The organism is Pseudomonas sp. DVZ6, assembly GCF_024259445.1.
GTDB classification, from domain to species: Bacteria; Pseudomonadota; Gammaproteobacteria; order Pseudomonadales; family Pseudomonadaceae; genus Aquipseudomonas; species Aquipseudomonas peradeniyensis.
This window is the reverse complement of sequence record NZ_JANCLM010000010.1, coordinates 1-114334: the sequence shown is the minus strand read 5'-3', so window position 1 is coordinate 114334 and position 114334 is coordinate 1. Positions and strand designations below refer to the sequence as shown.

98 protein-coding genes (1 of these 98 cut by a window edge) are annotated in these 114334 nt (G+C 65.9%); 49 read left to right on the top strand and 49 right to left on the bottom strand.

The genetic code is table 11. The annotated features are described in order from the left end of the window. Both NMG10_RS08160 and NMG10_RS08155 read right to left on the bottom strand, forming a co-directional pair. A protein-coding gene (locus NMG10_RS08160; RefSeq protein WP_203652342.1) for a hypothetical protein crosses the window boundary here: on the bottom strand, positions 1 to 31 show its beginning. Its footprint begins 176 nt before the window's first position; 31 of the gene's 207 nt are visible here — the first part of the coding sequence; it begins with the start codon at positions 29 to 31; its stop codon lies beyond the left edge, outside the window. A gap of 170 nt (positions 32 to 201) precedes the next feature. Continuing rightward, entirely contained in the window at positions 202 to 690 is a 489-nt protein-coding gene (locus NMG10_RS08155; protein ID WP_234562902.1) for a signal peptidase II, read from the bottom strand. A gap of 195 nt (positions 691 to 885) precedes the next feature. Here NMG10_RS08155 and NMG10_RS08150 point away from each other — a divergent pair, with 195 nt between their 5' ends. Together NMG10_RS08150 and NMG10_RS08145 are read left to right on the top strand one after the other, a co-directional pair. Next, on the top strand, positions 886 to 1932 hold the full coding sequence (locus NMG10_RS08150) for a class I SAM-dependent methyltransferase (RefSeq protein ID WP_232855562.1): 1047 nt from the start codon (positions 886 to 888) through the stop codon (positions 1930 to 1932). A 131-nt stretch (positions 1933 to 2063) separates the two neighbouring features. Then, positions 2064 to 2924 carry a GyrI-like domain-containing protein gene (locus NMG10_RS08145; RefSeq protein ID WP_203652345.1) on the top strand — a complete coding sequence of 287 codons (861 nt, stop codon included), beginning with the start codon at positions 2064 to 2066 and terminating at the stop codon, positions 2922 to 2924. A 64-nt stretch (positions 2925 to 2988) separates the two neighbouring features. On the opposite strand, the gene NMG10_RS08140 is transcribed toward NMG10_RS08145, so the two are convergent. The 3 genes from NMG10_RS08140 to NMG10_RS08130 all read right to left on the bottom strand — a co-directional run bounded on the left by NMG10_RS08140 (position 2989) and on the right by NMG10_RS08130 (position 6853). After that, entirely contained in the window at positions 2989 to 4554 is a 1566-nt protein-coding gene (locus tag NMG10_RS08140; RefSeq protein WP_254464142.1) for a hypothetical protein, read from the bottom strand. Positions 4555 to 4722: 168 nt separating this feature from the next. Beyond that, a complete protein-coding gene (locus tag NMG10_RS08135; protein WP_028691443.1) occupies positions 4723 to 5217 on the bottom strand; it encodes a DUF934 domain-containing protein in 495 nt (164 codons plus the stop codon). Beyond that, positions 5201 to 6853, bottom strand: a complete 1653-nt coding sequence (locus NMG10_RS08130; protein WP_186733115.1) for a nitrite/sulfite reductase — start codon at positions 6851 to 6853, stop codon at positions 5201 to 5203. Before NMG10_RS08130 ends, NMG10_RS08135 begins: the two co-directional genes overlap by 17 nt. 217 nt (positions 6854 to 7070) lie before the next feature. Between NMG10_RS08130 and NMG10_RS08125 the strand changes: the two genes are divergently transcribed. Continuing rightward, positions 7071 to 8147 (top strand): ABC transporter substrate-binding protein, encoded by a 1077-nt coding sequence (locus NMG10_RS08125; protein WP_254464141.1) that lies wholly within the window; start codon positions 7071 to 7073, stop codon positions 8145 to 8147. A 363-nt stretch (positions 8148 to 8510) separates the two neighbouring features. Here NMG10_RS08125 and NMG10_RS08120 read toward each other — a convergent pair whose 3' ends face one another. Both NMG10_RS08120 and NMG10_RS08115 read right to left on the bottom strand, forming a co-directional pair. After that, on the bottom strand, positions 8511 to 8729 hold the full coding sequence (locus tag NMG10_RS08120; protein ID WP_050706106.1) for a DUF2970 domain-containing protein: 219 nt from the start codon (positions 8727 to 8729) through the stop codon (positions 8511 to 8513). Between the two features lie 45 nt (positions 8730 to 8774). Continuing rightward, positions 8775 to 9716, bottom strand: a complete 942-nt coding sequence (locus NMG10_RS08115; protein WP_050706105.1) for a LysR family transcriptional regulator — start codon at positions 9714 to 9716, stop codon at positions 8775 to 8777. 139 nt (positions 9717 to 9855) lie between these two features. Here NMG10_RS08115 and NMG10_RS08110 point away from each other — a divergent pair, with 139 nt between their 5' ends. Beyond that, positions 9856 to 11085, top strand: a complete 1230-nt coding sequence (locus NMG10_RS08110) for an acyl-CoA dehydrogenase (protein ID WP_110738959.1) — start codon at positions 9856 to 9858, stop codon at positions 11083 to 11085. 208 nt (positions 11086 to 11293) lie between these two features. Here NMG10_RS08110 and NMG10_RS08105 read toward each other — a convergent pair whose 3' ends face one another. The 3 genes from NMG10_RS08105 to NMG10_RS08095 all read right to left on the bottom strand — a co-directional run bounded on the left by NMG10_RS08105 (position 11294) and on the right by NMG10_RS08095 (position 15093). Then, complete coding sequence (locus tag NMG10_RS08105; RefSeq protein ID WP_254464140.1) at positions 11294 to 12646, bottom strand: SPFH domain-containing protein; 1353 nt, start codon at positions 12644 to 12646, stop codon at positions 11294 to 11296. 170 nt (positions 12647 to 12816) lie between these two features. Then, positions 12817 to 14229 (bottom strand): cytosine permease, encoded by a 1413-nt coding sequence (locus NMG10_RS08100; protein WP_203652352.1) that lies wholly within the window; start codon positions 14227 to 14229, stop codon positions 12817 to 12819. A gap of 411 nt (positions 14230 to 14640) precedes the next feature. Then, positions 14641 to 15093, bottom strand: a complete 453-nt coding sequence (locus NMG10_RS08095) for an Lrp/AsnC family transcriptional regulator (protein WP_203652353.1) — start codon at positions 15091 to 15093, stop codon at positions 14641 to 14643. A 112-nt stretch (positions 15094 to 15205) separates the two neighbouring features. Here NMG10_RS08095 and NMG10_RS08090 point away from each other — a divergent pair, with 112 nt between their 5' ends. Both NMG10_RS08090 and NMG10_RS08085 read left to right on the top strand, forming a co-directional pair. After that, positions 15206 to 15820, top strand: coding sequence for a LysE family translocator (locus NMG10_RS08090; RefSeq protein WP_186714076.1), 615 nt, complete (start codon positions 15206 to 15208; stop codon positions 15818 to 15820). A gap of 61 nt (positions 15821 to 15881) precedes the next feature. Next, positions 15882 to 16349: an FAD/FMN-containing dehydrogenase gene (locus NMG10_RS08085; protein ID WP_254464139.1), complete on the top strand. Its 468-nt coding sequence runs from the start codon at positions 15882 to 15884 to the stop codon at positions 16347 to 16349. A 78-nt stretch (positions 16350 to 16427) separates the two neighbouring features. Here the strand turns inward: NMG10_RS08085 and NMG10_RS08080 are convergent, their stop codons facing one another. After that, a complete protein-coding gene (locus tag NMG10_RS08080; RefSeq protein WP_254464138.1) occupies positions 16428 to 17177 on the bottom strand; it encodes an NAD-dependent deacylase in 750 nt (249 codons plus the stop codon). 141 nt (positions 17178 to 17318) lie between these two features. On the opposite strand from NMG10_RS08080, the gene NMG10_RS08075 reads away from it, so the two are divergent. The 4 genes from NMG10_RS08075 (at position 17319) to NMG10_RS08060 (ending at position 21887) form a co-directional block, all read left to right on the top strand. Further along, the gene (locus tag NMG10_RS08075; RefSeq protein WP_050706097.1) at positions 17319 to 17738 is read left to right on the top strand and encodes a RidA family protein; all 420 of its coding nucleotides are present in this window, start codon (positions 17319 to 17321) and stop codon (positions 17736 to 17738) included. Between the two features lie 206 nt (positions 17739 to 17944). Then, positions 17945 to 18445, top strand: coding sequence for a GNAT family N-acetyltransferase (locus tag NMG10_RS08070; RefSeq protein ID WP_232855555.1), 501 nt, complete (start codon positions 17945 to 17947; stop codon positions 18443 to 18445). Between the two features lie 141 nt (positions 18446 to 18586). Further along, positions 18587 to 20686, top strand: a complete 2100-nt coding sequence (locus tag NMG10_RS08065; RefSeq protein ID WP_254464137.1) for a bifunctional diguanylate cyclase/phosphodiesterase — start codon at positions 18587 to 18589, stop codon at positions 20684 to 20686. Positions 20687 to 21008: 322 nt separating this feature from the next. Next, positions 21009 to 21887 (top strand): DMT family transporter, encoded by an 879-nt coding sequence (locus NMG10_RS08060; RefSeq protein ID WP_232855553.1) that lies wholly within the window; start codon positions 21009 to 21011, stop codon positions 21885 to 21887. A 12-nt stretch (positions 21888 to 21899) separates the two neighbouring features. Here NMG10_RS08060 and NMG10_RS08055 read toward each other — a convergent pair whose 3' ends face one another. Next, positions 21900 to 22808, bottom strand: coding sequence for an AraC family transcriptional regulator (locus tag NMG10_RS08055; RefSeq protein ID WP_232855552.1), 909 nt, complete (start codon positions 22806 to 22808; stop codon positions 21900 to 21902). A 102-nt stretch (positions 22809 to 22910) separates the two neighbouring features. On the opposite strand from NMG10_RS08055, the gene NMG10_RS08050 reads away from it, so the two are divergent. The 5 genes from NMG10_RS08050 to NMG10_RS08030 are packed head-to-tail and all read left to right on the top strand — an operon-like array spanning position 22911 to position 27348. Beyond that, positions 22911 to 23471, top strand: coding sequence for a carboxymuconolactone decarboxylase family protein (locus NMG10_RS08050; RefSeq protein ID WP_254464136.1), 561 nt, complete (start codon positions 22911 to 22913; stop codon positions 23469 to 23471). A gap of 47 nt (positions 23472 to 23518) precedes the next feature. Then, entirely contained in the window at positions 23519 to 24583 is a 1065-nt protein-coding gene (locus NMG10_RS08045) for an acyl-CoA dehydrogenase family protein (protein ID WP_254464135.1), read from the top strand. After that, positions 24580 to 25401: an ABC transporter ATP-binding protein gene (locus tag NMG10_RS08040; protein WP_232855549.1), complete on the top strand. Its 822-nt coding sequence runs from the start codon at positions 24580 to 24582 to the stop codon at positions 25399 to 25401. Before NMG10_RS08045 ends, NMG10_RS08040 begins: the two co-directional genes overlap by 4 nt. Beyond that, on the top strand, positions 25388 to 26593 hold the full coding sequence (locus tag NMG10_RS08035) for an ABC transporter substrate-binding protein (RefSeq protein ID WP_232855548.1): 1206 nt from the start codon (positions 25388 to 25390) through the stop codon (positions 26591 to 26593). The genes NMG10_RS08040 and NMG10_RS08035 overlap by 14 nt, the downstream gene beginning before the upstream one ends. Next, positions 26593 to 27348, top strand: a complete 756-nt coding sequence (locus NMG10_RS08030) for an ABC transporter permease (protein ID WP_232855547.1) — start codon at positions 26593 to 26595, stop codon at positions 27346 to 27348. Before NMG10_RS08035 ends, NMG10_RS08030 begins: the two co-directional genes overlap by 1 nt. A 180-nt stretch (positions 27349 to 27528) precedes the next feature. On the opposite strand, the gene NMG10_RS08025 is transcribed toward NMG10_RS08030, so the two are convergent. The 3 genes from NMG10_RS08025 to NMG10_RS08015 form a co-directional block, all read right to left on the bottom strand. Beyond that, the gene (locus NMG10_RS08025) at positions 27529 to 29694 is read right to left on the bottom strand and encodes a TonB-dependent siderophore receptor (protein WP_254464134.1); all 2166 of its coding nucleotides are present in this window, start codon (positions 29692 to 29694) and stop codon (positions 27529 to 27531) included. A 316-nt stretch (positions 29695 to 30010) separates the two neighbouring features. Then, positions 30011 to 30853, bottom strand: a complete 843-nt coding sequence (locus tag NMG10_RS08020) for a TIGR03915 family putative DNA repair protein (protein ID WP_203652363.1) — start codon at positions 30851 to 30853, stop codon at positions 30011 to 30013. Further along, complete coding sequence (locus tag NMG10_RS08015) at positions 30850 to 32070, bottom strand: putative DNA modification/repair radical SAM protein (RefSeq protein WP_254464133.1); 1221 nt, start codon at positions 32068 to 32070, stop codon at positions 30850 to 30852. The genes NMG10_RS08020 and NMG10_RS08015 overlap by 4 nt, the downstream gene beginning before the upstream one ends. A 554-nt stretch (positions 32071 to 32624) precedes the next feature. Between NMG10_RS08015 and NMG10_RS08010 the strand changes: the two genes are divergently transcribed. The 3 genes from NMG10_RS08010 to NMG10_RS08000 all read left to right on the top strand — a co-directional run bounded on the left by NMG10_RS08010 (position 32625) and on the right by NMG10_RS08000 (position 38300). After that, positions 32625 to 33827, top strand: coding sequence for a TolC family protein (locus NMG10_RS08010; protein WP_232855544.1), 1203 nt, complete (start codon positions 32625 to 32627; stop codon positions 33825 to 33827). Positions 33828 to 33932: 105 nt separating this feature from the next. After that, entirely contained in the window at positions 33933 to 35129 is a 1197-nt protein-coding gene (locus NMG10_RS08005) for an efflux RND transporter periplasmic adaptor subunit (protein ID WP_254464132.1), read from the top strand. Positions 35130 to 35144: 15 nt separating this feature from the next. After that, entirely contained in the window at positions 35145 to 38300 is a 3156-nt protein-coding gene (locus tag NMG10_RS08000) for an efflux RND transporter permease subunit (protein ID WP_254464131.1), read from the top strand. A gap of 121 nt (positions 38301 to 38421) precedes the next feature. Here the strand turns inward: NMG10_RS08000 and NMG10_RS07995 are convergent, their stop codons facing one another. From NMG10_RS07995 to NMG10_RS07975, 5 genes are all read right to left on the bottom strand, one after another. Continuing rightward, positions 38422 to 38919: a DoxX family protein gene (locus NMG10_RS07995; RefSeq protein WP_203652368.1), complete on the bottom strand. Its 498-nt coding sequence runs from the start codon at positions 38917 to 38919 to the stop codon at positions 38422 to 38424. Between the two features lie 128 nt (positions 38920 to 39047). Then, entirely contained in the window at positions 39048 to 39773 is a 726-nt protein-coding gene (locus NMG10_RS07990) for a sel1 repeat family protein (protein ID WP_203652369.1), read from the bottom strand. Between the two features lie 92 nt (positions 39774 to 39865). Beyond that, a complete protein-coding gene (locus NMG10_RS07985; protein ID WP_232855541.1) occupies positions 39866 to 40966 on the bottom strand; it encodes a hypothetical protein in 1101 nt (366 codons plus the stop codon). A 26-nt stretch (positions 40967 to 40992) separates the two neighbouring features. After that, positions 40993 to 41625, bottom strand: coding sequence for a LysE family translocator (locus NMG10_RS07980; protein WP_232855540.1), 633 nt, complete (start codon positions 41623 to 41625; stop codon positions 40993 to 40995). A gap of 2 nt (positions 41626 to 41627) precedes the next feature. After that, on the bottom strand, positions 41628 to 42404 hold the full coding sequence (locus tag NMG10_RS07975) for a YqcI/YcgG family protein (protein ID WP_203652370.1): 777 nt from the start codon (positions 42402 to 42404) through the stop codon (positions 41628 to 41630). A gap of 189 nt (positions 42405 to 42593) precedes the next feature. On the opposite strand from NMG10_RS07975, the gene NMG10_RS07970 reads away from it, so the two are divergent. After that, the gene (locus tag NMG10_RS07970; RefSeq protein WP_203652371.1) at positions 42594 to 43514 is read left to right on the top strand and encodes a LysR substrate-binding domain-containing protein; all 921 of its coding nucleotides are present in this window, start codon (positions 42594 to 42596) and stop codon (positions 43512 to 43514) included. Here NMG10_RS07970 and NMG10_RS07965 read toward each other — a convergent pair. After that, complete coding sequence (locus NMG10_RS07965) at positions 43495 to 44406, bottom strand: LysR family transcriptional regulator (RefSeq protein ID WP_203652372.1); 912 nt, start codon at positions 44404 to 44406, stop codon at positions 43495 to 43497. The two genes, NMG10_RS07970 and NMG10_RS07965, sit on opposite strands and share 20 nt — an antisense overlap. 114 nt (positions 44407 to 44520) lie before the next feature. On the opposite strand from NMG10_RS07965, the gene NMG10_RS07960 reads away from it, so the two are divergent. The 8 genes from NMG10_RS07960 (at position 44521) to NMG10_RS07925 (ending at position 60499) form a co-directional block, all read left to right on the top strand. After that, a complete protein-coding gene (locus NMG10_RS07960) occupies positions 44521 to 45726 on the top strand; it encodes an MFS transporter (RefSeq protein ID WP_254464130.1) in 1206 nt (401 codons plus the stop codon). 266 nt (positions 45727 to 45992) lie between these two features. Beyond that, a complete protein-coding gene (locus NMG10_RS07955) occupies positions 45993 to 48353 on the top strand; it encodes a DNA polymerase II (protein ID WP_254464129.1) in 2361 nt (786 codons plus the stop codon). 77 nt (positions 48354 to 48430) lie between these two features. Further along, entirely contained in the window at positions 48431 to 52873 is a 4443-nt protein-coding gene (locus tag NMG10_RS07950) for an NEL-type E3 ubiquitin ligase domain-containing protein (protein WP_254464128.1), read from the top strand. A gap of 94 nt (positions 52874 to 52967) precedes the next feature. Beyond that, the gene (locus NMG10_RS07945; RefSeq protein ID WP_254464127.1) at positions 52968 to 57437 is read left to right on the top strand and encodes an NEL-type E3 ubiquitin ligase domain-containing protein; all 4470 of its coding nucleotides are present in this window, start codon (positions 52968 to 52970) and stop codon (positions 57435 to 57437) included. Between the two features lie 205 nt (positions 57438 to 57642). Then, on the top strand, positions 57643 to 58203 hold the full coding sequence (locus tag NMG10_RS07940) for a DUF4174 domain-containing protein (RefSeq protein WP_203652377.1): 561 nt from the start codon (positions 57643 to 57645) through the stop codon (positions 58201 to 58203). A 167-nt stretch (positions 58204 to 58370) separates the two neighbouring features. Further along, positions 58371 to 58862, top strand: coding sequence for an EF-hand domain-containing protein (locus tag NMG10_RS07935; RefSeq protein ID WP_110733818.1), 492 nt, complete (start codon positions 58371 to 58373; stop codon positions 58860 to 58862). 94 nt (positions 58863 to 58956) lie between these two features. Further along, positions 58957 to 59790 (top strand): DUF692 domain-containing protein, encoded by an 834-nt coding sequence (locus NMG10_RS07930; protein WP_254464126.1) that lies wholly within the window; start codon positions 58957 to 58959, stop codon positions 59788 to 59790. Then, on the top strand, positions 59783 to 60499 hold the full coding sequence (locus NMG10_RS07925) for a DUF2063 domain-containing protein (RefSeq protein ID WP_254464125.1): 717 nt from the start codon (positions 59783 to 59785) through the stop codon (positions 60497 to 60499). Before NMG10_RS07930 ends, NMG10_RS07925 begins: the two co-directional genes overlap by 8 nt. A gap of 41 nt (positions 60500 to 60540) precedes the next feature. Here NMG10_RS07925 and NMG10_RS07920 read toward each other — a convergent pair whose 3' ends face one another. The 10 genes from NMG10_RS07920 to NMG10_RS07875 all read right to left on the bottom strand — a co-directional run bounded on the left by NMG10_RS07920 (position 60541) and on the right by NMG10_RS07875 (position 71251). Beyond that, entirely contained in the window at positions 60541 to 61785 is a 1245-nt protein-coding gene (locus tag NMG10_RS07920) for a saccharopine dehydrogenase family protein (protein ID WP_028691662.1), read from the bottom strand. A 30-nt stretch (positions 61786 to 61815) separates the two neighbouring features. Beyond that, positions 61816 to 62913, bottom strand: coding sequence for a carboxynorspermidine decarboxylase (gene nspC, locus NMG10_RS07915; protein WP_232855531.1), 1098 nt, complete (start codon positions 62911 to 62913; stop codon positions 61816 to 61818). A gap of 344 nt (positions 62914 to 63257) precedes the next feature. Further along, a complete protein-coding gene (locus tag NMG10_RS07910; RefSeq protein ID WP_254464124.1) occupies positions 63258 to 63872 on the bottom strand; it encodes a TetR family transcriptional regulator C-terminal domain-containing protein in 615 nt (204 codons plus the stop codon). Between the two features lie 310 nt (positions 63873 to 64182). Further along, positions 64183 to 65097: a pyridoxal-phosphate dependent enzyme gene (locus tag NMG10_RS07905; protein ID WP_254464123.1), complete on the bottom strand. Its 915-nt coding sequence runs from the start codon at positions 65095 to 65097 to the stop codon at positions 64183 to 64185. Between the two features lie 15 nt (positions 65098 to 65112). After that, a complete protein-coding gene (locus NMG10_RS07900; protein WP_254464122.1) occupies positions 65113 to 65799 on the bottom strand; it encodes a transcriptional regulator in 687 nt (228 codons plus the stop codon). Between the two features lie 231 nt (positions 65800 to 66030). Further along, on the bottom strand, positions 66031 to 67746 hold the full coding sequence (locus NMG10_RS07895) for an amidase (RefSeq protein WP_232855527.1): 1716 nt from the start codon (positions 67744 to 67746) through the stop codon (positions 66031 to 66033). A gap of 185 nt (positions 67747 to 67931) precedes the next feature. Then, positions 67932 to 68516, bottom strand: a complete 585-nt coding sequence (locus NMG10_RS07890; protein WP_254464121.1) for a hypothetical protein — start codon at positions 68514 to 68516, stop codon at positions 67932 to 67934. A 16-nt stretch (positions 68517 to 68532) separates the two neighbouring features. After that, a complete protein-coding gene (locus NMG10_RS07885) occupies positions 68533 to 69096 on the bottom strand; it encodes a hypothetical protein (RefSeq protein ID WP_203652631.1) in 564 nt (187 codons plus the stop codon). A 174-nt stretch (positions 69097 to 69270) separates the two neighbouring features. Further along, a complete protein-coding gene (gene yghU / locus NMG10_RS07880) occupies positions 69271 to 70107 on the bottom strand; it encodes a glutathione-dependent disulfide-bond oxidoreductase (protein ID WP_254464120.1) in 837 nt (278 codons plus the stop codon). Positions 70108 to 70303: 196 nt separating this feature from the next. After that, on the bottom strand, positions 70304 to 71251 hold the full coding sequence (locus NMG10_RS07875) for a DMT family transporter (protein WP_254464119.1): 948 nt from the start codon (positions 71249 to 71251) through the stop codon (positions 70304 to 70306). Positions 71252 to 71355: 104 nt separating this feature from the next. Between NMG10_RS07875 and NMG10_RS07870 the strand changes: the two genes are divergently transcribed. Both NMG10_RS07870 and NMG10_RS07865 read left to right on the top strand, forming a co-directional pair. After that, positions 71356 to 72240, top strand: coding sequence for a LysR substrate-binding domain-containing protein (locus NMG10_RS07870; RefSeq protein WP_203652388.1), 885 nt, complete (start codon positions 71356 to 71358; stop codon positions 72238 to 72240). A 120-nt stretch (positions 72241 to 72360) separates the two neighbouring features. Next, positions 72361 to 73515: a diguanylate cyclase gene (locus NMG10_RS07865; RefSeq protein WP_232855524.1), complete on the top strand. Its 1155-nt coding sequence runs from the start codon at positions 72361 to 72363 to the stop codon at positions 73513 to 73515. 1 nt (position 73516) lies between these two features. Here the strand turns inward: NMG10_RS07865 and NMG10_RS07860 are convergent, their stop codons facing one another. Further along, on the bottom strand, positions 73517 to 73840 hold the full coding sequence (locus NMG10_RS07860; RefSeq protein ID WP_186733182.1) for a DUF2790 domain-containing protein: 324 nt from the start codon (positions 73838 to 73840) through the stop codon (positions 73517 to 73519). Positions 73841 to 74119: 279 nt separating this feature from the next. On the opposite strand from NMG10_RS07860, the gene NMG10_RS07855 reads away from it, so the two are divergent. The 8 genes from NMG10_RS07855 (at position 74120) to NMG10_RS07820 (ending at position 83759) form a co-directional block, all read left to right on the top strand. Further along, positions 74120 to 75463, top strand: coding sequence for an OprD family porin (locus tag NMG10_RS07855; protein WP_232855523.1), 1344 nt, complete (start codon positions 74120 to 74122; stop codon positions 75461 to 75463). A gap of 364 nt (positions 75464 to 75827) precedes the next feature. Continuing rightward, on the top strand, positions 75828 to 78659 hold the full coding sequence (locus NMG10_RS07850; RefSeq protein WP_254464118.1) for a xanthine dehydrogenase family protein molybdopterin-binding subunit: 2832 nt from the start codon (positions 75828 to 75830) through the stop codon (positions 78657 to 78659). Beyond that, entirely contained in the window at positions 78652 to 79191 is a 540-nt protein-coding gene (locus tag NMG10_RS07845; RefSeq protein WP_110738705.1) for a (2Fe-2S)-binding protein, read from the top strand. The genes NMG10_RS07850 and NMG10_RS07845 overlap by 8 nt, the downstream gene beginning before the upstream one ends. A 2-nt stretch (positions 79192 to 79193) precedes the next feature. Beyond that, positions 79194 to 80405: a cytochrome c gene (locus NMG10_RS07840; RefSeq protein WP_203652392.1), complete on the top strand. Its 1212-nt coding sequence runs from the start codon at positions 79194 to 79196 to the stop codon at positions 80403 to 80405. 3 nt (positions 80406 to 80408) lie between these two features. Further along, positions 80409 to 81380, top strand: coding sequence for an XdhC family protein (locus tag NMG10_RS07835; RefSeq protein WP_232855521.1), 972 nt, complete (start codon positions 80409 to 80411; stop codon positions 81378 to 81380). Further along, the gene (locus NMG10_RS07830) at positions 81377 to 81940 is read left to right on the top strand and encodes an NTP transferase domain-containing protein (protein WP_203652394.1); all 564 of its coding nucleotides are present in this window, start codon (positions 81377 to 81379) and stop codon (positions 81938 to 81940) included. The genes NMG10_RS07835 and NMG10_RS07830 overlap by 4 nt, the downstream gene beginning before the upstream one ends. Before the next feature lie 257 nt (positions 81941 to 82197). Beyond that, positions 82198 to 83052: a glyoxalase III HchA gene (hchA, locus tag NMG10_RS07825; protein ID WP_254464117.1), complete on the top strand. Its 855-nt coding sequence runs from the start codon at positions 82198 to 82200 to the stop codon at positions 83050 to 83052. A gap of 5 nt (positions 83053 to 83057) precedes the next feature. Continuing rightward, complete coding sequence (locus tag NMG10_RS07820; protein WP_254464116.1) at positions 83058 to 83759, top strand: PA1136 family autoinducer-binding transcriptional regulator; 702 nt, start codon at positions 83058 to 83060, stop codon at positions 83757 to 83759. Between the two features lies 1 nt (position 83760). Here the strand turns inward: NMG10_RS07820 and NMG10_RS07815 are convergent, their stop codons facing one another. Further along, positions 83761 to 84753, bottom strand: a complete 993-nt coding sequence (locus tag NMG10_RS07815) for an NAD(P)H-quinone oxidoreductase (RefSeq protein ID WP_324256567.1) — start codon at positions 84751 to 84753, stop codon at positions 83761 to 83763. 272 nt (positions 84754 to 85025) lie between these two features. On the opposite strand from NMG10_RS07815, the gene NMG10_RS07810 reads away from it, so the two are divergent. Beyond that, on the top strand, positions 85026 to 85889 hold the full coding sequence (locus NMG10_RS07810; protein WP_254464114.1) for a LysR family transcriptional regulator: 864 nt from the start codon (positions 85026 to 85028) through the stop codon (positions 85887 to 85889). Positions 85890 to 85913: 24 nt separating this feature from the next. Here NMG10_RS07810 and NMG10_RS07805 read toward each other — a convergent pair whose 3' ends face one another. Continuing rightward, positions 85914 to 86861 carry a LysR substrate-binding domain-containing protein gene (locus tag NMG10_RS07805; protein ID WP_254464113.1) on the bottom strand — a complete coding sequence of 316 codons (948 nt, stop codon included), beginning with the start codon at positions 86859 to 86861 and terminating at the stop codon, positions 85914 to 85916. A gap of 146 nt (positions 86862 to 87007) precedes the next feature. Between NMG10_RS07805 and NMG10_RS07800 the strand changes: the two genes are divergently transcribed. Together NMG10_RS07800 and NMG10_RS07795 are read left to right on the top strand one after the other, a co-directional pair. Further along, positions 87008 to 88384 (top strand): L-serine ammonia-lyase, encoded by a 1377-nt coding sequence (locus NMG10_RS07800; protein WP_254464112.1) that lies wholly within the window; start codon positions 87008 to 87010, stop codon positions 88382 to 88384. A gap of 202 nt (positions 88385 to 88586) precedes the next feature. Continuing rightward, positions 88587 to 89894 carry a serine/threonine transporter gene (locus NMG10_RS07795; RefSeq protein WP_254464111.1) on the top strand — a complete coding sequence of 436 codons (1308 nt, stop codon included), beginning with the start codon at positions 88587 to 88589 and terminating at the stop codon, positions 89892 to 89894. 70 nt (positions 89895 to 89964) lie between these two features. Here the strand turns inward: NMG10_RS07795 and NMG10_RS07790 are convergent, their stop codons facing one another. From NMG10_RS07790 to NMG10_RS07765, 6 genes are all read right to left on the bottom strand, one after another. Next, complete coding sequence (locus tag NMG10_RS07790) at positions 89965 to 90420, bottom strand: DUF1842 domain-containing protein (RefSeq protein ID WP_203652401.1); 456 nt, start codon at positions 90418 to 90420, stop codon at positions 89965 to 89967. A gap of 19 nt (positions 90421 to 90439) precedes the next feature. Then, a complete protein-coding gene (locus NMG10_RS07785) occupies positions 90440 to 91033 on the bottom strand; it encodes a DUF1842 domain-containing protein (protein ID WP_232855515.1) in 594 nt (197 codons plus the stop codon). A gap of 320 nt (positions 91034 to 91353) precedes the next feature. Further along, a complete protein-coding gene (locus tag NMG10_RS07780) occupies positions 91354 to 92031 on the bottom strand; it encodes a DUF3313 domain-containing protein (protein WP_050705590.1) in 678 nt (225 codons plus the stop codon). Positions 92032 to 92266: 235 nt separating this feature from the next. Then, entirely contained in the window at positions 92267 to 93562 is a 1296-nt protein-coding gene (locus tag NMG10_RS07775) for an FAD-binding oxidoreductase (protein ID WP_234562824.1), read from the bottom strand. Positions 93563 to 93575: 13 nt separating this feature from the next. Further along, the gene (locus tag NMG10_RS07770; protein ID WP_203652404.1) at positions 93576 to 94664 is read right to left on the bottom strand and encodes a polyamine ABC transporter substrate-binding protein; all 1089 of its coding nucleotides are present in this window, start codon (positions 94662 to 94664) and stop codon (positions 93576 to 93578) included. A gap of 154 nt (positions 94665 to 94818) precedes the next feature. Then, a complete protein-coding gene (locus tag NMG10_RS07765; protein ID WP_028689491.1) occupies positions 94819 to 96177 on the bottom strand; it encodes a glutamine synthetase family protein in 1359 nt (452 codons plus the stop codon). Positions 96178 to 96340: 163 nt separating this feature from the next. Here NMG10_RS07765 and NMG10_RS07760 point away from each other — a divergent pair, with 163 nt between their 5' ends. Next, the gene (locus tag NMG10_RS07760; protein ID WP_050705595.1) at positions 96341 to 97240 is read left to right on the top strand and encodes a helix-turn-helix domain-containing protein; all 900 of its coding nucleotides are present in this window, start codon (positions 96341 to 96343) and stop codon (positions 97238 to 97240) included. Positions 97241 to 97433: 193 nt separating this feature from the next. Here the strand turns inward: NMG10_RS07760 and NMG10_RS07755 are convergent, their stop codons facing one another. Beyond that, the gene (locus NMG10_RS07755) at positions 97434 to 98819 is read right to left on the bottom strand and encodes an aldehyde dehydrogenase family protein (protein WP_254464110.1); all 1386 of its coding nucleotides are present in this window, start codon (positions 98817 to 98819) and stop codon (positions 97434 to 97436) included. Between the two features lie 105 nt (positions 98820 to 98924). Here NMG10_RS07755 and NMG10_RS07750 point away from each other — a divergent pair, with 105 nt between their 5' ends. The 3 genes from NMG10_RS07750 (at position 98925) to NMG10_RS07740 (ending at position 101610) form a co-directional block, all read left to right on the top strand. Beyond that, the gene (locus NMG10_RS07750) at positions 98925 to 99800 is read left to right on the top strand and encodes a LysR family transcriptional regulator (RefSeq protein ID WP_186733201.1); all 876 of its coding nucleotides are present in this window, start codon (positions 98925 to 98927) and stop codon (positions 99798 to 99800) included. Between the two features lie 88 nt (positions 99801 to 99888). After that, positions 99889 to 100332 (top strand): carboxypeptidase regulatory-like domain-containing protein, encoded by a 444-nt coding sequence (locus NMG10_RS07745; protein WP_254464109.1) that lies wholly within the window; start codon positions 99889 to 99891, stop codon positions 100330 to 100332. A gap of 756 nt (positions 100333 to 101088) precedes the next feature. Next, a complete protein-coding gene (locus NMG10_RS07740; RefSeq protein ID WP_203652407.1) occupies positions 101089 to 101610 on the top strand; it encodes an acyloxyacyl hydrolase in 522 nt (173 codons plus the stop codon). 54 nt (positions 101611 to 101664) lie between these two features. Here NMG10_RS07740 and NMG10_RS07735 read toward each other — a convergent pair whose 3' ends face one another. Together NMG10_RS07735 and NMG10_RS07730 are read right to left on the bottom strand one after the other, a co-directional pair. Beyond that, entirely contained in the window at positions 101665 to 102555 is an 891-nt protein-coding gene (locus NMG10_RS07735; RefSeq protein WP_203652408.1) for a universal stress protein, read from the bottom strand. Between the two features lie 83 nt (positions 102556 to 102638). Next, the gene (locus NMG10_RS07730; protein WP_232855511.1) at positions 102639 to 104639 is read right to left on the bottom strand and encodes a U32 family peptidase; all 2001 of its coding nucleotides are present in this window, start codon (positions 104637 to 104639) and stop codon (positions 102639 to 102641) included. 182 nt (positions 104640 to 104821) lie between these two features. Between NMG10_RS07730 and NMG10_RS07725 the strand changes: the two genes are divergently transcribed. After that, positions 104822 to 105664, top strand: a complete 843-nt coding sequence (locus tag NMG10_RS07725; protein ID WP_254464108.1) for an RHS repeat-associated core domain-containing protein — start codon at positions 104822 to 104824, stop codon at positions 105662 to 105664. Positions 105665 to 105715: 51 nt separating this feature from the next. Here NMG10_RS07725 and NMG10_RS07720 read toward each other — a convergent pair whose 3' ends face one another. Beyond that, positions 105716 to 106096 carry a RidA family protein gene (locus NMG10_RS07720; protein ID WP_050705604.1) on the bottom strand — a complete coding sequence of 127 codons (381 nt, stop codon included), beginning with the start codon at positions 106094 to 106096 and terminating at the stop codon, positions 105716 to 105718. 169 nt (positions 106097 to 106265) lie between these two features. Here NMG10_RS07720 and NMG10_RS07715 point away from each other — a divergent pair, with 169 nt between their 5' ends. Beyond that, entirely contained in the window at positions 106266 to 106961 is a 696-nt protein-coding gene (locus tag NMG10_RS07715; protein WP_302328666.1) for a tRNA (adenine(22)-N(1))-methyltransferase TrmK, read from the top strand. Between the two features lie 192 nt (positions 106962 to 107153). Here the strand turns inward: NMG10_RS07715 and NMG10_RS07710 are convergent, their stop codons facing one another. Next, a complete protein-coding gene (locus NMG10_RS07710) occupies positions 107154 to 108458 on the bottom strand; it encodes an MFS transporter (protein WP_254464107.1) in 1305 nt (434 codons plus the stop codon). A gap of 99 nt (positions 108459 to 108557) precedes the next feature. Then, positions 108558 to 108803, bottom strand: coding sequence for a DUF2790 domain-containing protein (locus NMG10_RS07705; RefSeq protein WP_110738166.1), 246 nt, complete (start codon positions 108801 to 108803; stop codon positions 108558 to 108560). A gap of 115 nt (positions 108804 to 108918) precedes the next feature. Between NMG10_RS07705 and NMG10_RS07700 the strand changes: the two genes are divergently transcribed. Then, positions 108919 to 109851: a LysR family transcriptional regulator gene (locus NMG10_RS07700; protein ID WP_254464106.1), complete on the top strand. Its 933-nt coding sequence runs from the start codon at positions 108919 to 108921 to the stop codon at positions 109849 to 109851. A gap of 213 nt (positions 109852 to 110064) precedes the next feature. Here NMG10_RS07700 and NMG10_RS07695 read toward each other — a convergent pair whose 3' ends face one another. The 3 genes from NMG10_RS07695 to NMG10_RS07685 form a co-directional block, all read right to left on the bottom strand. Beyond that, a complete protein-coding gene (locus NMG10_RS07695) occupies positions 110065 to 110376 on the bottom strand; it encodes a hypothetical protein (RefSeq protein ID WP_254464105.1) in 312 nt (103 codons plus the stop codon). A 93-nt stretch (positions 110377 to 110469) separates the two neighbouring features. Beyond that, positions 110470 to 111774 (bottom strand): MFS transporter, encoded by a 1305-nt coding sequence (locus NMG10_RS07690; protein ID WP_232855505.1) that lies wholly within the window; start codon positions 111772 to 111774, stop codon positions 110470 to 110472. Positions 111775 to 112077: 303 nt separating this feature from the next. After that, entirely contained in the window at positions 112078 to 112746 is a 669-nt protein-coding gene (locus NMG10_RS07685; protein ID WP_254464104.1) for a bifunctional 2-polyprenyl-6-hydroxyphenol methylase/3-demethylubiquinol 3-O-methyltransferase UbiG, read from the bottom strand. A gap of 258 nt (positions 112747 to 113004) precedes the next feature. Between NMG10_RS07685 and NMG10_RS07680 the strand changes: the two genes are divergently transcribed. Next, positions 113005 to 113757, top strand: coding sequence for a methyltransferase domain-containing protein (locus NMG10_RS07680; RefSeq protein ID WP_254464103.1), 753 nt, complete (start codon positions 113005 to 113007; stop codon positions 113755 to 113757). A 32-nt stretch (positions 113758 to 113789) separates the two neighbouring features. After that, entirely contained in the window at positions 113790 to 114260 is a 471-nt protein-coding gene (locus NMG10_RS07675; RefSeq protein WP_186733215.1) for an OsmC family protein, read from the top strand. The last annotated feature ends 74 nt before the right edge of the window (positions 114261 to 114334 follow it).

Here is a 114334-nt window from a genome sequence, read left to right as displayed (position 1 = left end):
CCTCATGCTGATCTTTTATCTCTTCGTCCATGCGCTGCCCTCGAATGCAGGAAAACTGAGGTAGCGTGAAGTTAACTCGAGTTGCTCTCGGACTGGGCCTTGAGAGTTGAAGGAAGTTTCCTTGGCTTGTGTGGCCAGTATCTGGCCAAGCGATTTTGGAGGTCGGACGCCCCTGGGTGCGCGACCTCCTGGCAAGAGGGATCAGACCCTGGCCGGTTTCTTCCAGGCACCCAACGCCAGCACCAGCGCACCCGCCATGATGCCGATGTCGGCAAGGTTGAACACGCCGGTATGCAGCGGCCCAAGGTTGAGCACGAGGTAGTCGACCACATGCCCGTCGCGCAGCACCCGGTCGATCAGGTTGGCCAGTCCGCCCATGGCGATGAAGTAGGCTGCGCCGGCCTTCACCGGGGTCGCCTGCCAGTGCCTGAGCGCCCAGGTCACGGCCCAGCAGCAGGCCACGCCTACCGCGGCGACGAAGATCAGTTGCTTGAGGCCCGGCGACAGACTGGCGCCGAGGCTGAGGAACGCGCCCGGGTTCAGGCTCAGGGCCAGGTCGAGCCAGGCGATCTGGTTGCCGAATACATAGCTGTGGTTGTTCAGGGCGACCAGGGCGATCAGTTTCACCCACTGGTCGAGCAGGATGAAGGCGACGCCGAGGATCAGGACGAGGGTACGGCTGGAGGGCATGCAGGCAATTCCTTCGCTGCGCGGGCGCGGCCGTCCGGTATTGGCGGGGCTGCCGACAGCGCGGCGAAGATAGCGCAGGCGGGTCTAGACTTAAAGTCCGGGTCGGTTGCAGACGCGGCCCGATCATCCATCCGACCACCGCCTCCCGGACCGGACGTCGCCGACGGTGGCCTTCTGGCAAGAGGAGGGCAGGTCATGGACGAGGCACGGCTTCAGGAATTCATGGGCAAGCTGGTGGGCGACATGGGCGCGGCGGCGACGCTGGCCAATGTCATTCTAGGGGATGAACTCGGGCTGTACCGGGCCATGGCCGACAGCCTGCCGGTCACCCCCGAGGCGCTGGCCGAACGCACCGGTTGCCAGCCAAGGCTGGTGCGCGAATGGCTCAATGGCCAGGCCGCGGCGGGTTACCTGGTGCATCACGACGGGCAGTTCACCCTGCCGCAGGAGCAGGCCATGACACTGGCCCTGGAGGACTCCCCGGTCTACATGGCCGGTGGTGCCTCGGTGCTGGCGGCGCTGTTCCATGACAAGGACAAGCTGGTCGCGGCCATGCGCGGCGACGGCGCGCTCGCCTGGGGCGATCATCATCCATGCATGTTCAGCGGTACCGAGCGCTTCTTCAGGCCGGGCTATCGGACCTTCCTGGTGGCCGACTGGCTACCGGCACTGGAAGGGGTGGTGGCCAAGCTGCAGGCTGGCGCCCAGGTGGCCGATGTCGGTTGTGGCCACGGTGCCTCGACCATCGTCATGGCCGAGGCATTCCCGGTCTCGCGCTTTATCGGCTACGACTACCATGCACCGTCGGTGCAAACTGCCAGCGAGCGGGCCCGCGATGCGGGGGTGGGCGACCGGGTCAGCTTCCAGCAGGCCTCGGCCAAGGACTACCCCGGCCGCGACCTGGACCTGGTGTGCTTCTTCGATTGCCTGCATGACATGGGCGATCCGGTGGGGGCGGCGCGGCATGCCTATCGGGCGCTCAAGGACGACGGCACGGTGATGTTGGTCGAGCCGTTCGCCGAGGATACGCTGGATGCCAATATCAACCCGGTCGGCAGGCTGTTCTATGCGGCGTCCACCTTCATCTGCACGCCCAACTCGCTGTCCCAGGAAGTGGGACTGGGGCTGGGGGCCCAGGCGGGCGAGGCGCGCCTGCGGGCGGTGTTCGAAGAGGCTGGGTTCCGCCAGTTCCGCAGGGCGACGCAGACACCGTTCAACTTGATTCTGGAGGCCAGGAAGTAGAGATTCGTCGGTACTGTTCTCGGTGCGGGGCAAGCCCGACTACCAAGGGATGTTTGAGCAAATACGGCTAGGCGGGCCCAGGGGCGGATCGGCGAACCTGTGGCCTGCCGTGATTCCAGGAGCAACCGAGCTTGTCCGTCAATGCCCATTACAAGACCCGCTTCGACACTGTGCTCGCCTACATCCAGGACAACCTGGAGGGCGATCTGTCGGTGGAGGCCCTGAGTGTGGTGGCGCACTTTTCGGTGTTCCATTTCCATCGTCAGTTCAGCGCTTACGTGGGCGTGCCGGTGGCCCGCTATGTGCAACTGATGCGTTTGCGTCGTGCGGCGCATCGGCTGGTCGGCCAGCCCGGGCACTCGGTGCTGGAGGCCGCGCTGGAGGCGGGCTTTGAAAGCCCGGAAGCCTTCAGCCGGGCGTTCCGGCGGGCATTCGGGCACGCGCCCAGCGCGTTCCGCCGCCGGCCCGACTGGCAGGTATGGAACACGGTGTTTGCCATCCCTCATTTTTCCAGGAGCATCACCATGCAGGTACGAATCGTCGATTTCGCCGCCGTGCGCCTTGCGGCGCTGGAGCATCGCGGGCCGGCCAGCCAGGTCAGCGAGACCGTGCGCCGCTTCATCGACTGGCGCATGAGCAGCGGGCAATCGCCTGTGGCCAGCAGCCGCAGTTTCGGCATCCCGTTCAACAACCCGGATACCACGGCACCGGAGGACTTCCGCTTCGCCATCTGCGGGGAAATCCACGAGGCGGTGGCGCCCAACGCCCAGGGCGTGCTGGAGTCGGGCCTGCCCGGTGGGCGTTGCGCCGTGGTGCGGCATGTCGGCTCGCCGGATCATATCGGCGAGACGATCTACCCGATCTACCGCGATTGGCTACCGGCCAGTGGCGAAGAGCTGCGCGATCATCCGCTGTTTTTCCATTATCTGAGCATCTACCCGCAGACGCCGCTTGAGCAGTGGCAGACGGACATCTACGTGCCGTTGCGCTGAGCGCAGACAAGCCCGCCCCTGCAGTCCCTGCGGGGGCGGGCTTGTCTGTGCCGCGGCGTCTCGGTCAGTCGTGGATCTTCGCCGGGTCGGTTTGCAACTGCCACAGCCCGGCATGGGCCGCCAGCTGTGCGTCGAGGTCGTACGGGCTACCGTTGCGCCGGGCCTTCTCATCGGTCTTGAACAGATCGTCGAGCAGGTTCAGCAGGTTGCGCGAGCGGCTCACCGATTCGGGCGTGCTGACATCCGACTCGAGCTTGCCACCCTCGTAGGTGAGCACGCGCTTGGTGCTGGTGGCCTCCTGGGTGGCCTTGGCTTCCTTGAGCACGTTGTCGACGAACGCCAGTTCGGTGGTGCTGCTCGCCGTTTCGCTGAGCGTGTGGTAGCGATAGTTCTTCTCGTCGAACGGATCCGCTTCGATCAGCTTGGCCGCGGACGACAGGCTCGAATGCCAGGCGGCGTCCAGCTTGGCCTCCTGGCGTTGCTGACGGGCGATGGTGGTGCCCTGGCCACTGGTCGAGGTCGATTGCGACACCTGGTAGGCGAAGCGGTCTTCCTCGTCCAGGCGCCGCGCATTCAGGCGGCTGGACGGTTGCACGATCGAGGCCTTGAAGTCGGCCAGGCCGCTGAGCAGCGCGCGGCTGTAGGTGTTCACCGCGTCGTTGTGGCCCGCCGGGCGCGGGCTGTTGTCGTCGATGCTGTTCAGTTGGCTGAAGGCATCCTTGAGCAGCGAGGTCAGTTGTGCATCGCCCTTGCCGCGTTTCTGCGCATCGTCGAACTGGGTCAGGTAGTTGTCCAGGGCGGCCTGGCGCTGGGCCTTGCCGCCCAGCAGCGCACCACCCTGGCTATCGAGGTCCAGCTGCACCTGGCCGCTCGGGCCATCGAGTTTCAGGCTGCGGGTGGAGCCGTCCAGGCGCAGGTCGAAGGTCTGTTGCCCACCGCTGGGCAAATCCAGCTTGGCGTTCATCTGCAGGCCGCTGAACAGGCTCGGGTCGAGCTTGACCAGCGCGCCGAGCTGCAGGCTCGGCGGTTGCCGGGTCAGGCCATTGATCGCCGACTGGAAACCGTCGGCCAGGGCGGCCAGGCCCTTGAGCTCGTTGGCGTTCAGCTCGCCGCCCTGGACTTCGGCGTCGACCGCCAGGCCCCGTTCACCGTTGTACAAGCCCAGTTTTACCGTGGCGCCGGAGGCAGTGGTGAGGCTGAGGGTGACGGTATTGCTGGCGAACTCGCGCAGGCGTGCCTGCTGCAGGCTCAGCGCGGTGGTGTCGGTCTCGTTGAGCTGCAAGGCTGATTGGGAGACGCGCTGGCCGCCGTTGGCCGCCAGTTGTTCCACCAGGGCACTGCCCAGGCCCTGGAAGCGGGCGGCGGTGGTGGACGACTTGACCGCGCTGAACATGTACATGCTCAGCTTGTCCAGTCCGTCCTGTTCCCAGGTGTAGCTGGGCTGCGCGCTGTCCAGCGTGCCTCGCGAGGTGTAGGTCTCGCTGTCGGGAATGCGGGTGTCCTGCCCCAGGCTGACCTGGGTGCCAGGGGCGCTGGCGACGCTCGCGGGTTGGCGAACGATCAGGTTCTGCGCGGGAGCAGGTGGCGTTTGGATCGGCGTCAGTCGCAGTGCCGAAGTGATCGGGCTCATCGTCGCTGTCCTTGCGGAGTGAAAAGGATATGCCCTGATATCGGCATGCCATCAGAAAACCTGAGCGAGCGTTCGGATTTTTCCCCGGCCTATCCGGACGGGTCGTCTTGCAGGCGCAGAAATGAATCGGCCCGCCAGAAGGCGGGCCGAGCGTACGGCAAGCGACGATCAGCGGCGGCGGAACAGCGGCAGCGGTTCGTCGGTGGCGCCCTGGTAGGTCACCGAAAAGTCCTTCAGGCTCTGCAGCGCGTCTTCCGGGTCCTTGTCGGCACGGATGGCGAACGCGTCGAAGCCGCAGCGGGCCATGTAGAACAGCTGGTCGCGCAGCACGTCGCCGATGGCGCGCAGCTCGCCCTTGAACTTGTAGCGGTCACGCAGCAGGCGTGCGTTGGAGTAGTTGCGCCCGTCGGTAAAGGCCGGGAAGTTCAGGGCGATGACCTGGAAGTGCTCGACGTCTTCGCCGATTTCCTCGGCTTCCTCGTCGCTGTCCAGCCAGATGCCCAGGCCGCCATCGCGGGCCTTGAGCAGGCTCGGATGATCGCGCCACAGCTGCAGCGGCACGATGTAGTCGTCGCAGTTGGTCAGCTCGTCGATCGAGACGTCCTTGGGCAGCAGGTGCCAGGTTTCGTCGACGATCTGGTTGTTCTTAATGATTCGCTGCATAGACGCGTTCCTTGAAGGGGTCGATGCCGATCCGCTGGTAGGTGTCGATGAAGCGCTCGTCTTCGGTGCGCTGCTCGACGTATACATTGATCAGCTTCTCGATCACGTCGGCCATGTCGTCCTGGGCGAAGGAGGGCCCGAGGATCTTGCCCAGGCTGGCGTCGCGGGCAGCGTTGCCGCCCAGCGAGACCTGGTAGAACTCTTCGCCCTTCTTGTCCACGCCAAGGATGCCGATGTGGCCGACGTGGTGGTGGCCGCAGGCGTTCATGCAGCCGGAGATGTTCAGGTCGAGCTCGCCGATGTCGAACAGGTAGTCCAGGTCGTCGAAGCGGCGCTGGATGGATTCGGCGATCGGGATCGACTTGGCGTTGGCCAGCGAGCAGAAGTCACCGCCCGGGCAGCAGATGATGTCGGTCAGCAGGCCGATGTTCGGGGTGGCGAAGCCTTGCTCGCGCAGTTCCAGCCAGAGGGCGTGCAGCTGGCGCTGCTCGACGTCGGCGAGGATGATGTTCTGCTCGTGGGAGGTACGCAGGTAACCGAAGCTGTAGCGTTCGGCGAAGTCCGCGACGGCGTCGAGCTGCTTGTCGGTCAGGTCGCCCGGGGCGACGCCGGTGGGCTTGAGCGACAGGGTCACGGCAACATAGCCCGGCTTCTTGTGCGCGCGGGTGTTGCGCGAACGCCAGCGGGCGAAGCCTGGGTGCTCGGCGTCCAGGGGGGCGTAGTCGACATTGTCGAGGGCCAGGTACTCGGGGTCGACGAAGTGACGGGCAACGCGCTGCACCTCGTCCTCGGTCAGGGTGGTGCTGCCGCCGCGCAGGTGGGCCATCTCGGCCTCGACCTTCTCGGCGAACACTTCCGGGGTGAGGGCCTTGACCAGGATCTTGATCCGCGCCTTGTACTTGTTGTCACGGCGGCCGTAACGGTTGTACACGCGCAGGATGGCGTCCAGGTAGCTGAGCAGGTCCTGCCAGGGCAGGAACTCGTTGATGAACGAGCCGATCACCGGGGTACGGCCCAGGCCGCCGCCGACCAGTACGCGGAAGCCCAGCTCGCCGGCGGCGTTGCGCACCGGCTCCAGGCCGATGTCGTGCACTTCGATGGCGGCGCGGTCGTCGCTGGAGCCGTTGACGGCGATCTTGAACTTGCGCGGCAGGTAGGCGAATTCCGGGTGGAAGGTGGTCCACTGGCGGACGATCTCGCACCACGGGCGCGGGTCCACCAGCTCGTCGGCGGCGACACCGGCGAACTGGTCGGTGGTGACGTTGCGCAGGCAGTTGCCGCTGGTCTGGATCGCGTGCATCTGCACGGTGGCCAGCTCGGCGAGGATCTCCGGGATGTCTTCCAGCGCCGGCCAGTTGTACTGCACGTTCTGGCGGGTGCTGATGTGCGCGTAGCCCTTGTCGTAGTCGCGGGCGATCTTCGCCAGCATGCGGGTCTGACGGGCGTTCAGCTGGCCATAGGGCACGGCGACACGCAGCATCGGCGCGAAACGTTGGATATACAGGCCGTTCTGCAGGCGCAGAGGGCGGAATTCTTCTTCGCTCAGCTCACCGGCCAGGTAGCGGCGGGTCTGATCACGGAACTGCTTGACGCGGTCCTCGATGATCCGCTGATCGTACTCGTCGTATACGTACATATAAGTCCTGTCTCAGGCTAGCATGCAGCTAATCGCGCGCACGGCCGCGCACTCCGGGTCGGAGCCGAGGCACGATAGCAGAGTGGGTTTATGCGCTAAAGTGATGTTTTTGCATATGAAAAGAACCATTTGGACTAAGTGAGACTGACTGGCATTTGTCCGCGCCGGTACATCGCGGCGCTATAATCCGGGGTTTGCTCCGCAGGGAAGTAACAGCATGCTCAAGGCCTTGTGCCAGAGCCTGTGCCTGAGCCTGCCGCTGGCAGCGAGCGCACAGGCCGCGTCCGTGGTGTTCCTCAACCCGGGCTATTCCAACGAGACGTTCTGGGTCGATTACTCGCGCTTCATGCAGGCCGCCGCCAACGACCTGGGCATGGCCTTGCGCGTGCAGTACAGCGAGCGCCGCGCCGACCTCGCGCTGACCCAGGCCCGCGAGGTGCTGCAAGGACCGCAGCGCCCGGACTACCTGGTGCTGGTCAACGAGCAGTATGTCGCGCCGGAGATCATCCGCCTGTCGCGGGGTACCGGGGTCAAGCTGTTCCTGGTCAACAACGGCCTTACCGACAGCCAGGCGCACAGCATCCAGGCGCAGCCGGACAAATACCCCGAAGTGCTCGGTACCCTGGTCAGCAACGACGAGGAGGCCGGCTACCAGATGCTCAAGGTGATGGCGGCGCAGCTGCCGGCCGAGTCGCAGGCGGTTGAGCTGCTGGCCTTCGCCGGGGTCAAGACCACGCCGGCCTCGCAGTTGCGCGTGCAGGGCATGCGCCGGGCGTTGGCGGAGTTCCCCCAGGTGCGCCTGCGCCAGGTCGTGTACGGCGGCTGGAGCCGCCAGCGCGCCTTCGAGCAGGCGCAGATGCTGCTGGAGCGCTATCCCGACACGCGCCTGGTGTGGTCGGCCAACGACCAGATGGCGTTCGGTGCCATGCAGGCATTCGAGGCGCTGGGCAAGCTGCCCGGCCGCGATGCCCTGTTCAGTGCGGTCAACAGCTCGCCCGAGGCCCTGCGTGCGCGGATCGACGGACGCCTGAGCGTGCTGATGGGCGGGCATTTCACCCTGGGCGGCTGGGCCATGGTCATGCTGCACGATGACGCCCAGGGGCTGGCGGTGGATCGCGACGGCCAGCGTGAACATAGCGTGCCGGCCTTGCAGCTGATCGACCCGGACAAGGCCCGACGCTGGCTCAAGCTGCTGGAGCAGGACAACCACGGCATCGACTTCCACCGTTTCAGTGCCGAGGGCAGGCCGACGGACTTTCGTTACCCCTTTCTCACGTCACCCGTCGACTATTGAAAGACCCTGCTTGAGGGAAGGGCATTGCTGGACTTAACTGCTGCTTGTGAAGTGCATTCCCATAACCACTACAAGAGGCAATGCAATGGGAAACTCTACCAAGGTCCGCAAAGCTGACAGCAGTGTCGATGCCTGGGCGATCCTGTGTCTGATCGTGCTGGTGGTGGTCACTGCGGTGTACTGGGTCAGCCATCAGTAGCGGATAACTGCTCAAGACCGTGAGTAACACCTGAACCGCCCGCGGAAGGGAAATCCGCGGGCGGGTTGCGTTTGGGTCGGCCCCGGCGATCTTTGCCCAAAACGCCGACATCCTGGGGCCGTTGCACGGCCCTTTCGCGGCACAAGGCCGCTCCTACAGGGGCTTTAGCGCGCCGTCAGGTGCATCGCCAGCTGCACCAGGCCGATGAGCACGAAGATGAAGATCAGCGTGAACAGCGTCCCCATCACGATGAAATGGCTGGCCTTGCCGTAGGTGAAGTCGCGGGCGCGGTTCTTGCCGCTCTGCACGCCGAAGGCGGCGGCGAGGATGCTCTGCAGCATCTGCCAGAAGGTCGGTGGCTTGCCGTGTTGGTGATCGTCCATGAGTGGCTCCCTGATTCAGAGGCAATCACCGACAGTGTAGGCGACTCAGGCCGATGCCATGGCCGGATCCGCCTGTTCCTGCTCATCCTGGGCCACCACCCGTTCGCACAGCTCGATGATCTGCTCGCGCATCCAGCGGTTGGCCGGGTCCTGATCGGTGCTTTCGTGCCAGTACAGGTGGGTCTCCAGCGCCGGCACCTCCACCGGCAGCGGCTGGTGGCGCAGTTGGTGGCGACGGGCGAAACGCTCGGGCACGGTCATGACCATGTCGGTCTGCTGCAGCACCTGCGAGGCCATCAGGTAGTGCTGCGAGCGCAGCGCGACACGCCGCTGCACGCCCATCTTGCCCAGGGCCAGGTCCACATAGCCCAGGCCGTTGCGGCGGCTGGAGATATGGATGTGGGTCATGGCCAGGTAGCTGTCCAGGGTCAGCTTGCCGTCGGCCTGCGGGTGGCCGGGGCGCATGGCGCAGACGTAGCGGTCCTGCATGAGCTTGACGTGGCGCACCTGCGGGTCGGTGTTCAGCGGCGCGTCGACGGCGAAGTCCAGGCGCCCGGCAGCCAGTTCCTTGGTGGTCTCGCGGCGCTTGCACAGGAAGCTCTCGATCACCAGTGCCGGGGCCAGCCGACGCAGGCGCTGGAACAGCGGCGGCAATATCACTGCCTCGGTGAGGTCGGTCATGCTGATGCGGAAGGTCTTGCTGGCCTGCAGCGGGGTGAAGATGCGGCTTTCCTGCACCGAGGTGCGCAGCAGCGACAGTGCGTTGCGCACCGGGCCGATGATGTTCTGCGCCATGGGCGTGGGCACCATGCCCTGGGCGGTGCGCACGAACAGCGGGTCATTGAAGGTCTCGCGCAGGCGCGACAGGGCGTTGGACACCGCCGGCTGGGTGATGCCGACGATCTGCCCGGCGCGGGTCAGGTTGGCTTCGGTGTAGATGGCGTCGAAGACGATGAACAGGTTGAGGTCGACCTTGCTGAGGTTCATGGCGCCGCTCTTTGTTGGAGTTATCGGGGGATCATATATTGGTTATGAATGTTTATACACGTAGAAAATAGACTAGGTGGATGAAGGGTGGCTGTTCTAGGCTCAGGTCCATGTTCTTCATTGACTGAAGGTAGCCCCGATGGATTTCGCCTATTCGCCCAAGGTCCAGGCACTGCGCGAGCGCGTCAGCGCATTCATGGATGCATACGTCTACCCGGCCGAGCCGGTGTTCGAGCGCCAGGTCGCCGAGGGCGACCGCTGGCAGCCCACCGCGATCGTCGAGGAACTCAAGGCCAAGGCCCGCGCCGAGGGGCTGTGGAACCTGTTCCTGCCGGAGTCGGAGTACGGCGCGGGGCTGACCAACCTCGAATACGCGCCACTGGCCGAGATCATGGGTCGTTCGCTGTTGGGGCCCGAGCCGTTCAACTGCTCGGCGCCGGACACCGGCAACATGGAAGTGCTGGTGCGCTACGCCAGCGAGGCGCAGAAGCGCCAGTGGCTCGAGCCGCTGCTGCGCGGCGAGATCCGCTCGGCGTTCGCCATGACCGAGCCGGACGTGGCCTCCTCGGACGCCACCAACATGGCCGCCACCGCCGTGCGCGACGGTGACGAGTGGGTGATCAACGGCCGCAAGTGGTGGACTTCCGGCGCCTGCGATCCGCGCTGCAAGGTGATGATCTTCATGGGCCTGTCCAATCCGGACGGCCAGCGCCACCAGCAGCACTCGATGATCCTGGTGCCCACCGACGCACCCGGGGTGAAGATCGTCCGCCCGCTGCCGGTGTTCGGCTACGACGACGCGCCCCACGGCCACGCCGAAGTGCTGTTCGAGAACGTCCGCGTGCCTTATGAAAACGTGCTCTTGGGCGAGGGCCGCGGCTTCGAGATCGCCCAGGGCCGCCTTGGCCCGGGCCGAATTCACCACTGCATGCGCTCGATCGGTATGGCCGAACGCGCCCTGGAGCTGATGTGCAAGCGCTCGGTCGAGCGCACCGCCTTCGGCCGGCCCTTGGCGCGGTTGGGGGGCAACGTCGACAAGATCGCCGACTCGCGGATGGAGATCGACATGGCCCGCCTGCTGACCCTGAAGGCCGCCTACATGATGGACACCGTCGGCAACAAGGTGGCGCGCAGCGAGATCGCCCAGATCAAGGTGGTGGCGCCCAACGTTGCGCTGAAGGTGATCGACCGGGCCATCCAGATCCATGGCGGGGCGGGGGTGAGCGGTGATTTCCCGCTGGCGTACATGTATGCGATGCAGCGCACCCTGCGCCTGGCCGACGGGCCGGATGAAGTGCACCGGGCGGCGATCGGCAAGTATGAGATTGGCAAGTATGTGCCGAAGGAGATGTTGCGCAGCGGGCATTGATGCAACGAAAGGAAACCTTCCCTGACCTCTCTATGGGGAGGTTTCCCGCTTTGCTGTAGGGCGTTTCCCAAGCTGGGTCCTGTTGCCCTCGACAGGAGAGAAGTGCCGCTAGTTTCCTGCTCTTTGCACAGCATGTCGGTCCGATAATCGCGCCCCGCATTGGTAGAGTTTCAGCTACCAATGCGGGGCCCGGCGACCAGGCGTTTGCTCAAGGCGTCTTGAGGTCCAGCGCCAGATCCTTCGCCGCCTTGGTCGCGAGCACGCTCATCAGTTTGCCCATCTCGTCCTGACGACCAAGCCCCGCGTCGGAGCCTCCCATCATCACGCCGGGCACCGGCGCCTGGGCTGCTGCGTTGGCCCAGGCGCGGTTGATCTGTACCAGGGCGTCGAGCTTGGTCTGCAGGGCGCCGTCGGCCTTGAGCGAGGCTTCACGTGCATAGGCTTCCGCGTCGGCCGTGATCTTGGTGGCCTCGGCGTTGACCTTGGCCTTGTCTCGGAGCAGCTCGGCGGTTTGCTTGTCGATCTCGGCCCGGCGTTTTTCCCGTTCGGCGTTGATCAGGGTGAGCTGTTTCTCGGTCTCGGCTTCCGTGGTGCGTTCGATCTGCTGGCGCAGGCTTTCCTGGCGCTTGGCCTCGACGTCCTTGGCGCCGCGGGCGGAGACCAGCTCCTTCTCTTCTTCTTCCTTGAGCCGGTTTTGCCGGGCCACGGCCAGTTCGGCCAGGGCCTGCTGCACCCTCACCATGCGTTCCTGGTACTGGGGGTTGGGGTCGATGTGCGTCACCCGGGCATCGACGACTTCGACGCCGAACAGGCGGAACTGCTGTTGCTTGCGCAGTTCCTGGCCGTCCTTGTCGAGCTTCTTCTCGATGACGAAGCGGGTCGCGGAGTTATCGCCGAAACTGCCCTGGTCGGTGCCCGACTGGAGTATCGCGGTCTGTGCCGGCAGGTTGTCGCGCTGCACGCGAATCTCCTTGCGGCTGGTCAGGTACAGGCCGTTGCGCAACTGGTTCTCGAACTCGGCGCCAAAGTGGCTGCGGTTGCCGGCGTAGTAGTCATCGGCGCTCATCAGCGAAGCGGTGGCCTGCAGGGTTTCCTTGACGGCGGGCAGCAGGGCGCGCTGCAGGAAGTTGTCGGGGGTGCGGTACTCCTGGGCAATCTTCAGGAAGGCATCGCCCGAGGGCAGGCGGAACTGGGTGCTGAATTCGGCCTTGGCGTCGACGTTGCCGAGGAACACGATCGGCAGGTTTTCCAGGATCACCGACGGTTGTCCGCTGCGGTTGTCCTCCTGGTTGTCCACCCGCAGGGCGGACTGGACGCCAATGGTGCGTCGCCAGACCGTGCTACGACCGAACCACTTGGTCGCGTAGCCGACATCCTCGACCACCTTCTCTTCGCCGAAGATCGTGCGCACGTGAGTCATCTGGCCCGCTTCGTTGTAGAAGAACACTTGGTTGAACACGGCGGCGATGGCGCCGAGGGCAAGCACCGGCAGGGTGATGGCGGCAATCAGCTTGCGCTTCTTGCGCAGGATCGTGAAGTCGGGGGCTGGCAATTTTTGCATGGGACACTCCTTGTGCGGGAAGTGCGTATGCTCGCCAAGGTGTTTTGCCTGGAGTAGTCAGCTGGGTCCGCTTGCTATGTAGGACGTTTCTGGGTGAGCGGTGAGCATGCCGGGAAATGGCAGAAGACCCGCCGCGGCGGGTCTTCCTGTCGATCATCAGCCCGGCGGATTCAGACCCCCGCCGCCAGCTTTGCACTCACTTGCCGACGACGATATTCACTGTCCCGGCTGGCCAGCCACCAGTACAGCGGCGAGGTGATCGCCAGCCCCACCAGCCACGACAGGTCGGCGCCATTGATGTGCACGGACACCGGCCCGACGTACAGCGGTGTGTTCATGAACGGGATCTGCACCGCGATACCCACCGCGTAGGCAATCAGCGCCTGGGGGTTGTAGCGGCCGTAGATGCCGCCGTCGACCTTGAAGATCGAGTCGATGTCGTAGTCGCCCTTGTGGATGACATAGAAGTCGATCAGGTTGATCGCCGTCCACGGCACCAGCACCACCAGCAGCACCAGCACCATGTCGACGAAGTGGCCGATGAAGTCCGCCGAGGCGAACACCGCCACCACGCAGCAGGCGGCCAGGACGATCAGCGACAGCACGGCGCGGCTCTTGGCGGTGGGGATCCAGCGGTAGGCGAAGGTCTGCACCAGGGTGATGATCGACAGCACCGCGCCGTACAGGTTGAGGGCGTTGTGGCTGATCACGCTGAGCAGGAACAGCACCAGCATCAGCGGGCCGAGGGTGCCGGTGGCGAGTTTGACCGCGTCCATGGTGTCCATCCCGGCCGGGATCGCCAGCACCGCGACCGCGCCGAAGATGAACGACAGGCTCGAGCCCAGGGCCGAGCCCAGGTAGGTGGTCCAGAAGGTCGAGGACACCTTGACGTCGGCCGGCAGGTAGCGCGAATAGTCCGACACGTAGGGGGCGAAGGCGATCTGCCACAGCGCCGCCAGCGACACGGTGGCCAGCCAGCCGGCCAGGTTGAAGCCGCCGCGGGTGAGGAAGTCGTCGCTCTGCACATGGCTGAAGATGTAGCCGAAGCCGACCACTATGCCGATGCCCAGCACCCAGGTGCCGATGCGGTTGAGCACGTGGATGAAGCGGTAGCCGATGATGCCGATGATGCCCGAGCCCAGGGCGCCGATGACGATGCCTACCGGCACCGGCACGCTGTCGACCACGCCGTGCAGCGACTTGCCGGCCAGGACGATGTTGGAGGCGAAGAAGCCGATGTACATGACCCCGGCGATCACCACCACCAGCAGGGCGCCGAGCGAGCCGAACTGGGCGCGGCTCTGGATCATCTGCGGGATGCCCATCTGCGGGCCCTGGGCCGAGTGCAACGCCATGAGCACGCCGCCGACCAGGTGACCGACGAGGATCGCGACGATGCCCCAGACCAGGTTGAGGTGGAACAGCTGCACGCCGAGCGCGCCGGTGACGATGGGCAACGGCGCGATGTTGCCGCCGAACCACAGTGTGAACAGATCCCTTACCTTTCCATGGCGGTCTTGCGGCGGCACGTAGCCGATCGTGTGTTTCTCGATGAGGGGGGCCGAATTGGCTGCACTGGTCATGACTGACTCCAAGGCAAGGTGGGGCATCGGGGGAGGCCCGGGTGCGTGCCGGCAAGGGGCGACGCGTTCTTGTTGGAGCGATGATGCGGGGCGGGCGGGTATCGAGAAATTAGTAAATTTGTGCTCATGAACCTTAAAAAACCTAAGGCTGGCAAAAGGTTAAGCGGGGGACGGGAGCAAGGAAGGTGCCAGGTGGCGGGAGCGCCTGAGGTAGGTGGGTTGCCGGGGCTACAGGTGGCTTCGGGGGCGCGGTGGTGGTGCAGAATGGGCATTGCTGGTGCACGGGTACAGGTTGACCAGACCGGCCCATTCGCGGGTAAACCCGCTCCCACAGGTTCATCAATAGCCTGCGGAACCTGTGGGTTTACCCGCGAATGGGCCGGTGCAGGCAATACATACCGACCAGGCTACCTACATCGGCAACAACCGGTCCTGGATCACCTCCTTCATCACCAGCGTCGAGCTCAGGCGTTTGACATTGGGAATGCTGGTCAGCTGTTCGTCGTACAGTTTCTGGAACGCCGGCAGGTCCCTGGTCACCACGTGCAGCAGGTAGTCCGGATCGCCGAACAGGCGCTGGGCCTCGACGATCTGTGGAATGTCCGCGAGCGCCGCCTCGAAGTCCGCCACTGGCTGGCGGGTCACTTCGCGCAAGGTCACGAACACCAGCGCGGCGAAGTTCAGGCCCAGGGCCGCCGGGGCCAGGCGGGCGTGGTAGCCGAGGATGGCGCCGGATTCCTCCAGCGCCTTGAGGCGGCGGTGGCAGGGCGACAGGCTCAGGCCCACGCGCTCGGCCAGTTCGGTGACCGACAGGCGTCCGTCTTTTTGCAGCTCGGCAAGGATCTTTCGATCGGTTCGATCCATGGGGAAGAATCTTCCAGTGTTTGGTTTGATTTGGGGAATATACGAAAGAAAATCCCCGGGCGATATCCGTAGTCTTTCTTTCACCGAAACCTGCGTGAAAGGAAGGGTCGATATGACCATGAGTGTGTTGGCGGCGTTCTGGGCCGTTTCCCTGCTGTTCGTGATCACCCCCGGTGCCGACTGGGCCTATGCCATCTCGGCCGGCATGCGCGGGCGCTGGGTGGTGCCGGCGGTGGCCGGCATGCTGTCCGGGCATTTTCTCGTCACCCTGGTGGTGGCGGCCGGGGTCGGCAGCCTGCTCGCGGGGCATCCGCTGGCGCTGACCCTGCTCACCCTGGCCGGCTGCCTCTACCTGCTGTGGCTGGGCGGCAACCTGCTGTTGAGCCCGGCGGTGCCCGAGGCGGGCGAGGGCGGCGAGCGCGACTCGGGGTCGCGCTGGGCGTTCAAGGGTTTGTGCGTCAGTGGGCTGAATCCCAAGGTCTTCCTGCTGTTCCTGGCGTTGCTGCCGCAGTTCACCGACCCGCAGTCGAGCTGGCCGTTGCCGTTGCAGATCCTGCTGCTGGGGCTGGTGCACCTGGGCAGCTCGCTGGTGATCTACCTGATGGTCGGCTACGGCGCCAAGGCCGTGCTGCGCACTCGGCCCGCGGCGGCGCGGGTGGTGGGACGGTTGTCCGGCGGCGTGATGATCCTGATCGCCGTGGAGCTGATTGCCGGGCAATTGCGCTGAACCTGTCAACGGCGGCGGCTTGGGCTATGCTGACGGCCCTCATGAATCGGAACCGCCAACCATGAAATACGCCGCCGCATTCCTGCTCAGCCTGCTTCCATTGCTGGCCCATGCCGTGCAGACCGGGGAAACCCTCGCGCCCTGGACCCTGCTCGACCAGTACGATCAGCCCTACAGCCTGGGCAGCGACACCCGCATTCTGCTGGTCGCCCGCGACATGGACGGTGCCAAGCTGATGAAGGCGGCCCTGGCCGAGCAGCCCAAGGGCTACCTGGAGGCGCGCAATGCGGTGTTCGTCGCGGATATCCAGCGCATGCCGGCGCTGATCAGCAAGCTGTTCGCCATCCCGGCCATGCGTGACTACAGCTACCGGGTGCTGCTGGACCGTGAAGGCCAGGTCGCCAGTCGTTATGCCGGGGAGGAGGGCAAGGTGCTGTGGCTCTCGCTGGACAAGGGCGTACTGGTCGGGCAGAAGACCTATACCGCTGCCGATGACCTGAAAGCGGCGCTGGAGCAGGCCGCCCACTGAACCGATGGCCCTGTGCAGGCGAGCCTCGTGGGAGCGGGCTTGCCCCGCGAAAGGGCCACTAGCGACAGCGCGGCAGGTTCAGGTAAACGCCTGGCGCATCAACTCAGGCAACACTTCGCCCGCCTTGCCGGCCAGCACGAACTCTCGCGGATGCCCCTCGCTCTCAGGCTGCGGATTGACATGCACCACCGTCGCCCCCGCCGCCAGCGCCAGCCGTGGAATCGAGGCCGCCGGCTGCACCACGCCGGACGTTCCCACCGACAACAGCAGGTCGCATTGCTGCGCGGCGTCGAACGCCCGCTCCAGCGTCTGCTCCGGCAACATCTCGCCGAACCACACCACCCCGGGCCGCAGCGGCCCGGCGCAACGGCTGCAGCGCGGAGGCTCAATGCGCCGGCCTTGCAGGGCGTCCTCGGGCAGGGCCACAGGCGCGTCCACCGGCCGTGCGCAGTCCAGGCAGCGGAACGCGTCCAGCCGCCCATGCAAATGCAGCACGTCCTGGCTGCCGGCGCGTTCGTGCAGGTCGTCAACGTTCTGCGTCACCAGGGTCAGCTTCGGTACCCGCGCCGCCAGCGCCGCGATGGCCTGGTGAGCGGGGTTGGGCGTGGCCTGGGCGATTCCCGCTCGGCGCATCTGGTACCAGCCCCAGACCAGCGCCGGGTCGGCGCGAAAGCCTTCGGCGCTGGCCAGTTGCGCCGGGTCGAAACGCTCCCACAACCCGGTCAGCTTGTCGCGGAAGGTGGCGATGCCGCTTTCGGCGGATACCCCGGCACCGGTGAACACCACCACGTGGCGGGCTTGGGTGAGCAAGGTTGGATCGAACGGCATGGGGGCTCCAGGACGACGGTGCGAGGGCGCCACTGTGCCAGTGGGGCCGGAAGGCGACAAGCACCGGGGAGTCGGGGGCTTGACCTCGACCTAACCTGAGGTCTGATACTCGGCCGCTCATTCCATCGACGGAGCGATACCATGACCCAGCCAGCCGCCTTCGCCCTGAGCAACCCCGAAGGCCTCTACGACCCCAGTGGCAATGCCTATTCCCATGTCGCCGAAGTGCGTGCCGGCAGCCGCCTGCTGTACATCGCCGGGCAGGGCGGCGAGGACCTGCAGGGCAATCTCTCGGCGCGATTCGACGAGCAGGCGCGCCAGGCCCTGGTGAACCTGAAGATTGCCCTGGCCTCCCGTGGGGCCACTCTTGAGCACGTGTTCAAGCTCACCTTGCTGGTGGTCGATCATTCCGAGGCGCGCCTGAGCCAGTGGGTGGCCGAGGCCGAGCGCGCCTGGGGTGGCAGGATGACGCCGACCTGCACGCTGATTCCGGTCCCGCGCCTGGCGCTGGACGGGATGCTGGTGGAAGTGGATGCGGTGGCGGCGCTGCCCGAGGCGTGAGCGATCGGCCCTGCACAATCCCTGTAGGAGCGGCCTTGTGCCGCGAAGGGGCGCGTAGCGGCCCCAGGGTTCCAATTTAAAGCAGAAATCGCCGGGGCCGCTTTGCGGCCCTTCGCGGCACAAGGCCGCTCCTGCAGGGGGGCGTGCAAGCCCTGCCCACGATGGACTGGTAGACTCGCGATTTGCCAATCGATCGAGCCTGCGCCATGACCGCCCCTGTCGAACTGCACCAGACCGGCCCCGAGCACGTCGAACTGATGCGCAACCTCTACCAGTTCTACGCCTACGAGTCCTCCGACTGGGAGCAGGAGGACGTCGAGGTGGACGGGCGCTTCTACATCCACGAGCCGCACTTCGCCCGCTACTGGCAAACCCCCGGCTGGAGCGCCAACCTGATCCTGGTGGACGGCTTCATCGCCGGCTTCATGCTTATCGAGCGCAGCGAACTGCCCGGCATCGAGGCCTGCGAGTTGGCCGACCTGTTCATCCTCAAGAAGTACCGCCGCCAGGGCGTGGGCCTGGCGGTGGCGCGCCAGACGCTGTGCGAAGGCGACAGCGACTGGCTGGTGCGCTGCTATCGCGAGGATGCCCCGGCCCTGGCGTTCTGCCAGGCAGTGCTGGCGGACCTGCCGCGTCCGGTGCGGGAGATCGCGCTGGATGACGAGCCGCAACTGCGCAATTTCCTGGTGACCCGACGGCGGCACTGACCACCCCGCAGATTTTTTGTGACGCACTTCACAAAAGACCTGCGTCGAGCGGCATAATGCCAGCACTTCGTTATTTCGGACTGTTCCGACGTACGGTCCGGAGGTTTCCTATTCCTGCTGTGAAGGAGTCAGGTCATTCCCATGCCGCTCGCCGCCAATCCTGACATGATGTACCGGTTGTTGATCCAGAGTGTGGCGGACTACGCCATCTACCAGCTCACCCCCGAGGGCATCGTCGCCAACTGGAACCCGGGCGCGCAGCGGGCCAAGGGCTACCAGGCCGAGGAGATCATCGGCCAGCACTTCTCGGTGTTCTATACCGACGAGGACCGCCATGCCGGCCTGCCGGCGCTCAGCCTGGACACCGCGCGTAACGAGGGGCGTTTCCAGGCCGAAGGACTGCGCCAGCGCAAGGACGGTTCGCACTTCTGGACCAGCGTGGTGATCGAGCCGATCAAGGATGAACACAGCGGACAGTTGATCGGCTATGCCAAGATCACCCGCGACATCTCCGAGCGCCGCCAACATGAGCTGGAGCTGCTCAAGGCCAAGGAGCTGGCCGAACAGTACAGCCAGGAGATGACCACCCTGTCGCAGTTCCTCGACTCGGTGATCGCCAACATTCCTGCCAGCGTCATAGTCCAGGACCTGCAGAGTCAGCAGATCCTCCTGGCCAACCAGCAGGCCGAGTACCTGTTCGGCCGCCAGGGCACGCGCATGGTCGGCCAGCTGCCCGGCCAGTGCCTGGTGCCAGCGGCCGTCGACTACCTCGAACAGCAGCTGGCCCGCGGGGCGCGCAGTACCAAGGGCTACGCAGCCGAAACCCGGGTCGACACCGCCACGGGGCCGCGCACCCTGCGCAGCCGGGCCACGCTCTGCGACAACCGCGAAGGGCAGGGGGACTACGTGCTGTTCGTCGCCGAGGACGCCACCGAGGAACTGGCCGCCCATGCCCAGATCCATCACATGGCCCACCACGACGCCCTGACCGGGCTGCCCAACCGTACCCTGTTCCACGAGCGTCTCAAGCAGGCGCTGCTGCGCGGCGAGGACAGCGACAAGCTGACCGCCGCCCTGTGCCTGGACCTGGACAACTTCAAGAACATCAACGACACCCTTGGCCACGCTTTCGGCGACAAGCTGCTGCGCGCCCTGGGCAAGCGCCTGCGCCGCGAGCTGCGCGAGCACGACACCCTGGCCAGGCTCGGTGGCGACGAGTTCGCCGTGGTGCTGTCGGGCCTGGAGACCGGCGATGCGGCGCGCAATACCGCCCAGCGCCTGATCGAGGCGATCTGCCCGCCGTTCCATATCGAAGGGCACCAGTTCAGCGTGGGGGTGAGCATCGGCGTGGCGGTCGCGCCTGACGACCACGACCAGGCCGAGCAGTTGCTGGGCTACGCCGACATGGCCCTGTACGAGGCCAAGCGCAATGGCCGCAACCGCTACGAGTGCTTCCATGTCGAACTGGATGTCGCCGCCCGCCAGCGCCGCCTGGTCGAGACCGACCTGCGCACCGCGCTGCACATGGGCCAGCTGCAGCTGCACTACCAGCCGGTGGTGGACCAGCAGAGCGCCAGCGTCACCGGCTACGAGGCCCTGCTGCGCTGGGAGCACCCGAGCCGCGGCATGATCATGCCCATGGATTTCATCCCCATCGCCGAGGAGACCGGGCTGATCCACGAGATTGGCGCCCGGGCGCTGAACCTGGCATGCCAGGAGGCGGCCAGCTGGGGCACCGCGCAGACGGTGTCGGTCAACCTGTCGGCGGTGCAGTTCAAGAACGCCAACCTGGTGCACACCGTGGCCCTGGCCCTGGCTGACTCGGGACTACCGGCCACGCGCCTGGAGCTGGAGATCACCGAGTCGGTGCTGCTGGGCAACAGCGAGGAGAACGTGCGCACCCTGCGGGCATTGAAGGATCTGGGTGTGTCGATTTCCCTCGACGATTTCGGCACGGGGTATTCCTCGCTCGGCTACCTGCGCTCGTTCCCCTTCGACCGGATCAAGATCGACAAGTCGTTCGTCCACGACATGTGCGAAAGCCGCGAGGCGATGTCGATCATCCGCGCCATCACCGAGCTGTCCAACAGCCTGATGATCAAGACCACGGCCGAAGGGGTGGAGTCGGCCGAGCAGATGGAGCGTCTGCTGGCCGAGGGGTGCTCGCATTTCCAGGGCTACCTGTACGGCCGACCAGCACCGGCGAGCGAGCGCTTGACGCAGGTGATGCCGCGGTCCTGAACGCACAACCAATTTTGGACTGCATGCTCGATCCGGGTTCTAACGTGGGAGCGGGCTTGACCCGCGATCACCGGCAAAGCCGGTGCCATGCATCGCATCGCGGGGCAAGCCCGCTCCCACGCTGGTGATGCTTGCCACCCTGAAAGCCAAGCTCAATAGGCTGAGCGATCTCCTGAACAAACCACACTCTCCTTCGGCAAAAGTGGTCGATCAGCGAACAAAATGTACCAGTTGGACCACAAGGCTTTGTCGCGTCCCCGGGTTCTCTTCTAGAATCCGCCCATGCCCCGGCACCATGCCGGGGCCATCGCCCGAGAGCCTCATGAGTTCCAGTTCGCCGCTGTCCGGAGTCAACCAGCCGCTGCGTGGCATCGCCCTGGTGGTGGTGGCCACCTTCCTGTTCGCCAGCCACGACGCACTGTCGAAACTCCTCGGTGGGATCTACCCGATCATCATGGTGGTCTGGGTGCGTTACCTGGTGCACACCCTGCTGATGGCCGGGATCTTCCTGCCCAAGGCGGGCCTCGCGGTGCTGCGTACCCGCCGGCCATTGTTGCAGACGCTACGCGCGCTGAGCCTGCTCAGCACCAGCCTGCTGTTTACCGCCGGCTTGCAGTACTTGCCGTTGGCGGAGGCGACCGCGGTCAACTTCCTCGCGCCGGTGCTGGTCACCGCGCTGTCGGTGCCGCTGCTCAAGGAGCGGGTGACGCCGGGGCAGTGGTTGGCGGTGGTGATGGGCTTCATCGGTGTGCTGGTGGTGGTGCACCCGGGCGGGGCGATGTTCACTCCGGCCATCCTGTTCCCCTTCGGCTCGGCGCTGGGGTTCTGCTTCTACCAGTTGCTGACGCGCAAGCTGGCCGCCCACGACACTCCAACCACCAGCAACTTCTATGCGGGGTTGTGCAACACCCTGATCCTGACGGCGCTGGTGCCGTTCTTCTGGCAGGTGCCGCAATGGCCCCATGTGCCGCTGATGCTGGCGCTGGGCGGCTGCGGGATGACCGCGCACCTGTTGCTGACCCAGGCGTTCCGCCATGCCGCACCGGCATTGCTGGCGCCGTTCAGCTATTGCCAGATCGTGTTCGCCGGGCTGCTGGGGCTGGTGGTGTTCGGCCAGGTCCCGGATGGCACGAGCCTCGTCGGCATCGCGGTGATCTGCCTCAGCGGGCTGGGGGCGGCCTGGATGCAGCGAAGGGCGTGAGGGGCATGTTCCTCAGCCAGCACCCTGCTGTTTGCGATAGGCCCCGGGTTGCACGCCGACCGCCTTGGCGAACGCCCGGGTAAAGGCCGCCACCGATTGATACCCCGCCTGCGCGCCCACCTGTTCGACGGTATTGCCCGCCTTGAGCAACTGGCAGGCATGGCGCATGCGCAGCGCCAGCAGTACCTGCCCGGGCGATTGCCCGGCCAACTCGTTGAAGCGCTTGAAGAAGGCCGAGCGCGAAAGCCCCGTGCAGGCCGCCATGTTCTCCAGCGTCCAGGCCTGCCCCGGCTCCTCGATCAAGCGTTCCAGCAAGCCGGCGAAGGCCGGCTGGCGGGCGAGGGCGACCAGCCCGCCCAGCGAGTGGCCGGCGTGCACCTGCTGGCGCAGCACATACAGGAACAGCAGGTGGGTGAGGCGTTCCAGCAGCGCCTGGGAGGGCTGCGGGCGACGGCATTCCTCGAGGATCAGCCCGAACAGCGCCCGCGCCGCGCTGCCGGCCGGCTCGCTGGCGCGCAGCAGGATCCAGTCCGCCAGCCCGTCGACGATCAGTGACGACAACCCCGACTGGAAGTGGAAGAACCCGCACACCAGCCCCACGCCGTCGCCCGCTTCGAGGTCCAGCGCCTGCATGCTCCGGCGCGGCTGGGCACAGGCGTCGGCGGCATCCTCGTCGTTGGAAAGTCGATAGGCCAGGTCCCGCAAAAGGAATACCGCATCGCCGCTCTCCAGGCGCAGTGGCTGCGCCTGGCCATCGATATGCAGCCAGCAATGGCCCTGCACCACCAGGTGGAAACTGGCCCGGCCCATGCCCTGGGTGCTGGCGTGCCAGCCCCCGCAGTAGCGGCCGACATGGAACAGGCTGGCGTCGAGCTCCAGGCTCTCTAATAACCAATCGACGAGGGGGCTGGAAGAAATCATCTAATGCAAGGACTCTGGAGCAAGGAAAGGCGACTGATGAATATGGATGCTACTTCTTATAACCAACAGACTGTAGCGACCTACATCAAAGGAGACCACTCCATGTCCGCACGCATCACTCTACACAGCCTGCAGACCGCTCCGGAAGCCGCCCGCCCATTCCTCGAGAACGCGCAGAAGAACTCCGGCTTCATCCCCAACCTGCTGGGCATCCTGGCCAACGCCCCGGCGGCGCTGGAAACCTACGTTACCGTCTCGGCGCTCAACGGCAAGTCCGAGCTGACCCTGGCCGAGCGCGAGGTGGTGCAGTTGATCGCCGCCACCCAGCACGGTTGCGATTTCTGCGTCGCCGGCCACACCGCCGTGGCGCTGAACAAGGCCAAGCTGCCTCAGGACGTGGTCGATGCCCTGCGTGCCCGCGGCGAGCTGCCTGACGCCCGCTACGAGACCCTCGCCGAATTCGCCCGTGAAGTGATCGCCACCCGCGGCAACGTCGGCGATGCCACCTATCAGGCATTCCGTGACGCCGGATTCAGCGAAGGCAACGCCCTGGAAGTGATACTCGGCGTGAGCCTCGCAACCCTGTGCAACTTTGCTAATGTGTTCGCCCAGACGCCGCTCAACGACGAGCTGAGCAAGTACCGCTGGCAGCCTTCGGCCTGATCAAGGCCTGATGCCGGCGCGTCCGGCGTTTCAACAGGAGTAGGGACATGCTTGATCATGCATTTCGACAATGGCTGGATGCCAATGCCGAGGCCATCGACCAGGGCCAGTGCGATCCACACCTGGTGCTGGCGCATATCGCCGAATCGCAGCTGCTGCGCATCGGCGTCGACCCGGCCCTGGGCGGCTCGGGTGGTGACGTCAGCGCGGCGGTCGAGGCCATCGCCGCCATCGCCAGCCGTTCGCTGGCCGCGGCCTTCGTCTGCTGGGGTCAGCGCGCCTTCATCGAATACCTGCTGCAAAGCCCCAACCGGGCGCTGTGCGAACGGCTGCTGCCCGACCTGCTGAAGGGCGAGCTGGCCGGGGCCACCGGCCTGTCCAACGCCATGAAGTTCCTCTCCGGGATCGAGGCCTTGCAGGTGCGCGGCCGTGCCGCGAGCGACGGTTGGAACCTGGAAGGGCGCCTGCACTGGGTGACCAACCTGCGCAAGCGTGGCTTCGTGGTGGCCGCGGCCATCGAGGATGACGCCGGCGGCGCGCCGTTCGTGGTCGCCATCCCGTCGAACGCGCCGGGCCTGGAGCGCTCCGACGACCTGCAACTGATGGGCCTGCAATCGAGCAACACCGCGGCGCTGGCCTTCCACCAGGTACCCTTGGCCCGCGACTGGCTGCTGCACGACAACGCCCGCGAGTTCCTGCCCAGGGTGCGTCCGGCGTTCCTGGCGCTGCAGTGCGGCATGGCCATCGGCCTGGCTCGCCGCGCCCTGGAGGAGGCACAGGCACACCTGCAGGGGCGTGGCGCGTTCCTCGATGAGGCGCGTCAGGTGCTCGCCGAGCGCCTGGAGAACACCGTCGCCGAGCTCAAGCAGGGGCTGCTCGACGGCCGCTTCCAGAGCCAGCCGGCCGCCTTGTTCAAACTGCGCATCACCCTCGCCGAATGCGCCGCCGACGCCGTGCAGCTGGAGTTGCAGGCCAGCGGTGGCAAGGCCTACCTGACCGCCTACGGCGAGGGCTTCGCCCGCCGCTGGCGCGAGTCGGCGTTCGTGCCGATCGTCACCCCGAGCCTGGTGCAACTGCGCGCCGAGCTGCAACGCCAGGCGGCCTCTGCATGACCGACGTGCTACTCGAAGCCCGCGACATCAGCCTGGGCTACCCGCGCGAGGGTGGCTGGCAGGCGGTGCTGGAGCAGTTCGACCTGGCGCTGGCGCCGGGGGAGGTGGTCAGCATCCTCGGCCCCAGCGGGGTTGGCAAGTCCAGCCTGCTGCGCGTGCTGGCCGGCCTGCAGCAGGCCCGTGGCGGCAGCGTGCAGTTGCGCGGCGAGCCGCTGCAGGGGCCGCATCCGCGCCTGGCGGTGGCATTCCAGGACCCCAGCCTGCTGCCTTGGCTGAGCCTTGAGAAGAACGTCGCCTTCGGCCTCGACTTCGCCCGCCAGCCCAGGCTGCCGGCGGCCGAGCGGCGCGCACGGATCGACCACGCCATCGACGCGGTGGGCCTGGCCCACGCCCGTGGCCAGTACCCGGCGCAGCTGTCCGGCGGCATGGCCCAGCGCACCGCGCTGGCCCGCTGCCTGGCGCGCCAGCCCGAGGTGTTGTTGCTGGACGAACCCTTCGGCGCGCTGGACGAGGTGACCCGGGCCGACATGCAGCAACTGCTGCTGCAGTTGATCGCCACCCACAACACCGCCGCCGTGTTGATCACCCACGACATCGACGAAGCCCTGCTGCTGTCCGATCGCGTGCTGCTACTGGGCAACCACCCGGCGCGCACCCTCGGCCAGTGGCACATCGATCTGCCGCAGCCCCGCGCGCAGCGGGTCGAGGAACTGGGCGCGCTGCGCATCGAGATACTGAAAACCCTTCGGCGGGCAAGCCGCACAGCCGAACCCACTCCATTCCCCTTGCCCTCGGAGGCTGTCCATGTGCATGGATGACTGCTGTTCCACGACGTCCCGTCGCGACTTTCTCAAGCTGAGCGCCATGCTCACCGCCGCCGGCGCCGTGCCGCTACTGTCGAGCCTGCAGGCCCGCGCCGCCGCCGAGCCGGACGCGCCGGTGCGCATCGGCTACCTGCCGATCACCGACGCCACGCCCTTGCTGGTGGCGCACAACAACGGCCTGTTCGAGGCCGAGGGCATCAAGGCCGAGCGCCCGGTGTTGCTGCGCAGCTGGGCGCAGGTGATCGAGGCATTCATCTCTGGCCAGGTCAACGTCATCCACCTGCTGTCGCCAATGACCGTGTGGGCGCGCTACGGCAGCAAGGTGCCGGCCAAGGTCGTGGCCTGGAACCACGTCGGCGGCTCGGGCCTGACCGTGGCCCCGGACATCACCGAGATGAAGCAGCTCGGCGGCAAGACCGTGGCGATTCCGTTTTGGTACTCGATCCACAACGTGGTGCTGCAACAGATGCTCACCGACAATGGCCTCAAGCCCGTGTCCAAGCCGGCCGACGCGCAACTGGCGGACAACGAGGTCAACCTGCTGGTGCTGCCGCCGTCGGACATGCCACCGGCCCTGGCCAGCAAGCGCATCGCCGGCTACATCGTTGCCGAGCCGTTCAACGCCCTGGCCGAGAACCTCAAGGTCGGCCGCGTGCAGCGCTTCACCGGGGATGTCTGGCGCAACCATGCCTGCTGCGTGGTGTTCATGCACGAGCACGACCTGAACAACCGCCCTGAGTGGTCGCAGAAGGTGGTCAACGCCATCGTCAAGGCCCAGCAGTGGACCCGCGAACACCGCGCCGAGGCCGCAGCCCTGCTGTCCAAGGCCGGCCCCAACAAGTACACCCCGCACGAGCCGGCGGTGCTGACCAAGGTGCTGGCGCCTTCCGCCGAAGACCGCGCCGGCTACATCGCCAGCGGCGCGATCCAGCACCAGCAGTGGGACGAGAAGCGCATCGACTTCCAGCCTTACCCGTTCCCCAGCTACACCGAGGAACTGGTCAAGCGCCTGAAGAACACCCTGATCGTCGGCGAGAGCGATTTCCTCGCCGCCCTGGACCCGGCGCAGACCGCCCGTGACCTGGTGGACGAGCGTTTCGTGCGCAACGCCATCGCCGCCGTGGGTGGCCCGACAGCGTTCGGCATCGCCGAGAACTTCCAGCGTAGCGAGGAGTTCGCGGTCTGATGCGCAGGCATGTCGTGCATGGCGCCCTGGGCCTGGCGGGCCTGGCGGCGCTGCTGTTGTTGTGGTGGGCGGGCGTGCGCCTGTTCGGCGCCGCCGATGGCCTGTCGGCGCGCTTCTCGCCCCAGGCCACATTGCAAAGCCTGGTAGAGCTGCTGGGGCAGGGCGAGGTCTACGGGCATATCTGGGTAAGCCTCAAGCGCATCCTCGTCGGCCTGCTGCTGGCGCTGCTGATCGGCGTACCGCTGGGGCTGCTGGTGGGCAGCTACCGTCACCTGGAGGCGGCGACCACGCCGGCGTTCCAGTTCCTGCGCATGATCTCGCCGCTGTCGTGGATGCCGGTGGTGGTGATGCTGATGGGCGTGGGCGACCAGCCGATCTACTTCCTGCTGGCCTTCGCCGCGCTGTGGCCGATCCTGCTGAACACCGCCGCCGGGGTACGCCAGCTCGACCCGCGCTGGCTGCAGTTGAGCCGCAGCCTCAGCGCCACGCGCTGGGAGACCTTGTGCAAGGTGATCATCCCCGGGGTGATCGGCCATGTGCTGACCGGCGTGCGCCTGGCCATCGGCATCCTGTGGATCGTGCTGGTGCCGTGCGAGATGCTCGGTGTCAGCGCCGGGTTGGGCTATTTCATCCTCGATACCCGTGACCGGTTGGCTTACTCGGAGCTGATGGCGATGGTGCTGCTGATCGGGGTGCTGGGGTTCATGCTTGATGCCCTGGCGCGCGGGCTGCATCGGCGTTGGGTGCATGCCTGATGTCTGTAGGAGCGGCCTTGTGCCGCGAATGGGCCGCAAAGCGGCCCCGGCGATCTTTGTATCAACGCTGAAATCCTGGGGCCGCTACGCGGCCCTTTCCGGCCGGTCCGACGCCTCGGCAAGGCCGCTCCTACAGGGGGAGCGCGTGAGGCCTGGAGGCGCGTCCCTGCGCCTCGGGATTCAGAAACTGTACTTGGCCGTCAGCATCAGGTTGCGCGGATCGCCGAAGGTGTCGCTGCCATAGTTCACCGACTTGGAGATCGACGAGTAGTACTTGCGGTCGAACACGTTGTTGGCATTGAGCTGCAGGTCCAGGTGCTGGTTGACCGCGTAGCCGGCCATCAGGTCGGTGACGGCGTAGGCGCCTTGTTCCAGGCGGTAGCTGCCGCCGTCGGCCACGGTGAAGTCGTTGTACATGCGGCTCTGCCAGGTGATGCCGCCACCGACCCGCAGTTTTTCCAGCGGGCCCTGGAAGTGGTAGGTGGTGAACAGCTTCAACTGGTGCTGCGGCGTGTCGGACTCGAACGGCTTGTTGACCTTCTCTGGATTCTTGGCGTCCTTGACCGTGTGTACGCGGGCATAGGTATAGCCTGCGCCGATCTGCCACTGCTCGGTCAGCGCGCCCTGCACCTCGAAGTCGATCCCCTGGCTGCGCACTTCGCCGGAGGCCTCGTAGCAGGCGAACTGACCGGCCCGGCACAGGCTCTTGTCCACCTCGACCGCGCGGTTCTCCTGATCAATGCGGAACACCGCGAGGCTGGCGTTGAGCGCGCCGTCGAAGTACTCGCCCTTGATGCCCACCTCGTAGTTCTTGCCTTCGATCGGCCGCACCGGCGTGCCGCTGGGGTCCTTGTTGTCCTGGGGCTGGAAGATGTCGGTGTAGCTGGTGTACAGCGAGTGGTGCTCGTCCAGCTCGTAGATCAGGCCGGCGTAGCGGGTGACGTTACGGGTCACCTTGTAGTCGCCCTCGTTGCTGCCGCGCTGGTCGTAGTCGTACCAGTCAAGGCGCCCGCCTAGGATCAGCTTGAGCGGGTCGGCCAGGCTCAGGCGGGTGGTGGTGTACACGCCTTCCTGGTTGATCAGGTAGCGGCTGCTGCTGGTGTGCAGGAAGTCCGGTTTGCCGCCGTCGATGGGGTAGTCCAGGTCGTAGGGGCTGTAGTTGCGCTCGGTCATGTCGTAGATGCGCTTGCTGGCACCCACCACCAGCTCGTGGGTGCGGCCGAAGGCCTCGAACGGGCCGCTGGCGAAGGTGTCCAGGCCCAGCTGGTTCTCGTCGTGGGCCGACTGGTAGACCGTACGGCTCAGCGGCTTGGCCAGGTCCCAGCGCGACTGGTAGGAGCCGCGGAACAGCGCGTTCTGTTCGCTGTAGATGGCGTTGACCTGCAGCTTCCAGTCATTGGCCAGGCGCTGGCGCAGCTCGGCGAACAGGGTGTTGATCTCCTGGTCCTTGACCTCCCAGTCGGTGGCCGGGTTGTAAGAGCGGGGCAGGTCCTGGTGGTGGCCGTTCAGGTCGGTGGGAATCGCGCCCCAGAACACGTTGGTCTTGTCCTTCTGGTGGGACAGGCCAAGGGTCAGGGTGGTGTCCTCGCCCAGGTCGGCCTCGGTGATCGCGTAGAACAGCCCGTGGTCTTCCTGCTGCCCGTCACGGAAGCCATTGGCGTCGCGGTAAGAGGCCACCACGCGACCGCGCAGGGTGCCACTGTCGTTGAGCGGGCTGGAGGCGTCGAGTTCGCCGCGGTAGTTGTCCCAGCTGCCGGCGGCACCGGTGAGGGTGACCTTCTGTTCCGCCAGCGGACGCTTGCGCACCAGGTTGATGGCCGCCGAAGGCGTACCGGAGCCGGTGACCAACCCGGTGGCGCCGCGCACCACCTCGACCCGGTCGAACATCGCCAGGTTGGGCTGGGCGCCGACCACCCAGCCGGTGTAGGCGCTGGGGATGCCGTCGTACATGATGTTGTCGACGTCGAAGCCGCGGGCCTTGTAGGTCTGCCGGCCCGGGCCGTTGGACTGGTTGAGGAACAGCCCCGGGGTGTACCTGGCCACGTCATTGATGCTGGTCATGCCCTGGTCGTCCATGCGCTGGCGGGTGATCACGGTCACCGCCTGGGGCGTTTCGCGCATGGTCAACGGCAGCTTGGTGGCGGTGGACATGGAGCCGGTGGTGTACGACTTCGACCCCTCGGTGGTGCTGCCCAGGCTGCTGTCGTTGATGGCCGTGGCGCCCAGCTCGATCACGGCCGGCGCTTGCTCCTCGGCCAGCGCCGGGGTGAGGGTCGCCATGCAGATGGCCATGGCCAGCAGGTTGCGGCTGGGCGTGAAACGGTGAGGGGAGAGGTGCGGTGACATGCCGGGCTTTATCCTTATTGCTAGTGCTTATGAGAATAATTAGCAATAAGTGTGTCGGATTATCAGGCTCGTAACAATGCATCCGAATCTGAATTGATGAATTTTTCAAAAATTCAATTCGATTGAGTTATTTCTTGTGGAGTCATACCCGTGGGAGCGGGCTTGTCGGAACGCCGCACCGCCCGGATCACCGGCTATGCCGGTGCCATACACCGCTTCGCGGGGCAAGCCCGCTCCCACGATGGTGATGCTGGCAACCCTGTTCCCTGTGGGATATCGCAGCACGAAGGGCTGGGCGATCTCCTACAGGTGACGGTTATGGCAGTGGATCAGCCACCGTAATCCGTTTGCCACGCTGACGCCCGACCTCCAGTGCCTGCCCGTCGCGCTGCTTGCCATGTCGCGCCTGGCCGACCAGCTCGGGGATCAGCGGGCCCTCCGGCAGGTGGCGCCAGAAGCGCCCGGGCAGGTGCTGGCGCAACGCACCGGGGTTGAGCCGGGCGGGGTTGAAGGTGTGCCGGTAGTAGGCCAGCCACAGCTCGGCGCCGGGGTCTTCGGCGTTGCGCGCCCATTGCTGCCACGCCTGCGGGCACTGGCGCTGGTAGTCCAGGTGCTGGCCGTCGAAGCGCACGCCATCGAGGGGCGTGGCGATCAACCAGCGCTGGCGCCCCAGGCGATCGGCGAAATGCCCGCAAGCGCTGTCGAGGATGTCGTGGGCAGGTTCGTGGTAGGCGACCAGGTCCAGTTGCAGTTGTTCGGCCAGTGCCTCGGGCAGCGGCACGAAGCGCACGAAGGCATGCAGGTGATGGGCTTCGCGGCCGACCTGGCGGATGCGCCGCTGCATCTCGCTGCCCAGGCGGTCGCCGGCGAGCATGGCGGTGCGATCGCCGTGGGCGACGCGCCAGAGTACTTCGTACAGCAGGTTCCAGCGCTGCTCGCCGCGGTAGCGACCGGCCTGTTCCAGCTGGGCCAGCAGCGCCGCCGGCACGCGGGCGCGGAACGGGCCGGGGCCGACGGGCAGGGGCGTGGGCACGGCCAGCAGGTCGTCCATACGTGCCTGGCCCCAGGTCACCGTGGCCGGGTCGATGCCATGGCCGAGCAGTTGCCGCGCCTGGTCGCGCCAGGTGGCGAAGTCGTCGCCGCAATCCAGCGCAATCATCCCCACAGGCCCATCTGCACCGGTGCCTGGGGTTCACGCAGGCGGGCGCGCAGCAGGCCACTGCGCAGCTCGGCCTGGGCCGGGCGGTAGTCGCTGGTGACGATGAACGGGCGGGCCTTGTCCAGCACGCAGCGCAACTGGATCAGGTCGTCGTAGCGGATACGCCGCTCACGGCGCAGGGCCACCAGGCGCTGCACGCTGCGCAGGCCGATACCGGGGATGCGCGCCAGCAGGGCCGGCTCGGCGCGGTTGACGTCGAGCGGGAACACCTCGCGGTTGGCCAGCGCCCAGGCCAGCTTGGGGTCGATGTCCAGGGCCAGGTTGCCGGTTTCGCCCAGCAGTTCGCCGGCCTTGTAGCCGTAGCCGCGCAGGAGGAAGTCGGCCTGGTACAGGCGGTGTTCACGCAGCAGCGGCGGGGCCGCCAGGGGCACGCTGGACGGGCTGTCGGGGATCGGGCTGAAGGCGGAGTAGTAGACGCGCCTGAGGCCGTAGCACTGGTACAGCGACTCGGCGTTGCGCAGCAGGGCGCTGTCGTCGGTGGCGTCGGCGCCGACGATGACCTGGGTGCTTTGCCCGGCGGGGGTGAAGCGTGGCGCCCGTGGTTCACCGGCGACGGCCTGCTGGCCGTGGTGGATCACGCCCATGGCCTGGCGGATGGTGCTGGCGCGTTTTTCCGGGGCCAGGCGTTCGAGGCTGGCGTCGGTGGGCAGCTCGATGTTCACGCTCAGGCGGTCGGCCAGGCGCCCGGCTTCCTCGATCAGCAGCGGGTCGGCGTCGGGAATGGTCTTGAGGTGGATGTAGCCGCGAAAGCCATGCTCCTCGCGCAGCAGGCGGGCCACCCGGATCAGTTGCTCCATGGTGTAGTCGGCCGAGCGGATGATGCCGGAGCTGAGAAACAGGCCGCTGATGCAGTTGCGCCGGTAGAAGTCCAAGGTCAGGCGCACCACTTCCTCGGGGCTGAAGCGCGCCCGCGGCACGTTGCTCGAGCGGCGGTTCACGCAGTATTGGCAGTCGTACAGGCAGAAGTTGGTCAGCAGCACCTTGAGCAGCGACACGCAGCGCCCGTCGGGGGTGTAGCTGTGGCAGATGCCCATGCCGTTGGTGGCGCCGAGGCCGTCGCGACCACGGGAGCTGCGCTTGGGGGCGCCGCTGCTGGCGCAGGACGCGTCGTACTTGGCGGCATCGGCGAGGATGCCGAGCTTGGCGATGAGCTGCATGGGGTAATCCGATTTTACTGTTCATGCATACAGTATTTCGGCGTTGGGCTGATAGCAAGTGTTTGCAGGTGGTTTTGATGGCGTGATGGCGCAGAGGTGCCTGGCGAGAGTCCTGTAGCGCCTATCAGATCGAGCGCCGCCCGCGCGGCGCATCGCGGGACAAGCCCGCTCCTGCATTTGTTGCAACGTGCCGAACCTGTCAGGCCATGGTTGCCCGCCTTGGTGCCTGTCTTGAGACAGATGAAGCGGCAGCGGTGCACACGCTGAAACCGTGTCGGACCAACAAGGCGGACCAGGTAATGGCACAGGATTGACTGGCCCGAAACAGATGTAGGAGCGGGCTTGTCCCGCGATGCGCCGCGCGGGCGGCGCTCGATCTGACAGGCGCTGCAACTCTAACGTCGAACACCCTCAAAGACCCTCATTTCAAGACGATCCACCCTCGGCCCCCCTTGATTACAAAATTGTAATCTTCCCGCCACCCCCCCGATAACCACCGCTGCCTAAAGTCCCTCGCCAAAGCATTCCGCCGCTTGTCGACGAGGACTTCCGCCGTGCCCATCCCCCGCAAGATCGCCTTGCTCTGCCTGTTGCTGGCCGGCCCTGCCGGTGCCCAGGGCCTGAGCCTGGAGCAGGCGCTCGACGCCGCCTTTGCCCAGAACCCGGACTTCGCCGCCATCGGCCGCGAGATCGGCATCGCCGAGGGCGAGCGCCGCCAGGCCGGGCTGATTCCCAACCCCGAGCTGTCCTGGGAAGTCGAGGACACCCGCCGCGACACCAGCACCACCACCGTGACCCTCAGCCAGGCCCTGGAGCTGGGCGGCAAGCGCGGCGCGCGGATCGAAGTCGCCGAGGCCGGCCAGGCGATCGCCCGGTTGGAGCTCGAGCGCCAGCGCAACAGCCTGCGCGCCGATGTGATCCAGGCCTTCCATGCCGCCTTGCGGGCACAGACCGCGCTGGAGCTGGCGCAACAGTCGCAGGCGCTGACCGAACGCGGCCTGCGGGTGGTGGAAGGGCGGGTGCGGGCCGGGCAGTCCTCGCCGGTGGAGGCCACCCGCGCCCAGGTCCAGCTGGCCCAGGCCGAGGCGGCGGTGCGTCGGGCGCGCACCGAACGTGGCGTGGCCAACCAGGCCCTGGCGCGCCTGACCGGCAGTGCCGAGGCCCGCTTCGACCGGCTCGACGCGAGCAACCTCTCGCCCGGCCCGGCGCCGCAGACCGAGCGCCTGCTGGCCAAGGTCGAGCAGACTGCCGAGTGGCGCCTGGCCGCGGCGCAGATCGAGCGTGGCGATGCCAGCCTCGGTTCCGAGAAGGCCCAGCGCATCCCCAACCTGACCGTCAGCCTCGGCAGCCAGTACAGCCGCGAGGACCGTGAGCGGGTCAACGTGGTCGGGCTGTCGATGCCGCTGCCGCTGTTCGACCGCAACCAGGGCAACGTGCTGGCCGCCGCCCGCCGCGCCGACCAGGCCCGCGACCTGCGCAACGCCGTGGATCTGCGCCTGCGCAGCGAAACCCGCAGCGCCCTGGAGCAGTGGGGCACGGCCATGGGCGAGGTCCAGGCCTACGACCGCACCATCCTGCCCGCCGCCCAGCAGGCGGTGGACACCGCCACCCGCGGCTTCGAGATGGGCAAGTTCGCCTTCCTCGATGTGCTCGATGCCCAGCGCACGCTGATCGAGGCGCGCGGGCTGTACCTCGAGGCGCTGGCCCAGGCGACCGATGCCCGGGCTCAGGTGGAGCGGATCTACGGCGAGCTTTGAGCCTCGTCCCATCGCGGGGCAAGCCCGCTCCCACGGGAATGCGTGGGAGCGGGCTTGCCCCGCGATGGGCCCTGAACTGCAACGACTTTTCCAGCAGGAGCAACAATGACCAACCCACGCAAGCTCGCCATCCTCGCCGCTGCCCTGGCCGTTCTCGGCCTCGGTGGCGCGGCCTGGACCGGTACCCTTGGCAAGGCCGGCAGCGGCCAGGCCCAGCACGACGACCATGGCGAGGAAGGCCATGGCCATGAAGAAGGAAAGGCAGAGGAGCATGCCGACGAAGAGGGCCAGCTGCACCTCTCCGCCGAGCAGATCCAGGCCGCCGGCGTGCAACTGGCCACTGCCGGCCCACAAAGCCTGGGTACCTCCATCAGCTTCCCCGGCGAGATCCGCTTCGACGAGGACCGCACCGCCCACGTGGTGCCCCGCGTCCCCGGCGTGGTCGAGTCGGTGCAGGCCGAGCTGGGCCAGGCGGTCAAGCGCGGCCAGGTGCTGGCGGTGATCGCCAGCCAGCAGATCTCCGAACTGCGCAGCGAGCAGCAGGCCGCCCAGCGCCGCCTGGAGCTGGCGCGCCTGACCTTCGAGCGCGAGAAGCAGCTGTGGCAGGAGCGCATCAGCGCCGAGCAGGACTACCTGCAGGCCCGCCAGGCGCTGCAGGAGGCCGAGATCGCCGCCGCCAACGCCGGGCAGAAGGTCGCCGCCGTGGCGCCGGCCGGCAAGGGCAATCGTTACGAGTTGCGCGCACCGTTCGACGCGGTGGTGGTGGAAAAGCACCTGACCGTGGGCGAGGTGGTGGACGAGACCAGCAATGCCTTCACGCTGTCTGACCTGAGTCGGGTCTGGGCCACCTTCGCCGTGGCCCCGCGCGACCTGGACAAGGTAGTCAGCGGCCGTGGCGTCAGCGTCAGCGCGCCGGACCTCGGTGCCCAGGTGGAAGGCAAGGTCAACTACGTCGGCAGCCTGCTCGGCGAGCAGAACCGCGCCGCCACCGTGCGCGCCACCCTGGCCAACCCCAATGGCGCCTGGCGTCCCGGGCTGTTCGTCAACATCGCGGTCACCGTCGAGCGTTTCGACGCCGCCGTGGTGGTGCCGGAAAGCGCCCTGCAGACCTGGGAAGAGCAGACCGTGGTGTTCGCCCGTACCGACGAGGGCTTCGAGGCCCGCCCGGTGAAGACCGGGCGTCGTGACGCCGGCCAGGTGGAAGTGCGCGAAGGGCTGGCCGCCGGCACCGTGGTCGCCGCCGCCGGCAGCTTCGTCCTCAAGTCCGAGCTGGGCAAAGGCTCGGCCGAACACAGCCACTGACCGGGGACGCCATTCATGTTCGAACGCCTTATCCAGTTCGCCATCGAGCAACGCCTGGTGGTGATGCTCGCCGTGGTGCTGATGGCCGCCGTGGGCATCCACAGCTACCAGAAACTGCCCATCGACGCCGTGCCCGACATCACCAACGTGCAGGTGCAGATCAACACCGCCGCGCCCGGCTATTCACCGCTGGAAACCGAGCAACGCATCACCTTCGCCATCGAGACCGCCATGGCCGGCCTGCCGGGCCTCAAGCAGACCCGTTCGCTGTCGCGCTCGGGGCTGTCGCAGGTGACGGTGATCTTCGATGACGGTACCGACATCTTCTTTGCCCGCCAGCTGGTCAACGAGCGCCTGCAGGTGGCTCGCGAGCAGTTGCCCGAGGGTATCGAGGCGGCCATGGGGCCGATCTCCACCGGCCTTGGCGAGATCTTCCTGTGGACGGTCGAGGCCAAGGAGGGCGCGCTAAAAGATGACGGCACGCCCTATACCGCCACCGACCTGCGGGTGATCCAGGACTGGATCATCAAGCCGCAGCTGCGCAACGTACCGGGCGTGGCCGAGGTGAACAGCATCGGCGGCCATGCCAAGCAGTACCTGATCGCTCCCGAACCCAAGCGCCTGGCGGCCTACAAGCTGACCCTCAACGACCTGGTCGCGGCGCTCGAGCGCAACAACGCCAACGTCGGCGCCGGCTACATCGAACGCAACGGCGAGCAGTTGCTGATCCGCGCCCCGGGCCAGGTGGCCTCGGCCGAGGACATCGCCAATATCGTCATCTCCAGCGTCGATGGCACGCCGATTCGCGTCAGTCATGTGGCCCAGGTCGGCCTGGGCCAGGAACTGCGCTCGGGCGCTGCCACCGAGAATGGCCGCGAGGTGGTGCTGGGCACGGTGTTCATGCTGATCGGCGAGAACAGCCGCACGGTGTCCCAGGCGGTGGCGGCCAAGCTCGAGGAGATCAACCGCAGCCTGCCCAAGGGTGTGGTGGCGATCACCGTCTATGACCGCACCAACCTGGTGGAAAAAGCCATCGCCACGGTGAAGAAGAACCTCATCGAAGGCGCGATCCTGGTCATCGCCGTATTGTTCCTGTTCCTGGGCAACATTCGCGCGGCACTGATCACCGCCATGGTAATCCCGCTGTCGATGCTGTTCACCTTCACCGGCATGTTCAGCAACAAGGTCAGCGCCAACCTGATGAGCCTGGGTGCGCTGGACTTCGGCATCATCGTCGACGGCGCGGTGGTGATCGTCGAGAACGCCATCCGCCGCCTGGCCCATGCTCAGCAGCATCATGGCCGCATGCTGACCCGTTCCGAGCGCTTCCACGAAGTGTTCGCCGCCGCCCGCGAGGCGCGCCGCCCGCTGATCTACGGGCAACTGATCATCATGGTGGTGTACCTGCCGATCTTTGCCCTGACCGGGGTCGAGGGCAAGATGTTCCATCCCATGGCCTTCACCGTGGTGATGGCGCTGCTGGGGGCGATGATCCTCTCGGTGACCTTCGTGCCGGCAGCCCTGGCGCTGTTCGTCACCGGCAAGGTGAAGGAAGAGGAGGGCGTGGTCATGCGCACCGCCCGCCGTCGCTATGCCCCGGTGCTGGACTGGGTGCTGGGCCGACGCAACCTGGCCTTCGCCGGCGCCGCCACCCTTGTGCTGTTGTCCGGCGTGCTGGCCAGCCGCATGGGCAGTGAGTTCATCCCCAGCCTCAGCGAGGGTGATTTCGCCCTGCAGGCCCTGCGCGTGCCGGGCACCAGCCTGTCGCAATCGGTGGACATGCAGCAGCGCCTGGAGAAGACCATCATCGCCCAGGTGCCGGAAGTCGAGCGGGTGTTCGCCCGTACCGGCACCGCCGAGATCGCCTCCGACCCGATGCCACCGAACATCTCCGATGCCTACGTGATGCTCAAGCCCCGCGAGCAATGGCAGGACCCGGGCAAGCCGCGCGATGAGCTGATCGCCGAGGTGCAGCGCGCCGCCGCCAGCGTGCCGGGCAGCAACTACGAGCTGTCGCAGCCGATCCAGCTGCGCTTCAACGAGCTGATCTCCGGGGTGCGCAGCGATGTCGCGGTGAAGGTGTTCGGCGACGACATGGAGGTGCTCAACCGCACCGCCGCGCAGATCGCCGCCAGCCTGCAGCAGGTGCCGGGCGCCTCCGAGGTGAAGGTCGAGCAGACCACCGGCCTACCGGTGCTGACCATCGATATCGACCGTGACAAGGCGGCCCGTTACGGCCTGAATGTGGGCGACGTGCAGGACGCCATCGCCATCGCCGTGGGCGGTCGCACTGCCGGCACCCTCTATGAAGGCGATCGCCGTTTCGACATGGTGGTGCGCCTGTCGGAGGCGCTGCGAACCGATGTCGACGGTTTGTCCAGCCTGCTGATCCCGGTACCGGCCAGCGCCGCCGCCGGTGCTTCGCAGATTGGTTTCATCCCGCTGTCGCAAGTGGCCACCCTGAACCTGCAACTGGGCCCCAACCAGGTCAGCCGCGAGGATGGCAAGCGCGTGGTGGTGGTCAGCGCCAACGTGCGCGGGCGTGACCTCGGTTCGTTCGTCGAACAGGCCTCGCAGACGCTGATCGACCAGGTGCAGATACCGCCGGGCTACTGGACCCGCTGGGGTGGCCAGTTCGAGCAGCTGCAGTCAGCGGCCGAGCGCCTGCGGGTGGTGGTGCCGGTTTCGCTGCTGCTGGTCATGGCCTTGCTGCTGATGATGTTCAACAACCTCAAGGATGGCCTGCTGGTGTTCACCGGCATCCCCTTCGCACTGACCGGTGGGGTGCTGGCGCTGTGGCTGCGGGATATCCCGCTGTCGATCTCGGCGGGGGTGGGCTTTATCGCGTTGTCGGGCGTGGCGGTGCTCAACGGCCTGGTGATGATTGCCTTCATTCGTAACCTGCGTGAGGAAGGTCGAGGCCTGCGCGCCGCGGTGGAGGAGGGCGCGCTGACCCGCCTGCGGCCGGTGCTGATGACCGCGCTGGTGGCGTCGCTGGGGTTCATTCCCATGGCCCTGGCCACGGGCACCGGCGCCGAGGTGCAGCGGCCGCTGGCGACGGTGGTGATCGGCGGAATCCTGTCGTCGACGGCGCTGACCTTGCTGGTGTTGCCTGCCCTGTATCAGTGGGCGCATCGGCGGGATGAGGACAACCAGGCAGAAGGTATGTAACGCTATCTCCTGTAGGAGCGGCCTTGTGCCGCGAAAGGGCCGCGCAGCGGCCCCAGATTTCAGCATTTATGTAACAATCGCCGGGGCCGCTTTGCGGCCCTTTCGCGGCACAAGGCCGCTCCTACAGGTATCTGCGCAGCCAGTGATCCAGACTCAACCTGCCAGCCCCCTTCAACAGCAACGGCAGCAACGCCACCAGGTAGATCAGCGGCAGTTTGAAGTTGCCGAAGCCCTGGTCGGTGATCGCATACCCCCGCCCCAGTTCCGCCAGGCTCGACCACTGGCTCGGCCAGTGCACCGCGGCTATCGCCACCACCGTCACCACCATCAGCACCGCCGAGGCCAGCCGGGTACCGAGCCCCAGCAGCAGGAGCAGCGGGCAGATCAATTCGGCCCACATCGACAGCTGCCAGTTGAGGTCCGCCGGCAGCAGGTCGAACGGGAACGGAAAACTGCCTTGCAGGTCGGCGAACCAGTTGGCGCCGTTGAACTTCTCCAGGCCCGATTCGAAGAACTCCCAGGCCAGGAACAGGCGTAGCGGCAGGTCGGCGCTCCAGTTGCCGGTGTGATCAAGGGCGTTGAACAGCTTCCATTCAGCAAACAGTGGCAGGGCTTTCATGGGCAGGCTTCCCGGTGTAGGCGGCAACGGCGGGGTGCCGTCGCGCTGTTGTGGCCGGGAGTGTGCAGGGCGGGGGTATCGGCAGTGTGTCGGGGGCGATGGGGTTATGTATCGCTGTGTAGCGAGGCTCAGCGATTGCTGGTCAGGCGCTGTTGCGCCGCCGCGCAGCCGTTGATGTCCACCGCCTTCTGCAGGAAGGCCTGGCGCTGGCGGGGGTCGAGCTCACCGAGCAGCCGGTAGATCTCGGCCTGGTAGTCGCGCTGGCGCCCCCACTGCATTTGCAGGCCCTGCGGGCGGGTGCGGCTGCACGCCAGGCGGGTGGCCGGCTGTGGGTAGTAGGCGGCGTACAGGGTGGCCATGCTGGGCACCGCCTCCAGGGCCTCGCGGTAGGCGGGGCTGGCATTGTAGGGCGAACACCAGTGGGCGATGGCCAGCGCGGGCGGGGCGAAGCCTTGCTTGAGGCTGGCCTCCAGCAACGGACAGGCGGCTTCGGCGATCTGTCCTGCCGGCAGATAGGTGGTGTAGTACAGCGCCAGGCGGTACTGCGCCACCGGGTGGCCGAGGGCCACCGACCTCTTCAGCAGGGCCACCGCCGTTGGCAGCGTGTGAGCCATCGCCTGGCCTTGGCGGCTGAGCTCGGGGTCGCCGCCGGCGGTGCGCAGCGGGCTGGCGCCGTCGTCCTGGCTGTCAGCCTGCTCGAGCAGCGGCAACGCCTGGCGATAGAGCAGGTCGGCATGGGGGTCGATGTTCACGTCCAGGGCCTGGGCGCCTGTGGCGGCCAGCAGCAACGGCAACGACGCGACCAGACAGGCGCGGGGACGGGCCAGAAGCGAGGGGACGGCAGGAATGGTCATGGCGGTTACGCGGTTGCCTCGGGCAAATCAGGAGCGACGACGGCCTATTCTATCCATCCGCGTGCGTTCCCCGAAAGCCCGGCGTGCGGCCATCAGACCAGCTTGATCGGCGCGACCTTGCGCAGGGCCTGTCTTTCCTGGGCTAACCCCAGCTTGGCGGTGATCACCTTGGCCAGCGTGTTGTTACCCAAATCATTGAAGTGCAGGCGGTCGACGAACAGGTGCTCGGCGAACACCGGCGAACTGCTGAGCATGCTGTTCATGTCGTAGCAGGGGACCGGGTCGGCCTGGCTCTTGATGCGACGGAAGAAGGCCATGTGCAACTGGCTGTCGAAGGTGTCGCCGAGCAAACGGTCGAAATTCGACGGCTGACGCTCAAGCTTGCCGAGCATGGCCTGTTCCGCCTTGGGCAATGCCTCGCGGCACCAGGGCAGCAGCGGCTGCAGGATGAAGGTGAGGGTGGTGTGGCCGTCTGCCAGCAGGCGGTCCCATTGGCGCAGGGTGCGGCCCACGGCATCGGCGGCGCGGATCAGGCGCTTGTCCGGACTCGATAGCGGTTCCACCTGTGGCCAGTGTGCTTCCCGGGCCGGCGCCAGGAGCTGGCCCAGGCGTTGCCAGAATGATTCGCGGCGCGCTTCGCCTGGCGTTTGCACGCCTTCGTTGAAGCGGTTGAGGAAATCCTGGTAGGCCTGCGCCCGGTGCGGGTCCTGTGCGCCGGACAACACCTCGGCGAGGGCCTCCTGGGCCAGCGTGTTCAGGCCGCTGAGCACCACCACGTGACCGATCTGGCCAAAACGGTGCTGATGGGTGAGGAACATCAGCAGTTCCTGGGTGGCGTTCAGGCCGCAACCGGCAAGGCTCAGCCAGATCTCGCCGGTCAGCACCGACAGGTACGAGGCCACGGTGTGCTCGTCGGAACTGGCGCCGATGCCCATGGCGGTGGAGCCGCCCACCAACAGGTTGACCCGCGCCGCGCCACCGCGCTCGGCCACCGAGAAGCGCTTGCCGGCGCAATGGCTGTAGCGCATGCCCAGGGCATCGGTGTTGATGGTGCCGGAGCGATAGCCGCGCTCGTGCACGTATAGCGTGTGCGGCGCGCGGCGGCTGCCCAACTGCAGGAAGCGCTGGTAGTCCTGCGCCAGGGGGTCGGGCGTGCCCATGCTGCCGGTGGCGGCGGGGTCGATCGGGGTCATGGGCGCTCCTTCTTTTGGGGGTTGGCTCAGGCGGCCAGCTCCTTGAGGTTGTAGGCCAGGCCGACGCCGGCGATCAGCAGCAGGGCGACCCCCGAGGCCAGGCTGATCACACGGTTGCTGCGCGGCGAGGCGATCTTGCCGATGGCGAAGATGTACAGGCTGAGCACGGCGAAATCGATGGCGATCCACAGCAGCGACAGCACCACCATGCTCTTGCCGAACGACTCGGTGATCTGGATGAACTGTGGGAAGAAGGCGATGAAGAAGATGATGTCCTTGGGGTTGGAGATGCCGACCATGAAGCCCTGCAACAGGCCGCCACGACCCGGCTGCGCGCTGGCCGATGGCTGCGGGGCACTGTCGACCGGTGCTTGCAGCGCCTCGCGCAGGGTGCCAAGGGCGATGTAGCCGATGAACAGGCAGCCCAGCAGGCTCATGCCGCTGAGCCAGGCCTTGTCGATGGCCGCGCTGGTCAGGATGATCCAGGCGGCCGCGCCGATCAGCACCAGTGACGCCCAGTTGGTGCCAACCGCGGTGAACAGGGCCTTGCGCGAGCCCGAGGCGGCGGCGGTGTTGACGATCAGGGCCACCACCGGGCCGGGCGTGGCGATCAGCAGCAGGACGGTGAGGGCGTAGGTGGCGGTCAGTGCGGTATTCACGATCAGTTCTCGGTGAGGGTTGCAGCGGTTGCATGGGCATGGAACGGGCAGCGCGCCGGGCTCGGCGAGCCGGGCTCCTGCAGTTGGTACTGCTTCCATTCGAAGTTGTCGTCCTGGCCAAAGAAGCCCAGGGTGTCGGGCATCACCCCGTCGTTGTAGTGGCGCACCCGTTCGCGGATGCGTGCGCGGATGCGCTGGCCGCTTTCGGTGCTGGCGCTGGCGACCTCGTCGAAGCTTTCCCGCGGGTTGATGACGAAGGCGATGTGCCGGCCCAGGTTGCGGCTTTTCATCAAGCGGTGGGCGGGGAAGCTCATGTTGATGAACAGCGGCATGCCGGCGAAGCAGAACGACCAGCGCGTGTCGTGCGGGTCCTGCGGGACCTCTTCGGGCCAGGGCTGCGGGTCGCGTGCATGGACCTGGTTCAGCACATCCCAGGCCAGTGTCTGTTGCGCCTGCAGCGTTGTGTCGGGCGCCGTCTCGAGGAACACCAGCAGCGGGTTGCCGATGCGCTGCTTGAGCGGAATCGGCTCGATGGTGCGGATGTAGTCACCCAGGCCCCGGGCAATATCGTCGGCCAGCCGTTCGGCACGGGCGAAGACGATGTGGCAGGTGCGCGCGTTGACCGCCTTGCGTCCGAACAGGCACGGGAAGTCGGGGTTGGCGAGGGTTTCCTTGAAGTGTTCTATGGTCTTGTGCGTCCAGTGGTGGCGGTTCTGGACATGTTCATCGGCGAGCTCCAGCGCATCCAGGCGGTAGCAGTTTCCATAACCCGTAAACATGATTTCCCCAGGCATATCCGTATGCAGTGTTTAGTAGGACTTCTCGTTCAATAGATCGTTTTCATTACAACTCGGCAGGTTTGCTATATTTAATTGTTATTTACCGGCATTTTCCGAGATGGTTCCCGCGTTGTAAAACGCCTGGATCTATGACCTACTATTAGCTTCACTCATGCTCTGGAAGGCGCCATGTCGGAACGGATTCAAGCCTTGCACGCCTTGCGCGCCTTCGAAGTGGCCTCGCGTTACGGCTCCTTTACCCGCGCGGCCCAGGAGCTGGCCCTGACCCAGGGCGCGGTCAGCCACCACATCAAGACCCTCGAAGCCCTGTTCGGCTGCGACCTGTTCGAACGCCGCGGCCCCAAGCTGCGCCTGACCGAGCACGGCCGGCTGCTGGCCCAGGAGCTCAAGGTCGGTTTCAAGATTATCGAAAACGCCTGCGCGCTGCTGCGCCAGGACCGCTATGGCGTGCGCCTCAAGGCACCTTCCACGCTTACCGTGCGCTGGCTGCTTCGGGCTCTGGACGGCTTCAAGCGGGTCGACAACAGCTGCTCGGTGCAGTTGTCGAGCGTGTGGATGGACATCGACGCGGTGGACTTCTATTCCGAACCCTATGACTGCGCCATCCTGCTCGGCAACGGGCGCTTTGCGGCAGACGTGGAGAGCCTGAAGCTGTTCGATGAATGGCTGATCCCGGTGTGCCACCCGAGCTACCTCGAGCAGGCCCGGCCGGAGCTGTCGGTGCTCTCCAGCTGTGAATTCCTCCACCCCTCGCCGGACCGGCGTGACTGGCGGCGCTGGCTGGCGCGCATGGACGCGCTGGACATCAGCATCGACCAGGGCCAGGTGTTCGATACCCTCGACCAAGGCATCTCGGCCGCCCAGCAGGGGCTGGGCATCTCGGTGGTCGACCTGGTGCTGGCCAGCGCCGACCTGGCCGCGGGCAACCTGGTCACGCCGTTCCCCCACGCGGTGGCCACTGGCGATGGCTACTACATGACCTGGCTCAAGGCCAGCCCCAAGGCCCACCAGATGCACAAGCTGCGCGACTACCTGGTGGCGCAGGTGCCGGGGTTGTCGCACAAGGACATCAGCTACCTGTACGGCTGAGGTCGGTGGCCGGCAGCACCCGTTCGAGCATGAAGTCGATGAACACCCGCAGCTTGGGCGGCATCTGCCGCCCCGATGGCCACAGCAGGTAGAAGCTGCCGCGCCGCTCCATGAAACTTTCGAGCACGCTCACCAGTCTGCCGGCCGCCAGTTCCTTGCGCACGCTGAAGTCCGGCAGGCAGGTGATGCCGCGGTGGTTGAGGGCAAAACAGATGCGCGTCTCGACATGGTTGCAGACCATCGAGATGGGGATCGTGTAGTCCTGCTCGGGGTGCTCCCGGCGCAGCGGCCAGGTTTCCAGCTTGCCGCTGCTGGGGAAGCGGTAGTGCAGGCAGCTGTGCCCGGCCAGTTCGCGGGGATGCTGCGGCGTGCCGCGCTCGCGCAGGTATTCGGGGGAGGCCACCAGGCGATGCTGGAAGTGCCCGAGGAACTTGGCGTTGAGCCGCGAGTCCAGCGGCTGGCCACCGCGCATCACCACGTCGAAGCCCTCGCCGACGATATCCACCATGCGGTCGCTGAAGTCCAGGTCCAGTTCGATCTCGGGGTAGCGCGCCATGAACTCGGCCAGCGCCGGCATCACCAGCCCGGTCACCTGCGGCAGGCTGACCCGCAGGCGCCCGCGGGGCGCGCCGCTGGCCTGGGAGAGTTCCTGCTCGGTGGCTTCGATCTCGGCGAGGATGCGCCGGCTGCGTTCGAGGAACAGTGTGCCCTCGGCGGTCAGGGTGATGCTCCGCGTGCTGCGGTGGAACAGGCGCACGCCCAGGCGTTCCTCCAGCCGTGCCACGCGCTTGCCCACGGCGGACGCACTGATCCCCAGCGACTGGCCGGCGGCGACGAAACTGCGGGTTTCGGCGACCCGGTTGAAGACCATGAAACCGCTGAGGCTGTCCATGTTGCACTCCGATTGCGGACATCGATGTCCTGACTGATCGGAATTGTACCCGGCTTTTTCCGCAATACCCCAGCGGCGCACCATGCCTGCCTTGATCGATAGCCGGAGACAACCATGCATTCACCTTCCCCGACGGCGAGCGTCGCCGCATCCCCCGCCAGCGCCGCACGCCTGCCCCTGAGCGGCCTGCTGGCCCTGGCCCTGACCGGCTTCATCGCCATCCTCAGCGAAACCTTGCCGGCCGGCCTGCTCGACCAGATCGCCGACGGCATGCAGATCAGCCAGGCCATGGCAGGGCAGTGGGTCACGGCCTATGCCCTGGGCTCGCTGCTCACCGCCATTCCACTGGTGACCCTGACCCAGGGCTGGTGGCGGCGCCGCGCGCTGTTGCTGGCCATCGCTGGCTTCATTCTGTTCAATGGCCTCACCGCACTGTCCTCTGACAACACCCTGACATTGTGCCTGCGCTTTCTCACGGGCGCCGCCGCCGGCCTGGCCTGGGGCCTGATCGCCGGCCATGCGCGGCGCATGGTGGCGCCGGCCCAGCAGGGCAAGGCCATGGCGGTGGCGATGCTCGGGCAACCCATCGCGCTGTCGCTGGGCCTGCCTATCGGCACCTGGCTCGGCGCCTGGTTGGGTTGGCGCGCGGCCTTCGTGGTGGTCACGGTCGCGGCGTTGCTGCTGACCGTCTGGGTGGTGCGGGCGGTGCCGGATTTCCCCGGCCAGGCCGCCGGCAAGCGCCCCGCGGCGCTGGCGGTGCTGCGCACGCCGGGCGTGGCGCGGGTGTTGCTGGTGATCCTGGCGTGGATCCTCGGCCACAACATCCTCTACACCTACATCGTGCCGCTGCTGGCGACGGCGGGCATGGCGGCCGAGGTGGGCCAGGTGCTGATGACCTTCGGCCTGGCCTCGCTGGCCGGCATCGTGCTGGTGGGCCTGGGTGTCGACCGTCATCTGCGCGGGCTGGTGTTGCTGTGCCTGGCCGGGTTCGCCCTGGCGACCCTGGCCTTGGGGCAGGCGCAGGGCGCTGCCTGGCTGGTGCATGTCAGCGTGGCGCTGTGGGGGATGACCTACGGCGGTGCGCCGACGCTGTTGCAGACCGCCTGCGCCGATGCGGCGGGCGAGGGCGGCGATGTGGCGCAGTCGATGCTGGTGACGGTGTGGAACAGCGCGATCGCCCTGGGCGGGATCATTGGCGGGCTGCTGCTGGTCGGCGCCGGGGTCGGGTCGTTTGGCGCGGTGGTGCTGGGGCTGGTGGCGCTGGCGTGGCTGCTGGTGTTGAGCGGGCGGCGGACCGGGTTCGTCGCGGGCGCACGTTAGCCCGGGGGAACGCAAGCGTGTAGGAGCGGCCTTGTGCCGCGAAAGGGCCGCGAAGCGGCCCCGGCGATCTTCCATCAACACTGAGATCCTGGGGCTGCTACGCAGCCCTTTCGCGGCACAAGGCCGCTCCTACAAGGGGCAGGGCATGGCTGGGCGTGGGAGCGGGCTTGCCCCGCGATAGGGCCAGGCCTGCAAACACCCCTTTATGCCAGGAGGAACGGTACAATCCGCCTATATCAGAAAAGCCGCGATCCGAGGTCCCCGCAGTGCCGTTGCAACAAGGCTTCGTCCTGACCCGCCACTGGCATGACACGCCCGAAGGCACCTGCGTGGAGTTCTGGCTGGCCACCGACCAGGGCCCACGGCGCCTGCGCCTGGCCGCGCAGCCCTCGGTGGCGTTCATTCCCGCGGCCCAGGCTGCCCACGCCCGGGCGCTGCTGGCCGACGAACAGGGCGTCGAACTCAAGCCGCTGCAACTGCGCGACTTTGACCTGCGTCCGGTGATGGGCCTGTACTGCCGCCAGCACCGCCAGCTGATCGCCCTTGAAAAGCGCCTGCGCACCGCCGGCGTCGAGGTATTCGAAGCCGACATCCGCCCCCCGGAGCGCTACCTGATGGAGCGCTTCATCACCGCCCCGGTGCTTTTCGATGGCCGCCCCGACAGCCAGGGCGTCCTGCACGATGCCCAGCTCAAGCCCGACCCGGACTACCGCCCGCCGTTGCGCCTGGTGTCGCTGGACATCGAGACCAGCGAACGCGGCGAGCTCTACAGCATCGCCCTGGAAGGCTGCGGCCAGCGCCAGGTCTACATGCTTGGCCCGGCCAACGGCGAGGCGGGCGAGCTGGACTTCGACCTGCATTACTGCGCCGATCGCGCCGAGCTGATTGTCTGCCTCAACCAGTGGCTGGCCCGCCACGACCCCGATGCGATCATCGGCTGGAACCTGGTGCAGTTCGACCTGCGCCTGCTGCACGAGCACGCCCAACGCCTCAATGTGCCGCTGTGCCTGGGCCGCGACGGCGCGCCGATGCACCTGCGCGAGCACGGCAGCCGCAGCCACTTCTTCGCCGAGGCCCCCGGCCGATTGCTGATCGACGGCATCGAGGCCTTGCGCTCGGCGACCTGGAGCTTCCCCTCGTTCAGCCTGGAGAGCGTCGCGCAGCAGTTGCTGGGCGAGGGCAAGGCCATCGATACACCGTACCAGCGCATGGACGAGATCAACCGCCGCTTCGCCGAGGACAAGCCGGCCCTGGCCCGCTACAACCTCAAGGACTGCGAACTGGTGACGCGGATCTTCGCCCATACCCGCATGCTGGACTTCCTCCTCGAACGCGCCTCGGTCACCGGCCTGGCCGTGGACCGCAGCGGCGGGTCGGTGGCCGCGTTCTGCCACCTGTACATCCCGTACATGCACCGCCTGGGCTATGTCGCGCCGAACCTCGTCGGCGGCGAGGGCGAGGCCAGCCCGGGCGGTTTCGTCATGGACTCACGGCCCGGGCTGTACGACTCGGTGCTGGTGCTTGACTACAAGAGCCTGTACCCCTCGATCATCCGCACCTTCCTGATCGACCCGGTGGGCCTGGTCGAGGGCCTGCGCCAGCCGGATGACGCGCACTCGGTGGAGGGCTTTCGCGGTGGCCGTTTCTCGCGCAGCCAGCATTGCCTGCCGGCCATCGTCGAGCGTGTCTGGCAGGGGCGCGAGGCGGCCAAGCGCGCAGGCAACGCGGCGCTTTCGCAGGCACTGAAGATCATCATGAACGCCTTCTACGGCGTGCTCGGCTCCAGTGGCTGCCGCTTCTTCGACCCGCGCCTGGCCTCGTCGATCACCATGCGCGGGCACCAGATCATGCGCCAGACCCGGGCGCTGATCGAGGCGCGGGGCTTTGATGTGATCTATGGCGACACCGACTCCACCTTCGTCTGGCTCAAGGACGCCCACGACGAGGACGCCGCAGCGCGCATTGGCCGCGAACTGGTGGCCGAGGTCAACCAGTGGTGGCAGCGGCACCTGGCCGACACCCTGGGCCTGGAAAGCGCCCTGGAGCTGCAGTACGAAATCCACTACCGGCGTTTTCTCATGCCGACCATCCGTGGTACCGACGAGGGCAGCAAGAAACGCTACGCCGGTCTGGTGCGCCGCGCCGATGGCAGCGAGGAGATGGTCTACAAGGGCCTGGAGTCGGTGCGCACCGACTGGTCGCCGCTGGCTCGCCAGTTTCAGCAGGAACTCTATGGCCGGGTGTTCCGGGGCCAGCCGTACCGGGACTACGTGCGCGGCTACGTCGAACGCACGCTGGCCGGTGAGCAGGATGAACTGCTGATCTACCGCAAGCGCTTGCGCAGGCCGTTGGCCGACTACCAGCGAAACGTCCCGCCGCATGTGCGTGCGGCAAGGTTGGCGGACGAGTACAACAGCCGTCTCGGGCGGCCCCTGCAGTACCAGCGCGGCGGCTGGATCAGCTACCTGATCACCACCGCCGGCCCGCAGCCGCTGGAGGACCTGCAGGCGCCGATCGACTACCAGCACTACCTCAGCCGCCAGCTGCAGCCGGTGGCGGATGCCATCCTGCCGTTCGTCAACGATGACTTCACCCGTCTGACTGATCGGCAACTGCTGCTGTTCTGAGTGGGTGGTAGCTATCTAATCATTGCTAGCGTCTCGCTTTGCCTAGCCTCGGGCCTCCACGCACTATGGAGGTCAGCATGCAGAGCAGTAACCAGCAGCCATCGGTTGCAGTCGATAGCCTGGCCGTGGCCCAGGCCTACCAGGACCAACTGATCGCCAAACGGCTGCTAGCCTGGGTCACGCGGTTGAGCGAGTCCGAGTTCACGCTGCTCGGTGATGCCCTGCGCAGGCTCCTGGACTGCGAGCAAAAGCTTTCGGCCGCGTTTGCCCGGATCAGGCATATCGATGTCTTCAGCAAGCCATTGCTGCAACAGGCGCTCCAAGCTCACGGCAATCTTGACCCCGCGGCTATGTACTTTCGGCGCTGGTATGTCTATGAGGCAAACACGGTCAGCTACCTGGCAGGTCGTGTGCTCGTTCCGGACAGCGACTACTACGATATGCCGGTGCTGGAGTCCGCGTTCTACAACTTCACTGAATCCGAGTGTTGGCAACAGCCTCGGCGCAATGCCGTGGTCGATGGCAAAGGCGTTCGTCAGCCGGGGCTGTCCGCGTTGACCCTGGCCAGACTGTGTCGAGCGCTAGACATGGGGCAGCAGTATCAGGATCACCTGGATTCGGTTCTGCTTGCAGGCACCGACGCATACAGTGTCAAGACACTGCTGGCGCAGTTCCTGCGCAGCAGCATGCTTGCCGACGCCTTGCAGGCCAAGGCGCAGGGAGGGCTGAGCGAGGCCGAGCTGCAATTGGTGATCGGGCTGTGTCGGGATGACAAGCTTGGCAGTCTGGAGGGTGCGCCGGTCCATGCCCGGCAACTGAAGATCTTCGGTTGCCCGGTGCAGCGTGTCGTTGTGCTGGATGTCATCGATGAGGGGTGGGTCTTCAATACCAGCAAGCGAGTGCTGGTGTACGTGCCGGGCGACCCACTGGGCGCCTGGAGCGTCAGTGACGATCTTGAGGAGTATGCGCGTCGCGTGCTGGGGCAGCGACTGCGCAAGGATGACTACCGTCGTTTCTTCAGCCGTTTCGTGCGCCGTCGTGACAGCCACCGGGTCTTTACGGCGGTCAGCGAGCGCCTGGATGACGTGGCGGGCTGGGCGACCCGCGATCTCGATGAGCAGACCACAGGCTACCGGCTGCCGCTGTTCGAGCATCTGGCGCAGGCCTGGATTGCACAGATCAAGGACGATGCCGCAATGATCGCCCCGCCCGTGGCGCAACTGGACCGTCAGGTGCAGGCCGAACACGACAGGCGCCTGCGCTCCGAAGGCTGGATGTTGCTGACCGTGGCCGGCCTGTTTGTGCCATTGCTTGGCGCGGCGGTGGCGGCGCTGATGGTCTACGAGTTGCTGCGCGAGTCCTTTCAAGCCATCGACGACTGGCGCAACGACGAGCGTGATGCCGCCCTCGAACACTGGCTGAACGTTGGCAAGGGCGTGGTGACGCTGGCGGCGACTGCCGCAACCGTCACCGTGGTTCGCCGCGGCTGGAGCAAAGTGGACCGTTTGGTCTTGGCGCGGCTGGACGATGGCAGTGAAAAGCTGTGGAACGGTGACCTGCAGCCCTACCGCGACGAAGGGCCGCCGAGCGACGCGGTCATCGACGAGCAGGGTATCCACCGGCATCGAGCGAGCCGCTGGGTCGAGATGCAGGGGCACTGGTATCGGGTCGGCCAGGACCGTGCTGGCCAGCCTTGGCGACTATTGCCTTATCGCGGACACCGCCCGCAGCTGCGTCACAACGATGCCGGGGCTTGGCGGCTCTGGCACGAGCAACCGGCCGAGTGGAGCGGTTCGCACATGATGTTTCGCCGGCTGGGCAGGCCGTTCAGTTCGCTCGATGAACAGCAGATCGACCAGGTCATGGCCATTCACGATTTGCAGGAAGATCACCTGCGGGCCTTGCATGTCTATGGCCGGCGCCCGGATGCGGCAGTGACCGATACGGCCAGCCGCATCCTGCTGGCCAGCCGCATCGGGGAACTGGCTCAGCAGTTGCGCAGTGGCGCGGCCGTCACCGACGCCACGTTGCTTCGGCGCGCACGCGGTCTGCCTGGGGCAAAGGGGCAGGACGGTCAGTCCCTGGCCGATGTGGTATGGCGTCAGCGCCGTGTCCTGCTGCAGCAATGGTATGACTCGGATTTTCCCGATACCGAAGCCAGTTCGATCCTGCGCGGCAGTTTCGCCAGTCTGCACCGTCTGGCGGCAGATGAAGTCTGGCGTACGGCCAGTGCCGATGACCAGGCTGCATTGTTGGATACGCGGCGGGTGCCGTTGTCCATGGCCCAGTCGGCCAGGCGCCAGGTCATGGGCATCCGTATGGCGCGCGTGTACGAGGCGCTGCTATTCGATACGCCGCAGACACTGGACCTCGGACGGGTCGTCCTGAATCTGCTCGGCCGATTGCAGGGGGCTGCGACCAGGCCCGGCTGGCGGCTGTACGATGGCGATGCAGACCAGCCGTTGGTGAGCATCGCGGGGCGTGGAACACCTTTCGATCTGATCCACCGCAATGGCGTGTTCAGCTGTCGTGTGGCAGGCGCTGAGCCCTTGGCGACCGAGGGCGAGCTTTTCGACATCCTGGGCAAAGCCTACGGTAATGAGCAGTGGGCCTCGCTGGGTCTTGACGAACCCCATGCGCCCGCATTGCGCGCACGACTGGCGGCGGATGCCGGCAGCCTGCGGACCCTGATCGCGACCTGGCTGGGCGCGGATCAGCCAAACGGTGCGTTTCTGGCCCCGTTGCCGCTTGGTGACGGCAGGGTAGGCTATCCGTTGAGCGGTGGCAGATTCTGGGCGACCATGGGTCAGCGCCCGCCGCGGGCCCTTCAGGCACGGCTGCGAGACCTCTATCCGGCGTTCAGCGACGAGCAGATCGGGCGATGGCTTCAAGGAGAGGACGCACAGGCGCGCCTGGACGCGTTGGAGCAACAATACAACGTACTGAACAACCACCTGAACCTGTGGGTTCGAGGTGCATTTCCCACATTCGAACTGTTGGCCCGGCGTGCCTTTCGCAAGGGTCTGATCGACTGCTGGCGCTGGTTGGTACCGGAACTGGAAGGCGGCCTGGCGGAGTCGCAACGCTACATGTTGTTCCAGGTCCGCAGTCGGCTGCAGCGCTTGCCGAGCATCCCGTCGTCCGTCAGCTTCCCCCATATCTCGATTCTCGGGCTGCATGACATGCGCCTGGAGTCGATTCCGGATGACTTTCTGCGGGCATTTCCCAATTTGCGCAGCCTGGAGATCACCCACTGTCGGCTCAGGCGCCTGCCCCTGCCGGAAACCCTCACTGGGCAGCTGGAGGTGCTCGACCTGTCGGGCAACCAGATCGCCCTGGATGAGGGGCAAACCCTGGTCCTGGCCAGCTGCCAGTCGCTGGTGTATCTCAACCTCTCGTTCAATCCACTGGGCAGGAGTTTTTCGGTCTTCGGCATGCCCAGGCTCAATGCCTTGCACCTTCAAGCCAGCCAGCTGGACACCTTTCCCTACGGCGTCATGGACAGCCCGGAGCTGCACACACTGGACCTCAGGGACAACGCGCTTTACGACTTGCCTGAGGATTTTCACCAGTCGAATCTGTGGCGGGTGGGCAGGGTGAACCTGCGTGGCAACCTGTTCGCCGCAGCGCCGGAGTCTTTGAGTCGATGGCATTGGCTGGAAGCCAGTCGCGTGCCTTACCGCCTGCGTTGGCTGGATGTCGTGCCGGTCGAAAGGCGTGACGAGATGTCTGCCCTGTGGACGCAACTGGAAACGGAACAGGGTTCTGCCGACTTTTTCAATACGCTGGCCGCGCTGACTTCATCGGGTAACTTCAAGTCGGCGCCATTGGCCAGGAACTTCGCGGTGCGCCTGTTGGACATGTTCGAATTCATGAGCCGAGACCCTGTGCTCAAGCGGGAGTTGTTCGACAACGCAGCCGTGACTGATTGCCAGGACAACGCAACGATTCGCTTCACAGACCTCGAACTGCGTGTACGGGTGTGGCGGGCGCGACACAGCGAACTGGCACGTCAGCCGGAACAGGCGCTGCTGCACCTGGGTGGGCAGCTCTGGCGGATGAACGTGCTGGATCAGTTCGCGGCTGAGCATGCGCTCAGGGCGGGCGCGAGCAGCGAGTCGATCGAGTTCGCGCTGGCCTATCGCATTGCGTTGCGCAGCAAGCTCGACCTGCCGATCCAGCAGGATGACATGCTCTATTTTGGCATTCCCAACCTCACTCCCTGGGACCTGCACAATGCCACGCATGCGGTCATCGCCGAGCAATCGGCGAACAACCTGGCCCAGTACCTGGCCAGGCAACCATACTGGCAGGACTACTTGCGGGCCAACTACGCCCGCAGGCTCAGGGTGCCATCAGGTATGCATGAAGAGCTTCAGCGGCTCATGGAACTTGGCGACAGGGACCAGGAGATCGCGCGCCTGCATATCGACAACCAGCAACGGGAGCATGAGGTGATGCTGCAGTTGACCCGCGAAGCCATGGGCCGGGCCAGGACAATATCGCTGGGCGCTTCATGAGCAAACTGGAATGCGTGAAGGTGGTAATTAGCTAGCGCCAGGCAAGCCGATGCGTCGGATAGGCTCCTATACCTTTGCGAGCCGGAGCAACGACATGGACAGCGCAGTCAAAAGGTCAGCAGGAAGCATTGATACGCTGGCCATGGAGCAGGCCTACCAGGACCAACTGATCGCCCGGCGCCTGCCGCCGTGGCTGAGTGGCCTGAACCCGGCACAGTTCGCCGTGCTGGGCGAGGCGCTCAAGACCAGCCTGCGCTGTCGTCAGGGATTGAGCATGGCGCTGACGCGGATCCAGGCTATCGACCAGTTTGCCAGGCCGCTGTTGCAGCAAGCGCTGGGCGACCGCCATGGTGTCGTCCAGCCCGTCGATGACTTGTCTTTTCGCCGACAGTATTTCCACTTTGCCAACGAACCTGGCCTGATTGCCGGCCGCTATCCACTTCAGGGGTCGAGTAACTACGAGATCCCTTTGCTCGAAGCGGCCCTGTGCAACTTCACGGCGCAAGAAGCTGGCGCCAACGGACAGCCGCGGCACAGTGCGGTGGTCGACGAAGCGGGGCAGGTCCTGTCTGGCGTGGACGCCAAGGGCTTTGCCAGCTTGTGTCGGACGCTCGACCTGGGCGCACAGTATCAACGCCATCTCGACGAAGTGCTGGGGTCGGATGTCGCCGGGCAGAACGTCAAGGTGCTGCTCAGGCAATCACAGCAAGCCAACCTGCTGATCGATGCCTGCAAGGCCAGGGTCGAAGGCGTGCTGAGTGATGCCGAACTGGCCTTGATCATTGGCCTCTATCACGATGGGAAACCGGGCACGCTTGCCGGTGCCCCGGTGATCGCCAAACAGATGAAAGCATTCGGTTGCGAGCTGCAGCAGATCGTCGTGCTGGATGTGATCGACAAGGGCTGGTTGCGCGATACCAGCAAGCGCGTGCTGGTGTACATCCCAGACGACCCCCACGGCCCCTGGAGTGCCCGTGACGACCTGGAGGACTTTGCCCGGCGAGTGCTGGGCAAGCGCCTGCGCAAGGTCGAATACCAGCGCTTCTTCGCACGCTTTGTGCGCAGGCGTGACTGCCAGGTGTTCTTCTCAAGTGTCCAGCAGCGTGTGGGTAATCTGGCCGACTGGGCAACCCGGGACCTCGACGAGCATATGCACGCCTACTCTGGCGCATTGTTCGAGCATCTGGCCAGCGCCCGTATCGCCCAGATCAAGGACGACGCCGCGATGATCGCGCCACCCGTGGCCCGGCTTGATCGGGCGTTGCAGGCCGAGCACGACAAGCGCCTGGCGGCCGAAGGCTGGACCTTGCTTGGCCTGGCCGGTTTGTTCATACCCCAGGTCGGTATCGCGTTGCTGGCGGTGATGGCCTGGGATCTGTTGAAGGAGACCTTCCAGGCCGTCGAGGACTGGCGCGAAGGCGACACCAATGCCGCCCTGGATCACCTGTTGACGGTAGGCAAGAGTACCGCGCTGGTTGGGGCGACGGTGGCCGGGGTGGTGGTGCTGCGTCGAGCCTGGAGCCTGGTGGACGAACTGCTGCCGGCACGGCTGGAGGATGGCAGCGAGAAACTGTGGAGCGGCGACCTCACGCCCTTTCGCAGTGACGCGCCGCCTGCCGCCGCGCAAGTGGACGAGCAGGGCGTCTATCAGTTGGGCAACCAGCGCTGGATCCGCATGGAGGGGCACTACTACCCGGTGCGTCTGCGGGCGAGTGACGAGCAATGGCAGTTGTGCCCGCACCAGGGCCACGGGCCATTGCTGCGCCATAACGACGCTGGCGCCTGGCGGCTGTGGAGCGAGTCGCCGAGCGAGTGGGATAACCGACACAGGATGTTTCGCCGGTTGGGCGGTGCGTTCGAGCGCCTGGACGATGCGCAGGTAGACCAGGCCATGGCGATCCATGGGATGGATGCCGGACAACTGCGAGGTTTGCACGTGTATGGCAGGGCAGCGCAGGCGGAGTTGACCGATACGGTGGCGCGCATGGAGCTGGCCGAGCGGATCCGGGAGGTGACAACTCAACTGCGTGCAGGCGCCCAGGTGGTTGACCTGGCGGTGCTGGAAAAGGCCAGAGGCCTGCCGGGAGCCGGGGAGATGAGCGACCAGGCGTTGGCCGGGCAACTGTGGCACGACCGCCGGATCGTGTTCCGACAGCTGTACGATGAGCAGAATGTCGATACCGAGTCCACCCAGCTTTTGCGACGGGACTTCGCCAGCCTGCATCGGCCGGCCGCGCAGACCTTGCTGCGCGAGGCCAGCGACAGCGACCGGCAACGGCTGCTCGATGAGCGCCGGGTACCAGTGGCAATGGCCCTGGCGGCCAGCACCCGGGTTCGGCGCATTCGCCTGGCCAGGGTGCTGGAGGCGTTGACCTTCGATACCCCGCAGAACCTCGATCTGGCCAGGGTGGTCCTGGCGCTGCTCGAAAAGATGCCTGGCGCGGCCACCGCACCGGCCTGGCGGCTTTACGATGGCGCCGCCAGCGAGCCATTGCTCAGCACCTCGGGCACGGGGCGAGAGCTGCAACTGGTGCATCGCACCGGTGTCTTCCAGCTTGCCGACCACGACGGCGCGGCCATCGACCAGCCGGGTGAGCTGTTCGCGGTGCTGGCACAGGGTTACGACGCTGGTCAGCGGGCGGCGATGGGTATTGCTGAGCCGTTCGCCGAGTCCCTGCAGGCGGCGCTGGCCCGGCAGGCGTTGCAGCAACGTCAGTCCGTCGCGAGCGTACTGGGCCTGGATCGCGCACCGGTTTCGTTCATGGCCCCGCAACGGCTCGAGGACGGTCGCCTCGGTTATCCACTCAGCGGCTGGCGCCGCTGGTTGGGCATCAGCAACAACCGGCCGCGCGCATTGACGGCCAGACTGCGCGATCTGTATCCGGCGTACAGCGATACCCAGCTCCAGCAATGGCTCGAACAATTGCAGCAGAGCGGCCGGGATGCCGATACCACGCTGGGTGAACTGGAACAGCAGCATGCCCTGCTGCAGGAGACACTGACCACCTGGAAGCGCAAAGCGTTCGCTACGAGCGAATGGGAGGCGCGACGCGACCTGGGGCGCGGGTTGATGGACTGCTGGCGGTTCCTGGTTCCCGAGCAGGCCAATGGTGCGCTGCCGACCGGAGGCTACCTGCTGACCCAGACCCGCAGCCGCCTGCGGCAACTGCCGAGCCTACCTGCCCAGGTCAGTTTTCCCCATGTGTCGAGCCTGGCGCTGAGGGCCATGCGGCTGCGTGAGGTCCCGGACGCGTTCCTGCGGGCCTTCCCCAACTTGCGCACACTGGAGATTACCCACTGCAAGCTGCAGCAGTTGCCGTCAGCGCTCAACGAGCAGCTTGAAGTGCTCGACCTGTCCGGCAACCGCATCACCCTGGATGCCGAGCAAGAACGGATCCTGGCCAACTGCAGGGCGCTGATCTACCTGAACCTGTCGCACAACCCGCTGCGCAGGTCGTTTTCCGTCCGTGGCATGCCGCGCCTGAATGCCTTGTTGCTCAGCCGCACCGAGGCGACCGCCTTGCCCGACGGCGCACTGCAGGCCCCGCGCCTGCATACCCTGGACCTCAGTGACAACGGCATCGAGGTACTGCCCGAGGGCTTGCATCAGTCACCCCTGTGGCGCGAGGGCAGGGTAAGGTTGTTCGGCAATCTGCTGGCCGCGAATGCGGACGCGGTGAACACCTGGCACCCTGTCTCTCAGACCCGGGTGCCCTATCAGTTGCGCTGGCTCGACCTGGTAGGCGGGGACGTGCGCGATGACATGGCCGCGGTCTGGGTTCAGCTGGAGAGTGAGGTGAATTCCGCGGAATTCTTCAACCTGCTGGCCGAACTCACCGACTCCGCTGACTTTCACAGCGAGTTTGGCGCCCGCTACCTGGGCGCCCGGCTGTTGCGCATGCTGCAAGCGATGCAGGAGAGCCCGGCGTTGCGCGAGGAACTGTTCGCCAATTCGGCGGTGACCCGCTGCGAAGACAGCGCGACGTTCCGCTTCAGCGATCTGGAGGTACGCCTGAAGGTCTGGCAGGCCGAGCAGGGCACGCTGCCGGGCCAGCGCGAACAGGCCCTGCTGCACCTGGGCGGCCAGCTCTGGCGCCTGCAGCGACTCGACGAACTGGCCTGGACCCACGCCGAACTCATGCCCACCGCGGGCGTGGAGTCACTGGAGGTGGCGCTGGCCTATCGGATCGACCTGCGCGACGAGCTGGACCTGCCGGTCGAGCTCAGCAACATGCTCTACCGTGGCGTGGCCAACCTCAAACCGGCAGACCTCGCCTGGGCGCGCAACTGGATCCGGGCGGCGCAGACCGAGAATGCGATCAGCGAGTGGATGGTGGGCCTGCGTTTCTGGCGGCAATACCTGGAAACGACCTTTGCCGAACGCCTGCGGGTTCCCCAGGCCGACCACGACACCCTGGACGACCTGCTGGCCCTGGATGCCCCGGAGGAGGCAATTGACCGTCTGCATGCACGGTTCCTGCGGCGCGAGCACGACACCCTGGTGGCGCTGACCCGCGAGGCGCTGGCCAGGAACGCGCTTAGCTGGCAGGTGCCGCTGCATTGACGGGCCTCACGGGCGCGGGCATTGAACTATGCTCAGCTCAGCCGTAGACGGTTTCCGGGAGGCAACGGCCAGTCAGGATGGATCCGGTAATGGCAAGTTACCTTTAGCCCAAGCACCGGTCTATCCGGGTGGTTTAGGCTCCCGCGTCGGATCTTTCTCCCTGATCCGCAGTCTTTGGTTTTATCGAGAGAATAAGGAGATGCCCATGCTCGTCCGGTTACTGACCCTCGCCACCTTGCTCGCCGTAGCAGGCCCCTTGTATGCCGCCGACAGCGACGCGCCCCTGGCCAAGGAACTGGGCAAGGCCAGGCCACTGGTGGTCATTGCCCCGAGTTCGGCCGACCCGACCCTGCGCGGCCTGGAAGAGGCGCTGAAAGATCCCGCCACCCAGGCCGGATTCAAGGAGCGTGGCCTGGTGTTGTACAGCGTGGCCCAGATGATGGGTAAGCGTGAGGACAAGAACCTCGAGCAGCAGACCACCATGGCCCTGATCCGCGAGCTCAAGCTGGGCGCGAGCAAGGGCACCAAGGTGATCCTGGTGGGCAGGGACGGCGAGCGCCATATGCTCAAGGACGACGACAGCGGCGCGAAGCTCGACCCGCAGGTGATCTTCAAGGCGGTCGACGAACTGCCGGCCAGCGAGAAGGCGGTCATCGCTCCCGAGCCCGTCGCCGCCGCGCCCGCCGAGCCCAAGGCAAAGGACAGCAAGGCCAAGCCTGCGAAGCCCGCCAAACCTGCCGCACCACCCAAGCCGCTGGAGGACTGACACCTCTGCCACGGCCCTCTGCGTGATCAGGGGGCCGTTCGTGTATCTCTGTGTATCTGTGCCTCGCCGCGACCCACTGGCATACAAAACATCGCCTGCCTCGATACATCCGCGACACACCGCTGCGGCTCAATGGCTCCACTTTCCAACCACAGTGGAGCGACACCATGAAAACGACCCGTCAAACCCTCGGCCTGCTCGGCGCCACCCTGCTCGGCGGCATGGTCCTGGGCAACAGTGCCTTTGCCGTAGAACCCCTGGCCCAGGGCTACCAGCTGGCCGCCGCCAAGACCCCGGGCGAAGGCAAGTGCGGCGAGGGCAAGTGCGGTGCCGGCGGCAAGGCCACGCAGAGCGAAGGCAAATGCGGTGAAGGCAAGTGTGGCGCCAGCGCCAAGGCCGGAGCCGAGGGCAAGTGCGGTGAGGGCAAGTGTGGCGACGCCTCGTTCGCCCGCACCGACAGCAACCACGACGGCAAGGTCTCCCGCGAAGAGTTCCTGGCCGTGGCCAAGGACCGCGCGGCTGACTTTGACAAGATCGACCGCAACCACGACGGCTTCATTTCCGAGCAGGAGGCCCACGATCACCTGGCAGCGATCTACAAGGCCAACGGCAAGGCCATGCCTGATGGGCTGTTCAGCCACCTGACCGGCAAGTCCTGAAGCCTGTCGCGGGGCCAGCCCGCTCCCACGCATGACATTGTGGGAGCGGGCTGGCCCCGCGATGCCGTTCAACGCCCCACGGAGCCCTCCGATCATGCCCCAACCCCAATTGCACACCGGCCTCGGCCTGCGCCGTGGCCTGCTGTCCGACCTGCTGACGATGGAGGCGGATGCGGTGGACTTTCTCGAGTGCGCCCCGGAAAACTGGATCGGCGTCGGCGGCGCCTTCGGCCAGGGCCTGGCGCGCCTGGCGGAACGCTTTCCCATCGCCTGCCATGGCCTGTCGTTGTCACTGGGCGGTACCGCGCCGCTGGACCGCAGGTTCCTCGAGCGCACCCGACAGTTCCTCGACCGCCACCAGGTGCGGATGTACAGCGAGCACCTGAGCTATTGCAGCGACGACGGCCATCTCTACGACCTGATGCCGATTCCCTTCACCGAAGAGGCCGTCCACCATGTGTCCGCACGCATCCGCCAGGTCCAGGACGTACTTGGCCGGCGCATCGCCGTGGAGAACATCAGCTATTACGCCGCGCCGTACCAGGCGATGCCCGAACTGGACTTCGTCCGCGCCGTGCTTGACGAGGCCGACTGCGACCTGCTGCTGGATGTGAACAATGTCTTCGTCAATGCTTGCAACCACCGCTACGACGCACGGGCCTTCCTCGCCGGCCTGCCTCGCGAGCGGGTAGTGAGCATGCATGTGGCCGGTCATTACGACGAGGCACCGGACCTGAAAGTCGATACCCACGGCGCGCCGGTCAAGGAGGATGTCTGGGCGTTGTTCGCCGACGCCTGCCGACGCTTCGGGGCGCAGCCCACCGTGCTCGAGCGCGACTTCAATTACCCGCCGCTGGCCGAACTGCTGGCTGAAACGGCGCGGATCCGCAGCCTGCAACGTGCCCACGGAGCGCCAGGCCATGACTGAGACCCTGCGCACCCAGCAGTTCACCCTGGCGCGCCACCTGCGCGACCCGGCCGCCAACCCGCCGCCGCCCGGCATTGAGGCACGGCGCCTGAAGGTCTATCGCGAGCTGTTCTACGGCGCCATCGAAGGACTGCTGGCCGGCAGCTTTCCGGTGCTGCGCCGGACCCTGGGCGATCAGCGCTGGCATGCGCGGGTGCGTGATTTCTACGCCCATTACCGCAGCCAGACACCACTGTTCACCGAAGTCGCCGAGGCATTCCTCGACTACCTGCAGGGTATCGAGCCCGATACGCCCTGGCAGCTGGAACTGGCGCACCATGAATGGATCGAGGCGCAGCTGTACCTGAGCGATGCCGAGGATCCGCCGCACGACCCGGGCGGCGACTTGCTCGAAGGCGAGCCGCTGCTGTCATGCGTGGCGCGGGTACTGGCCTACCGTTGGCCGGTGGAACGCATCGGCCCGGACCACCAGCCGAGCGAAGCGCCGGAGCAGCCTACCCTGTTGCTGGTCTACCGCGACGCCGACCTGCAGGTACGTTTCGCCCGCCTGGCGCCGCTGGCCTGGCAGCTGCTGATGGGCCTGCCCGGCACCGGCCGCGAGCGTTTGCGCGCGCTGGGCGATCAGCATCTGCAGCAGGGGTTGCACCTGCTGCATCAATTGCGCGAGCAGGGCATCATTGTCGGGACCGTGCAGCGCGCGGTGCCGTAAAAACAGAAGGGGCGCCATCTGGCGCCCCTTCGTCGTGCAGCTTAGGCTTCAGCGTCCCACGGACGATCGCCTTTTTCATCCTTGACGCGGGTCGGCAGGCCCATCACGTCCAGCGCCTTGAGGAACGGCTCGGCCGGCAGCTCCTCGACGTTGACCATGCGCCCGGCGTCCCACTCGCCACGGGCGACCAGCAGCGCGGCGGCCACCGGCGGCACGCCGGCGGTGTAGGAGATGCCCTGGCTGTCAGTCTCGGCGTAGGCTTCTTCGTGATCAGCCACGTTGTAGATGAACACTTCGCGCGGCTGGCCATCCTTGGTGCCCTTGACCAGGTCACCGATACAGGTCTTGCCGGTGTAGCCCGGGGCCAGCGAGGCCGGATCCGGCAGCACGGCCTTGACCACTTTCAGCGGCACCACTTCCAGGCCTTCGGCGGTCTTGACCGGTTGCTCGGAAAGCAGGCCGAGGTTCTTCAGCACGGTGAACACGTTGATGTAGTGCTCGCCGAAGCTCATCCAGAAACGTACGTTTGGCACGTTCAGGTTCTTCGAGATCGAGTGCACCTCGTCGTGGCCGGTCAGGTACAGGTTCTGCGAACCCACCACCGGCAGGTCGTCGGTACGCTTGACTTCGAACATGGTGTTGCTGGTCCACTGGCTGTTCTGCCAGCTCCACACCTGCCCGGTGAACTCGCGGAAGTTGATTTCCGGGTCGAAGTTGGTGGCGAAGTACTTGCCGTGGGAACCGGCATTGACGTCGAGGATGTCGATCGAATCAATGCGGTCGAAATACTGCTGCTGCGCGAGTTTCGCGTAGCTGTTCACCACACCCGGGTCGAAGCCGACACCGAGAATGGCGGTAATGTTCTTCTGCTGGCATTCCTCGAGGTGTTTCCACTCGTAGTTGCCATACCAGGGCGGGGTTTCGCAGATCTTGCCCGGTTCTTCGTGAATCGCGGTGTCAAGATAAGCGACACCGGTATCGATGCAGGCGCGCAGCACCGACATGTTGAGGAAGGCGGAACCAACGTTGATCACGATCTGCGATTCGGTCTCGCGGATCAGTGCCTTGGTCGCCTCGACATCGAGGGCGTTGAGCGAGAAGGCCTGGATGTCGGCGGGTACCTTGAGGCTACCCTTGGCCTTGACGCTGTCGATGATGGCCTGGCATTTGGAGATGTTCCGTGACGCAATCGCAATACGACCCAGTTCGTCGTTATGCTGTGCGCACTTGTGGGCCACCACCTTGGCGACACCTCCTGCACCAATGATAAGAACGTTCTTCTTCAATTCAGCTTCTCTCCTTCATGAAAGCCTGTCTTACGACAGGCTCGAAACGTAGTCGTCGAACCCAAACTCGCGCACCACCTCGACGCTGCCGTCGAGCTGCTTGACCGCGATGGACGGCATTTTCAGACCGTTGAACCAGTTTTTCTTGACCATGGTGTAACCGGCGGTGTCGACGAACGACAGGCGGTCACCGATCTGCAGCGGCTTGTCGAACTGATACTCGCCGAAGATATCGCCGGCCAGGCACGACTTGCCGCAGACCATGTAGGTGTGTGCGCCGTCGTTGGGCGCCATCTTGGCGTTGAGGCGATAGATCAGCAGGTCGAGCAGGTGCGCCTCGATCGAGCTGTCGACCACGGCCAGGTGCTTGCCGTTGTACAGGGTGTCGAGCACGGTCACTTCCAGCGAGGCGCTGTTGGTGATGGCCGCTTCGCCCGGCTCCAGGTAGACCTGCACGCCATATTTTTCCGAGAAGGCTTTCAGGCGCGCGCAGAACGCGTCCACCGCGTAGTCTTCGCCGGTGAAATGGATGCCGCCACCGAGGCTGACCCACTCCACCTTGTGCAGGAGGTGGCCGAAGCGCTCCTCGATGTGCGTGAGCATCTTGTCGAACAGGCCGAAGTCGCCGTTCTCGCAGTTGTTGTGGAACATGAAGCCGGAGATCTTCTCGATCACCTTCTCGATCTTTTCCGGGTCCCACTCGCCCAGGCGGCTGAATGGGCGCGCAGGGTCGGCCAGCAGGTAGTCGGAGCTGCTCACCTGCGGGTTGACGCGCAGGCCGCGCACCTTGCCCTCGGATTGCTCGGAAAAGCGCTCGAGCTGGCCGATGGAGTTGAAGATGATCTTGTCGCAGTTCTCGAGCATCTCTTCGACTTCATCGTCGGCCCAGGCCACGCTGTAGGCGTGGGTCTCGCCGGCGAATTTCTGGCGGCCGAGCTTGAGCTCGTACAGCGAGGAGGAAGTGGTGCCGTCCATGTACTGCTGCATCAGGTCGAACACCGACCAGGTGGCGAAGCACTTGAGGGCGAGCAGGGCCTTGGCCCCGGACTGCTGGCGCACATAGGCAATCTTTTCCATGTTGCCCAGCAGTTTCTGTTTATCGATGAGGTAGTACGGCGTCTTGATCATTTAAAGGCCCCCGGCCAGGCCGGCCAAAAAAAGGACACGCATTGTGCCTTCACTTGCCGCGCTACGAAAGGGCGCGAGACGCATTTCGTCCGAGTTGCGCTGCTCTTCGTTGGCGAAGCGCCATCAGGCCCGCGGCTGTGCCGTCCCTGGTGCCGGACCGGTCCGCGCCGCAATGGCCGACCGACAGCCTTTTCCTGCTGGGGCAACAGCAAGTTGAACAAACGAATGTGACTATCGTAATCGGCTGTTCCCGGGCGCAGCGAGAATCCGATGAGCGCGGGAAGAGAGCGATCATTCAATGCTTTGCAGGTAAGATAGGCGTTATATTTTTATTGATATAGCGATCAAGCGATCCTGCCCAATGGCCATGGTTCCGGGCGCAGGCTGCGCAGCAGCAGGTTGGCCTGGGCCTGGGTGGATGCGTGGGTTGGCTTGATCTGCCCCGAGCTGCCGGGAGCCATGCCGAAGCGGAAGGTCGCCAGCGACGTGGACCAGAGGAACAGCAGCAGATGCTCTGGCGCGGTCCGCACGATCAGCCCGCGGTCCATCCACTGCGCCAGGCATGCCAGGGTCTGCCGGGCACTCTGCTGCAGCAGCTCGGCGCGCTCGCCTGGCAGTTGCCGGGCGCCATGCAGCATTTCCTTGAGCCATACCCGCACGGCACCGGGATGACGCCGCGCCACTTCGGCCTTGGCCTTGAAGTAGCGGGGCAGGGCCTGCTCGGGGTGAGCGTCCGGCACCAGGCTGCGCGCGGCGCGTAGCAGCGGCTCCATCACCAGGTCGAGCACGGCTGCGTAAAGCAGGCGCTTGTTGCGAAAGTAATAGAACACATTGGCCCGGGGCAGGCCGGCGCGGGCGGCGATATCATCGACCCGGGCGGCGGCGAAGCCGTGGTGGGCGAACTCTTCGCTGGCGGCAGCAAGGATCAGTTGCAGGTTGCGGTCACGGATACTGGGCATGGCAAACATGTACTTCTGAATCGATATGTTCAAAAGTATATAGCGGTGGCGTGCTCGCCGAAGCAGCACGGATTCCTGTGCGCAGATCACCCAGCCCTTCGGGCTACGCTGTCGCGCAGGGAACTGTTATCCCTGTGGGAGCGGGTTCACCCGCGAACACCGGCGAAGCCGGTGCCATACACCGCATCGCGGGGCAAGCCCGCTCCCACGCTACCCAGTCAAATCAAAGAATTATGTTTTGTTCCATGAGAGCGGGCTTGCCCTGGATCAAAAATTAGGTTTTGTTCCAGCAGAACGGGTCTGTGTCGAATCAGCAGGTCGCTCGCCAGGCGCGGATCTGCTCCAGCGTGGCGGTGGCGCCGCCGCAGACGATCACCAGCACATTGCCGTAGGCCGCCATGGCCTCGGGGTGTTCGAGCAGGGCCAGCGCGGCGCCGCAGGCCGGCTCCACCAGCAGGCGATGGTCGCGCAGCAGCCGCTCGCAGGCGTCGAGGGCTTCGCGGTCACTGACCAGGTGGCTGAGCACCGGCTGCTGGCGGGTGCAGGCCAGCGCCTGCTCGGCGACCCGCTTGGCGCCCAGCGAAGTGGCCACCGAGGCGATGCGCGGCAGTTCCACGGTATGCCCGGCGGCCATGGCGGCGTGCAGCGACGCCGCGCCGTCGGTCTCCACCGCCAGTACCGGTACGTCGTGCCAGCCGTTGCGCTGCAAGCCCTCGACCACCCCGCAGAGCAGGCCGCCGCCGCCAACCGAAAGCACCACCGCGTCGGGCTTGAAGCCTGCTGCGGCGACTTCGTCGATCATGCTGGCGTGGCCGGTCCACAGCAGCGGATCGTCGAACGGGTGGATGAAGGCGTCGTCCGCGCCGACCAGGGTCTGGGCGTGCTCATTGGCTTCCTGCCAGGAACTGCCGCGCACGACCACGCTGGCGTCTTCCAGGCGTAGCAGTTCCGTGGCCCGCTCGGTGGTGGTCTCGGGCACCACCACGGTCACCGGCACACCGAGCTTGCGCCCGGCATAGGCCACCGCCAGGCCGGCGTTGCCGCCGGACGACGAGACGAAATGCCGGGCACCGCGGGCATGGTGGACCTCGCAGGCGTGGCCGACGCCGCGCAGCTTGAACGAGCCGCACGGTTGCAGGGCTTCGAGCTTGAGCCACACCGGGCGGCCGGCGCTCAGGGACAGCGGGCGGGATTCGATCAGTGGGGTAGGAATGTGCAGCGGCATGATGGGCTCCGGGATTCAGTCGCGGGCAGCCGTGGCGGGTTCGCCGCGCAGCTGCTCCAGGTAGTTGTAGATGGTATAGCGGGTCACGCCGAGGGCCTCGGCGGCTTTCTCCACGCCACCCTTGACGATGAACAGGCCGCGCTCCTGCATGATGCGCACGGCCTCGACCTTGGCCTGTTTGTTCATCCGCCCCTGGCCGCTGCGTTGCAGCGCATCCTGGATGATCCCGGCCATCAGCGCGGTCATGTCGGCCGCCTCGTCGGTCACCGCCAGTGTGGCGCCCAGTGGCTGGAAGTGCTGGAGAAAGGCCATGACGGCATCCAGGCCGGTGACATCGGTGTTCACGCACAGGCTGGCGAAGGGCTGGCCGTCGCGATCACGGAAGATCGCCGTGGCGCTGCGCAGGCTGCGACCCTTGAGGGTGGTGGGGTAGTCGGGCAGCACCACTGGCGCGCAACCTTGTTGGTCGGCCGAGGCCTGCATCAGCGCCTTGAAGCCCTGGTCCTGCTCGGGGGCGGCGAGAATCGGACTGCCGACCCGGCGGCCGGAGAGATGGCCGTTGACGATCGCCACCACCGAGCGCTCCGGGTGCTCGAGGTCGTGCAGGAGGATTTCGACGTTGCGTGGGACGACACTGCCCAGGGCCTGCAGGGTGGCCTTGAGGATGGTCAGGGTGAGCTGGCGTTCTTCGAGGAGGATCATGGCGTCATGCAAATATCAACATAAAGTTGATATTTGCATGATTTGTTGAGTTTTACCAGCGTGCTCGTTGATCACGCCCCCTCAAGTCTTGCGCGATCCTTGTAGGAGCGGCCTTGTGCCGCGAAAGGGGCGCACAGCGACCCCGGCGATCTTTGCCTGATCACTGAGCCTGGGGCTGCTACGCAGCCCTTTCGCGGCACAAGGCCGCTCCTACAGGATGTGGCCGGTACTTCAGCCTTGTGGGTCCGCCAGCTTGGGCGTGCGCGGCGGGATCATGCGGCGCGAGCCAGTCGACTCGAAGGCGGCAGCAAATTTCAACAGATTGTTGTCACTGTAGGCCTTGCCGGCAAAGGTCAGGCCCACCGGCATGCCGATATCGGCCATCACGCCCATCGGCACGGTCACGGTCGGTACGCCCAGGTGACGGATCGCCAGGTTGCCGTTGGCCACCCAGATGCCGTTGCTCCAGGCGATATCCGCCGATGCGGGGTTCACATCGGCGTCCGCCGGGCCGACGTCGGCCACGGTGGGGAACAGCACCGCATCCAGGCCCTGGGCGTCCATCCAGTCTTCCAGGTCGAGCTTGCGGGTGGCTTCCAGGCCGCGCAGGCCATCGGGCACGCTGGCGATCTGGTCCCAGGTCTTCAGGCCGCGCTTGGCCATGTTGACGTATTCGTCCATGCCGGCGGCCAGGTCGTCCTCACGGTTGGGCAGGGTGCCCGGGTCGTGGGGGAAGATCCGCGGGCCGTCGACATCGGCCAGGCGGTTGAGCTTGGGATCGTCGTTGGCGCGCAGGAAGTCGTCGAAGGCCCAGCCGGACAGCTCCCACAGTTCGTCATGGAGGAATTCCTTGCTGACGATGCCGCGGGTGAACACGGTCGGCGCGCCCGGGCGGTCGCCCTCGCAGTTGGACACCAGCGGGAAGTCGGTCTCGACCACTTCGGCACCGGCCGCTTCCAGCGCCTGGCGGGCTTGCTTCCACAAGTCGATCACGCTGGCGCGGGTGTTGATGCGCTGGCCGGTCGGGCCGCCGATGCCGGGCTTCTGCGAGGTACCGGCTTCGCTGTCGGCGTTGATGTACATGCGTGGCACGGCGAAGCGCTTGCCCTTGAGCGACTCGGCGCCCACGGCGAGGTCCAGGTACGACTGCGGGCGCACGCTGGAGGCGGCCGGGATCGGCACCCAGGGCTGCAGACGCCACAGGTCGCCGCGGCTGTCGGCGTCGTCGGCCACCACCACGTCGAGGATTTCCAGCAGGTCGGCCATGGTCCGGGCGTAGGGCACGACCACGTCCATGGTCGGCGTCAGCGGCCAGTTGCCGCGCACCGAGATCACCCCGCGCGACGGGGTGTAGGCGCACAGGCCGTTGTTCGAGGCCGGGCCACGGCCACTGGACCAGGTTTCCTCGGCCAGGCCGAAGGCGCTGTAGCTGGCAGCGGTGGCGGTGCCGGCGCCGTTGGACGAGCCGGAGGCGAAGGGCGCGGTCAGGTAGGCGGCGTTGTACGGGCTCTCGGCGCGGCCGTAGACGCCGCGCTGCATACCGCCGTTGGCCATGGGCGGCATGTTGGTCTTGCCCAGGCAGATGGCGCCGCCGGCGCGCAGGCGCTCGACGGTGAAGGCGTCACGCTGGGCGACCAGGTCCTTGAACGCCGGGCTGCCGGAGGCGGCGGTCAGGCCTTTGACCAGGTAGCTGTCCTTGGCGGTGTAGGGAATGCCGTCCAGCGGGCCGAGGGTTTCGCCACGGGCGCGGCGGGCATCGGAGGCTTCGGCCTCCTTGAGCGCGTCAGGGTTGCGCACAACCACGGCATTGAGTGCGGTGGCGGTGTCCTTGCCATCGTAGGCGTCGATGCGCGCCAGGTAGGCCTTGACCAGTTCGACGGCGGTCGTGCGGCCGGACTCGAGCGCGTCGCGCAGCTCGGCAATGGAAACCTCGGTTACCTCGATCATGCTGTCACCACAGTTGTGCAGGTGGAAAAATCATGGCGCGAGTGTAGCAAGAAGGTCCCGATGGGCGCAGGCATGCAGTGGCGAAATGCTTCGTTGCAGCGCGGCATTCAGGCGCTTGCGGGGCAGGGCTGAATAACCGGGGAGCGGCGAACCGCCGCTCCCCCGTTATCGATGGGCTTTGCTGATTACAGCAACTTGCGCTGTACCGCCTCGTCCAGGGTGCTGCGGGCCAGTTCGCGGACCACGTCGCGGGTATCGGCCTGGAACGGCAGGCCGACGATCAATATCAGCTGCATCCAGGTGCGCACCGACTCGCTCTTGCTGACACGGCCGATTTCCTTGCCGTCCTTGTCCTTGAACACGGTCTCCAGGGTGAAGGTGTTCTTGGCGGTCGACGGCACGATGAAGAAGGTGAAGCCGGTGATGAACGCCGAGGCCACGACGAACTGCTCATGGTTGGTCAGGGTCGATTCGGCGTACAGGTCGGCCGTGCCTTTCTGCGTGGTCACCTGGGTGAAGCGTCCGGACTCCTGGTAAGTCTCGGTGAGGGTCTTTTCCCACATCTGCGCCTGGGCGCCGGCGGCGGCGGTGGCCGGGTTGTTGTTGGCCTTGAAGAGCGACGTGCTGCGCAGGTAGGCACTTGGCTTGACCGCCTCGACGCTGGCCTTGGGCGGCCAGGTGCCGACCGGGGGCAGGTCGCCGGTGGAGTAGGAGACGCAGCCGCCGAGCAGCAGTGCGCCGAGCAGCAGCAGGTGTTTGAAGCCGTTCATGGGGTGATCCCTTCTTTCAACGTTTGGCCAGTTGCACGGTGGCGGTGTCCATCAGTTCGGTCACCAGCTGGTTGAGCTGTTTCGAGCCCATGGTCGGTGCCCAGTATTCGCGGCCATACAGGCCGACATTGCGCTCGAGCTTGACCTGGTCCTTGGCCCTGGCCAGCTCGCTGCCGTTGCGGTCGACGATGACCAGGTCGCCGGCGACATCGAAACTGTCGACATAGATCGGGCCATTGACCCAGATCCACAGCGTCAGCGTCAGCAGGGCGCCGGGGAAGTAGCCCGGGTGCGGGGCGCGACGGCCCTTGAGGGAGGTCATGTCGAACTTCAGCAGCACGTCCTGCTCGTCGAGGCGAGTGGGGTACTCGCTGATGGCCTTGAAGTAGCCGCCTTTTTCCACGTACTGGCCAAGCTGGCTGGTCAGCGAGCGGCTGATGGTGGTGCGCGTGGCTTCGTCGATGCCGGGGGCGGACACCACCACGTCGGCAATCTGCGCGGTGCGTGGGCTGGTGACCGAGGCAGGGTGTGGCGGGGTGCCGACGGGGCCGGTGACGTTATAGGAAATGCAACCGGTCATGGACAGCAGAGCCGCCAGGGTGGCGGCTCGCAGCAGTGTGTTCAACGTGGGACTTCCTTGCACAGGTGTGAAATCTGAGCAGGATGACGGCCGCGTTGCAGGGAACTTTAGGATGCGATGCCATTAAATTGATATCGCCCTGGGAGCAGGGCCGGCAATCGACCCCGTTCGATATCAGGCAAGGTCCGCCGCCGAATGGCGTTCCGCCACCTGGCTGGCTTCCTCGCCCCAGGTCCGATTGACCCGGGTGCCGCGTTGTACGGCCGGGCGCTGGGCGATGGTTTCGGCCCAGCGCTGTACGTTCGGGTATTCGTGCACCGCGAGGAACTCCGCCGCGCCGTACAGGTTGCCACGCACCAGCTGGCCATACCAGGGCCACACGGCGATGTCGGCGATGCTGTACTCGGGGCCGCCCAGGTAGGCACTTTCGCCCAGGCGGCGGTCGAGGACGTCGAGCTGGCGCTTGGCTTCCATGGTGAAGCGGTTGATGGCGTACTCGAACTTTTCCGGCGCGTAGACGTAGAAGTGGCCGAAACCTCCGCCCAGGTAAGGCGCCGAGCCCATCTGCCAGAACAGCCAGTTGAGGGTTTCGGTGCGCGTGGCGATGTCCTTGGGCAGGAAGGCGCCGAACTTTTCCGCGAGGTACAGCAGGATCGAACCGGACTCGAACACCCGCACCGGCGGTTCGACGCCGCAGTCGAGCAGGGCGGGGATCTTCGAGTTGGGATTGACCTGCACGAAGCCGCTGGCGAACTGGTCGCCCTCGCCGATGCGGATCAGCCAGGCGTCGTATTCGGCGCCGCCGTGGCCGAGGGCCAGCAGTTCTTCCAGGAGGATGGTGACCTTGACGCCATTGGGCGTGGCCAGGGAGTACAGCTGCAGCGGGTGCTTGCCGGTGGGCAGCGGCTTGTCGTGGGTGGGCCCGGCCACCGGACGGTTGATGCTGGCGAACTGGCCGCCGGAGGGCGCCTCGAAGGTCCAGACCTTGGGCGGAACGTAGGGCTTGCTCATGGGGAATCTCCAGTATGGCGCTATGCAGGTGGACTGCTTTCTATGCCATGGATTCGCCAATAGTCACAAGCGCGACATGCTCTGTGTAGGAGCGGCCTTGTGCCGCGAAAGGGGCGCGAAGCGGCCCCGGGGTTTCAGCGTTGATGCATCAATCGCCGGGGCTGCCATGCAGCCCTTTCGCGGCACAAGGCCGCTCCTACATGGTCCGTGCAGGGGCTGCGGGCTGGGGCGCGGGCTTTTTCGCAGGTTTCAGCCGCGACACCCCGAACAACACCAGTACCAGCCCGGCCACCTGGTACAGCGAGACCGCCTCGCTGAGGATCAGCCAAGACGCCAGCATGGTCAGCACCGGCCCCAGGTTGCCCACCGCCGCCGTGTGCGTGGGGCCCATGCGCTGGATCGCCAGGGCCACCCAGTAGATCGGCAGCACCGTGGAGAACAACGCCATCAGCGCCGCGTTGAGCCACACCGCGCTCGGCAGCTGCAGCAACGGCGCGACATCCGCCACCAGCAGGTAGTGGGCCAGCACCATCAGCGACGAGGCGCTGCCGCACAGGCCGGCCAGGCGCATCGAGTTCATGCGCTTGAGCATCATCCCGGTACCGGAGTAGTACAGGGCATAGGTCACCGCGCTGGCGAATACCCACAACGAGCCGACCAGCACCTGGTTGCCGCCGCCCGCGCTGCCGATGTCATGCACGAAGGCGATGCCCAGCCCCAGGTAGCACAGGCCCATGGCCGCCAGCGTGCGCAAGGTGGGGCGTTCGCGTTGGACGACGGCCTGGATCACCAGCACCAGGGTCGGGTAGGTGAACAGGATCAAGCGCTCGAGGCCGGCGCTGATGAACTGCAATCCATAGAAGTCGAACAGGCTGGCCAGGTAGTAGCCGAACAGGCCGAGCAGGGCGACCCGCAGGCCATCGCCGGCGCTCAGCGGCGCTCCGCCCTGGCCGCGGCTGGCCCACACCAGCCAGGCGAACAGCGGCAGCGACAAGGCCATGCGCAGCGCCAGCAGGCTGATGGCGTCCACGGGGCCGGCGAGCTTGACGAAGATGGCCTTGAAGCTGAAACCCAGGGCCGCGAGCACGGCATACAGGCTGCCGTTGGCGAGGGCGCGGTGGAGCGGGGCGGGCAGGTGGGTCATGACAGGTCCGTGACGGCAAAGGGGCGTGGCTTATTCTGCGCAGAACGCAGGCAGGCTAGAATCGCTTTTTCTCGAACATGGCGTTCTGATTTGGAGAAGCCTCGATGCACTTCGATCTCGTGGACCTGCGCCTGCTCGCGGCCATTGCCGCGACCGGTAGCCTGAGCAAGGCGGCGGCGACCTTTCCGGTGGCGGTGTCGGCCGCCAGCACCCGGCTGCGCCTGTTCGAGGCGCGCTGTGGCCTGACCCTGTTCCTGCGCAAGGCCGACGGCATGCAGCTGACCCCCGCCGGGCGCCTGGTGCTGGAGTCGGCGCGCGGCGTGCTGGGCGAGGCGCAGAAGCTGCACGACACCCTAGGCGAGCTGGCCGGCCAGCGGCGCATTACCCTGCACCTGGCGGCCTCCACGGTGACCAACAGCACCTTGCTGCCGGCGGTGCTCGGGCCGTTCCTGGCCGACTACCCGGAGGTGGACCTGCAACTGGTCGAGCACAAGAGCATCGATGTGCTGCGGGTGGTGCTGGCCGGTGAGTGCGAGATCGGCGTGTACGACGGCAACCTGGTCAATGATGGCCTGGTGTCGCTGCCGTTTCGCACCGAGCGGCTGGTGCTGCTGGTGCCGCTCGATCACCCGTTGGCCGGGCGTGGCCAGCTGCGCCTGGCGGACGCCCTGGGTTTTCCCTTCGTCTGTCTGCCGGCCGAGCGCGCCATGCAGCGTTTCGTCGAGGAGCTGGCGATGAACCTGGCCATGCCGCTGAAGGTGCGGGTACGCGCCCCCAGCTTCGAAGCCATCGCCCAGCTGGTGGCCCAGCACGCCGGCATCGCCATGCTGCCCGAGACCGCCGCGGTACGCGCCGAACAGGAACTGGCGGTGCGCCGGGTGGCGCTGGAGGAGCGCTGGGCGACCCTGGAACTGCGCATCTGCTTTCGTGGCTGGGAGGCGCTGAGCTCCCATGGGCGGCAGCTGGTGAGCTTCCTTTCCGGGCAATAGCGCGGACGGATGTGTTGCGCGTCGAAATGCCATCATTTGGATATCAAATGTACCTGTGCAAACGCTGTCGAGCACATACAATCAGCGCTCTGAACGGTAAATCACAGGCCACTCCCACCCATGGCGTTCGACGCTTCCACCCTGCTGACCCTCTCCATTGCCCTGGCCGCGGTCGCCGCCTTGTACCTGGCCGTGGAATGGATCAGTGTGCGCGAGTCTTCCTTGCTGTGCTGGAGCGCCAGCTTCGCCACCATCAGCGTCGGCTCCTCGCTTGCCCTGCTGCGCGGCAGTGGTTATCTGTTCATCGGCATCTGGTTCGCCAATGGCATGCTGGTCGCCGCCCACTGGCTGTTTTTACTGGGGGTTTCGCGCTTCACCGAGGCGCGCCTGTCACGGGCCTGCTACCTGGCGCCGCTGCTCTGGCTCGGCCTGTTGCTGCTGCCGCAATGGCCGCTGTGGTCGAAGACTTTCCTGGTGGTCAACTCGCTGCTGGTCGCCAGCTTCACCCTGTACGCCAGTGCATTGCTGCGCCCGCACGGCAAGTCCCTCAGCGTGGGGGCGGTCCAGCTGCGCTACATCCTGCTGCTGCATGGCCTGTTCTACCTGGCCAAGACCTTGCCGGCGCTGCTGCCGGGGACGCTGATCGACCTCACGGCGTTCCGCGGGCAGATCATCCAGGCGTCGCTGGTGGAGGGTGCCATGGCGATCATGCTGATCGCCCTGTCGATGACCGGCACTGTGCGCTACCGCCGCGAGGAGCGCATCGAGCGCCTGGCCGCGCGCGATCCGCTGACCGCGCTGTACAACCGTCGCGCCCTGGAGGTGCGGGCGGCGAACTTGCTGAAGGAGGTCTCGCCGCAACGTCCGGGTGCTCTGTTGCTGATCGACATCGACCACTTCAAGCTGGTCAACGACCTGCACGGGCATGCCGCCGGCGACCGCCTGCTGGTGGCCTTGAGCGAAATGATCCGGGCGTTGCTGCCGGAGCGGGCGATCGCCGCGCGCCTCGGTGGTGACGAGTTCGTCATCCTGCTGGGTGATGCGTCGCGCCAGGCCATTGAACAGCTGGCCGATACCTTGCGCCGGCAGTTCCAGGCCACGGCCGAGCAATTGTTCCGCACCCCCGAAGCGGTGACCCTGAGCATCGGCGCCAACCTGTTCGACCGGCCACCGGCCAGCCTGGCGGCCCTGATCGAGCAGGGCGACGTGCTGCTGTACGCCTCCAAGCGCGGCGGGCGCAACAGCCTGCAGCTGGTGGACGGGCTGCGCGGCTGAGCTACTTGTTGTTGATGCATTGCGACTGCACCGAATAGCGCACGGTGCGCAGGGTGCCCTGGCTGTCCTCGAAGGTCATCAGCCGGGGCACCACCTCGCAGGTGCGCGGGTCGCCCGACTGGCGCACGAGGCGGGCGACGTCGAGCTTCATGCCATAGCGATAGTCGACGATCTCCGGCATCGGCTTGGCGCGTTGCGCCGCGTAGGCCGCCACGGCCTGCTGGTGGTCTTCAAGCAGCTGCTCGTTGTCCAGCCTGGAAAAGCCCGTGGCCTGGGCCGAAAGGGAAAGCGCCAGCAGGGCGGCGATCAGGGTCGGTCGTAGCATGGTGCGTGTCTCCGAAAGGTTCGTTTCGCAGTCCACGCTAGCGACGGGCAGCCGACAGCGGCATGACGCCCGAGTTACAGATATGAAAGGTGGCCGGGGATGCCGATCCCACGGCCGCGAATGACACGATTGTAATCCCCCCATCACCTTCCCGTTATCCGCCAGCGGCGAGCATCAGGCTCGGCCAACGGGGCTGGGTGCGCACGCATCTGGCCAGACCAGGGACGCTCCAGCGCCAAGGCCCGACAACAAGAACAGCCGCAATCGAAGGAGCAACGGATGACAAGCAATCCAACACTTTCCCTGGCCGCCCTGGTGGCGCTGGCCGGCTTCGGCCCGGCAGCCTGGGCCGCGCAAGAGCAGCAGGAAGGGTTCATCGAGGGCAGCCGCCTGAGCGTGCTCAACCGCAATTACTATTTCAACCGTGACCATCGCGACGGTCGCGCGCCCACCTACAACCCCGGCAAGGCCAGCGACAACGGCTACTCCGAAGCCTGGGCCCACGCCATCATCACCCGCTTCGAATCCGGTTTCACCCAGGGCACGGTGGGCGTCGGCGTGGATGCCTTCGCCATGCTCGGGCTCAAGCTCGACACCGGTGGCGGGCGCAACGGCGGGCGCAGTTCGTTCGACGTGCTGCCGGTGGACCGTGATGGCCAGGCCCGCGACGAATACAGCAAGGTCGGCGGCGCGGCCAAGGTGCGCCTGTTCGACACCGTGCTGCGGGTGGGCGATGTGTTCCCGGTCAACCCGGTGGTCGCTGCCGGCGACTCGCGGCTGCTGCCGGAAAGCTTTCGCGGGGTGACCCTGGAGAACACCAGCCTGCAAGGCTTGACGCTGCAGGCCGGGCGCCTGCACGCCATGAGCCAGCCGGTGTCCAGCGACCTGCGCGAGAACTTCGTGACCTTCTACGGCGGCCCGGTGGACTCGCCATGGATCGCCTACGGCGGCGGCGACTACGCGATCAACGAAAACGTCAGCGTGAGCCTGTTCGGCAGCCGCCTGAAGGACGTGTGGAACCAGTACTACGCCGGCACCAGCGTGACCTGGCCGTTGTCCGATGACCTGGCGCTGATCGGCGGGTTCAATTTCTACAATGCCAAGGATGAAGGGCGTCAGCGCCTGGGACAGTTCGACAACGACATCTGGAGCGCCAAGCTCGGCGTGCGCTACGGCGCCCACACCGTCGCGCTGACCCACCAGCGCAACAACGGCGACGACGATTTCGACTACCTGCGCCAGTCCGACTCGATCTTCCTCGACAACTCCATCCAGTACAGCGACTTCAACTCGCCGAAGGAGCGTTCGTGGATGCTGCGCTACGACCTGAACATGGCCGCCTACGGGGTGCCGGGGCTGTCGTTCATGACCCGCTATGGCCGTGGCAGCGACGCCGACTACAGCCACGCCAACGCCTACTACATGCGCCGCGATGACAACGGCGACCCGCTCACCGACCAGAAGCGCTGGGAGCGCGACATCGAGGTCAAGTACGTGGTGCAGACCGGCGCGGCCAAGGACCTGTCGCTGCGCGTGCGCCAGGCCACCACCCGGGCCACGGCCTTTGAATCGGACCTGGACGAGGTGCGGGTGATCGTCGAGTACCCCCTGTCGATCCTCTGAGCATTTCCCGAATTCACCTTGAGAAGCCCACGTGCTCCTTTGGTTACAGGTGAATGTCTTGACGCCTCCAATGAGGCGTCTTTTTTTTGCCCCCGATTTCGCCCCCCCACCTGTAGGAGCGGGCTTGTCCCGCGATCACGGGCAACGCCCGTGCCAAGCAGTAGCGATGCCTCGCTTGCCCTCGCCATGGGCCCTATCCAATCGAAGGCCCCACCCCGCGACAAGTTGTCTGCTTGACTTGCAGAGGTACCCTACGATCGTCAACTTGACTTCGCAGTCAGTTTTTGTGATCGTGCGCGCCCTCCCAGTTTCTCAAGCACCAGAAAAAGCATGGGCAGCCCAAGAGCTACCCAGAGGATCAACCATGTCCAACCGTGATATTTCCCGGCGTTCGTTCCTGCAAGGCGGGCTGATCGCCGGTGTCGGCGTGACCCTGGCGCCGCTCGGCAGCCAGGCCTTCGCCGCCCTGATGGAAAACAAGGTCACCACCTCGCCGCAGAAGTGGATGAACCACGACGGCAAGGCGCGTTTTCGTAACGACGCGCTGTCCAAGGTCTGTGGCAACAAGGTGTTCGCCCGCGACATCCGCGCCAAGGACATGCCCGGCTGGCCGCAGCAGCAGGGCCACGCCATGCTGCTCAAGGCCACCAAGGCCGACCGCATCTACGCAGGCCATGACCTGTCGCTGCTGGGCGCCGAGCTGCAGCCGGACCGTATCGTCACCGCCGACGACCTGAAGAAGGACGGCATCGCCTGGCCCGAAGCCCATTCGCCGGACCCGCTGCTGCCGCCGGGCCAGGTGCCGATGTTCATCGGCCACCCGGTGGCGATCCTGATCTGGAACGACTTCGAGCGTTTCCGCAAGGCCAAGCTCAAGCTGCAGTTCAACGACCAGGCAATCCGCTATGGCGCCCAGGCGCCGCTGTACCAGCGCGACCCCTACGGCAGCTTCCGTTTCGTGCGCGTGGGCGGCAAGACGCCGTTCGACGAGGACGAATACTCGAGCCTGAAGAACACCATGCTGTTCCCCACCATCCTGGCGCGCAAGCCGGTATGGACCGCCGAGCCCAAGCAGCACGGCACCCTCACCGAGCAGGGGATGTTCTACGCCCAGCGCATCGACGAGCAGCTCAAGCAGCCGCCGGAAGACTGGTTGCTGTTCGACGAACGCTACAAGACCCCGTCGATCGAGCCCGCGGCCCTCGAGCCGGACAACGGCAACGGCTGGTTCGACCCGGCCACCGGCACCCTGCATTTCGTCGTGGCCACCCAGTGCCCGTTCGAAGTGGCGCAGGAATGCGTGCACATGATCAAGCCGTCGCGCTTCGGCCTGAAGCACCTGAACATGCACCCGGGCTACACCGTCGGCTACGGCTCCAAGGACAACAACATCTTCGTGTTCTACGCCGCCGTCGCCGCCCTGTACGGCGCGGGCGTGCCGATCCGCCTGGCCAACGACCGCTATGAGCAGTTCCAGAGTGGCATCAAGCGCCACCCGTTCGACATCCGCTACCAGCTGGCCGTCGACAAGAAGGACATGAGCTTCAAGATTTTCCGCGCCGACATGAGCGTCGACGGCGGCGGGCGCATCAACTACAGCCCGTCGGTGGCCGCCGTGGGCGCCACCGCGGCGCAGTCGATCTACTATATGCCGCAGAACGACCTGTCGGTGACCGCCTACCATTCCCGTGGCGTCGAGGCAGGCTCCATGCGCGGCTACGGCACCCTGCAGAGCATGGCCGCCACCGAGATGATGGTCGACGAGATCGCCGACCGCCTGGGCGTTGACGCCATCGAGCTGCGCCGCAAGAACGCGCTCAAGTCGGGCATGAAGAACACCCAGGGCGCGGTGCCCGCCGGTGCCCTGCGCCTGCACGAGATCCTCGACAAGGCCGCCGCGCACGACTGGTGGAAGAACCGCCAGGCGCGCAAGCAGGCCGAAGACGCCAAGGACCACGACAACTGGTACGGCGTGGGCTTTGCCATCACCCAGAAAGACTTCGGCACCGGCTCCGAGGCGCCGATGGCGGCAGTCGAGTTCACCGCTGACGGCCGTATCAGCCTGCGCCATATCGGCACCGAACTGGGCACCGGTATGTCCACCTCCCAGGCCCTGGTGGTCAGCGACTTCCTCGGCCGTGTCGCCGACGAGGTCATGACCGCCCAGACCGAATGGCCGGAGCTGGCGCTGACCACCAGCGGCAACCCCTACCTGATCAGCCAGGCCGAGCAGGACGCCGCGCTGCGCAACCCGCGCTGGGTCGGCAAGCTGGCTTCGCCGTCGTCGGCGACCAACTCGGCGTTCTACTTCAGCCACGCCACCCGCGAAGCGGCCCGCGTGCTGTTCAACCACGGCCTGTGGCCGGCGGCCATGGCCCTGTGGAGCCAGGGCCCGTATGGCGGTCAGGCCAACCCGCTGGTGGTGCGCCGCGAGAACGCGGTGTGGGTCAACGGTGAGCTGACCGGCAACGGCCTGGCGCCGATCCCGTTCGCCACGCTGGCCAAGAAAGCCCATGAGATGGGCCTGGTCACCGGTGTCAGCGTGCACGGTTTCAACCGCTGGAGCTGGGCCGAGGCCGACTACGTCATCGACGGCGTGCGCGAGCGCCTGCCGCTCGATGCCGTGGCGGTAAAGTACGGCGACGGCGCGGTGAACGCGAAGAAGGCGCAGATGAACAGCGCCGGCTTCCACCTGCTTGACCGGCAGAACGCCGAGTACCCGGCCACCCAGCTGAACAACGCCATGGTCACCTACTACAGCCCGGTGGCGACCATCGTCGAGGTCAAGGTCAACAAGGGCAGCGGCGAGGTGACGGTGCTCAACCACCACAGCTGGGTCGAGTGCGGCCGGGTGCTGGTGCCGGAGCTGGTCAAGGGCCAGCTCGAGGGCGGTATCGCCATGGGCATCGGCCATGCGCTGCTGGAAGAAATGCCGCTGTACGAGGGTGGCCCGGGCGAGGGCGACTGGAACTTCAACCGTTACCGCCTGCCGATGGCCAAACATGTGGCGGTGTGGAAGCAGACTTCGGAGATCCTGCCGCCGCTGTCGCCGACCGACCCGTCCAAGGGCATCGCCGAAGTGGTGATGATCCCGGTGGTCGGCGCCATCGGCAACGCCGTGGCCCATGCCATCGGCAAGCGCGTGCGCGACCTGCCCATCACCCCCGCCCGAGTCAAGGAGGCCCTCAATGGCTGACCGCAAGCTGCAACTGACCCTCAACGGTCAACCTGTCGTCACCGAAGTGGTCCCCGATGACCTGGCGATGATCGACTTCCTGCACGAATACCAGAACCTCACCGGCTCGCGTCTTGGCTGCGGCCAGGGCATCTGCCATGCCTGCGTGGTGATCGTCGACAATCCCGACGGCACCAGCGAGGAAGTGCGCACCTGCATCACCGGCGCGCATTACTTCGAGGGCAAGAAAGTCCGCACCATCGAAGGCCACGCCAAGCTCGACGAAGCCGGCAACCCCGGCGAGCTGAACCCGATCCAGCAGAAGTTCGTCGACCGCTTCGCCTTCCAGTGCAGCTACTGCGCGCCGGGCTTCGTCAACGCCGCCACGGTGCTGGTGGAAAAGGCCCAGCGCAAGCCGCTGAAGCAGAGTGAGCTGGAGGGCGCCATCGAGGCCAGCCTCGGCCACCATGTGTGCCGCTGCACCGGCTACGTGCGTTACTACGAGGCGACCCGCGAAGTGCTGGGTGACCTCGGCCTGGTCAAGGAGGGTTGAGCATGACGCGCGTTCTGAGCAGCCTGGCCCTGGCCATCGGCGCACTGGTCACCTTCAACGCCCAGGCGGCGGACGAGGCCTTGATCAAGCGCGGCGAATACCTCGCCCGCGCCGCCGACTGCATGGCCTGCCACACCGCCGAAGGCGGCGCCCCGTATGCAGGCGGCCTGCCGATCCATTCGCCGTTCGGCACCATCTACGGCACCAACATCACCCCGGACAAGCAGTACGGTATCGGCAACTACAGCAGCGACGAGTTCTTCGCCGCCCTCACCGAGGGCAAGCGCAAGGACGGCGCCAACCTTTACCCGGCCATGCCGTACACCTCGTACCACCTGGTCAAGCGCGAGGACTCCGACGCCATCCATGCCTACCTGATGAGCGTGGCGCCGATCAACCGTCCGGCCCCGGAAACCAGCCTGAGTTTCCCGTTCAACGTACGCACCGGCCTGATCGGCTGGAACCTGCTGTATGGCAAGAGCGTGCAGTTGGAGGAGGGCAAGGGCAATAGCGAGGCGTGGAAGCGCGGCCAGTACATGGTCGAGGTGCTCGGCCACTGCGGCGAATGCCACACCCCGCGCAATCCGATTGGCGCGCTGCAGCAGGACAAGCGCCTGACCGGCGGCTTGCTGCTGGGCTACCTGGCACCAAGCCTGCTGGCCCAGGACCTGGCCGACCGCGGCTGGAACCAGGCGGACCTGGCGACCTTCCTCAAGCACGGGGTCAGCGCCCAGGGCAGCATGTTCAACGAGATGTACCCGGTGGTGCACCACAGCACCCAGCATCTGCAGGACAGCGACCTGGCGGCCATGGCCACCTACCTGCTCGGCGACCAGCCGCCGGCGGCCAAGGTGGTGCAGGCGGTCGCCCACGAAACCATGGGCGAGAGCGCCAAGCGCGGCCGCCAGCAGTACCTCAACGTCTGCGCCGGCTGCCACGGTGTCGAGGGCGAGGGCAAGCCGCACATCGCCGTGGCCATGCGCGGTAACACCGTGCTGCGCCAGGCCGACTCGCGCAACCTGGTCAAGGCCATCGTCGACGGCATCCGCGAGCAGCAGTTCACCGGTTTTGAGCGCATGCAGCCGATGCCGGGCTTCGCCGACAAGCTCGACGACCGGCAGCTGACCGATATGGTCAACTACCTGCGCGAAGCCTGGGGCGGCCTGCCGGGCGACCTGACCACCCAGCAGCTGGCCCAGCTGAAGGCGGACTGACCCGTGCAGCATCTCGACCTGCAGGTGGTGCGCCAGGCGGCGCAGTGGTCGCGTGACGGCTTGCGCGTGTGGCTGTGCACGGTGCTCTGCACCTACGGCTCGGCGCCGCGCGCGCCGGGCTCGCTGTTGGCGGTCAACGACCAGGGGCACTGGGTCGGCTCGCTGTCCGGCGGCTGCGTCGAGGAGGACTTCCTCGAACGCGTCGCCGCCGACGAGTTCGCCGCTGCCGTCGCCGTGGTGCGCTATGGCGACGGCAGCGACACCCGCGGCAACATCCGCCTGCCCTGCGGTGGCATCCTCGATGTGCTGGTGGAGAACCTGCCGGGCGACTGCGCGACCCAGGCACACCTGGGTGAGCTGGAGGCGGCCTTGCTGGGCCGTCGCCGGCTGCTGCGCGAGGTCGACCTGCGCACGGGCGAACGTCGCGTATTGGATGACCACAGCCAGGGGCCACGGGTGGAGCAGGGCGGCGAGTTCGTGCGCTTGCGCGTCGGCGCCGCCCAACGCCTGTTGCTGGCCGGCTACTCGAGCGTCGCGCACTTCTGCGCCGAGTTCGGCAAGGGCCTGGGCTTCGAGGTGGTGCTGTGCGACCCTCGCGACGAGGTGATGGACAACGTGGTGCTCGACGGGATAGAAATCCGTCGGGAACTGCCCTCGCTGTTCATCGCCAACGGTGGCTGCCACCGCGACACGGCGGTGGTGGCGCTCACCCACGACCCGAAGATCGACGACCTGGCCATGCTCGAAGCGGTACATACCGAAGCCTTCTACATCGGCGTGATGGGCTCGCGCGCCACCTCGGAAAAGCGCCGTGAACGCCTGCGCCGTATCGGCGGGCTCGACGATGCCGAGATGGCGCGCATCCATGCCCCCATCGGCCTCAACCTGGGCAGCAAGACGCCGGCGGAGATCGCCCTGGCGGTGCTCGCCGATATCCTCCGTACCCGCAGCGGCATCGCCCGCGAGGCTTTGTGAGCGTCGTCGCGTTGGTATTGGCGGCCGGCCAGGGTTCGCGCTTCGGCGCGGACAAGCGCCGGGCCGCGCTGGGCGATGGTCGCAGCCTGTTGCAGCATAGCGTCGAGCGCGCCCTGGCGGCGTTCGACGAGGTGCGCGTGGTGCTGCGCGCTGGCGAACGGGGCGAGGATCTGGGGTTGCCGGCGGGCTGCCGAATTGTCCATAGCCTCGAGGCCGGACTGGGCATGGGCCATAGCCTGGCGGCGGGCGCCGCTTCGCTGGGCGACAGCGAGGCGCAGGCGGTCGCCATCCTGTTGGGGGACATGCCGTGGATTCTGCCCGCAACCTTCCGGCGGTTGATCGCAAGCGCTGGCCCTGCGGTCATCGTGGTGCCGCGTCATCTGGGGCAGAATGGGCATCCGGTGCTGTTTGGGCGCAACTACTGGCCTGAACTCGCACTGATGGCCGGCGATGAGGGCGCGCGTTCGGTGCTGCAACGGCATCGGCAACAGTTGCAGGTGGTCGAGGTAGACGACGCAGGTGTATTGCGCGACGTCGATACACCCGCTGCGCTCGACTAGACTGCCCTGAGCCATTTTGCGGTCCCGGTGTAGGAGCGGCCTTGTGCCGCGAAAGGGGCGCGAAGCGGCCCCAGGCTCCGAGTCACCATCAATATCGCTGGGGCTGCTGCCGCAGCCCTTTCGCGGCACAAGGCCGCTCCTACACCGGGACTTTGTACCGATGCCACGGACAGCCATTGAGGGAAAACCCTCATTGCCGCTCATCCGGTGGCCTCCTAGCATGGATCCGGTCAACCCCCAGGCACAGGAGCACAGCCATGACCAACAGCAACGACGACAAACGCCCGACCCCCGATCCGGCCGAGGACAACGCCTTCTTCCCCTCGCCGTACTCCCTCAGCCAGTTCACCTCGACCAAGTCTGACCTCAGCGGCGCCGACTACCCCGACGCCTACAAGGGCGGACGCTGGAAAATCCTCTTGATCGGCGCCGACGAGCGCTACCTGCTCACCGACAACGGCACGCTGTTTTCCACCGGCAACCATCCGGTGGAAACCCTGCTGCCCATGTACCACCTGGACAAGGCCGGCTTCGCCTTCGATGTCGCGACCTTGTCGGGCAACCCGGTCAAGTTCGAATACTGGGCCATGCCGCGCGAGGACCAGCAGGTGCTCGGCCTGTTCGAGCGCTACAAGCCAGCCTTCAAGCAGCCGCGCAGGCTCGCCGAGGTGATCGACAGTGCCCTGGGTGACGACTCCGATTACATTGGCGTATTCATTCCCGGCGGTCACGGCGCTTTGATCGGCCTGCCGGAAAGCAAAGAAGTCGCCCAGGTGTTGAAATGGGCGGCGGATCACGACAAGTTCGTTATCACCCTGTGCCACGGTCCGGCGGCGCTGCTGGCTGGCGGCAAACTGTTCGATGGCTACAAGATCTGCGCCTTCCCCGATGAGCTGGATGCCAAGACCCCGGACATCGGCTACATGCCCGGTCACCTGACCTGGAAGTTCGGCGAGCGTCTGCAGGCGCAGGGCGTCGAGATCGTCAACGAGGGTATCTCCGGCGCCGTCCACCAGGACCGTCGGTTGCTCACCGGCGACAGCCCGCTGGCCGGCAACGCCTTGGGCAAGCTGGCTGCCGCGGCGTTGCTCAAGGCGGCCAACGGCGGGTGAGCGGCATGCCGTTCGACGAGGTGGTACAGGCGGTCCGGCAGATCGAGCAGGCTACCGCCCTGACGACGATCCAGACGGCCGTGCGCAACGTCGCCCGGCCGCTGGGCTATGACCGCTTTGTGTTGTTCAGCGCCAGCGCTGCGCGGGATGAAGTGGTCGAGCGCATCCACTGGGTGGAAGGGGACTGGTTCGGTGATGGCCAGGTGGTCGATGCCCGGACCTACGTGCGCCATTGCCCGGTGACGCGGCACCTGCTGGCGGCGCGTGAGCCTTTCTTCTGGAGCAAGCAGCCGAGCGACGAAGGCGAACGCTACCGTGTGGTTCGGGTGCCTGGCGGGCCGGGTATCCATGGCCTGCAAGTGCCGGTGTTCGGCCCGGCGGGCCTGGAGGGAGCGATGAGCCTGGGCGGTGTGCGCATCGACGCTTCGGCGCCGGCGCGCCTGGCCCTGAGCCTGCTGGCCAACGCCGCGTTCCTCGGTGCACGGCGGCTGCTGGAGGCACCGCCCGGCGAGGGTCAGCTGTCGGCGCGTGAGCGCCAGGTGCTGGCCTGGACCGCCGCCGGGCAGCGCCAGGCGGATATCGCCGCCACCCTGGGCCTGTCGGTGCGCACCGTGGAAAACCATCTTCGCGCCGCCCGCCGGCGCCTGGGGGTGAGCACCACCGCCCAGGCGATCAGGATCGCCCTGGGCAGCGGCGCGCTCGACTGACTCAGCCGTTGTGCGCAACCGTCAACACCACCTTGCCGATATGCCGGCCAGACTCCATCAGGGCATGGGCCTGGCTGGCCGCCGCCAGCGGGAAGGTCGCGTGAACCAATGGCTTGACCGAACCGCTGCGCACATGAGGCCAGGCCTTGGCCAGCAGGTCCGTGAGAATCGCTGCCTTGTCGTCGGCACTGCGCGCGCGCAGCGTCGAGCCGATATGGGTCAGGCGCTTGGTCAGCAGGGGGAACAGGTCGACCTCGGTGGCCGGGCCCTTGACCACGCCGATCTGCACGATGCGTCCGTCCATGGCCGCGGCCTTGAAATTGCGGGCCACATAGTCACCGGCGATGATGTCGACGATCACGTCCACGCCCTTGCCCTCGGTGTGCAGCATGACCTGTTCGACGAAGTCCTCGCGGGTGTAGTCGATGGCCACGTCGGCGCCCAGTTCCAGGCTGGCGGCCTGTTGCCCGGCGCCATTGACCGTGGTGAGGATCTTCGCCGCGCCCAAGGCACGGGCCAGCTGCGTGGCGGTGGTGCCGATGCCGGAGGCGCCGCCGTGGATCAGCACGCTTTCACCGGCCTTGAAGCCGCCACGCTGGAACAGGTTGACCCAGACGGTCATGAACGTTTCTGGCAAGGCCGCGCCCTCGACCATCGACAGGTTGTCCGGCAGGTGCGCGGTGGTGCGCTCGTCGGCCACGGCGTACTCGGCGTAGCCGCCGCCCTGGACCAGGGCGATCACCGCGTCGCCCACGGCAAAGTGGCGGACCTGCTCGCCGGTGGCCACGACCTTGCCGGCGATCTCCAGCCCCGGAATGTCCGGCGCGCCGGCGGGCGGGTCGTACAGGCCCTTGCGCTGCAGCAGGTCGGGGCCGTTGACGCCGGCGGCATGGACCTGGATCAGCACCTCCCGGGGGCCTGGTCGAGGCGTGGCATGGGTGGTGGCCTGCAGGACCTCGGGGCCCCCAGGTTGGGTAATATCGATGGCGGTCATGTGAGTGGGGATGTGACGCATGAAAACCTCTGTCATTCTGAGGAAAGGCCGCTTTGGCCCGGTGCGTCACAGGGTATGAAACCCACGCTGCGCGGTCGCGCGGCGATTTTGCGATGCACCTTTGCAGATTTTCTTCAGGTGAGATTTGTGTCGCGGTACCTGCCCTGTGGGAGCGGGTTTGCCCGCGAATACGTTGGTGAACCCACTACTGTTTTCGCGGGTAAACCCGCTCCCACAGGCTCTCGTTACCCGACGAATGATGGAGTGAGCGAATGAACTGGGATGACGCCCGCATGCTGCTGGCCTTGAGCCGAGAACTGACCCTGCGCCGCGCCGCCCGGGTACTGCGCGTCGACCAGGCCACCGTGGGCCGGCGGGTGGCGGCGCTGGAGGCCGACCTTGGCGCGACCCTGTTCCTGCGTACGCCCGCCGGCTACCAGCTCACCGCCACCGGTGAAGTGGCCGTGGAAATGGCGCAGAAGATGGAGCAGGCTGCCCTGGAGTTGGCCCGTCGCACCCGGGGCAGCGATAACGAACAGGCCGGCGAGGTGCGCATCGCCACCACCGATTCCCTGGCGCTGGAGTTCGTCATCCCGGCGCTGCGCCGGTTGCACGACGATCACCCCGAGGTGCGCATCGTGCTCAGCGGCAGCTCGGAGATTGTCAACCTGTCGCAACGCGAAACCGACATTGCCATCCGCAACCAGCGCCCGGACAACCCCGACCTGGTGCTGCGCAAGCTGGCCAGCTGGCAGATGGGGCTGTTCGCCTCGGCGGACTATCTGGCGCGTCGCGGCATGCCGCAGGAGGGCAGTTTTGCCGGCCATGACCTGGTGGTGTACGAGCCGTACTGGCGTGATCGCGGGGTACCGACCCTGGTGGACGTGCCCATGGGCGAGGGCAGGGTGGTGATGGCGGCCAATGCCAGCATGATGCTGCGCCGGGGCATTGCCGAAGGGTTGGGCCTGGGCGAGATCCCCGTGGCGTTGGGGCAGCGCGACGGCCTGCTGCGGGTCTGGCCGCAGCGCGCGCGCAGCCAGCCCTACGAGGTGTGGATGGTCACCCATCGCGACCTGCGCCACACGGCGCGGGTGCGGGCAGTGATCGACCAGCTGGTGCAGGCGTTTGCCGATTGAGGACGCTGTGCGGTGCGAATACCTTCAGTTGGCGGGCAGCTTCAGCGGATGCAAGGCGCGGAAACCCTGGGCCTCTTCAACCAGCCAGTCATGCACTGCACGCGCTCCCGGCTGGCTCAGTCCGCCCGGCGGATACAGCAGCACATAGCGCTTGTGGTTGGCGATCGGCACCCCGAACGGCACGATCAGCGCGCCGCGCTCCAGCTCGTCGTTGAGCAGGGTGCGCCGGGCGATGGCCACGCCGACGCCGGCGATGGCGGCCTCGATGGTCAGGTGGTTGCGGTTGAAGGTGTGCCCGCGGCGCACGTCCAGCCCGCCGGCGCCGATGCCGTCGAGGTAGAACTCCCATTCGGCGTACTCCGAGCTGCCGCGCCAGGCGGTGATGTCGTGCAGCAGCGGGTAGTGGGCCAGGTCCGCCGGCCCGTGCAGCGGCGGGCGGCCACGCAGCAGGGCCGGCGAGCAGACCGGAAAGATCTGCTCGTCCAGCAGCGGGGTGGAGAGCATGCCCGGGTAGCTGCCGTCGTTGAGGTCGATGGCCAGGTCGAAGTCTTCCGGGTGCAGCGCCTGGTTGCTGTCCTCGGCCACCAGGCGCAGCTCGATGTCCGGGTAGCGCTGCTGGAAGCGTGGCAGGCGCGGTGTCAGCCACTTGGCCAGGAACGAGGGGATCGAGCGCAAGCGCAAGGTGCCACGGATTTCACCGGCATCCAGACGCAGCAGCTCGGCCTCGATGCTGCCGTAGGCCTCGGCCACGGTCTGGGCCAGGCGCTGGCCTTCGGCGGACAGCTCGACGCCGCGGGCGCGGCGCAGGAACAGGCGAAAGCCCAGGCGTTCCTCGAGCTGGCGCATTTGTTGGCTGACCGCGCCGGGGGTGATGTGCAGCTCCTCGGCGCAACGGGTGAACGACAGGTGCCGCGCCGCACAGGAGAACACGTGCAGCCAGACGAACACCTGGCCGTTGAGTGGGCCTTTCATCGTTTAGTCCTGCTAAAGGCTTATGTAGGAAGTTTCGTTGGTCAAGCTGGCCTGAGAGGGGCAGTATCGCGCAACTTGGCAATATCGCTCAAATTTTCCAGAGAGCCGTGGCATATCCTAGATGGTTGTCACGGTCAGGCATTAGCATGGCTATCAGTGTTTTCGACCTTTTCAAGATTGGCATCGGCCCGTCCAGCTCCCATACCGTCGGCCCCATGCGCGCCGCGGCGACCTTCGCCCAGGCCCTGCGTGAACGCGGCCTGCTGGCCCAGGTGCGGCGGGTCGAGGTGCGCCTCTATGGCTCGCTGTCGGCCACCGGTGTCGGTCACGCCACGGACCGCGCCTGCCTGCTGGGGTTGATGGGCCAGTGGCCGGACCGCATCGATCCGCACAGCATCGAGCCACGCATCGACCAGCTGATGCAGGAGCAGTGCCTGATGCTCGATGGCAGCCAGCCGATCGAGTTCCAGTACAGCCGTGACATGCGCCTGCTCGACGAGAGCCTGGCCTATCACCCCAATGCGATGACCCTGGAAAGCTTCGACGGGCAGGGCAGCCAGTTCAGCCAGACCTACTATTCCGTGGGTGGCGGCTTTATCGTCGAGCAAAGCGAGATCGATGCGCCGCAAGGCAGCGACAACCTGGTCGCCTTGCCCTACGAATTCTCCAGCGGCGCCGAACTGCTGGCCCTGTGCAAGGCCCACAACCTGAGCGTCAGCCAGCTGATGCTGGCCAACGAGTGCGCCTGGCGCCCGGAAAGCGAGGTGCGCGAAGGCCTGCTGAAGATCTGGGCGGCGATGGGCGAGTGCGTCGACAACGGCCTGCGCAACGAAGGCATCCTGCCCGGCGGGCTGAAGGTCAAGCGCCGGGCGGCGCGCCTGCACCGCAGCCTGCAGGAGGTCGGCAAGCCCAACGTGATCGGCTCGACCCTCAGCGCCATGGAATGGGTCAACCTGTTTGCCCTGGCGGTCAACGAAGAGAACGCCGCCGGCGGGCGCATGGTCACCGCGCCCACCAACGGCGCGGCCGGGATCATCCCGGCGGTGCTGCATTACTACATGAAGTTCAACCCCGGTGCCTGCGACGACGACGTGGTGGCGTTCCTCCTGGCCGCCGCAGCAGTGGGCATCCTGTGCAAGAAGAACGCCTCGATCTCCGGTGCCGAAGTGGGCTGCCAGGGCGAGGTGGGCTCGGCCTGCTCGATGGCCGCCGCGGGGCTTGCCGAAGTACTGGGCGCCACGCCGCCACAGCTGGAAAACGCCGCCGAGATCGCCCTTGAGCACAACCTCGGGCTGACCTGCGACCCGGTCGGCGGCCTGGTGCAGATCCCCTGCATCGAGCGCAACGCGATCGCTGCGGTGAAGGCCATCAACGCCGTGCAGATGGCCTTGCGCGGCGACGGCGAACACTTCATCTCCCTCGACCGGGTGATCCGTACCATGCGCGATACCGGCGCGGACATGCACGCCAACTACAAGGAAACCTCCCGCGGCGGCCTGGCTGTCGCGTTCGTCGAGTGCTGATGGCTCCGTACGGACCACGCTGTAGGAGCGGCCTCGTGCCGCGAAAGGGCCGCAAAGCGGCCCCGGCGATACTCCTCCCACACTGAAATTCTTGGGCTGCACTGCAGCCCGTTCGCGGCACAAGGCCGCTCCTACAGGGGAGCGGTATCAACCTGCAACACCCGCTGCACCTGCGACAAAAACAACTACAAGGCGATACCCAATGACTGATGTACAAAGCACCACGAGCGTTTGTGCGGATTCGGCTGCCCTGGCTTCGGCCAGCGGCTCGACCACCTGGAACCGCCACGACACCACCTGGGCCCTGGGCCTGTATGGCACGGCGATCGGCGCCGGCACCCTGTTCCTGCCGATCAACGCCGGGGTCGGCGGTTTCTGGCCGCTGCTGATCCTGGCGCTGCTGGCGTTCCCCATGACCTTCTTCGCCCATCGGGCGCTGACCCGCTTCGTGCTGTCCGGGCGCAAGGGTGGCAACGAGGACATCACCGAGGTGGTGGAAGAGCACTTCGGCGTGGGCGCCGGCAAGCTCATCACCTTGCTGTACTTCTTCGCCATCTTCCCGATCCTGCTGGTCTACAGCGTGGCCTTGACCAACACCCTGACCAGCTTCTTCGAACACCAGCTGCACATCGGCGCGCCGCCGCGAGCGCTGCTGGCCCTGCTGCTGATCTGCGGGCTGATGATCGTGGTGCGCTGTGGCCAGCAGATCATCGTCAAGGCCATGAGCGTGCTGGTCTATCCCTTCGTTGCCTCGTTGCTGCTGCTGGCCTTGAGCCTGATTCCCAACTGGAACGGCGCGTTCTTCGCCCAGGCCAACGAAGGCATCAGCGCCTCGAAGCTGCTGCTGACCTTGTGGCTGGCGATCCCGGTGATGGTGTTCTCGTTCAACCACTCGCCGATCATCTCGGCGTTCGCCGTCGACCAGAAGCACCGTTATGGCAATGACGCCGACCGCAAGAGCGGCCGCACCCTGGCCACCGCCCATGTGATGATGGTGCTGACGGTGATGTTCTTCTGCTTCAGCTGCGTGCTGGCCCTGAGCCCGGCCGACCTGGCCGCCGCCAAGGCGCAGAACATCTCGATCCTGTCGTACCTGGCCAACCACTTCCAGACTCCGGTGATCGCCTTTGTCGCGCCGCTGATCGCGCTGGTGGCGATCACCAAGTCGTTCCTTGGCCACTACATCGGTGCCAGCGAGGGTTTCCAGGGCATGATCGTCAAGAGCCTGCGCGGGCGCGGCAAGACCTGGCCGGCCAAGCGCCTGGAGCGCGCCACGGCGTTGTTCATGCTGGTGACCTGCTGGGCGGTGGCGACCCTCAACCCGAGCATTCTCGGGCTGATCGAAAGTCTGGGTGGGCCGGTGATCGCCTGCTTGCTGTTCCTGATGCCGATGTATGCGGTACAGAAGGTGCCGGCGTTGCGCCAGTACTCGGGCAAGCTGTCGAACGTATTCGTGGTCTTGATCGGCTTGATCACGCTGTCGGCGATCGCCTATAGCTTCATGGCCTGACCGATGATCGCGGGGCCAGTCCGCTCCCACACCTTGATGTGGGGGCGGGCTGGCCCCGCGACGGTTCAGGTCAAGCGTTTTCCAGGTGCTTGATCACCGCCTTCAGGCGCTCCGCGGGTTGCGGTTGATCCTGGTGGGTGATGTCCGGCGCCTTGCGCACGCGGCCATGCTGGTCGACCCAGTGGCCGTTGCTGAAGTACCGGTAGCTGGCGGTGCCGATGTTCCAGCCCTGGTCGAGTAGACCCTGCAGGTGGAAGCTCTGGGCGATCTGGCTGAGCGGGCCGCTTGGGCTGCCATCCAGGTGCAGGACAATTGACGGGCTACCTACGGGCGCGAACGGCAGCTCGCTGTAGCCGCCCCACACCTTGGCGTGGAAGACCTGGACCGGATGCGTGGCCTGGATGATGGAGGCCCTGCCGGTGACCTTCTTCTGCACGGTATTGACCAGCAGGTCGAGGGTCAGGATAGGTGCGCCGAGCAGCCCGTTGCTGACGTTCAGGCGGGTATGAAAAAGTCCGAAGGACATGCTGATTCTCCTTGTCTGCTCAGGCTTTCTTGGCGGCTTTGGCGGCCGGGCTCTTGGTCGAGGCGAGGGCCTGGTCCAGGGCTTTGCCCACGGCACCGCTGGCCAGTTGCTTGAGTTGCGCGACGTCACCAGTGGCGATCACGGCCTCCAAGGTGGCGTTGTGCAGTTCGGTCGTCAGGTCGACGTTCGGCAGTGTCTGGATGCGTTTGAGCTCAAGCACGACGGGTACGTTGTCCACCTCGATCCAACGCTGGCCGTTGTAGTAACGGTAGCTGGCCGTGCCTTTCTGCCAGTCCAGGTCAAGCAGTGCGCGCAGTTCGAACTGCTCCGGCGAATTGGCGTGTGGGCCACCGTGGTTGCCACGTACCGTCAGCAGGATCTTGCCTTCGCTTGGTGGTTGCACGGTGAGGTAGCTGTAGCTGCCCCAGGCATCCAGGCCCAGCTCCAGCGGTGGGTTGGTGGTCTGGGTGATCAGCGCGTGGCCGTTGACGCTGCGGTCTGGGGTGTAGACCAGCAGGTCCAGCTGCAGGCGCGGGGCGCCCGGGGCATTGGTACCAATGAGGTAGGACACCGGGAACAGGCCTTCCGACGGTGCGGTCAGCGATACAGACATGATTGCCTCCGTTGCATTCAATGAATGAAATACCGTAACCAACGCTTGCGCAGGCGGACGGGGGAGAAAAGGGGGAGAGGCAGGTAGACGGGCGGATGTACTGGCGTGCCCGGTGCGAGCGGCTGTTGGCAGCCGGCTTGTGCAGCCATCCCTGAAGTGCGGTGCCGCCTGCCTGGCAGCTCGCTTGAGTTAAGCAGGCAAAAAATGCTGTGATGGCCTTTTTGCAGTATGTCCGACGAGTGGTGTCAATAAGGCCTGCAAGCCGGCTCCCGTTTCGTGGGAGCGGGCTTGCCCCGCGATGAGCTACGGGCTGGACGGACTCACTTCGACTTCTGCTGCAACGCCACGAAGCTGCGGCGCATGTCGCTGGCCCAGCCATCGAGCACCGGCTTGACGTCGTTCAGGGTCAGTTGCGTGCTGTCGTTCTCCAGCTCCTTGCCGCTGCCCTTGCGCACCACCTGGGCCAGCACGTTCTGGTTGCCGCCGTCGAGGAATGCAGCCTCCACGGCGATGTCCACGGCCTGGTCGCGGCCGCCGGCGGCCGTGTTCACCGCCGCGGCCACCAGGGCGATGGGAATCACCTCGTAGGGTTTGAGGCCCTCGGTGCTGGTGGACACTGCGGTGATCGCCGGGCGCACCACGATGGTGTTCGGGCCAGGCTCCTTGACCAGGGTGAGCACGCTACCCAGTTCGCGGCGCATCGCTTCGTTGAAGTAGCGGGTGATCTCCTGCAGGGTCTGCGCCGAGATCACGTTGGTCGGTTGCGGCTTGGGATAGAACTGGCTCGGTTCGATGAACACCTTGGTGTACTGGCTGGCCTTCACATCCGGGTCGATCCAGCGCATCACCGGCGCACCGGAGACGCTCTCGGCGGGCTTCAGGCGGCTGTAGTCCTTGAGGAAACCGGAATAGTCCTTGGGATCGACACGGTTGCTGGAGCAGGCAACCAGGGCCAGCAGAGCAGCGCACAGCAGGGTGGTGCGAGGCAGGTGCTTCATGATGACGAGGTCCATGAGGGAAGTGGCCAGAACAACGCTAGCAGGTGGTTGGCGGATGGCCAGCAAGAGGGCATCAGGCATGGATTGAATGAGTACTGCGATTGGGGGATGTGGCTGGCAGGAGCTTTATCAGATAGAACACCGCGTGGGCGGTGCTCTAACTAACGGACACAGCATGTTCCCGCCGTGTGCCTTGTCGCCCTTACACAACCCCTGCCATGTCCAACCCCTGCGGTCAGCCCAGCGCCTCGCGCAACCGGTACCACAGCATGCCCAGCGCCAGCAGCGGCGAGCGCAATGCCTTGCCGCCGGGGAAGGTCAGGTGCGGCACCGCGCTGAACACATCGAAGCCCTGGCTGTGCTCGGTGGCGATGGCCTCGGCGAGCAGCTTCGCGGTCCAGTGGGTGACGTTAAGTCCATGCCCAGAGTAACCCTGGGCATAGTAAACGTTAGGGTGCTGGCCGAGGCGGCCGACCTGGGGGAAACGGTTGGCGGTGATGCCGATCATGCCGCCCCACTGGTAGTCCAGGCGCACCTCGGCCAGTTGCGGGAACACCTTTAGCACTTTGGGCCGCATGTAGGCGCCGATGTCCTTCGGGTCGCGCCCGGAATAGTGGCAGGCGCCGCCGAACAGCAGGCGGCGGTCGGCGGTCAGGCGGTAGTAGTCCAGCCCCACCTTCTGGTCGCACAGTGCCATGTTCTGCGGGATCAGCGTGCGCGCCAGGGCCTCGGGCAAGGGTTCGGTGGCCACCACATAGCTGCCGGCCGGCAGGACCTTGCCGCTCAGGCGCGGCTCCAGCGCGTCGAGATGAGCGTTGCAGCCCAGGATCAGGCTCTGGGCGCGCACCCGGCCCCGGGCGGTGTGCAGGGTCACCGTACTGCCATGTTCGATACGCAGCACCGGGCTGTGCTCGAAGATCCGCACACCCAGGCCGTGGGCGGCGCGCGCCTCCCCCTGGACCAGGTCGAGCGGGTGCAGGTGGCCCGAGCCCATGTCCACCAGGCCGCCGGCGTACAGGTCGCTGGCGACGATCTCGCGCATGCGTTCGGGGTTGACCAGGCGGGTCTCGTGGCGATAGCCCAGCTCGGCCAGGTCGCGCTGCTCGTCTTCGAAGGCGGCGAACTGGGCGGGGGTGTTGGCCAGCTCGCAGAAGCCCCAGCGCAGGTCGCATTCGATACCGTACTGTTCGATGCGCCGGGCCACCAGCGCCACCGAATCGATGCCGGCCTGCTTGAGGTAGCGCACGCCGTCCTGGCCGACGTGACGGGCGAAACCGGACACGTCATGGCCGATGCCGCGGATCAGCTGGCCGCCGTTGCGCCCGCTGGCGCCCCAGCCGATGCGGCGGGCTTCCAGCAGGATCACCGAGAGGCCGCGCTCAGCCAGTTCGAGGGCGGCGTTGACCCCGGTCAGGCCGCCGCCGACCACGCAGACATCGGCCTGCAGGTCCTGGTCGAGCGCAGGGTAGGTGGCCGCCAGGCGCGCCGAGGCGGCGTAGTAGGAGGCGGTGTGTTCGTTCATCTGTGGCATGGGCGGGCTCGGCTCAGCGGTTGGACTTGATCTTGCTCCAGGAGCGGGTCATCTGCCGCAGGATCCCGGGGCTCTGCATGGTCGAGACATACAGGTTGTCCAGCACGTCCTGGGGCGGGTAGATCTCGGGGTTGTTCACCAGCGCCGGGTCCATGTCGGCCTTGGCATCCGGGTTGGCGTTGGCGTAGCCGACCGTGGCGCTGACCTTGGCGATCACCTTGGGGTCGAGCAGGTAGTTGATGAAGGCCAGGGCCTGCTCGGGGTTCTTGGCGTCCTTGGGGATGGCCAGCAGGTCGAACCACAGGTTGCTGCCTTCCTTGGGAATGCTGTAGGCGACCTTGACGCCATTGCCGGCCTCCTCGGCGCGGTGGGCGGCCTGCAGCACGTCGCCGGAATAGCCGAAAGCAATGCAGACGTCGCCGTTGGCCAGGTCCGAGACGTACTTGGAGGAGTGGAAGTAGGTGATGTACGGGCGCAGTTCCAGCAGGCGGGCCTCGGCCTTGCGGTAGTCGTCGGCCTTCTCGCTGCGCGGGTTCATGCCCAGGTAGTTGAGCATGGCCGGGAACAGTTCGTCCGGCGAGTCCATGAACGCCACGCCGCATTGCTTGAGCTTCTTCAGGTTCTCGGCTTCGAACAGCACCGCCCAGGAGTCAATCCGGTCGATGCCCAGCACCGCCTTGACCTTGTCGACGTTGTAACCGATGCCGTTGGTGCCCCAGAGGTACGGCACGGCGTACTGGTTGCCCGGATCGTTCTGCTCCAGCTGCTTGAGCAGTTGCGGGTCCAGGTGCTGCCAGTTCGGCAGCTTGCTGCGGTCCAGCGGCAGGAACGCGCCGGCCTGGGCCTGGCGCGCGAGGAAATGGTTGGAGGGCACGACCACGTCGTAGCCGGTGCGCCCGGCCAGCAGCTTGCCCTCCAGGGTCTCGTTGGAGTCGAACACGTCATAGACCACCTTGATCCCGCTGCTGGCCTGGAAATCAGCCAGGGTGGTGTCACCGATGTAGTCGGTCCAGTTGTACACGCTGACCGTCGGCTGGGCCTGGACGGCGGCGCCGAACAGCAGGGCGAAGGTTGCGGGGATCAAAGCTTGCGGATGACGCATGTCGACACCTCGTTGGTCTTGTTCTTCGAATTCGGTGGTGTAGGGGCTGCTGCGCAGCCCATTCGCGGTACAAGGCCGCTCCTACTGAACGCGCGCAGCCCCTGTAGGAGCGGCCTTGTGCCGCGAAAGGGGCGCAAAGCGCCCCCGAGGGGGCTTAAACGCTCAGCAGCAGGAACTCCCGCTCCCACGAGCTGATCACCCGCTTGAAGTTCTCATGCTCGGCGCGCTTGACCGCGACGTAGCCCTGGACGAACTGCTGCCCCAGGTACTGCTGGACCTTCTCGCAGTCTTCCATGTGCTGCAGTGCGTCCTCGATGGTGATCGGCAGGCGCAGGTTGCGTCGCTCGTAGGCGCGGCCCTGCACCGGGGCGCTGGGCTCCAGTTTTTCGACCATGCCGATGTAACCGCACAACAGGCTCGCGGCGATGGCCAGGTAGGGGTTGGCGTCGGCACCCGGCAGGCGGTTCTCCACGCGCATCGCTTCGGGGCTGGACGTTGGCACGCGCAGCCCGGCGGTGCGGTTCTCCTCGCCCCATTCGACGTTCACCGGCGCCGAGGTGTCGGGCAGGAAGCGGCGGAACGAGTTGACGTTCGGCGCGAACATCGGCAGCAGCTTGGGGATGTACTTCTGCAGGCCGCCGATATGGTGCAGGAACAGTTCGCTCATGCTGCCGTCGTCATTGGCGAAGATCGGCTTGCCGGTGGCGATGTCGACCACGCTCTGGTGCAGGTGCATGGCGCTGCCCGGTTCGTCGGTGATCGGCTTGGCCATGAAGGTGGCGGTGACGTTGTGCTTGAGCGCCGCCTCGCGCATCGTGCGCTTGAACACGGTGATCTGGTCGGCCAGGTCCAGGGCGTCGCCATGACGGAAGTTGATCTCCATCTGCGCCGGGCCGTCCTCGTGGATCAGCGTATCCAGGTCCAGGCCCTGGATCTCGCACCAGTCGTAGACGTCCTCGAACAGCGGGTCGAATTCGTTGGCGGCATCGATGGAGAACGACTGGCGGCCACTCTCGGCGCGGCCGGAACGGCCCAGTGGCACCTGCAACGGCAGGTCCGGGTCTTCGCAGCGCTGGGTCAGGTAGAACTCCATCTCCGGCGCGACGATCGGTTGCCAGCCCTTGTCGGCGTAGAGTTTCAGAACCTTCTTCAGCACGTTGCGCGGCGACAGCTCGATGGGGTTGCCCTGCTTGTCGAAGGTATCGTGGATGACGATCGCGGTCGGTTCGATGGCCCAGGGGATCTGGTACACCGCCGTGGGGTCGGGGCGGCAGACCATGTCGATGTCGGCGGCGTCGAGCAGGCTGTAGTAGATGTCGTCATCGACGTAGTCGCCGGTGACGGTCTGCAGCAGCACGCTCTCGGGCAGGCGCATGCCGCGCTCGTGGAGGAACTTGGCGGTCGGGGCGATCTTGCCGCGGGCGATGCCGGTCAGGTCGCTGATCACGCATTCGACTTCGGTGATCCGGTGTTCTTTCAGCCAGGTGGACAGCTGATCGAAGGGGGCGTTCATACAAACCTCTTGGTTGGGTAGTTGTGGTGGGACGCAAGGCGTTCATCGCCGCAGGGCACTTCCCACAGGTGACGCTGAGGACTATCTTGGTCGCTGCCCCCCGGGCGATCTATCCACTTTCTTCGGCAATCAATGCACCAAAAGAGTGCAACTAGGACAGCGCGTGACAACGCCAACCGCCTTGCAGGTCCAGGACATCCGCACCACCGACGTGACCGAACAGACCCGCGCCACCCCGGGCTGGCAGCAGCAGTACCGGCAGATGTCCCCCGGGCATTTCAACGGCCAGCTGCGCTGGCTGGGGCTCGACGGCGTCGAGGTGTACGAGGAGCGCCTGAACACCCGGGTCGAGCAGTTCTTCCGCGCCCCCAGCGGTGCCCTGGCGTTCTGCTTCGACCGTAGCGAGAACAGCCTCTACCTGCTCAACGAAGACAGCCGCAACATCTGGATCACCCCGGAGAACTACCAGGAAGTGGCGGTGGTGTTCGAGCAGCCGTTCCTGGCCAGCCATGGGCTTGACCTGGAGCGTCTGCGCGGCCTGTTCATGGTGCCGCTGACCTGCCAGCAGAATGCCCTGTTCGGCAACTGGCTGAGCGCCACCCTGACCCGGCTGGGCCAGGCCGATTGCCCGCTGGAGGGCAGGGCGCTGGCCGAGCAGTTGCTGGAGGACTGCCTGTTCATCCTCGACAACGCTGGGCAGCGTCTGCAGGGCGAGGCGCTCGGACGGCGCGACGAGGAGCGGGCGATCATGCGCCGGGTCAGCGAATGGGCCGCCGACTGCCCCGACGAGACCCTCAACCTGGTGGAGCTGGCCAAGGTCGCCGGGGTTTCCGTGCGTCAGTTGCAGCAAGCCTTCAAGGGCTTCACCAACCTGCCGCCGGCACACTGGTTGCGCCTGCGGCGGCTGAACGGCGCGCGGCGCGACTTGCTGGCAGGCGACGCGACCGTGGCCGAGGTGGCTATGCGCTGGTCGTTCTGGCATTTGGGGCGGTTTTCCGAAAGCTACCGCCAGCTGTTCCGCGAACTGCCGAGCGAGACGCTCAGGCGTGGTCGGGGAAACTGATTACGAAAGGTCTGCTTGGGCGGTTTCCGGCAGTTGCCGAACTTCCTGTGTAGGAGCGGCCTTGTGCCGCGAACGGGCCGCAGAGCGGCCCCGGCGATCTGTCTTGTGGCGCAGGCTCTGGGGGCGCTACGCGCCCCGTTCGCGGCACAAGGCCGCTCCTACACAGGGATCGCGCAGGGTTTGAGGCAGAGGGTCAGTTGCGGTCCAGCCACACCGTCTGGGCGTTGGTGAACTCGCGCACGCCGAAGTGCGACAGCTCACGGCCGAACCCGCTCTTCTTCACACCGCCGAACGCCACGCGAGGGTCAGAGGCGCAGTAGCCGTTGATGAACACGCCACCGGTGTCCAAAGCCGCGGTCATGCGCTCGGCCAAGGCATAGTCGGCGGTGTAGATCGTTGCGGCCAGGCCGAATTCACTGTCGTTGGCCAGCTCCACCGCGTGGTCTGCATCGCGGGCGCTGATGATCGCCGCCACCGGGCCGAACAGTTCCTGCTTGAAGGCGGTCATGTCCGGGGTGACGTTGGCGAACACGGTAGGCGCGTAGAAGTTGCCCACACCTTCGATCTTGCTGCCGCCCAGCAGCAGGGTGGCGCCCTCGGCCAGGGTTGCCTGGACCTGGCCGTCGAGTTCGTCGCGCAGGTCGTAGCGGGCCATCGGGCCGATGTAGGTGGCGTCGTCCAGTGGGTTGCCGATGGTCAGCGTGCGGGTGGCCGCGACGAACTTCTCGGTGAACGCTTCGACGATGCTTTGCTCGACGATCAGGCGCTTGGCGGCGGCGCAGACCTGCCCGGTGTTCTGGTAACGGCCGATCACGGCGGCCTTGACCGCGGCATCGAGGTCGGCGTCGGCCAGCACGATGAACGGGTCGGAACCGCCCAGTTCGAGCACGCACTTCTTCAGTGCGGCGCCGGCCTGCGCGCCGATGGCCATGCCGGCGCGCACGCTGCCGGTAAGAGTGATGGCGGCGATGCGCGGATCGTTGATGGCGCGGGTGACACCTTCGGGGGTGACGTTGAGCACCTCGAACACGCCTTCAGGCAGGCCGGCGCGCTTGAACAGGTCGGCCAGCAGATAGGCGCTGCCCATCACGTTGGGCGCGTGCTTGAGCACGTAGGTGTTGCCCGCCAGCAGCGCCGGTACCGCGCCGCGCAGCACCTGCCAGACCGGGAAGTTCCACGGCATCACGGCGAGGATCGGGCCCAGCGGGCGGTATTCGATGCGGGCCTTTTCGACCTGGGTGGGCTCCGGCGCCAGCATGGCCGGGCCGTGTTCGGCGTACCACTGGCACAGGCTGACACACTTGTCGACTTCGCCGCGGGCCTGGCTGATCGGTTTGCCGATCTCGCGGGCGATCATCTGGGCGAAGGCCTCGGCGTTGGCCTGCAGGGCTTGCCCGAGCGCGACCAGGTACTCGCTGCGCTGCCCCAGCGACACTTTGCGCCACTGGTTGTAGCCCGCCTTGGCGCGTTGCAGCGCCGCGTCCAGTGCGGCGTCGGTGTCGAAGGCGTAGTGGCCGATCCGTTCGCCGCTGTAGGGGTCGACGGAAATGGCGTGGGTCAGGCTGCTGATCTCGCTCATGGCAGGACTCTCATTGTTTTGATCGGGTGAGCCCAGACTAGGGGTAGCGTGCTTTAATGAAAACTGAATAATAATGAGCGAAACATTCACGTTTGGAGAATGACCGTGGACCTGGTGCAACTCGAGATGTTCAAGGCCGTGGCCGAGCACGGCAGCATCAGCGCCGCCGCCCAGCAGATCCATCGGGTGCCGTCGAACCTGACCACCCGCATCAAGCAGCTGGAGGAGGACCTGGGCGTCGAGCTGTTCATCCGCGAGAAAAGCCGCTTGCGTCTGTCGCCGGCGGGCTGGAACTTCCTCGAGTACACCCGGCGCATCCTCGACCTGGTGCATGAGGCGAGGCTGACCGTGGCGGGCGAGGATCCTCAGGGCACCTTCGCCCTGGGTTCGCTGGAAAGCACGGCGGCGGTGCGCATCCCGGCCTTGCTGGCGGCGTACAACCAGCGCTACCCCAAGGTTGACCTGGACCTCTCCACCGGCCCGTCGGGGACCATGCTCGAAGGCGTGCTGTCCGGGCGCCTGGTGGCGGCCTTCGTCGATGGCCCGGTGCTGCACCCGACGCTCGAGGGCATGCCGGTGTTCGAAGAAGAGATGATGGTCATCGCGCCGCTCAACCACCCACCGGTCACCCGTGCCCGTGATGTGAACGGTTCGAGCATCTACGCGTTTCGTGCCAACTGCTCGTACCGCCACCATTTCGAGAGCTGGTTCGTCCATGACCAGGCGGTGCCGGGCAAGATCCACGAGATGGAGTCGTACCACGGCATGCTGGCCTGCGTCAGTGCCGGCGCGGGCCTGGCGATGATGCCGCGCAGCATGCTCGACAACATGCCGGGGTGCAGCACGGTCAGTGCCTGGCCGATGGCCGAGGACTTCCGCTACCTGAAGACCTGGCTGGTGTGGCGGCGGGGCACGGTGTCGCGCAGCCTGAGCATGTTCATCAAGCTGCTGGAAGAGCGTCGAGAGCTGCCTACGCCCTGACGGACTAACGGTGCGCCGGGATGCGAACCCCAGCCTCGGAAAATCCTCCAAATTGTGTAGACCATCCCCCAAGCGGGAGGAATGCACCATGCGTACCCATCATTACGGCCTGTGCGCGGCGCTGTTGCTGGCCTTGGCCATGCCCTGGACATTGGCGGCGGCCGCCGACCTGAACGCGCCCATCGATTCGCAAGGCGTGCAGCTGCAGCCCCAGGAACAGAACGGCATCCTTTACCTGCAGGGCGGCATCGGCCAGGACGAGGCCAATGCCCTGCGCCGCACGCCCGGCTATGACTTGCACATCACCCTCTCGACCGGCGCGGACGGCAAGTTCCAGAGCGGTGCCGCGCTGGATATCCAGTCGGCCCAGGGGCAATCGGTGCTGGCGCTGCAGGACGTCGGGCCGCTGATCTTCGTGCAGTTGCCTGCGGGGCACTACCGGGTGATCGGCAATGCCGATGGCCGTACCGTGCAACAGCAGGTGACGGTGGATGGCAAGGCGCCGGCGCGGGTTGATCTGAACTGGCGCTGAGGGCCAGCCCTTTCAAGGTCTTTTGGGCGCCAGGCGATAGACCGAGTGAGGGCTACCACGGTGTCCGCCGTCAGGCTGGCAGCGCCTGTGAGATCGAGCGCCGCCCGCGCGGCACAAGGCCGCTCACACAGGCATAGCGCGTGGCTTGAGGGCCGCGCGGTCGCTGTGGGAGCGGCTTCAGCCGCGAACACCGGCGCAGCCGGTGCCAGGCACCGCGTCGCCTGCTTCGCGGGTAAACCCGCTCCCACAGGGATCGCGCCAGATTCTAAAAATTGAGCAAGACAGTTGCTCCCACATTTGTTTCGGGCCAATTTCTCCTGTGCCATTACCTGGTCCGCTCTGTTGGTACGACGCGGTTTCAGCGTGGTCGCTACCGCCGCTCCACATGGCTCAAGACATGCGCCAAAGCGGGCAGCGGTACCCTTACAGGACTCACTGGCCCGAAACAGATGTAGGAGCGGCCTTGTGCCGCGATGCGCCGCGCGGGCGGCGCTCGATCTCATAGGCGCAGGAGACTTCGCGGCGAACACCAAGACGAATGAACCCTCGAATGGAACGCAGTGTCCTTAGCCAATAGTGGCAAATCACTTTTCACTTTCAGAGCATTCGGACAATAATCGAGGAAGTATTACCACTTGTAACCCGGTTGGATGTGCCGGGGCGCTGGTGCACAACGAGGGGCGCAGCCCCCACTTGCCCGCAGGCACGCGCCAGGTCGCGCGCCTGCCCGTGAAGACCATCAGGAGAAGTCATTTGATGAAGACCCGTCTCGCCACTACGTTGGCTGCCGCTGTGCTGGCATTCGCCGGCGCCAACCTGGCCCAGGCCGCCCAGGTGTCCGGTGCCGTCGGCGCCACTGGCCAGGGCGACATGACCTACCGTATCGGGATGTCGTTCGACTGGGACAAGAAATGGCTGGAAAGCAGCACCGGCCACCTGACCGGTTACTGGGACGCAGCCTACACCTACTGGGAAGGCGGCGAGGCCAGCGGCGCTCACTCGCTGTCGTTCAGCCCGGTGTTCGTCTATGAGTTCAGTGGTTTCACCTACACCCCGTTCATCGAGGCCGGTATCGGCCTGGCGGCATTCTCCAAGACCGACGTGGGCGACCAGCGCCTGGGCTCGTCGGTGAACTTCGAGGACCGGATCGGTTTTGGCCTGAAACTGCCGGCGGAGCAGAAGGTCGGCATCCGTGCGATGCACTATTCCAACGCTGGGCTGAAGCAGCCTAACGATGGGATCGAGTCGTACTCGCTGTTCTATAGCAAAGGGTTCTGAACCGAACAAACCCGCTCCCGCAGCGTGGGAGCGGGCTTGCCCCGCGATGCTGCCTCAACGCACCGCCTTGATCGCCAGCACATTGCACAGCGGGTGCTCCAGCACATGTGCCGTGGTGCCGCCGAGAAACGCCTGCAAGGCATCGTGCCGGTGGTTGCCCATGACGATCACATCCACCCGGTGGGCGGCGATGTACTGGGTGATCGCCTTGACCGCCGGGCCTTCGAGGAAGTGACGACGCTCCAGGTCAATCTGGTAGTGGTCGCCCAAGCGGTTGAATGCCGTGCGCTGGGCCGTGCGCACGCTGGTGTCGAACCCGGGCATGGTCACGGTGCCGGCGCCGAAGTCGGCGATATGGGTCCTGGTCGCATCACACACGTGCAACAGGTGCAGCTCGGCATTGCACTGTAGGGCCAGGGCGTGGGCGCTGCGGATCACCTGGTCGTCCAGATGCTCGCCGCTGCCATGGCTGTTGAGGTCGACCGCTGCGGCGATCTGTCGGGGCAGTGGCAGGCGGATGTCGCTGACCAGGTGCACCGCCACCGGGCTGTCCTTGAGCAGTTGCCAGTCCAGCGGCGTGACCAGCAGGCGCTTGAGGATGGGTTCGTGCTGCACGTCCTTGACCAGCAGGTCGCAGCCCAGGCGCTCGATCTGCTCCAGCACGCTGCTCGATGGATCGCGGGTCAGCAGCAGTTCGGTGGAGACATCCAGGCCGGCCGTGCGCAGCTGTTCGGCCTCGTCGGCCAACCACTGGCGGTTGTCCTCGAGCAGGCGTTCGCGCTCGCGGCTGTCGCTCATCAGGCCGAAAGTGTCGACATCGTCGACGAAGACATTGAGGTCCAGCAGGGCCCCGCTGGATTCGGCCAGCGCCGCGGCGCGCTGCAGGGCAGGCGTGTGGCGCATCTGCGGGCCGAGCATGACCAACAATCGCTTGAACTGGCTCATCTCACACCTCCACGTGTGGCAGCCCCCTGTTCAGTCTAGACCCGCCGCCGGTGAAATCCTGTGGAGCGACGGCGGGTCGTCTTTCAGTGCGGCGCGCGCGGGATGGTCTTGAGCAGGTCTTCCGGGCTGATGTGCCCGACTACCTGGGCCACCGCGCTGCCCGGGGTCGGCAGGTCGATGATGTGGCTCTTCATCTTGCCGATCACGTGCATCTCGCAAGGCTTGCAGTCGAACTTCAGGGTCAGCACTTCATCGCCCTGGATCAGCTGCATCGGCGCCACCTTGGTGCGCACGCCGGTTACGCCCTTGGCCTGCTTGGGGCACAGGTTGAAGGAGAAGCGCAGGCAGTGCTTGGTGATCATCACCGGCACTTCGCCGTGCTCCTCATGGGCCTCGTAGGCGGCGTCGATCAGCTGCACGCCGTGGCGGTGGTAGAAGTCGCGGGCCTTCTGGTTGTAGACGTTGGCCAGGAACGACAGGTGCGACTCGGGGTACACCGGCGGTGGCGTGGTCTCGGCCTTGCGTCCGCCCCGTGGGTGCGCCTGGATCCGTGCTGCGGTCAGCGCCTCGATGGCTTCGCGGCGCAGGGCCTTGAGCTGCGAGTTGGGGATGAAGTAAGCCTGTGGTGCATCGAGCTCGATGGCCGTGGCGTGGTACATCGTGGTCCCCAGCTGACCAAGCAGGTCGTGCAGTTGGTCCAGGGCCTGCTGTGGCTTGTTGGCGGCACCGAACGGCCCGTCGAGGGCCACTTGCACACTGACACCCTCTTCACTGCTGAGGGTGAGCATCAGGCGCTGTTCGCGCAGTACCGCATGCCACTCGACACCGACCCGACGCTCGGCGGAGGTGCGCTGCAGCGCCTGCTGCCAGTTGTGGTCGAGGTTGCGCGACAGCGGGTGGTTGGGGCGCAGCTTGTACAGGCCCTCGGGCATCTCGTTGGGCTCGACGCGGTAGCGGTAGCGTTTCTGGCCGTCTTCCTCGGATTCGCTTTTCAGCTCGGCGATGTTGGCGCGGAAACCCACGACCTCGCGCTTGACCAGCACGTTGAGGCCGTCGCCGTTGGTCAGCGGGACATCGGTGGCCACCAGCAGGTCGCGTTTGCCGACTTTCTCCACCACGCCCACCGGCAGGCCGGTGAAGGTCGGCGAGTCAAAGGCGCCGATGTCGATCTTGCGATCACTGACGAAGTAGTCGGTGCTGCCACGGTGGAAGGTCTTGTCCGGATCCGGCACGAAGAAGTGCTCGGTACGCCCGCTCGAGGCGCGGGCCAGCTCAGGACGGTCCTCGAGGATGGCGTCGAGCTCCTTGCGGTAGTGGGCGGTGATGTTTTTCACATAGCCCACGTCCTTGTAGCGGCCCTCGATCTTGAACGAGCGCACGCCGGCATCGACCAGGTCGCGCAGGTTGGCGGTCTGGTTGTTGTCCTTCATCGACAGCAGGTGCTTCTCGAAGGCCACCACGCGGCCCTGGTCGTCCTTGAGGGTGTAGGGCAGGCGGCAGGCCTGGGAGCAGTCGCCACGGTTGGCGCTGCGACCGGTCTGGGCGTGGGAGATGTTGCACTGGCCGGAGAAGGCCACGCACAGCGCACCATGGATGAAGAACTCGATGGCCGCGTCGGTCTCGGCGGCAATGCTGCGGATCTGCTGCAGGTTCAGCTCGCGGGCCAGCACCAGCTGGGAGAACCCGGCCTGGTCAAGGAACTTGGCCCGCTCCAGGGTACGGATGTCGGTCTGGGTGCTGGCGTGCAACTCGATCGGCGGGATATCCAGTTCCATCACCCCCAGATCCTGCACGATCAGCGCATCGACACCGGCGTCGTACAGCTGGTGGATCAGCTTGCGGGCAGGCTCCAGCTCGTTGTCGTGGAGGATGGTGTTGATGGTGGTGAAGACGCGGGCATGATAGTGCCGGGCGAACTCTACCAGTTCGGCGATATCGCTGACTTCGTTGCAGGCGTTGTGGCGTGCGCCGAAGCTCGGGCCGCCGATGTAGATGGCGTCGGCGCCATGCAGGATCGCCTCGCGGGCGATGCTCACGTCACGGGCAGGGCTGAGCAGTTCCAGGTGGTGCTTTGGAAGGGACATGTCGTTATAGGTTCGGGCTGTCACGGTAAGGCGGGCATTGTAGCGGTGAATCGGGGCGGGGGCATCCCATAACCGATGAACTTGCCCAAACGGTGGTAGTGGGCCTGGCATTTTTGTCAGTTATGCGTGCGGCGCGGTGATGATAGCGTCGGGCCCAATATCTTTCTGCGAAAGGTTGTGCGATGACCTTCAGCCGTTTGGCCGTGATCGATCAGCAGCGATCGGTGCTGGGAGGCTCCAGCTTGCCCAGGGCTTACATGCCGTATGGGGCCGTTTCCGATAAGCGTGGTGCGCTGTTGGCTTACTGCGGCCAGCCCCACGACTCGCTGACCGGCCATTATCACTTGGGCAACGGGCATCGGACCTTCAATCCATTGTTGATGCGGTTCAACTCGCCGGATCGGTTGAGTCCGTTTGGGGTGGGTGGGATCAATGCTTATGCGTACTGTCAGGGCGATCCGATCAACTTCCAGGACTCCCGGGGTACTGAGAGGACATTTGTCAGATCACTCCTGGCCACGGCGGCGTCAGCAGTAGGTACGGCTGGTGCGAACGAGGCACCCCATCACTTCAAACAGTTATGGGATATGTCCGTATATTCGGGGAATCGGAAAATACTGATAGACAATCAGCTTGAGGGGTTGGCCGGGCAACCCGTGACATTCATGCAGAGGGCTACCCATGGTTTTGGAGCACTGACTAGTACAACTTCAGCTGTAGTTGGGTGGGGGGCAGGCGTCTATCTAGGCGCCACGGAGGAGGGGGGTGGTCATTGGGCGACGGAGTTGGGATTGCTTGGCGGGGTCGTCAGTGCCGCTGCGATTTCCAAGGTTTCTGACATGTTCTCCTCCAGCCAAGAGGTCAATTTTGGCGCCAAGGCAAAGGAGTTGCAGGTTGATATCGACCGTATGTACCAAGAGAAAAGGGTGCGAGCTCAGACGTCACCTATGGGCCAGGTGGCAATTGGTGTTGGTGAGACGCTTAATGCGGCATTGCGCGGTGGAGCACAAGAAAGCAGCGTTTGATGAAGGGCCAGTCGTCATGGGGCCGCGTCGTAGGCGGCCCATGAACAGATCTCAGCCCTTGGCCGCCATCGCCGTCACTTCCACACGCATCCCCTCGAACGCCAGCGAAGCCACGCCCACCGCCGCGCGCACTGGCCACGGCTTTTTGAAGAACCGCTGGTACACCTCGTTGAACGCCGCCCGGTCGGCCATGTCGGTCAGGTAGATGGTCAGGTGCAGCACTCGGTCCATCGAGCTGCCAGCGCGTTCCAGGGCGACCTTGAGTGCCTGCAGGGTGCATTCGCACTGGGTGGTGATATCGCCCAGTTCGAGGCTGCCGTCGGCCTGCACGGGGATCTGGGTGCTGACCAGGATGCCGTTGTACTCGGCAACGTCCGAGGAGATCGAGTCGGCGTCCGGGTCGGGGGTGTAGATGATGTCGCTGTTAGCCATGGGGTTTCGCCTTGCAACGGAAGGAAACCGCCAAGCCTACGCGAGCGGGTCAAGCAGGTCGAGGCGTGGCGGCCGGTCGCGGGCATTTGAAATGCGCGGCGCGGGCGGTCAGAATCGCGCCCCGACCCGGCCACAGGCGCCGGGCCCAGGTTGTCAGAAGAGGCTTGCGTTGAACGAACACACATTGTCCATGCGTCTGGAGCGGGTGGCCGTCCATGTGCCGACCGGGGCGCGGTTGGCCGATATCGGCTCGGACCATGGCTACCTGCCAGTGGCGCTGGTGCGCCGCGGTGCGATTGCCGCAGCGGTGGCCGGCGAGGTGGCGCTCACGCCCTACGAGGCCGCACGGCGCACGGTGCGCGAGAACGGCCTGGAGGATCGCATCACCGTGCGTCATGCGAGTGGCCTTGCGGCGATCGAGCCGGGCGATGGCGTCACCGCGATCAGTATCTGCGGCATGGGCGGCGAGACCATTCGCGACATTCTCGAGGCTGGCAAGCAGCACCTGGGCGGGCACGAGCGCCTGGTCCTGCAACCCAACGGCGGCGAGCCGGCGTTGCGCCAGTGGCTGATGGACAACGGCTACCGGATCGTCGGCGAGGAAGTGCTGCGGGAAAACCGCTTCGACTACGAAATCATCGTCGCCGAACGTGCCGAGGCGGTCGCCTATACGGCCGAGCAGCTGTACTTCGGCCCGCTGCTGATGCAGGCACGCAGCCCGGCTTTCCTGTTCAAGTGGCAGCGCATGCTGCGCCAGAAGCAGCAGAGCCTGGACAACTTCGCCCGGGCACGCCAGCCAGTGCCCGAGGACAAGGTGCGCGACATCACCCGCCAGGCCGGCTGGATCCGCGAATTGCTGGCCTGAGCCTAATGCCAGTCAGTTAGTGCTTCATCGTAGTTATTGGGGCTGCTTTGCAACCCTTCGCGGGTAAACCCGCTCCTACAGGATCGCGCAAACGCTGAATAGAGCGCTGTACTTGTGGTAGCGGGTTTACCCGCGAAGGGGCGCGGAGCGACCCCAATTGGCTTTACTGACTGGCATCAGGCCTGAGCCCATTCATTTCGGGTTGACCACGCTGGCGGGCACCTTCAGCACCAACATGCCACCGAAGACGATGGCCACGGCCAGCACCTGCAGGGCCAGGCCAGGGTTGGCGGTGCTGTCGCGCATCCAGCCGATCAGGTAGGGCGCGGCGAACGAGGCAATGCTGCCGAATGAGCTGATCATGGCGATACCGGCGGCCTGCGTGCCACCGGCCAGGAACGCCGGCGGCAGTTGCCAGAACATCGGCAGCGCGGCGCTGGCACCCATGCCGGCGATCACCAGCCCGGTCATCACCAGCAAGGCATTGCCCGGCGCCGACCCGGCTAGGGCGATGCCGGCGGCGGCCATCAGCAGCGGCACGCACAGGTGCCAGCGGCGTTCGCGCTGGCGATCCGAGGAGCGCCCGCAACCGAGCATGAACAGGCATCCGGCCAGATAGGGGATGGCGCTGAGCAGGCCGACCTGGCCATCGCTGCCGATACCGGCGCCGTGGATCAGACTGGGCATCCAGAAAGCCAGGGTGTTGACCGCCAGCATCACCGCGCAATACACCGCCACCAGCAGCCAGACCTGCGCATTGCCGAGCAGGCCGGCCAGCGATCTGATGGTTTTGTGCCGCTCCTCACCGGTCATTTCCTCGCGCAACGCATGCTTTTGCCCGGCATCGAGCCAGGCGACCTGCTCGAAGCTGTCCGGCAGGCACTTGAGCACCACCAGCCCGAGCAGCACCACCGGCAGACCCTCGATCAGGAACATCCATTGCCAGCCGCGCAGGCCGCCCTGGTCATGGAAGGCCTGGAGAATGCCGCCGGACAACGGTCCGCCGACCACGCCGGCCAAGGGCACGGCAATGGCGAACAGCGCGGTGATCTGGGCGCGACGCCGTGCCGGGTACCAGCGGTTGAGCACTACGAGGATGCCGGGGAAGAAACCCGCTTCAGCCACCCCCAAAAGAAACCGCAGGGCATAGAAACCGGCGGCGTCCTGCACCCACATCATGCCGGTGGACAACAGGCCCCAGACCACCATCAGGGTGGCGATCCAGCGGCGCGGCCCGATCCGCTCCAGCGCCAGGTTGCTGGGCACGCCGAACAGCGCGTAGGCGATGAAGAACAGACCGGCGCCCAGGCCGTAGACCGTGTCGGAAAAGCCCAGGTCGGCGCTCATCTGCATCTTGGCGAAGCCGATGTTGATGCGATCCAGATGGGCGAACAGGTAGCACACCAGCAGCAGCGGCATCAGCCGCCAGGTGATGCGGGCATGGGTGGCGTCGCAGGCGCGCACGGACGTGGCCGTGGAGGTTTCTATCGTATTCATGGTCCGGGACGTTCTTGTTGTTGTCCCGGCAGATCATGCGGCGGTGTCGCGGGCGGGCAAATGCACTTTCAGCAAGATGGCTGGTATTTTTCCCAGGGCTTACAGCTGCGAGCAGTTGCCCATCTGGCGATAGTCGACTTCGCGGGTCTGGCCCTGGTGGTCGACGTAGACCATGTGCGCGGTGCCCACCTGGCAGTCGGCGTCATTGCTGGCCGGGGTGATCGAGATGACCTTGGCGATGTCCAGCGGCATGCCGTATTCGTAGGTGCTGGCAGTGGTGTCGGCCAGTGCGCCAAACGAGGCGAGGGTGGCGCTCAGGGCGAGCAGGGCGATCGAACGTTTCATGACAGGCTCCTTATTTATTGCGGATAGCTAATGATCCATTCATTTGTGTTTCACAATAAATGGGCTATCACGTGATAGATTGCTGCCTTTCATGTATGAATGAGGCTGCCTGCCCATGGACATGCTGCATGCGATGCGAACCTTCGCCCGGGTAGTGGAGTGCGGCAGCTTCGCCGCGGCGGCCCAGGCCCTGGATATCTCTGCGGCGCAGGTGTCGCGGATCGTCGCGGAGCTGGAGAACCAGTTGCAGACCCGCCTGCTGCACCGCACCACCCGGCGCCTGCGCATGAGCGAGGCGGGGGAGCGGTTTCTCGAGCGCACCCGGCAGATCATGCTGCTCACCGAGGAGGCGGTGGACGAGGCCCGTGGCGCCCACCTCACGCCTCGCGGCCACCTGCGTTTCCATTGCACCCATGGCCTGGGGTTGCTGATGATGCCGCTGGTGGCACGCTACAACGCCACCTGCCCGGAAGTGGTGATGGAACTGACCCTGTCGCAGCGCAACCCCGACCCGCTGGCCGAGGGGCACGATGTGGTGATCACCATCGGCCAGGGCCTGCCGGACTCGCAACTGATCGCCATCCCGCTGGGCAGCATCCACAGCATCCTATGTGCCTCCCCGGAGTACCTGGCCCGCCACGGCGTACCTGAGCGGCCTGAGGATTTGCATGAGCACATCTGCCTGCGCACGGTCGACCCGCTGTTCGAGGAGGACTGGTCGTTCGAGGGCCAGCCCGAAAGCTGTGTGATCGTGCCCCAGGACACCTTCCTCACCAACGTCGCCGACGCCATGCTCAAGGCCACCGAACTGGGCATGGGCGTGGGGCTGCTGCCGTACTACTCGGCGAGCCAGGCCATGGAGGAGGGGCGCCTGTGCCGGCTGCTGGCGCCGCACCGGCTGCGCCAGCGCGAGATCTATGCGATCTATCCGTCGCGGCATTACCTGGATGCCAAGGTGCGTACCTGGCTGGACTTTCTCAAGGAGCAGTTGCCGTTGCTGTTTGCCGAGCACCAGCGGGTGGTGGATGAGCCTCGCTACTGGCGTTGACGCATATCGCGGGGCAAGTCCTTTCAAGGTTTTTGCAATTTTTGCATATGACCGCTCCAACTCAGGATTGCTGGGGTCGCTTTGCGACCCTTTCGCGGCACAAGGCCGCTCCTACAGGATCATGCGGTCGCCTGTAGGAGCGGCCTTGTGCCGCGAAAGGGCTGCAAAGCAGCCCCGGCAAATCCAAGTCGGACGCCAATTATCATCACCTTGTCAACGGCTGTCCTGATCCTCGGCACTGCCACCTGACGCCCCGGCCCCGGAGCCTGTGGCTTCACCTGTGCTGTTGGAGCCTCCAGCAGCGCCGTCGGCAGCATCGGAATCGCTTCCGGTGTCACTGCTGTCGTTGTCCTTGCTGCCACCGGGGTTGTTGATGCTGCCGTCTTCACCGGCGGTCTTGCCTTGGTCCGTGGCCTGTCCGGTGTGACCGTTGCCATCGTTCATGTCGGTCGCGGCAAGGCTGAGGGTGGCGCCGCCACCGAGCAGCAGCGCCAGCATCAATGCGAGGGGGCGTGGATTGACCATGATGAATCTCCTGTCGAATGACCTGTCATCGTTGGGCTGCCACGGTGGTGCCAAGGTGCCCGTCAAGCGACAGGCGGTCCTTGGCGCGGGCTTTCAGTGGGCGTCGGGACGCGGCGACTGCTGGCCGTGCGTGGCGTCCATTGCCTCCAGCGTCGGGTGCTCCTGGGCCGCGTGCATCAGGTCCTCGGTCACCCGCAGTTCCGCGCCGGTCGGCGAGAATGTCGCGGTCGGCGCGAACGGCGCCGGGTGCTCCGGTGCCGGGCGCTTGCCACGACGCCAGAGGAAGAAGCCGACCATGGCCAGGTTGATCACCGCGAAGGCCCAGAACAGTCCAGCCTCGCCGTAAGCGGTCATCATCGGCGAAATGGCCAGCGGCGCCATGGCCGAGCCCAGCGAGTTGATCAGCAGCAGCCCCTGGATCATCGGCACCAGCGCATCGGCCGGGGCGCGGTCGGCGGCGCTGCTGACGGCCACCGGATACAGGGCGAATACGCCGCCGCCGAGCAGGAACAGCAGCGCCGGCAGCAGCACGGTGTCGGCCGGCAGCAGCACGATCAGCACCGACAGCACGGTGCACAGGGCGGCCAGGGCGATCAGCACGTCCTGGCGGTCCTTGCGGTCCGACCAGCGCCCGACCGGGTACTGCAGCAGCATGGCGCCAAGAATGACCCAGGCCATCATGTCGCCGACCTTGCCCACATCCAGGCCGATGCGCTGCAGGTACAGCGGCAGCAGGGCGTAGATGCCGGCGATGGCGACCCCCGAGCCGAAGCAGCCGACCAGCCCGGTCGGCGCCACGCCCAGCAACTGCCGTGGCTTGAGCGGCTCGACCTGATCCAGCAGCGGCGACACCCGTGGCAGGATCACGATCGGCAGCACCGACAGTGTGGCGAGCATGCCGGCGACCATGAACGGCGCGGTGTCGCCCCAGCCGGTGACCTCGCCCAGGCCGGCCTGGGCGATCACCCCGGCGCCGTAGAAGGCAATCATGTACAGCGCCAGCAGGCGTCCGCGGATCTTGGCGTCGCCGGCCAGCAGCAGCCAGCTCTCGATCACCAGGAACACCCCGACCGCGGCCCAGCCGTTGATCAGGCGCAGGGCGAACCACCAGGTGGTGTCGTAGAACAGGCCCTGCAGCAGGATGGTCGCGCCGATCAGCGCGGCGAAGCTGCTGTAGGCGCGGATATGGCCGATGCGCAGGATCAGGCGGTCGTTGAAGATCGCGCCCAGGGTCAGGCCGATGAAGTAGGCCGAGGACACCACGCCGATGGTGGTCGCCGATTCGCCGGCGGCGCCCAGGCGCAGGGTGGTCAGGGAAGACAGCACGCCATTGCCCAGGGCAATGATGAACAGGCCGAGCAGGGGTGCCAGCGCCATCGCCAGCAAACGCACAGACATAGTTACCTCAAGGTTGAAAAGAGCTCAGATGCACCTTTTCGGCTGCACGGGCCGGGTCGTGGCAGCGTGCAGTACGGCCTGGGCGGGCTGCGACCTTGGCAAGATTCAACCGCGGACCTGATGCAGGCAGGTCGGGCGGGGGCGGTTGAGCCTGTGGCACATGCGCGATGTGATGAGGCACGGACGCTGTCTTTGCGGGCGGTTGCCACCGGCTGGGGCGACGGGCGAAAAGGAGGCGGGATTTTAAGGCCTGTGCAGGATTTGCCAAGTAGGAAAAGGCTGCGACGAGTGGCCGCAGGGGCGTCAGTCCAGCCTCTGTGCCGCCAGCAGCAGGGATTGTGGTACCTGGCTCTGCGGATGCTGTGGTTCCTGCAACGCCAGCAGGCCGAACCCGGCCAGCTCCAGCGCCTTCAGCCAACTGCCCAGGGTGCGGAAGTACCAGGGCATGGGGCGCCAGTCACCGGTGAATCCGGCAAACGATTCCTCGCGCCAGCCGTCCTGGTAGTGGCCGGCAGCCGCCGTCCACGGGTGCAGGGTCTGGATCAGCAGCGTGCCGTCGGGCAGCAGCAAGGTCCGCATGGCGCAGAGCAGGGGGATGATGTCCTGTTGCAGCAGGGCGAAGTTGGCGCACACCAGGTCATAGCCATGGCCGATGTCCACCGCACCTTCGGCCAGCTGCTGGTAGCTGGCCAGGTGTACTTGGGGCGAGCCCGCCGAGTGCGCGGCGGCGACCAGCGTCGCATCGCCATCCACGCCGACCGTGTCGATGCCCCGTGCCGCCAGGGCACGCAGCAACCAGCCCTCGCCGCAACCCAGGTCGAGCACCCGCGCAGGTTGTCGGCCCAGCACGGCCAGCAGTATCGCCTGGTCGGTGACCTCGCGGCGGGAGGCGATGGTGCCGGAGCGTACGGCTTCGATCCAGGCCTGGGCGTTGTGCTGCCAGCTGTCCAGCAGGGGATCGGTGGTGGGCATGCTCGGGTCCGATAAGGGCGGGTGGTTCTGGTGTGATGTTTTGCAAATACGACCAATAAATCGCGAGCGATTTTTGCGCTCAGGCAAGGCGTCGCGACGAGTCGTAGCCCAGCTACGGCGAGGAGCGACAACGCCGCATGAGCGCAAAAAGTGTCGCGAGTTATGGTCGTTATTTGTGAAACACCACACCAGCATAGGCCAGTCTTGTATCCGAGGTCCTTTGCTCTGCACACTGGCGCACCTGCGAAGGAGCATGGCATGGCACTTGCGAAAGCGGATTTCACCACGCGCCTGCTGGTCGAGGCCGGTATCGGCCCGGGCATGCGCGTGCTTGACGTCGGGTGTGGCAGCGGTGATGTGAGCTGGCTGCTGGCTCGCCTGGTGGACGGCGATGGCGCGGTGGTTGGCGTTGACCAGGCGGCTGATGCCCTGGAGCTTGCACGTTTGCGTGAGACACCCAAGGGCGCGGCGATACCTGAGTTCGTCCAGGCTGACCTGCAGGCACTGCCCGAGTCCCTGGGGTTGTTCGATGCCATCGTCGGGCGGCGGGTGCTGATGTACCAGGCGGAGCCGGTCAAGGCTTTGCGTCTGCTGGCCCGGCATCTGTTGCCCGGTGGGCTGATGGTCTTTCAGGAACACGACAGCAGCCTGACCCCGGCCAGCCTGGAACCCTTTGCGTTGCATCGCAAGGCCCAGCAGTGGTTGCAACGCATGCTGGCCCATGAGGGGGCTGATCTGCATATCGGTTTCAACCTGCATCGACTGTTCAGCGAGGCGGGGCTGGCGGTCGAGGACCTACGGGCCGAAGGCCTGGTGCAGACGCCCGACAGCGCCTATCCCCTGGCCGATATCATTCGTGCCTGCCTGCCGCGGATCATCAGCCATGGCGTGGCTACGGCCAGGCAGGTCGGGATCGATACGCTACAGGCGCGGCTGGAGGCCGAGCGGCTTCAGTCCCGGGGTATCTACATAGGCGACATGGCCTTTGGCATCTGTGCGCGCAAGCGCTGAACAATGTGTTTATTTGATCAAGGAGGTATCGGATGGCGCAGTACACCGCACAAGTGACCTGGAATCGTGACGGGCAGGATTTTCTCGGTAACCGCTACAGCAGGCGGCATTTGTGGCGTTTTGATGGTGGGGTGGAGGTGCCGGGCTCGTCCTCGCCCCATGTGGTGCCCTTGCCGATGTCGGATGCCTCGGCGGTGGACCCGGAGGAGGCGTTCGTCGCGGCGTTGTCGAGTTGCCATATGCTGTGGTTCCTGTCGTTGGCGGCCAAGCAGCGGTTTTGTGTCGAGCGGTATGTTGATGATGCCCTGGGGGAAATGGCGCTTGATGGGGCTGGGCGGATGGCCATGACCGTGGTCACCTTGCGGCCTTTGGTTGAGTTTTCCGGGGAGCGGAGGCCTAGTTTTGAGCAACTGGAGCGGTTGCATCATTTGGCGCATGAAGAGTGTTTTATTGCTAATTCGGTGAAGACTGAAGTGCGGTGTGAGCCGGTGGTTTCTGGGTGAGGCTTTGGTGCGGTTATTGATTGTTGATTGTTTAGAGAACTGTATGCGCATTCATTTGCGATGTTGAAGCTTAT

Coding starts and splice junctions, on each gene's coding strand:
- NMG10_RS07970 (WP_203652371.1), top strand. CDS start 42,594: ATGTCGGAACGGATTCAAGCCTTGCACGCCTTGCGCGCCTTCGAAGTG.
- NMG10_RS07855 (WP_232855523.1), top strand. CDS start 74,120: ATGACAAGCAATCCAACACTTTCCCTGGCCGCCCTGGTGGCGCTGGCC.
- NMG10_RS07945 (WP_254464127.1), top strand. CDS start 52,968: ATGGACAGCGCAGTCAAAAGGTCAGCAGGAAGCATTGATACGCTGGCC.
- NMG10_RS08040 (WP_232855549.1), top strand. CDS start 24,580: ATGACCGACGTGCTACTCGAAGCCCGCGACATCAGCCTGGGCTACCCG.
- NMG10_RS08125 (WP_254464141.1), top strand. CDS start 7,071: ATGCTCAAGGCCTTGTGCCAGAGCCTGTGCCTGAGCCTGCCGCTGGCA.
- NMG10_RS07975 (WP_203652370.1), bottom strand. CDS start 42,404: ATGTTTACGGGTTATGGAAACTGCTACCGCCTGGATGCGCTGGAGCTC.
- NMG10_RS07870 (WP_203652388.1), top strand. CDS start 71,356: ATGCACTTCGATCTCGTGGACCTGCGCCTGCTCGCGGCCATTGCCGCG.
- NMG10_RS07950 (WP_254464128.1), top strand. CDS start 48,431: ATGCAGAGCAGTAACCAGCAGCCATCGGTTGCAGTCGATAGCCTGGCC.
- NMG10_RS08025 (WP_254464134.1), bottom strand. CDS start 29,694: ATGTCACCGCACCTCTCCCCTCACCGTTTCACGCCCAGCCGCAACCTG.
- NMG10_RS08105 (WP_254464140.1), bottom strand. CDS start 12,646: ATGCAAAAATTGCCAGCCCCCGACTTCACGATCCTGCGCAAGAAGCGC.
- NMG10_RS07745 (WP_254464109.1), top strand. CDS start 99,889: ATGCGTACCCATCATTACGGCCTGTGCGCGGCGCTGTTGCTGGCCTTG.
- NMG10_RS07940 (WP_203652377.1), top strand. CDS start 57,643: ATGCTCGTCCGGTTACTGACCCTCGCCACCTTGCTCGCCGTAGCAGGC.
- NMG10_RS07910 (WP_254464124.1), bottom strand. CDS start 63,872: ATGCCCAGTATCCGTGACCGCAACCTGCAACTGATCCTTGCTGCCGCC.
- NMG10_RS08075 (WP_050706097.1), top strand. CDS start 17,319: ATGACCCAGCCAGCCGCCTTCGCCCTGAGCAACCCCGAAGGCCTCTAC.
- NMG10_RS07985 (WP_232855541.1), bottom strand. CDS start 40,966: ATGACCCCGATCGACCCCGCCGCCACCGGCAGCATGGGCACGCCCGAC.
- NMG10_RS08135 (WP_028691443.1), bottom strand. CDS start 5,217: ATGCAGCGAATCATTAAGAACAACCAGATCGTCGACGAAACCTGGCAC.
- NMG10_RS08000 (WP_254464131.1), top strand. CDS start 35,145: ATGTTCGAACGCCTTATCCAGTTCGCCATCGAGCAACGCCTGGTGGTG.
- NMG10_RS07725 (WP_254464108.1), top strand. CDS start 104,822: ATGACCTTCAGCCGTTTGGCCGTGATCGATCAGCAGCGATCGGTGCTG.
- NMG10_RS07805 (WP_254464113.1), bottom strand. CDS start 86,861: ATGAAAGGCCCACTCAACGGCCAGGTGTTCGTCTGGCTGCACGTGTTC.
- NMG10_RS08150 (WP_232855562.1), top strand. CDS start 886: ATGGACGAGGCACGGCTTCAGGAATTCATGGGCAAGCTGGTGGGCGAC.
- NMG10_RS08155 (WP_234562902.1), bottom strand. CDS start 690: ATGCCCTCCAGCCGTACCCTCGTCCTGATCCTCGGCGTCGCCTTCATC.
- NMG10_RS07995 (WP_203652368.1), bottom strand. CDS start 38,919: ATGAAAGCCCTGCCACTGTTTGCTGAATGGAAGCTGTTCAACGCCCTT.
- NMG10_RS07755 (WP_254464110.1), bottom strand. CDS start 98,819: ATGAGCGAGATCAGCAGCCTGACCCACGCCATTTCCGTCGACCCCTAC.
- NMG10_RS07790 (WP_203652401.1), bottom strand. CDS start 90,420: ATGTCCTTCGGACTTTTTCATACCCGCCTGAACGTCAGCAACGGGCTG.
- NMG10_RS07705 (WP_110738166.1), bottom strand. CDS start 108,803: ATGAAACGTTCGATCGCCCTGCTCGCCCTGAGCGCCACCCTCGCCTCG.
- NMG10_RS07990 (WP_203652369.1), bottom strand. CDS start 39,773: ATGACCATTCCTGCCGTCCCCTCGCTTCTGGCCCGTCCCCGCGCCTGT.
- NMG10_RS07775 (WP_234562824.1), bottom strand. CDS start 93,562: ATGCCACAGATGAACGAACACACCGCCTCCTACTACGCCGCCTCGGCG.
- NMG10_RS07895 (WP_232855527.1), bottom strand. CDS start 67,746: ATGATCGAGGTAACCGAGGTTTCCATTGCCGAGCTGCGCGACGCGCTC.
- NMG10_RS08140 (WP_254464142.1), bottom strand. CDS start 4,554: ATGAGCCCGATCACTTCGGCACTGCGACTGACGCCGATCCAAACGCCA.
- NMG10_RS07795 (WP_254464111.1), top strand. CDS start 88,587: ATGACTGATGTACAAAGCACCACGAGCGTTTGTGCGGATTCGGCTGCC.
- NMG10_RS07820 (WP_254464116.1), top strand. CDS start 83,058: ATGCCGTTCGACGAGGTGGTACAGGCGGTCCGGCAGATCGAGCAGGCT.
- NMG10_RS08085 (WP_254464139.1), top strand. CDS start 15,882: ATGAAATACGCCGCCGCATTCCTGCTCAGCCTGCTTCCATTGCTGGCC.
- NMG10_RS07905 (WP_254464123.1), bottom strand. CDS start 65,097: ATGCCGCTGCACATTCCTACCCCACTGATCGAATCCCGCCCGCTGTCC.
- NMG10_RS08120 (WP_050706106.1), bottom strand. CDS start 8,729: ATGGACGATCACCAACACGGCAAGCCACCGACCTTCTGGCAGATGCTG.
- NMG10_RS08110 (WP_110738959.1), top strand. CDS start 9,856: ATGGATTTCGCCTATTCGCCCAAGGTCCAGGCACTGCGCGAGCGCGTC.
- NMG10_RS07730 (WP_232855511.1), bottom strand. CDS start 104,639: ATGTCCCTTCCAAAGCACCACCTGGAACTGCTCAGCCCTGCCCGTGAC.
- NMG10_RS07965 (WP_203652372.1), bottom strand. CDS start 44,406: ATGGACAGCCTCAGCGGTTTCATGGTCTTCAACCGGGTCGCCGAAACC.
- NMG10_RS08060 (WP_232855553.1), top strand. CDS start 21,009: ATGAGTTCCAGTTCGCCGCTGTCCGGAGTCAACCAGCCGCTGCGTGGC.
- NMG10_RS08080 (WP_254464138.1), bottom strand. CDS start 17,177: ATGCCGTTCGATCCAACCTTGCTCACCCAAGCCCGCCACGTGGTGGTG.
- NMG10_RS07850 (WP_254464118.1), top strand. CDS start 75,828: ATGTCCAACCGTGATATTTCCCGGCGTTCGTTCCTGCAAGGCGGGCTG.
- NMG10_RS07935 (WP_110733818.1), top strand. CDS start 58,371: ATGAAAACGACCCGTCAAACCCTCGGCCTGCTCGGCGCCACCCTGCTC.
- NMG10_RS07735 (WP_203652408.1), bottom strand. CDS start 102,555: ATGAGCCAGTTCAAGCGATTGTTGGTCATGCTCGGCCCGCAGATGCGC.
- NMG10_RS07810 (WP_254464114.1), top strand. CDS start 85,026: ATGAACTGGGATGACGCCCGCATGCTGCTGGCCTTGAGCCGAGAACTG.
- NMG10_RS07710 (WP_254464107.1), bottom strand. CDS start 108,458: ATGAATACGATAGAAACCTCCACGGCCACGTCCGTGCGCGCCTGCGAC.
- NMG10_RS08030 (WP_232855547.1), top strand. CDS start 26,593: ATGCGCAGGCATGTCGTGCATGGCGCCCTGGGCCTGGCGGGCCTGGCG.
- NMG10_RS07840 (WP_203652392.1), top strand. CDS start 79,194: ATGACGCGCGTTCTGAGCAGCCTGGCCCTGGCCATCGGCGCACTGGTC.
- NMG10_RS07860 (WP_186733182.1), bottom strand. CDS start 73,840: ATGCTACGACCGACCCTGATCGCCGCCCTGCTGGCGCTTTCCCTTTCG.
- NMG10_RS07720 (WP_050705604.1), bottom strand. CDS start 106,096: ATGGCTAACAGCGACATCATCTACACCCCCGACCCGGACGCCGACTCG.
- NMG10_RS07960 (WP_254464130.1), top strand. CDS start 44,521: ATGCATTCACCTTCCCCGACGGCGAGCGTCGCCGCATCCCCCGCCAGC.
- NMG10_RS08020 (WP_203652363.1), bottom strand. CDS start 30,853: ATGATTGCGCTGGATTGCGGCGACGACTTCGCCACCTGGCGCGACCAG.
- NMG10_RS07865 (WP_232855524.1), top strand. CDS start 72,361: ATGGCGTTCGACGCTTCCACCCTGCTGACCCTCTCCATTGCCCTGGCC.
- NMG10_RS07690 (WP_232855505.1), bottom strand. CDS start 111,774: ATGTCTGTGCGTTTGCTGGCGATGGCGCTGGCACCCCTGCTCGGCCTG.
- NMG10_RS07770 (WP_203652404.1), bottom strand. CDS start 94,664: ATGCGTCATCCGCAAGCTTTGATCCCCGCAACCTTCGCCCTGCTGTTC.
- NMG10_RS08050 (WP_254464136.1), top strand. CDS start 22,911: ATGTCCGCACGCATCACTCTACACAGCCTGCAGACCGCTCCGGAAGCC.
- NMG10_RS07800 (WP_254464112.1), top strand. CDS start 87,008: ATGGCTATCAGTGTTTTCGACCTTTTCAAGATTGGCATCGGCCCGTCC.
- hchA (WP_254464117.1), top strand. CDS start 82,198: ATGACCAACAGCAACGACGACAAACGCCCGACCCCCGATCCGGCCGAG.
- NMG10_RS07780 (WP_050705590.1), bottom strand. CDS start 92,031: ATGAAGCACCTGCCTCGCACCACCCTGCTGTGCGCTGCTCTGCTGGCC.
- NMG10_RS07785 (WP_232855515.1), bottom strand. CDS start 91,033: ATGTCTGTATCGCTGACCGCACCGTCGGAAGGCCTGTTCCCGGTGTCC.
- NMG10_RS08070 (WP_232855555.1), top strand. CDS start 17,945: ATGACCGCCCCTGTCGAACTGCACCAGACCGGCCCCGAGCACGTCGAA.
- NMG10_RS07930 (WP_254464126.1), top strand. CDS start 58,957: ATGCCCCAACCCCAATTGCACACCGGCCTCGGCCTGCGCCGTGGCCTG.
- NMG10_RS08100 (WP_203652352.1), bottom strand. CDS start 14,229: ATGACCAGTGCAGCCAATTCGGCCCCCCTCATCGAGAAACACACGATC.
- NMG10_RS08065 (WP_254464137.1), top strand. CDS start 18,587: ATGCCGCTCGCCGCCAATCCTGACATGATGTACCGGTTGTTGATCCAG.
- NMG10_RS07885 (WP_203652631.1), bottom strand. CDS start 69,096: ATGACCGGTTGCATTTCCTATAACGTCACCGGCCCCGTCGGCACCCCG.
- NMG10_RS08115 (WP_050706105.1), bottom strand. CDS start 9,716: ATGAACCTCAGCAAGGTCGACCTCAACCTGTTCATCGTCTTCGACGCC.
- NMG10_RS07925 (WP_254464125.1), top strand. CDS start 59,783: ATGACTGAGACCCTGCGCACCCAGCAGTTCACCCTGGCGCGCCACCTG.
- yghU (WP_254464120.1), bottom strand. CDS start 70,107: ATGAGCAAGCCCTACGTTCCGCCCAAGGTCTGGACCTTCGAGGCGCCC.
- NMG10_RS07890 (WP_254464121.1), bottom strand. CDS start 68,516: ATGAACGGCTTCAAACACCTGCTGCTGCTCGGCGCACTGCTGCTCGGC.
- NMG10_RS07680 (WP_254464103.1), top strand. CDS start 113,005: ATGGCACTTGCGAAAGCGGATTTCACCACGCGCCTGCTGGTCGAGGCC.
- NMG10_RS08055 (WP_232855552.1), bottom strand. CDS start 22,808: ATGATTTCTTCCAGCCCCCTCGTCGATTGGTTATTAGAGAGCCTGGAG.
- NMG10_RS07675 (WP_186733215.1), top strand. CDS start 113,790: ATGGCGCAGTACACCGCACAAGTGACCTGGAATCGTGACGGGCAGGAT.
- NMG10_RS07740 (WP_203652407.1), top strand. CDS start 101,089: ATGAAGACCCGTCTCGCCACTACGTTGGCTGCCGCTGTGCTGGCATTC.
- NMG10_RS08005 (WP_254464132.1), top strand. CDS start 33,933: ATGACCAACCCACGCAAGCTCGCCATCCTCGCCGCTGCCCTGGCCGTT.
- NMG10_RS08095 (WP_203652353.1), bottom strand. CDS start 15,093: ATGGATCGAACCGATCGAAAGATCCTTGCCGAGCTGCAAAAAGACGGA.
- NMG10_RS07845 (WP_110738705.1), top strand. CDS start 78,652: ATGGCTGACCGCAAGCTGCAACTGACCCTCAACGGTCAACCTGTCGTC.
- nspC (WP_232855531.1), bottom strand. CDS start 62,913: ATGATCAAGACGCCGTACTACCTCATCGATAAACAGAAACTGCTGGGC.
- NMG10_RS08130 (WP_186733115.1), bottom strand. CDS start 6,853: ATGTACGTATACGACGAGTACGATCAGCGGATCATCGAGGACCGCGTC.
- NMG10_RS07685 (WP_254464104.1), bottom strand. CDS start 112,746: ATGCCCACCACCGATCCCCTGCTGGACAGCTGGCAGCACAACGCCCAG.
- NMG10_RS08015 (WP_254464133.1), bottom strand. CDS start 32,070: ATGCAGCTCATCGCCAAGCTCGGCATCCTCGCCGATGCCGCCAAGTAC.
- NMG10_RS08090 (WP_186714076.1), top strand. CDS start 15,206: ATGACCATGAGTGTGTTGGCGGCGTTCTGGGCCGTTTCCCTGCTGTTC.
- NMG10_RS07875 (WP_254464119.1), bottom strand. CDS start 71,251: ATGACCCACCTGCCCGCCCCGCTCCACCGCGCCCTCGCCAACGGCAGC.
- NMG10_RS08045 (WP_254464135.1), top strand. CDS start 23,519: ATGCTTGATCATGCATTTCGACAATGGCTGGATGCCAATGCCGAGGCC.
- NMG10_RS07695 (WP_254464105.1), bottom strand. CDS start 110,376: ATGGTCAATCCACGCCCCCTCGCATTGATGCTGGCGCTGCTGCTCGGT.
- NMG10_RS07900 (WP_254464122.1), bottom strand. CDS start 65,799: ATGATCCTCCTCGAAGAACGCCAGCTCACCCTGACCATCCTCAAGGCC.
- NMG10_RS07700 (WP_254464106.1), top strand. CDS start 108,919: ATGGACATGCTGCATGCGATGCGAACCTTCGCCCGGGTAGTGGAGTGC.
- NMG10_RS08035 (WP_232855548.1), top strand. CDS start 25,388: ATGTGCATGGATGACTGCTGTTCCACGACGTCCCGTCGCGACTTTCTC.
- NMG10_RS07765 (WP_028689491.1), bottom strand. CDS start 96,177: ATGAACGCCCCCTTCGATCAGCTGTCCACCTGGCTGAAAGAACACCGG.
- NMG10_RS07815 (WP_324256567.1), bottom strand. CDS start 84,753: ATGACCGCCATCGATATTACCCAACCTGGGGGCCCCGAGGTCCTGCAG.